Source organism: Nocardia sp. NPDC059180 (assembly GCF_042754945.1).
Taxonomy (GTDB): Bacteria; Actinomycetota; Actinomycetes; order Mycobacteriales; family Mycobacteriaceae; genus Nocardia.
The window spans coordinates 149611-264953 of sequence record NZ_JBHZBU010000006.1; the positions used below are offsets into that span (position 1 = coordinate 149611).

A 115343-nucleotide genomic window follows, 5' to 3' on the forward strand; every position below is an offset into this window, starting at 1 on the left:
ATGCCCGTGCCGCCGATCCCGGCGATGAGCACATTCTGCGTGCCTTCCGGTGTACCGAGACCCGGTTCGGCCACCACCGGCGGGACGGCACTGGTGCGAGCCTTCTTACTGCCCCGGTCCGCCTTCTTCTGCGGGGTGAGTTCGACGGTCACGAACGACGGGCAGTCGCCGTCCAGACAGCTGTAATCGGTATTGCACGAGGTCTGATCGATGCGAGTCTTGCGCCCGAACTCGGTCTCGACCGGCTGCACCGACAGACAGTTGGACTTGGTGCCGCAATCGCCGCAGCCCTCGCACACCGCCTCGTTGATCACCACCCGGGTGTTGCGCACCGGCAGCGCGCCGCGTTTGCGCTGCCTGCGTGCGTCGGCCGCGCAATGCTGGTCATAGATCAGTACCGTGACGCCCTTGGTCTCGCGCAACAGCTTCTGCGCCTCGTCGAGCCGATCGCGATGCCACAGCATAGTGCCCTTGGCCAGGGCCTTCTTGTTGTGCCGCTTCGGCTCGTCGGCGCAGATGATGATCTGCTGCACGCCCTCGACGGTGAGCTTGTGGGTCAGTTGCGCGACGGTGAGGATGCCCTCGACATCCTGGGCGCCGGTCATCGCGACGACCTCGTTGTAGAGCAGCTTGTAGGTGATGTTCACCCCCGCCGCGACGCACGCCTGCACCGCCAGCTGCCCGGAGTGGAAGAAGGTGCCGTCGCCGATGTTCTGGAACAGATGCGGCACATCGGTGAACGGTGCCTGGCCGATCCACTGGCTGCCCTCACCGCCCATCTGGGTCAGTCCGGTGACCGCGCTGTCGCTGCGGCCGGACATGGTGACCAGGGTGTGGCAGCCGATACCGCCACCGCCGATCGATCCCTCGGGCAGCGCGGTGGAGCGGTTGTGCGGGCATCCGCTACAGAAGTACGGCGTCCGCTCGGCCGAGAGCACCTCCAGCGGCAGCGGCGGCGGTGCCGCCCGTTTCAGCTCGACCCGTTCGCGCAGCACCCGGCGCAGTGGCCCGAGCAGCCGGCCCGCGGTCAGTTCGCCGTCGACCGGCATGAGCCGCCCGCCGCGCTCGTCCTGCTTGCCGAGGATGCGCGGGGCATCGGCGGTGCCGTAGAGGATCTCGCGGATCTGCGTTTCGATGAAGGCGGTCTTGTCCTCCACCACGATCAGCTGGTCGAGACCGCGGGCGAACTTCGTGACCGTCGACGGGCCGACGGGATAGGGCATACCGATCCGCAGCAGCCGGATCCCCGCGCGGTGCATGGTGGCCTCGTCGACACCGAGATCGAGCAGGGCCTGACGGACCGCGTCGAAAGTGGTGCCGGTGGCCGCGATCCCGACCGTGGCGTCGGCGGGGTCTACCTCGATCACGTCGAGGTCGTTGGCGGCGCCGTACGCGCGGACCATGTCCCAGCGCGGTCCGTACAGGTCCGCCTCGGCGAGGACGCTGTCGGTCGGTGCCGCCATCGGCCGCTGCCGGTAGACGAAAGGCTTTCCTTCCCACTGCACGTCGGGGACGATGAGCGGGCGGTCGGCGACCGAGGCATCAACGGTCCAGGCGCCGTCGGCGACATCGGCCACGATCTTCATCGCGACCACACAACCCGAGGCCCGCGACAGCGCCACACCCTGCATGCCCATGGTGATGATCTCTTCGGCGTTGCGCGGGAAGAGCACCGGAACGCCCATCGCGGCCAAGGAGCGCTCGCTCACCGCGGGCACTGTCGAGGATTTCGAGGCCGGGTCGTCACCGACCAGCAGCAGCACGCCGCCGCGCGGGTTGACGCCGTACATGTTGGCGTGCCGGATGGCGTCGGTCGCGCGGTCCACGCCGGGGCCTTTGCCGTACCAGACGCCGACGACGCCGTCATGGGTCGCGCGGCCTGCGGGCAGATCGGCCTGGCTACCCCAGACGGAGGTGGCGGCGAGTTCTTCGTTGAGGCCGGGCACGAAGGTGATGTCGTGTTCGGTGAGCACGTCCGGCATGCCGAACAGCATCTTGTCCACCCCGCCCAGCGGGCTGCCCTGATAGCCGGAGACGAATGTCGCGACGCGACGGCCCGCCCGAATATCGCGCACGTGCTGTTCGACCAGCAGCCGCGCGATGGCCTGCACGCCGGTGAGCAGGACCGGGCCCGCTCCGGAGCGGTAGCGGTCGGCGAGGTCGTACGGCGCGGTCGGCTCGGCCTGCGGCAGGCAGGTCGGACAGGCAACGGTCGTCATGGACACCTCACCACACTTTCCACAACCCAGATTGTGAGCTGCAAACGAAGGGACTTGCGTTCGGTGCAGCGAAATGTGCCGTGGAAGGGTGATCTGTGTCAACAGTCGTGCGAAAGGTTGATCAATCTGATCAAAAGTGATCTGGAGCACTCCAGCGAGTGCGTCAGATTGCTTAGGCAGGTAGAGACCTGGGTCACATCAGGGGGTCGGCGGGATCTTCGTCAGATGCTCGACGATCGGCAGGCAGCGGTATTCGATGGGCGTGGCCAGCGCGAGCATCGTCTCGGTGTGTTTGACGCCGGGGATGGCGTGTACCCGCTGGATGATCTCGAGCAGGTCCTGCTGTGTTTGTGCGGCGATGCGCACGAGTAGGTCGGCGCGTCCGGTGGTGGCGTGGACCTCGAGGACGTGTGGGAAGGTGCGCAGCGCTTCGACGATGGCGTCCATTTTGTTCTGGTCGAGTTCGATGCCGAGAAACGCGTGGACGGCGTATCCGATGGCTTGCAGGTCGACGTCGGGCGGGTATCCGCGCACGGCGCCGGAGCTTTCGAGCCGCTTCATCCTGGCTTGGACGGTGTTGCGTGCGATGCCGAGGCGCTGGGCGAGTTCGAGTATCGGCGCGCGCGGGTCGGCGGCCAGCTCGGCGAGCAGCGCGGAGTCGAGTGCGTCGATCTTGAGGGCCATGCCGCATTCTCGCATGGTGGGGTCGGGGTGTTCGGGCCGAAAATCGATCCGGGCGGGCAGGGAATCCGCGCGATCCCGGCCGAGAAAAAGGTCAGGCCCGGGAGAATTCTCCCGGGCCTGACCTTCTTTTTGGGTGAGTGACGGGACTCGAACCCGCGACAGCCAGGATCACAACCTGGTGCTCTACCAACTGAACTACACTCACCATCGCCGGTGTGACACCGGCGCGGTCGATAGTAGCGCGTCAACCCCTCTCGGAGCTAATCGGTTACCGGCGCGTCGCTGACCTGGGGCTTTTCTGCCTCACCGGACAGCTCGGCCGCGATGGTGGCGATCTCCGCGGTGGAGGGGCCCGGTGCGGTCACGAACGCGGTGCGCCGGTAGTACTCCAGCTCGCGGATGGATTCCTTGATATCGGCCAGCGCGCGATGGGTCAGGCCCTTCTCCGGCTGGCCGAAGTAGATCCGCGGGTACCAGCGCCGGCACAGCTCCTTGATCGAGCTGACGTCGATCATCCGGTAGTGCAGGTGGCTGTCGAGCGCGGGCATATCTCGGGCGATGAATCCGCGGTCGGTGGCGATCGAATTGCCCGCCAGCGGCACCGTGCCCGGGGTGGGCGCGAACTGACGGATGTAGTCGAGCACCTGCTGCTCGGCCTCTTCCATGGTGACCGTGGAGCGGCGCACCTCGTCGGTGAGACCCGAGCGGGCGTGCATGTCGGCGACCACGGGCGGCATTGCGGCGAGGGCCTCGTCATCGGCATGGATGACGATGTCGACGCCGTCACCCAGAATGTTGAGGTCGCTGTCGGTCACGAGTGCGGCCACCTCGATCAGCTTGTCGCTGTCGAGGCGAAGCCCGGTCATCTCGCAATCCATCCACACCACTAATTTGTCGGACACTCGCAATACATTAGTCAGCGCGGAACCGGGCGTGTCCGATTACCTCACTTGGCCTGTCCGCGCCGGATCCGGCGATACGCTGTTCGCCAGGTGCATCGGCGCGAGAGGTTCGGCGTTCGCCCGCATCGATGTGCCGATCGGTAGTCCGGTTAGGCGTTCGATGCTGCGGGAAAGCCGCATGCGAAGTACCCGCCCATTCGGAGCTCGGTGGAGTCGTGCGCTGCCGCGCCGTCCGGGTGGCGGGTGTTCCGCTCGACACAGGAGGACCTGCGATGACCACCCCACAGGAGAAGGCCGCGGCCGCTCGCAAGGCAGCAGAGGAAGCCGCGCGGATTGCCGCCGAGGCGACAGCGGCGGCGGAGGCCGCGGAAGCCGAAGCGGCGGCGGAGTCGGGCGGTGTTGCGACCGACTCGGGCGCGACGGCCGTATCCGGTGCTTCGGCAGCTGAGTCCGGTGGCGCGGCAGCCGGAGATGGCGGCTCGTCGGTCGCGCAGGAGATCGCATCCGGATACTCGGTCGAAGGCGCGGCGTTGGAGTTGGGCACCGTGATCGTCGATGGCACAGTCGATTCCACTGCGCGAGTGCGGATTCCTTTGCGCATGATGAACCGGCACGGCCTGGTCGCCGGCGCCACCGGTACCGGAAAGACCAAGACCTTGCAGGGCATCGCCGAACAGCTCTCGCGCGCGGGCGTTCCGGTGGTCATGGCCGATGTGAAGGGTGATCTGTCGGGGCTGTCGCAGCCGGGGGAGCAGAGCGAGAAGCTGGCCCAGCGCGCTGTGGAGACCGGCGCCGACGACTGGGCGCCCGCCGGATTCCCGACCGAGTTCGTTTCGCTCGGGACCGAGGGGATCGGCGTGCCGATCCGCGCGACCATCACCTCGTTCGGCCCGATCCTGCTCAGCAAGGTACTCGGGCTCAACGAAACCCAGGAATCCACGCTCGGGCTGATCTTCCATTGGGCCGACAAGCAGGGTCTCGGTCTGCTCGACCTGAAAGATCTGCGCGCGGTGATCCAGCATCTCACCAGCCCGGAGGGCAAGGCCGATCTGCAAGGCATCGGTGGTGTTTCCTCGGCGACGGCCGGGGTGATCCTGCGTGCGCTCGTGAATCTGGAAGCCGACGGCGGCGACACCTTCTTCGGTGAACCCGAACTCGATCCGGCCGATCTGCTGCGCACCGAAGGTGACCGGGGCGTGATCACCCTGTTCGAACTCGGCGCGCAGGCGGCGCGGCCCGCGATGTTCTCCACCTTCCTGATGTGGGTGCTCGCCGATCTGTTCCAGACCCTGCCCGAAGTCGGTGATGTGGACAAACCCGCGCTGGTGTTCATCTTCGACGAGGCGCATCTGCTGTTCGCCGACGCGTCGAAGGCTTTCCTGGACCAGGTGGAACAGACCGTGAAACTGATCCGGTCCAAGGGTGTCGGTGTGTTCTTCTGCACCCAGTTGCCCACCGATATCCCGAATCCGGTGCTGTCCCAGCTGGGTGCGCGCGTGCAGCACGCGCTGCGCGCATTCACCCCCGACGATCAGAAGGCGCTGTCGAAAACGGTGCGCACCTACCCGAAGAGCGATGCCTACGACCTCGAAAAGGCGCTCACCTCACTCGGCACCGGCGAGGCGATCGTGACCGTGCTGTCCGAGCGCGGCTCACCGACGCCGGTGGCGTGGACGAAGATTCAGCCGCCGCGCTCGCTCATGGACACCATCGGCGCCGACGCCATCAAGTCGCGCGCGCTGGCCAGTGCCCTGCACGGCAAGTATGGGCAGACGGTGGACCGAGAATCGGCCTACGAGATGCTCGCGGCGAATGTCGCGGCGGCCGAACCGGAGGTCGAGCCGGAACCCGCTCCAGGGCGCTCGCCCAGCGCGGACGACGATTCGGCCGCGGAACGCATCATGAAGAACCCGGCGGTGAAGAGCTTCCTGCGCTCCGCGGCCACCGTCGCCGGGCGTGAGATCACCCGCACCCTCTTCGGCACCCGCAAACGCCGCTGAGCGGAGGTCTGTTCACCGCGCGGTGCGGGCGATCAGGCGTTCGCTATGCGCCGGTATCGCGGGCCATGAGATCAGCGATGGTTTCGCGGCGGACCAGTTCGCGAACCCGGCCGTCGCGCACGGCGACGATCGGCGGACGGCCGACGCTGTTGTACGAGGAGGCGAGGCTGTGGTGATAGGCGCCGGTGCACGGAACGGCCAGTACTTCGCCCGGGCGCAGATCGGCCGGGAGCCGGATGTCGGTGGCGAGGATATCGCCTGCCTCGCAGTACCGGCCCGCGACTGTTGCTGTCATCTGTGGCCCGCGCGGATGCCTGCCCGCCACCACCACCTCGTATCCCGCGCCGTAGAGCGCGACTCGGGGGTTGTCGTTCATTCCTCCGTCGACGGTGACGAAGGTGCGGCCGCCGTCGATATGTTTGATCGATAGCACCCGGTACAGCGTCACCCCGGCGCGCGCCACGATCGCGCGGCCGGGTTCCAAGGCGATGGCCGGGCGTGGGAAGCGATGCCGGGCGCAGGCCGAGTCGAGGGCGTCGTCGATGATGTCGGCCAGCTCGGCCAGGTTCATTTCCGCATCGCCGCCGCGGTAGGCGACCGCATGCCCGCCGCCGAGGTCGAGTTCGGTGAGGATGTGGTCGTATTCGTGGCGGATCCAGGCCATTTCGCCGATCAGCCGCCGGACGGCCTCCCCGTAGTAGTCCGGGTTGTAGATCTGCGACCCCAGGTGACAGTGCAGGCCGACCAGGTTCAGATTCGGCTGCGCCATGATGCGCTGCACCGCTTCGGCGGCCATCGCGCTACCGAGTGGGAAACCGAACTTCTGATCAACCACGCCGGTGCGCACCGCGGGGTGCCCGTGCACATCGATCCCGGGCGACAGGCGCAGCAGCACACGTTGTGGGCGGGTGGCAAGCGCCGAGAGCAGGGTGATCTCGGTGAGGGAGTCCACCACGATCCGGCCGACGCCGGCGTCGACGGCGGTGGTGAGTTCGTCACCGGATTTCCCGTTGCCGTGCAGCACGATCCGCTGCGGATCGACCCCGGCGGCGAGTGCGATGGCCAGCTCACCGCCCGAGCAAACGTCCACCGACATGCCCTCCTCGCGCACCCACTGCGCAACAGCCCGGATCATCAGCGCCTTACCGGCATAGATGATCTCCGCCTCCGGGAAGTGCTTGTGATAGGCGCGGCAGCGGTCCCTGACCTCGCGTTCGTCGAGCACGTAGGTGGCGGTGCCGAACTGATCGGCGATATCGGCCAGTGCCACTCCACCGACGGTGATCCGCCCGTAGTCGTCGTAATGCGTGTCCTGCGGCCACACCGCCGAATCCAGTCGCGGTCGCACCACCGTCCGCAACGACGGAAGAATATCGAGCAACGTCACAAGCTTCTCCTGAGACGCCCCCGCTTTCTCGGTATGCGGGGCCACCTCCAGGACTACGCCGCGCCAAGGAACGCGGGCAGCGCGCTGACGAGTCCTTGACACCCCGGCCGTCGATCCTGACCAGCTGTTGACGAGCTCGAGTGATTGCGAGCAGATTGCCGGTGCGGGAGACTCGGGGCCGGACATCGATTCGGCTCAGGTTCGGCTGGGAGGACAGGTGTGACGATGTATCGGACGCTCACGCTCGCCGCGGTCGTCGTGCTCTCGGTCATGAGCTGCAGCGATGAGGAAAGCACCCGGGCAGCCGAACCTGCGCCACCGTCGCCGGTGATTCCCGCCCCACCGCCCGAATTCTGGTCGGCACCCGCCGACACCGCGCCGCAGCACGCAACCGTTGCGCAAGCGACCCGCCAGATCGATGTGTGCTCGCTGATCCCGCGCGACACCCTCGATGACCTCGGCGAGGTTCGGAACGTGACAGTCGGTCTCGACTCGTGCCGAGCGACCCTCGGCAGCGAGGCACCGGGTGAAGGCAGCGTCTTCACTTGGCATGCAACCCTGCTCCCCGAACTGACCCCCGGCCGCGGTATCAGCAAACAGGTCGGTGATGTGAGCGTGCGGCTGGTCCCCGACCGCGACGACGGCCCGCCGCGCTCCTGCGGCGCCACCGCCCGCTTCCTGTCGGGCGCCGCCTTCTACCTGGGCCTGACGACGCCGGGGCAGGATCCGTGCGCCGTCGCCGACGGGTTGCTGCCCGGGATGATCGACCGGTGGCGGCAGTCGCCGCCGCAGGGAACCTCGCCCGATACGGTGCCCACGGTGCTGCTCGGCGCCGACCCGTGCGCGGTCCGTTCGAAACTGGCAGGCACCGCGGACACTGATCAACGCAGACTCACCCAATGCCTGTTTCGGTACCGCGACGACACCGTCACCGTCAGCTATGAGTACCGCGTCCCCGCCCACGTGGCGGCCAACAGCACCCAGGAGCAGATCGGCGACCGCACCGTGCATCGGTGGGCTTCGCTCTACGACAGCAGCATCCCGATCTTGACCGCAGTCGTCGGCCCCGAACTACCGCCCGACACAACGATATTCGGCGCCCGCGTCCCGATCGTCGAAGTCTCGGCAGCAACCTACGACGTCGCCCGAGACGTCATGACCCAGGTCCTGACCCTCTTCCCGCGGTAGCGGGTTCGACGAGGGGGACATGAGACCGGGCCTTGCGGCGTGTCGCCAGTCTCATGGCCCCCTCGTGCTCGCATCGGCCTGGGGGTGCGGGGGGAGGGTTTGGGTGTGGGTCAGCTGCCGAGTTTTTTGTAGAACGCTCCGGCGACCGGGGCCGTGACCGCGCGCGGGCCGTACTGGCCGGCGACGCTCATGCCCTTCGAAATCAACCCTGGGACGATGCGCATTTTGTTGCGGGCGAGGGCATCGATGGAGGATTTGGCGGTGGATTCGGAGGAGACCCACATGAAGTCGGGGACCATGCGGTCGACGATCGACGCCTCCGAGGGGTCCGGAGCCTCGGTGCGGACCGGGCCCGGCGCCAGGAGGGTGACGTTGACGCCGGTGCCTTTGAGCTCACCGCGCAGCGATTCGGAGAAGGTGTTGGCGAAGGCCTTGCTCGCGGCATAGGTGGCGTTGTTCGGGATCGGCATATTGCCCGCCGCCGAGCCGCTGATCAGGATGCCGCCCGCGCCGCGCTCGATCATGCCGGGCAGGACCGCAAGGGACAGGTCGTGCACGGCGACGGCGTTGAGCTCGAGCTGGTCGCGCTCATAGGCGGGGTCGAGGTCGGCGACCGCGCCGAATGTCGCGATGCCCGCGTTATTGCACAGGATGGCGATATTGCGCGCCGACAACTCCTCCACCAGCGGCGCCCGCTGTTCCCGGTCGGCGAGGTCGACCGCGCGCACCTCGGCGGTGATGCCGTGGGCCAGCGTCAGGCGCTGTGCCAACTCCTCGAGGATGTCCCCGCGCCGGGCGACCAGGATCAGCGAATATCCGCGCATGGCCAGTTCGGCGGCCAGCGCGGTTCCGATCCCGGACGACGCTCCGGTGACGACGGCACGATTGTCGGCGGTGGGGGCAGGCAAGCTCACGCCATGAGCGTAAGCGACACCGGTCCGCCACGTGTCGCTGGCCGACCTGCTCAGCTCACAGCCGAGCGGCCAGGCGGGTGCCCTGATTGATCGCGCGCTTGGCGTCGAGTTCGGCCGCGAGTTCGGCGCCACCGATGAGGTGCAGGTTCATCCCGGCCGCGCGCAAGTCGTCTTCCAGGTCGCGTACCGATTCCTGACCGGCGCAGATGACGACGTTGTCCACCGGGATCAGCTGCGGACGCTCGCGTTTGTCCCCGAAGCTGATGTGCAGCCCGTTGTCGTCGATGCGTTCGTAGTTGACGCCACCGATCTGCTCGACTCCCTTGGCTTTCAGCGCGGCCCGATGCACCCAGCCCGAGGTCTTGCCGAGGCTCGTGCCGAACGTGCCGGACTTGCGTTGCAGCAGCACCACATCGCGGGCGGCGGGGGAGGGGACCGGCGTGGCGAGTTGGCCGCGGACCTGTTCATCGGCCGAATCGACGCCCCACTCCTGCTTCCACTCGTCCAGCTTCAGCGTGGGATGGCCCTCGACGGTGAGGAATTCGCTGACGTCGTAACCGATGCCGCCCGCGCCGATCACCGCGACGCGCTTGCCGACCGGTTTCTCCTCGCGCACCAGCTCGGCGTAGGTCAGCACCATGGGGTGGTCGATGCCGGGGATGTTCGGAATGCGCGGGCGCACACCGGTGGCCAGCACAACCTCGTCGTAGCGGCCCTCGATCAGGTCGGCCGCGGTGGCGCGCCTACCGAGATGAACGGTGACGCCGGTGATTTCGAGCTTGCGCGTGAAGTACCGGATGGACTCGTCGAACTCTTCCTTGCCTGGAATACGCCGCGCGATATCGAACTGGCCGCCGATCTTGGTGTCGGCTTCGAACAGATCGACGCGGTGACCGCGTTCGGCGAGATTCACCGCCGCGGACAGTCCGGCGGGCCCCGCGCCGACCACTGCGACGCGCTTGGCGCGGCGGGTGGGCAGGAGCTTCAGCTCGGTTTCGTGTCCGGCACGCGGGTTGAGCAGGCAGGAGACGGTCTTGCGCTGGAAAGCGTGATCGAGGCAGGCCTGATTGCAGGCGATGCACGTATTGATCTCGTCGACCCGGTTCTGCGCGGCCTTGTTGACCCAGTCCGGGTCCGACAGGAACGGTCGCGCCAGCGAAACCAACTGAGCGTCACCGCGGGTAAGGATCTCCTCCGCGATCTCGGGCATATTGATCCGGTTCGAAGCGCACACGGGGATATTCACCTGCGAAGTGATCTTCGCGGTGAATTCGACGAAGGCCCCGCGCGGCACCGAGGTGACGATCGTCGGCACCCGAGCCTCGTGCCAGCCGATATCGGTATTGAGGATGCTGGCGCCCGCGGCTTCGAGTTCCTGGGCCAGCGCGACGATCTCGTCGAAGGTCTGGCCCTTCTCCACCAGCTCGGCCATCGACAGCCGGAACACGATGATGAAGTCCGGCCCTACGGCGGCGCGGGTGCGGCGCACGATCTCGACGGCGAGCCTGCGCCGGTTCTGCGCCGATCCACCCCACTTGTCGGTGCGCTTGTTGGTGCGTGGCGCGAGGAACTGGTTGATGAAATAGCCTTCACCGCCCATGATCTCGACGCCGTCGTAGCCGGCGAACTTGGCCAGCCCGGCGCAACGCGCGTAATCATCGATGGTCTGCTCGACGCCCTTGGCCGAGAGCTTGCGCGGCCGGAACGGATTGATCGGCGCCTTGATCGAGGATGCCGACACACTGCCGGGCATGTACGAATACCGGCCCGCGTGCAGGATCTGCAACGCGATCTTGCCGCCTTCGGCGTGCACCGCACGGGTGATGGCCCGATGCCGGTAGGCCTCGGTCTTATTGGTGAGCTTGGCGCCGAACGGCAGCAGCCAACCGGTCCGGTTGGGGGCGTAGCCGCCGGTGATGATGAGCCCGACGCCGCCGCGCGCGCGTTCGGCGAAGTAGGCGGCGAGACGGTTGGTGTCCCAGGCCCGATCCTCCAGGCCGGTGTGCATCGACCCCATGATCACGCGATTGCGCAGCGTGGTGTGGCCGAGGTCGAGGGGCTCGAACAGATGGGGGTAGCTGGTCGATCTCACGATCGGGCTCGCTTTCTGACGTCAGTCCGCGCCCGGGGCTGGCGGGTGCGGTGGCGGGGTTTTCGGTCGTAAGGCCTCCAGGACCTCGTCGCACCATTCGGCGGACCCGATCTCCCTGCGGATTCCCGCGCGGAGCACCAGGTACTGGTGCAGCCCGGTGCCGGTGAGCTGATCCGGCGCCGGGAAGTCTCGTTTCTCGATGAGCCGGTACAGCTCGAGCTGCCGGCGGTGTTCGTCGCGACGCCGCGCGACCTCGGTGAGCAGCGCATTCAGGTTGCCGTAGGCAGCGGCGCGCACCTTGACGAAGAATTCGTTGCGCTCGCGTTCGGGTTCGGTGGGCTCGCCGATCCAGCGCGCCAGTTCCGCGCGTCCGGCCTCGCTCACCGAATAAACCTTCTTGTCCGGCCTGCCCTCCTGGGCGACCGATTCGCTGTGCAGCCAGCCGGATTCCTCCATGCGGCGCAACACCCGATAGATCTGCTGATGGGTGGCGCTCCAGAAGTAGCCGATCGACTTGTCGAACCGCGCGGCCAGTTCGTATCCGGATCCGGCGCGTTCGGTCAGCGAGACCAGCAGGGCATGCTCGAGAGCCATACCATTCAGAGTATTCGATACTGTAAGTACTATGCAACTGGGTGCATATAGCTCTCGGTCCCAGATTGCTGCCTGCTGGCAGGCGGCGACGGGCCGCGCCGTGGTGGGCACACGACGCGGCGGTTACGGTGCGTCGGGCCGAGTCACCAGGGTATGACCGATGGCGGTCGGTACAGCGGAATCCTGTTCGGCAAGGCGCGGACCGATGACCGGCTGCGGGCCGCACTCTCGATTAGGGTGCGCGTATGAGCGAGGTCGACGCGCGCGGTGAGGCCGGTACCGGGCGCGGGCAGGTGGTGGCGTGGGGCCTGTGGGATTGGGGCTCGGCCGCATTCAACGCGGTCATCTTGACCTTCGTATTCTCGGTGTATCTGACCGACAGCGTCGGCGACGATCTGCCCGGCGGTATCTCGGCGAGCGCGTGGTTGGGCTGGGCACTCGGCATCGCCGGGCTCGTTGTCGCCCTGACCGCGCCGGTCAGTGGGCAGCGCTTCGATGCCACCGCCAATCGCAAACGCTCGCTCGGTGTGCTGACCGCGTTGACCGTGGTCGCGATGGTCGCGATGTTCTTCGTCCACGACGACTATCACGATCTGTGGCTCGGTCTGGTCCTGCTCGGCTTCGGTTCGGCCTGCTTCGAACTGGCCAATGTGCCCTACAACGCCATGCTGCGTCAGGTCTCGACCCCGGCCACCGTCGGCCGAGTGTCCGGATTCGGCTGGGCGATGGGCTATTTCGGCGGAATCTTCCTGCTGCTCATCTGCTATCTCGGCTTCATCGCCGGCGACGGCGACCAGCGCGGGCTGTTCGGCATCCCCACCGACGACGGTCTCAATATCCGGCTGGTGGCTGTGCTGGCCGCGGTGTGGTTCGCCGCGTTCGCGCTGCCGGTGCTGTTCGCGGTGCCCGAGGTGGTGCGCACCGGCGCCGATCCGGGCGCGGCGTCCGGGGGGCTGCTCGGCTCCTATCGGGTGCTGTGGCGGGACCTGCGCGAACTGTGGGTCGAGGATCGGCGCACGGTCGGGTTCCTACTGGCCAGCGCGATATTCCGAGATGGCCTCGCGGGGGTGTTCACCTTCGGCGCGGTATTGGCGGTCGGGGTGTACGGCTTCGCCGATGACGATGTGCTGCTGTTCGGTATCGCCGCCAATGTGGTCGCGGCGCTCGGCGCGATCATCGCGGGCCGGTTCGACGATCGGGTCGGCCCGAAGCGGGTGATCGTGGTGTCGCTGGTGGCGATGTTGATCTGCGGGAGCGCGCTGCTCGCGGTCTCCGGTCCGCTCATGTTCTGGATATTCGGCCTGCTGCTGACGGTATTCGTCGGCCCTGCGCAGGCCTCGGCCCGCTCGTACCTGGCTCGGCTCGCACCCCCGGGTCGTGAAGGCCAGCTGTTCGGCCTCTACACCACTACCGGCCGGGCGGTCTCGTTCCTTGCCCCGCTGCTGTTCGGCTTCTTCGCGTGGGCGTTCGCGACCGACCGGGCGGGCATCGTCGGGCTGCTGGTAGTGCTGGCCCTCGGCTTGGCCGCTTTGCTCGCGGTCCCACCGCCGGATGCGGTGCACAACTCGGCTCGGCCTGTTGATGCCAAGGAGTGACGGTCGAGCGGTGCGTTCGCACGCGGACATGACGCGGGCGCCGATCGCCCGGCGGTCCACGCATGATCGACGGGGTGAAGACGCCAATCGGTCACCGTCCCCGCACGTGATCGGGGCCTACGGCTTCCAGGCGCCCATGCCCAGCGCGATGAGCCGGACCTGATACACCGTGCGGTCGACCGTCGGCTGCTGGTCGCGTGGTGCGGCGGCGACGTAGTCGGCGATGCCGTCGGCGACAGTGGAGACGATCAGATCCGCGGCCAGCTCCAGATCCTCGGGTGACCAGGAATCCAGCGCGCTGATGCGCGAGAAGTCGACCACCAGTTCGCGCACGATCAGCTGCATTTCCAGGGCGATCGCCTGCCGCAGCGCGGCCGAACCGCCGCGTCGCTCCCGAGTAAGGAAGCCGAACAGTTCCCGCTTGTCGCCCACCTGATCGAAGACGAAACGCACGGTCTCCGACAGATGTGCGTCCGGCCGGCGACGCAGTTGCCGCAGGGCAAGGCGCAGCGCCTTGACACCTTCATCGACCAGGGTGGCGCCCAGATCTTCCAGCGAGGCGAAATGCCGGTAGAAGGCTGTCGGCACGATGCCTGCCGAGCGGGCGATCTCGCGCAGGCTGAGCGCGGCGAAACCGCGTTCGGCGGCGAGGGTGAGGGTCCCGTCCAGCAGCGCCCGCCGCGTGCGCTCTTTGCGCTCGACTCGGGTTTCCGCCTGCTCGCTCATCACGGTGAGCATACATCCGTTCACCATGCGCTTATTCCGTAGATGTAGTTCGCGTCACATGAGCTCCTGGTTGACATCCATCCCCGGTCATCGGTCACACTGTTGAGTGTACAGACGTACACTGAAATTTGTCTCGGTCTCGTCCCGCCGAGTGTGACCAACGACAGGCACGGAGAAACCCCATGGTGGATCTCGTCAATCTGGTGCAGACCCTGACCACACCGCATCCGCTCGATCGCTATCTGGAGCTGGTGCGCCCGATGCTCACCGCTCGGGAGCTGCGCGCGGAGATCGTGCGGGTGGACCGGTCGGTGCCGGGGACGGTGTCGCTGTCGCTGCGGCCGACGCGGCAGTGGTCCGGTTTCCGGGCCGGCCAGTTCGTGCAGATCGGCGTCGTCATCGACGGCGTGCGCCACACCCGCTGCTATTCACCGGTGAATTCGCAGCACGAGCGGCACCGTCGCATCGACCTGACCATTCGGGTGCATCCGGAAGGCCTGGTGTCGCGGTACCTGCACCGAACGGCCGAACCGGGCCTCGTCGTCGATCTCGTGCCTGCGTCGGGCGTCTTCCATCTGCCCGACGCGCGCCCGGACCGCGTGCTGCTGATCAGCGGCGGCAGCGGCATCACGCCCGTGCTGTCGATGTTGCGCACCCTCACCGAAGAGGGGCATACCGGCCCGGTGGTGTTCCTGCACTACGCACGCACACCGGAATACGTTCCGCACCGCGTCGAACTCGCCGCCATCGCCGCCGCCCATCCCAACGTCACACTGGAGATGCGGTACCCGGAGCTGGACGGCAGCACCTTCGATTACGACGAACTCGAACGGATCGCGCCGTGGTTCGCCGACGCGCACACCTACCTGTGCGGGCCCGCTCCGCTGATGAATTCGGTGCGTACAGTCTTCGACGCCGAGCAGCTCGGTGATCGCCTGCACACCGAGGAGTTCACGCTGTCGGTGGCGCCGGTCGACGCCGCCGACGTCCACGGCACGGTGAGCTTCTCCGCCAGCGGCGTCAGTGCCGACAACACCGGAGACAGCCTGCTCGAGCAGGCCGAGGCTGCCGGGCTGAACCCGGAATTCGGCTGCCGGATGGGTATCTGCTTCTCCTGCACCGCCGTCCGGCGTACCGGCTGCACCCGCAACCTGCGTACCGGCGAGACCGACGCCGATCCCGATCAGCCCATCCAACTCTGTGTCAGCGCCGCCGTCGGCGACGTCGACATCGACATCTGACAACTGAAGGGGAGAACCGATGACCATTCTGACCGAAACGAAGGACGGCCCACTCGTCCTCACGCCGGACCAGGTCGAGGAGATCGGCCGTGCGCTCGACGAGCTGCGCGACCGCATCGTCGCCGACCTCGGTGAGCGCGACCGCGAATACATCTACTCGATCATCAAGGCGCAGCGCGGTTTCGAGATCGCCGGTCGCGGACTGATGTACCTGGGCTTCCTGCCTCCGTTCTGGCTGGCCGGCGTGGCCGCGCTCGGTGTGTCCAAGATTCTGGACAATATGGAGATCGGCCACAATGTCATGCACGGCCAGTACGACTGGATGCGTGAGCAGGGCCTCAATTCCCGTGTGTTCGAGTGGGATAACGTCTGCCCGGGGGACCAGTGGAAGCATTCGCACAACTACATGCACCACACCTACACCAATATCCACGGCCGCGACCGCGATATCGGGTACGGCATCCTGCGCATCGACGAGGGCCAGAAGTGGAATCCGTACTACCTGGGCAACCCGGTGTACGCGTTCCTGCTGATGGTGTTCTTCGAATGGGGCGTGATGCTGCACGACCTGGAGGCCGACAACATCATCCAGGGCAAGCGCAAGTGGTCCGACCTCAAGCCGCTGATCAAGGGCCAGCTGCGTAAGTCCGGGCGTCAGGTGCTCAAGGATTACATCGTGTTCCCTGCGCTGACCGGGCCGCTGTTCGTCAGCACGCTGGCGGGCAATGTCGCGGCGAACCTGGTCCGCAACGTGTGGGCGTACTCGATCATCTTCTGTGGGCACTTCCCCTCGGGCGTACAGACGTTCACCGAGGAGGAGACCGAGTTCGAGACCCGCGGCGAGTGGTACGTCCGCCAGATGCTCGGCTCGGCCAACATCGACGGCGGCAAGCTGTTCCATATCATGTCGGGCAACCTGTCGCATCAGATCGAGCACCATCTGTTCCCGGACCTGCCCGCCAACCGTTACCCGGAGATGGCTCCCGAGGTCGAAGAACTCTGCAAGAAATATGGTCTTCCGTACAACACCGGTCCGTTCAGCAAGCAGATCGGTTCGGTGTGGGCGAAGATCTTCCAACTGGCTCTGCCGCCGCGTCTGCTCGAATCCCGTTTCGCCGCCCTGCTGCCCGCTGCCCTGCGGAAGAAGCCGGCCCCCGGTGTTATCGTGATGCGACAGCGGAAGGCTACCGAAGTGGGCGTGTAAATGATCGGGAAATTCGAAGCCAACAAAGATCTGATCCAAGAATTGACGTCTTCCGGTGCCAAGCATGTCGGCAATATCGCCACCATCATCACCGGCACCGTTGCCGACGTGACCCGGGAGATCGGTGAGTGGATCACCGACGCGATCGAAATGAACGAAGCGGCGGCCGCGGCCAAGCGTGACGCCGCCGACGCGGTCGAGGTACCCGCCGACGATCCGGAGTTCGACGCCGAGCCCCGGCTCACCGGCCTCGACGACGATCCGCGTTTCGGCGCCGATGTCACCCCGGCGAGCTACGTCGAGGCCGAGGTCGTCGATCCGGAGACCGACCGCCCGCGCTAGCCGCGGGAATCAACCACCATCGCGGCGAACCCCGCGGATGGATGCGCCGGGCCGAGGGGCTCCGACTGGGACGGATACCCCCTCGGCACCGGCGCGATCCGGTTTCCGGGCCGAATGCGGAAATGACGTCTACTGCCACCGTTCGAAACTGCCGGCGCACCGTCGGCAACTGCCCGCGCGTAGTGCCTGCGCACCGGCAATCAATGGGCTAGCCTCGGAGTTTGTGCCCGCCTACGTGTCCTCGCCCGAGTTGACATTCGGCTTCATGTTCGCGCTGGAAGACCCCGAGCGAATCGCCGAGGTCATCCGCGACCTCATGCTCCGCCAGGACGTGTCGGTGTTCCGGCTTGCCCGGCTGTCCGACGACGCGGGCCCGCCGCAGCGCTACGTCGTGAATTGGTCGTCGATTCCGCAGATCACCATCACCACCAGCGCGCCCGAACCCGATGTGCTGCGCGAAGGCCGCATCATGCTCGTCAACGCGTTTCTCGGCGAGGACGGCGACATCAGCCTGTACTCCGCGCACGGAGAAGCGCCCCACTGACAACCGATTTCCGGGCGCGAAAGGCCTGAGGGACCGAATCCGTTCACCCGGCGAACGAATTGTCGGCGTGTCGGTACCGCATCGTTGCCGACGCCTAACGCGTTGTGGGACACAATCACCAGACACGGCCACAAATGCCGCCCTGCTCCCCGAGCATTGGTAAGGAGTGTCGACCATGCAACCCGGCAATCCCGAGAATACCGGCGTCCCCGCGACATCCGGCTATCCCGTCCACGTCCGCGGCGATCTCGACCCCGCGCTGTCGCGGTGGATGTGGCTGGTGAAGTGGATTCTCGCCATTCCGCATTACATCGTGTTGTTCTTCTTGCACATCGCGTACGCGGTCGTCACGATCATCGCTTTCTTCGCGATTCTGTTCACCGGCCGGTATCCGCGCGGTCTGTTCGATTTCAATGTCGGCGTGATGCGCTGGTCGTGGCGGGTCACGTTCTATGCGTGGGGTGTGCTCGGGACCGACAAATACCCGCCGTTCTCGCTCGATTCGAGGCCGGATTACCCGGCCGACGTGGTGGTCGACTACCCCGAACGCCTGCATCGCGGCCTGGTGCTGGTGAAGTGGTGGTTGCTGGCGATCCCGCACTATCTGCTGGTCGGGGCCATGGTGAGCGGTACATGGGCCGCGACGGGCTGGGATGATGAATGGCACGGCGCGTACGCGCCACCCCTGCTCGGCCTGCTGGTATTGATCGCGGTCATCGCCCTGCTGTTCACCGCGCGCTACCCCGGTGGCCTGTACGACTTCGTCCTCGGGATCAATCGGTGGGCGTTGCGTGTACAGGCGTACTCCTCGCTCATGCGTGACGAGTACCCGCCCTTCCGGTTGGATCAGGGTGCCCGCGAGGGCGGTATGCCGGACGGGCCCACTGCGATGAAGTAGGCACTCACCGCGGATGTGGGTGGTGGGCGTCGATGACCGGCGCCCGCCACCCACTGGTCTGTCAGCCCACCGGAACCGGCGCGTCCAACCGGCCGGCGCGGGTGAGCAGCGCAAGACCGCCCGCCGAGATCGCCCCGATCGCGATCAGCCCCGCCCAGGCCAGGGAACTGAGACCGGCCGCACGCGCGGCGTCCAGGATGGTGCCGGTGCCCAAGTTGCCGAGCAGAATGCCGATGCCGACGATGGTGTTGTACAGCCCGTAATGGGTGGCCACCAGCCGATCGCCACACAGAGCGACCACGGTATCCATCTCGAACGGAAACACCGCCGCCGCGCCGACACCGAGCACCGCCGCCGTCAGCAGCATGACCCCGATCGCGACCGGTGTGCCGAGCGCGGTGCCCGGTACCAGCAGCAACGGCACGAACGCGGCGGCAAGGATAACCATGCCGAGGACCAGACTCTGCGGCCGTCCCCAGCGCGCGGCGAACCAGCGGGTGATCCGCAGCTGGCCTGCGATGGCGATGACCCCGGACACTACGAATACCGCCGTCATCAGGGTGGTCGCGGCCTCGGCGCCCACTACTCGGCTCGCCTGCATCGGCAAGGCCAGATACACCTGGAACGAGAGGACATAACAGCCGATCATCGCCGCGGCGAACAGCAGGAACGGGCGATTTGCGACGACCACCCGCCAATCGTCTAGTACCGAAGCTGATTTCTTTTCCGCCTCGTGCTGCGGCAGGGCGCGCAACTGGGCGATGGTCAACAGGGCGAACACCACGGCCGACCCAGCGGCGGTGGCACGGAAGTCGAACGCCATCAACGCCAGCCCGACAACCGGGCCGAACAGGATGCCGGCCTGATAGAAGATATTGAACATCGCGAAGGCTTCGACCCGGCGATCGGCGGAATCCACCGCGAGATAGGCGCGCACCGCCGGATTGAACAGCGCACCGGCGAAACCGGTGGCGGCCGAGGCGATCAGCAGTGCCGGTAGTGAATCCGCGAAAGCCAGCAGAGTGAAACCGCCCGTGCGCAACAAACATCCGGCAACGATCAGCGGCTTGTAGCCGAGCCGATCGGCCAGGGTGCCACCGACCAGGAACATGCCCTGCTGGCTGAAGTTGCGGATGCCGAGCACCAGGCCGATAGCCCATGCGGCCAGCCCCAACGGTCCCGCCATATAGCCGGCCAGATAGGGCATCAGCATGAAAAAGCCGATGTTGATGGCGAACTGATTGATCATCAGCATCCGGCTCGGCCTGCTGAAGCTGCGATAGGTCGCGAAGAACTCGGTCACCGGGTGATCTCCTGAGCGGTCGAGGCATGGTCGCTACGCCGGTCGATGCCGTCTGCCGTCGGTCGGTGCGAGGTGGTCGATTGTGCGGTCGGCTCGGTGCGGCGCCGACCTCGCGGATCGAGCACGGTGGTGCAGCGGGTCCAGCTGGTGACCACGGCGTCACCTGGATGCGTGATCGTCGCGGGTTCGTCCGGCACCGGAGCGTCGAGCAGGCCGTGCGTGCGGCAGTAGTCGTCGTTATAGACGGTGTCGAAATACCGCAGCGGTCCGTCCGGGAACACAGCCGCGATCCGGGCGTCCGGCTCGCTGGTGCGCGCCAGCCATCCGGCGACCAACGCCACCGCGCCGACACTCCATCCGCCGCTGGCATGGTGGGTCGCCGTCAGTGCCCGGCACGCCCACACGGCCTCTGACGGTGCGACCCAATGGATTTCGTCGAACGCCGGATAGTCGACATTATCGGGATGGATGCTGGACCCGAGCCCGCGCATCAGTCGCGGTCCGGCAGGCTGGCCGAAGATCGTGGACGCCACCGTATCGACGCCGACGAGCTTCAGGTGCGGGAAATACCGGCGCAGCACCCGCGCGACGCCGGCCGAATGGCCGCCGGTACCCACCGAGCACACCAGAACGTCGACTCGGCCCAGCTGTGCCACCAGTTCCAACGCCAGCGACTCGTAGGCCTCACGGTTGTCGGGATTGCGGTACTGATCAGGGCACCAGGCCCGTGGATCTTCGGCAAGCAGCTCGGCAACACGATCGCGGCGGGCCTGCTGCCAGCCGCCCACGGGATGTGGCTGTTCCACCATCTCTACTCGGGCGCCGTAGGCGGCGAGCATATGGCGCATGAGCGGTTCCAGTCCGGGATCGGTGACGAGGGTGACCGGGTGGCCGTGCACCATCCCGGCCAGCGCGAGCCCGAGTCCCAGAGTGCCGCTGGTGGATTCGATGATCGGATCGCCTGGTGCGAGTTCGCCACGTGCGGTGGCGCGCTCGACCATGTGCAGGGCGGTGCGGTCCTTCATGCCGCCGGGATTGGCGCCCTCGAGTTTGGCCCAGAACCCGCGACCGGAGGGCGCCAGTGGTTCGGTCACCCACAGGACGGGCGTATTGCCGACCATGGTCGCGGGGCGGGGGCAGCGGTTGGCGGTCGTCAGTAGCGCTGCCGGGCTGACGAGGGTGTCAGCCGCGTGCCGGTGCGGGTCGATCCCGGGCCGAGTCGTGGCCGAGGCATACGCAGACGTGGCAGTGGGCAGGGCAGCACTGTGCAGTGCAGAAGACATGGTGAACAGTCGATTCTGTGCGGTCGCTGATCGCAGCGAGGAGGTGTGAGTGCGAAATGCACGAACACCGGCCGGCCCGGCAGCATCGGCCTGACGCTCGCCGATCAGTTCCTGGCGATACAGAATCGAATGAGTAGCTCACGGCCGCTGGGGGCCTGCGGACCCGTGGACGGCGGGGCCCGCACCCCATGCGCGAGCATCGCCGTGAGCGAGAGCGCGAAGATCAGCAGCGCGGCGAGGACCAGCAGATCGAACAAGCTGACACCGCTGCGTGGCAGCGTCGCGAGGACCGCCTCGGCGGGGAGATGTCGATCCGGCTCACCGGCATGCGGATGCGGAATCGCCAGCGCCCGCACCGCCTCGGGGCTCGCGATGCCCGGGTCGGTGGATTCGATATGCGGATGCATGACCGCCGAGGCGTGCGCGGGAAACACGTGGCATTCCGGCAGCGACATCGCGATCGACCACACCGCGAACAGGAACGCGACAACGACCCGGATACCCGGGGTACGTATCGCGCCGATGGTCACGTCTGCCGATAGTACAACCCTCCCGGTGGTGGGACGGTCGGCTCGCTATCGGCGGCTGGACCCGGAGCGGCTGCCCGACCCCGAGCGTCCCGAACCCGTTCCCGAGCGGCTGCCGCTACCGGAACCGCCGCTGGAGGTGTGCTTCGGCGCGGGCGTGTTGCGCGGGTGCGAGGAACCACCCGAACCAGGCTTCGGCACAGGCGCGATCGTCGGTGTTTGCCTCGGCGCGGTCGCGGCGCCTGGCACCACTCGTTTCGTGGTGGTCGAACCCGCAGGCCGATCGGCGCAGGCGAGGCCGTCATTCTTGCCATCGAGCTGATCGAGCTGTGCGGTGTAGCCGGAATCGCCGCGGCGCAGCGGCGCCTTTCCGGCGTCCCACACCTGGGAGCAGTTCTGGAACGGTTGCGCGCTGGTGGTGGCCGCCCCGTGTGACGAACTCGACGAGCGGCGCTTCTTACCCGAGCCGCAACCGCTCATCGACAGCACCAGAACGGCGGCGAGTAATGTGCCGAGTATCACCAGCACCGGCCGAGATTTGACCATGATCGGTTCCCCCCAAAGGCTTTCGGATCAGATGAACGTCAGCCAGTATCGACGAGCGCCCGAACTTGCGCAACGAATAGGCCGCCAGTTCGTCGCGAGCGGTATGTATTCCGACTGTCATTCCGATCAGCAGCGCGACCATCATCGCTGCGAGTGCTATCGCCGTCATCGGTTCACCTTCGTGTGCGGACCGGCCACCAGGCGATGTGCGGCACAGATCGGCCTGCGCAGGGGTGGTGAGCCGCTCGCCGGAGTGGGTTGCACGCCGGCAGTCGTGTGTCGCGCGAGTGCGCTGGGTTGTCACTCGTTCAATCCGCACCGAGACTTTCGGTGTTACGGCGACACGCGAGTGCGATGAGCGGGGAATATCACCTCAGCGAGTGGACTGGTAGATCCGGCGGACGATGTCCTCGATCTCGGGTTCCTCGATGGACAGATCACGCACCTCGGCGCGTTCGGATACCGCGGCGAGTAGGTAGGCGGCGGTGGTGGTCTCGGCGTCGAAGGCCAGCCGCTGACGCAGGCCGCCGCCCTCGCTGGAGACCAAGGTCGCGCCAGGCAGATCGGTCATATCCGGTGCCGGCTCGGCGAGATCCACCACCAGGACGCGCCGCGCCCCGACCGTCGTGCCGAGCCCGGCCAGCGAACCGTCGTAGACCAGGTTGCCGTGGTCGACGACGAGCACGCGCTCGCAGAGTCGCTCGATATCGCCCATATCGTGGGTGGTCAGCAGCAAGGTGGTGCCGCGCTGGGTGCGCTCGTCGCGCAGGAATTCGCGAAGGCGCTGTTTGGACAGCACATCGAGCCCGATGGTCGGCTCGTCCAGGATGACGAGGTCGGGGGAGTGCAGCAGCGCCGCCGCGACCTCGGCGCGCATGCGCTGGCCCAGCGAGAGTTGCCGCACCGGGGTATCGAGGGTGTCGCCCATCTCCAACTGCTCGATCAGCTCATGGGTGCGCTTGCGGGCGATCTCCGGATCGAGCCGGTGGATCGCGGACAGGATCGAAAACGATTCGCGCAGCGGCAGATCCCACCACAGCTGGGATCGTTGACCGAACACCACGCCGATTCGGCTCGCGAGTTGCCTGCGCTGACGCACCGGCTCGAGTCCGCAGGTGCGCACGGTGCCCGAAGTCGGCACCAGGATGCCGGTCAGCATCTTGATGGTGGTGGATTTGCCCGCACCGTTGGCGCCGATGTAGCCGACCGCGGACCCTCGCTCGACCCGGAAGGTCAGCCGGTCGACGGCGGTGAGTACCTCGCGGCGCCTGCGCCAGTGGTTGCCGTCCTTGCGGCGCAGTACGAATTGCCGGGTCAGATCCTCGATCTCGATGATCGGATCTGCGATCGAATCAGTCATCTAGCCGCCGCCTCCCTGGTAGTGCCTGGTACCGAGCCGCCACATGCCGAGCGCGATCAGCCACACCCACAGTGCGGCGATCGGCGTCAGCCACGCCAGCCATGCGGGCAGAAATGCCGGACCGGGCAGGCCGAGCACCGCGATCGTCGGCAGATAGGCGGTGAACGCGACCGGGATGGCGAACCCGAACAGCAGCCGCAGCGGCGTCGGGAACACCGACGCGGGCTGGGTCGCGGCGAACATGCCGCCGTAGGTGAAGCTGTTGGTGAGTTCGGATCCGTCGATCAAGTAGAACTGGCAGCCCGCCGCGCAGACGAACAATCCACCGAACAACGCGATCGCGCTGAACAGTGCCATCGTCAGGATGAGGACCGAGCTGGGTGACCAGTCGATGTCATTGCGGAACAGGCCGATGATCAGCACGGCTATGGAGACGATCGCGCGGGCGAAACGGCGCAGCGCGATATCGCCGGTGATCAGTTGCAGCAGCAGCGGCTGGGGCCGCAGGTGATAGGTGTCGAGGGTGCCGAGCCGGATCAGTGTCGGCAGCTGGTCGAGATGACCGAACAGCACCTGGGCCAGCGCGAAACCGGTGTTGCTCAATCCGAACAGCAATAGGGCGGCGTTCAGATCGAGCCCGCCGATCACCCGCCCGCTGCCGAAGATCACCCACACCTCGCCGAATTCGGCCAGTCCCAGCAGGAACGCGCCGAACAGATCGCTGGCGAAGGAGAGCCGGTAGCTGCGCTGTGCGTCGAGCCGGGAGCGTAAGACCGCGCGATACGGGGTGAGCCGGGTGCCCGCCGCGCTCCGCTCAACCACCCTGCACCTCGAGTTTGCGCCGCCCGGCGCGCAGCATTGCCTGGCCGAGTGCGCCGACCACGACCACCCAGAACATCTGAACGCCGACGACCTGTAGCGCGTCCACGCCCAGCACCCGGCCCGACAGCACGTCGACCGGGGCCTGCAGGATCGAGGGGAACGGCGTCGCGTTCGCGATGGTGCGCAGCCAGTCGGGGAACAGGTGGACCGGCACGGCGAGACCGGCCAGGAATACCCCGCAGGTCCGGTGCAGGATTTCGATCCCACGCGTCTCCACGACCCAGAAGCCTGCGGTCGTCACCGCGAACAAACAGAGGAATGACACCGTGACCGCCAGCACCACACTGATCAACCCCAGCAGGTAGGGGCCGGGCGTATCGGGCATCGCCAAGCCGAACGTGAGTGCGCCGACCAGAATGCTCGGCACGCCGCGCGGCAGTAGCGTGCACGCCGCACGGCCCAGATCGGCGGCAAGGTAGCCGAGCTGGACGTCGACGGGGCGCAGGAAGTCGATCGCGATATCTCCGTTGCGGACGCGTTCACGCAATTCCGTATGCGGCCCCATGAATTGGACCGCACCGAGTAAGCCCTGAGATATCCACACGTACGCGCCGATGCTGTCGGCGTCGTAGCCGGCGAAATTGCCCGCAGCCCCCACCGCGGCCACCATCACCGCCGCGCGAACGAACCCGAAGACACAGTTGGTGAACAGCCCAGCGAACATGGCCAGTTTGTACTGCCATTGCCGACGGAAGCCACCCACCGCCAGATACCAGTACACCGCTGACGACCTGCGCAGATCCAGCGCGGCGGTGAGCACAGCCAACCCCTCCCGATGCCGAGGCACAAGGGTATGACTCTACCTGTCGGGTGGGTGCGGTGAAAGTGCTTATTGCCGCGGGGGATCCGCGCGAACGGTCAGTACAGCACGCTGTAGGTCGCCGCCAGGGTGAAGCCGTGTGGACCGGCCGCACAGCTGACCGTGCCCTGATAGCCGACACCACAGGTGGTTCCGCCGAGAGTGATCTTGTGGCCTTCCGACAGGGCCGCCGCTTCGGGGTGGGTGAAGATCGGGTCGCCGGCGTCGACGAAATGCGCGGGCTCGAATTGGCCGGTGCGGATCTGATCGGTGCCCGCGGGTGCGTCTATCGGCACCGCGTCGCAGCCTGCGGGTCCGTTGTTCCAGTAGATGGCGCAGTGGCGTCCGTCGGGCGTGGTGAAGAAGGCGCTTCCCTTCAGTGCCGGGTCGGAGACCAGATAGCGGGTGGCGTCGACCGGTGTGTAGTCGTCTAGGCCGGTGCCCTGAGCGGCGGCGGGGCCCGCGGCGAGCATCCCTGCGGCGAGCGCGATCGTCGGCAAGCCGAGCAGCGCGGTGCGGATATGCGGTATGGAGCTGTGCATGTGGCGTCCTCCCTGGTCCGTCTGTCCAGTGTGTCGTGCTCGCGACCGATGCCGTTAGCCGGGGCGTCCGCGCAGCTCCGCCGACCGGGACTCGACTTCGGCGCGTAAAGCTGTGAGCACCGCGCGAACCGCGTTGCTGCGCAGCGACTCCTCGCGCGCTACCGACCAATAGGAGATCTCCGGGTTGAATTCCTCGCGCAACAGCCGCCGCAGCTCGGGTCGTTCATCGGCGAGGTACACCGGCAAGATGCCGATTCCTGCGCCGGCGACCGTCGCCTCGACGTGGGCGAAAACGCTGGTCGAGCGCAGGCTGGTGGCCGGCTGTGGCAGCAGTTTGGCAGCCAGATCCAATTCGTCGACCTGTAAGGCGGATTCGATGTAGTAGATCAGGCGGTGGTCGGCGAGGTCGGCCAGTGCGGCCGGGCTGCCGTGCCGGGCGAGGTAGCTGTCGCTGGCGTATAGGCCCAGGTAGTAGTCGGTGAGGAAACGTGCGATCGCGCGGTGCACGTCCGGTCGGCCCGCGACGATCTCCAAATCGACGCCCGAGCGGTTCTGCCGTACTCGGCGGGTTGCGCTGATCAGCTCGACCGATAGCCGCGGGTGGCTTTCCTGCAGCCGGGCCAGCGCGGGAACGGCGAAGCGGACCGCGAATCCGTCCGAGGCCGCGATCCGCACCAGGCCGCTCACGCCGTCGCGCTGCACCTGCGCGGGGGTCGCCAATTGCTGCAGTGACCGCTCGATCTCCTCGGCCACCACCAATGCGCCACGGCCCAATTCGGTGAGCTCCCACCCGCCGGACCCGCGCACGAGCACCCGCCCGCCCATCGCTTTCTCCAAGGCGGCGATGCGGCGCGAGGCCGTCGTGGAGTTCACGCCGAGCGCGTCGGCGGCCGCGGAGAATTTACCCAACCGCGCGACGGCGAGCATGACCAGCAGATCATCGGGATTGGGCTGTCCACCGGCCATATGTCGTCGCTCCGCGGTCATCCGACGATCACACCACGAAGGCTGCATATTTGCAGCACATTGCTGCAAAAGTGGGTCGCAAACTGCATTGATCTTTATACGGAGCTTCCCATAGCGTGGCCTGCATCACTACATCTGCCAATCCGACATCAGGATGGAGCTCGACGATGGCAACAATCGCGTGGATCGGCCTCGGCCATATGGGCAACCCCATGACGGCGAATCTGGTCGCCAAGGGACACACCGTCCACGGCTTCGACCTGAATGCCGAGGCGCTCGCCGCGGCGGCTGGAAACGGTGTGAAGCCCTGCGCGTCGGTTGCCGAGGCGGTAAGGGGCGCGGATGCGGTGTTCACGATGCTGCCCAAGGGCGAGAATGTGCGTGCGGTGTATGAGTCGCCGGACGGCGTTCTCGCCCAGGCAGATTCATCCGCACTGCTGGTGGACAGCTCCACCATCGACATCGACACCGCGGCCGCCCTGCACGAGATCGCCCGTGAACGCGGGTTCCGCTTCGTCGACGCACCGGTCTCCGGTGGGATCAGCGGCGCCGCCGCCGCCACGCTGACGTTCATGCTCGGCGGCGAGCCCGACGCCGTCGACGCCGCCGCGGAACTGGTCGAACCGATGAGCCGCAACATCATTCGTACCGGCGGTGCGACCTCGGGTCAGGCCGCCAAGATCTGCAACAACATGATGCTGCTGATCAATCTGGCCGGCTGTGCCGAGGGTGCGGTGCTCGCACAGCGCCTCGGCCTCGACCCGCAGGTGTTCTGGAATGTGGCCTCGGTGTCCTCGGCCGACTCCTGGGCCCTGCGGACCTGGTACCCAGTACCCGGAATCGTCGAAACCTCCGCCGCCAACAACGGTTTCGACCCGACCTTCGCCGCGAGTCTCGCCAACAAGGACATCGGCCTCGCGCTGCGGGCGGGCGAATCCACCGGCACACCGCTGCCGACAGCGAGCATCGTGGCCGGCCAACTCCAGGATCTCGTCGACAACGGTCTCGGCGACCGCGATTGCGCGCTGATCATCAAACACATCGACGACACCATCTCCTGACCCGTCACCGAGCCGAAAGACGCAGACAATGAACCGCATTCCGCACTACATCAACGGCAAACGCATCGACACCGGTGCGCGTACCGGACCGGTCTTCGATCCGGCGACCGGCGCACAGACCGCCGAGGTGGTCTTCGCCTCCGCTCCCGAGGTCGCCGACGCCGTCCAGGTCGCCAAGAACGCGCTGCCGGGATGGCGCGCGACCGGTCTCGTCCGCCGCTCGGATGTTTTCTTCCGGCTCCGTCAACTGATCGCGGAGCGCCGCGAGGAACTGGCTCGCGTCATCTCTGCTGAACACGGCAAGACTGTCGCCGATGCCGTTGGCGAGATCGCCCGCGGTGTGGAGAACGTCGAATTCGTCGCCGGGCTGACCCATCTGCTCAAGGGCGACTACTCCGAGCAGGTCGCGGGTGGTGTCGATGTACATCAGGTGAAGCAGCCCGTCGGCGTCGTCGCCTGCATCACCCCGTTCAACTTCCCGGCGATGGTGCCGCTGTGGATGGTGTCCTCGGCCATCGCCTGCGGTAACACCGTCATCCTCAAGCCGAGCGAGAAGGACCCGTCCGCGGCGGTGTTCATCGCGGAGCTGTTCAGCGAGGCGGGCCTGCCCGATGGCGTGCTCAACGTTGTGCACGGTGACAAAGAGGCCGTCGACGCGCTCACCGACGACGACGATGTCGCCGCAGTGAGTTTCGTCGGTTCCACGCCCATCGCCGAGGCCATCTACCGCCGGGCCTCCGACCACGGCAAGCGAGTGCAGGCCCTCGGCGGGGCCAAGAACCACATGGTGGTCATGCCCGACGCCGACCTCGACGCCGCCGCCGATGCGGCCGTGTCCGCGGCATACGGCTCCGCGGGTGAGCGGTGCATGGCGGTCTCGGTGCTCGTCGCCGTCGGTGAGGTCGCGGATCCACTGATCGGCAAGATCACCGACCGGGTACGCACACTGCGCATCGGGCCCGGCTCGGACCCGGAGTCGGAGATGGGTCCGCTGATCACCAGGGAAGCCAGGGACCGGGTTGCCTCCTACGTGGCGGGCGCGGCCGCGGAGGGCGCGAAGGTCGTGGTCGACGGACGTCAGCAGCTGTTCGATTCCGACGGCTTCTTCATCGGCGTCAGCCTCATCGATGACGTCCGCCCTGGAATGAAGGTCTACGACGACGAGATCTTCGGCCCCGTCCTCGCGGTGGTACGGGTCGGCAGCTACCAGGAGGCCGTCGAGCTGGTCAACAACAACGCCTACGGCAACGGCGTCGCCATCTTCACCCGCGACGGCAAATCCGCCCGCCAGTTCGAATACGACGTAGAAGTCGGCATGGTCGGCGTCAACGTCCCGATCCCGGTGCCGATCGGCGCCTACTCCTTCGGCGGCTGGAAGAAGTCGCTGTTCGGCGACACCCACATCTACGGTCCGGAAGGCATTCACTTCTACACCCGCAGCAAGGTTGTCACCACCCGGTGGCCGGAGCCCTCGGAAAGCCAGATCAACTTGGGGTTCCCGACCAACTCCTGAGCTGACTCAGTGCCGCTGCCCGCCGGAATCCACCGGCGGGCAGCGGTGCTGACAGAGCTCGAATGCGATGATCCAGGATGTTTACTTCGGCCGCGGGTGGATACACCCGGAAGTGACCGACGTACTCGACATACTGTCCGCATAAGCGATGGATGGCGTACAGGGGGCGTTCGGAGAACGCCCCCTGACCGGCGCCCCCGGCAGGAATCGAACCTGCGACCTAGGGATTAGAAGGCCCTTGCTCTATCCAACTGAGCTACGGAGGCAGTGGTTTCCACCATTGCCGACTTCGGCCGTGGTGTCCAGCCAGAAAGTATAGCGACCGTCCAGCTCGGCCGATGGCGAGTGCGCAACGAGATGAGCGTCCCCGGGCGGGGCATGCCGGGTCGGCGCTGCCGACTACCCTCAGTCGTATGTCGTCACCGCAAGGCCAGTCCACCGAAACCGACGCCGAGGTCTCTCGGCCGGGCTCGGCGACAACCTTCGCGGCGCTGACCGTCATGGCCGGTGCGATCACCGCCGTGGTCGCCGCACTGGTGGTCGGACTCTCGGCCGCCGAGGCGCTGACCTTGCTCGGCATCCCCGATCCTGGCCCGCTGACCACCTACGGTATGCCCGCGGTGCGTGCGCTGTCGGATCTGTTCGCCGCGCTCACCGTCGGCTCACTGCTGTTCGCCGCGTTCTTCGTCCCGCCGCAATCTAGTGGGCTGCTCGACGTCGGTGGCTATCGCGCGGTGCGCCGGGCCTCGAATATGGCCCTGGCCTGGGCCTGCTGTGCCGCACTTCTGGTACCGCTGACGGTGTCCGACACCACCGGACGGCCCGTGCGCGAGGTGCTGGCGCCGAAGGAGCTGTGGCGGGCCATCGACCAGGTCGAGCTCGCCGGTGCGTGGCGCACGACAGTGATCTTCGCGTTGATCGTCGCGGTCGGCTGCCGTCTGGCGCTGCGCTGGGGCTGGACGCCGGTGCTGTTCGGTGCCGCGATCGCCACCATGATGCCGCTGGCCTTCACCGGCCATTCGTCCTCCGGCGGCTCGCACGACATCGCCACCAACAGCCTGATCTTGCATCTGGTATCGGCGGCGATCTGGGTGGGTGGGCTGTTCGCGGTGCTGGCGCACGCTTTGCGCGACGGAGCCCACACCGATCTAGCCGCCCGCCGATTCTCCACGGTCGCCACCGTGGCGTTCATCGTCATCGCGGCCAGCGGCGTGATCAATTCCTGGGTGCGAGTCCCGCTGGACGAACTGTTCACCAGTACCTACGGGCGCCTGGTGCTGGCAAAGGCCGCTGCGCTGATCATCCTCGGAGTGTTCGGCTACCTGCAGCGTCGTGCCGCATTGCCGGCGCTGGCCGCCGATCCGAAGAACCGGAACGCACTCATTCGTTTCGCGGCCGTGGAAGTGCTGATCTTCGCGGCGACCTTCGGCCTTGCCGCCGGGCTCGGCCGGACACCGCCACCGCCCCCGCGCAGCGTGCCGACTCCGGTCGAGGTGGAACTCGGCTACGAGCTGGCCGGACCCCCGACCGTGTTCCGGCTGCTGTTCGACTGGCGATTCGATCTGATCTTCGGCACCGTATCGATCGTGCTCGCGGCGCTGTACCTGCTCGGAGTGCGGCGGCTGCGCGCCCGCGGCGACGCATGGCCGATCGGTCGCACCATCGCCTGGCTCTCGGGATGCGTGATCCTGTTGTTCACGACTTCCTCGGGGGTCGGCCGGTACGGGCCCGCGATGTTCAGCGTGCACATGGGCGCGCACATGGCGCTGTCCATGCTGGTGCCGATCTTGCTGGCACTCGGCGGCGCGGTGACCCTCGCCCTGCGCGCTCTCCCGCCCGCCGGCCGCGGCGGTGTTCCGGGGCCGCGCGAATGGATTCTGGCGGCGGTGCACAACCCGGTGTCGCGGGCGCTGACCCAGCCGGTGGTGGCCTCGGTCATCTTCGTCGGTGGGTTCTACGCGCTCTATCTGGGCGGAATCTTCGACACCTTCGTCGACTCGCACGCCGCGCACCTGTTGATGAACCTGCACTTCCTGCTGAGCGGCTACCTGTTCTATTGGGTCGTGATCGGCATCGATCCCAAACCCCGGCAGGTGCAGCCGCTGACCAAGCTGGGCATGGTGTTCGGTTCGCTGCCGTTCCACGCGTTCTTCGGCGTCGCCCTGATGAGCACGACCACCGTTCTCGGCGGCTGGTTCTACCGCAGCCTCGGGCTGGACTGGAACAGCGATCTACTCGGTGACCAGCGCACCGGCGGCAGCCTGGCCTGGGCCAGCGGCGAGGTGCCGCTGGTGGTGGTGATGCTCGCCCTGCTCATCCAGTGGTCGCGCAGCGATCAGCGACTGGCCCAGCGCACCGACCGCGCTGCCGATCGTGATCACGACGCCGAGCTCGCCGCGCACAACGCCATGTTCGCCGAGCTGGCCCAACAAGACCGGGGGGTGCGCAAATGACCGACCAGAAGACCTCCTCACCGCGCCAACGCCCGTTCGCCCGGGTGTACCGCTCCGACGTGCGCGCCGCGCGCAGGCGCCTCGCGGGCCGGATACGCCGCACACCGGTCTTCCACACCACGGTGACGGGTCCGGCAGGCCAGGTTCCGGTCACCCTCAAACTGGAACATCTGCAGCACGGCGGCACCTTCAAGGCGCGCGGCAGCTTCAACGCGCTGCTGGAATCGGGTGCGGACACCGACCACGTCGTTATCGCCTCCGGCGGCAATGCCGGCATCGCGGCCGCCCTCGCCGCGGCGGCGCTCGGCAAGACATGCACGGTCGTCGTCCCCGAATCGGCGCCGCATACGAAGGTCGCGGCCATGTGGTCCTACGGTGCCGAGGTGCTCTGGCACGGCACCACCTACGCCGAGGCGTACGGATTCGCGAGCGAGCTGGCCATCGAACGCAGCGCGCTGCATCTGCATGCTTACGACTTGCCCGCCGTCGTCTCCGGTGCAGGCGTGGTCGGGCTCGAGATCGAAGAACAGGTACGTGGCAGGCCGCCGGTGCTGGTCGCCGTCGGTGGTGGCGGGCTGGTGGCCGGTGTCGCCGCCGCGCTCGGGCGCAGGCAGCAGGTGATCGGGGTCGAGCCGCAGGGGGTCCCGACGCTGCACGCCGCACTCGCCGCCCGGCGCCCGGTCGAGGTCGGGGTGTCCAGCATCGCCGCGGATGCGCTGGGTGCTTCCCGGATCGGCGATATCGCCTTCGACATCGCGCGCCGATACGACGTGGGATCGGTGCTGGTCACCGATGACGCGATCGCCGACGCGCGGGAGTATCTGTGGCGGGAGTTCCGCATGGTGGTCGAGCTGGCCGGTGCCACAGCGCTGGCCGCGGTGCGCAGTGGTGCGTATGTGCCTGCGTCGGGGGAGCGGCCGGTGGTGGTGCTCTGCGGCGCCAATACCGACCTCACCACGTTCTAGGCGCGTCTTCAGTAGGCGGACCCGCGAACTCGGTCCCGGCCCGCGCGGCATATCGCTCAGCGCGCTGGGCTCGGACTGGTGCGGTGGCGTCGCTGTCCCGAGCTGTCGACGTGCGGAATATCAGTTGTCCACAGCCCCGTGAGTTATCCACAGACGTCGATTTCCGACTGTCGGCGGGGCGTGTGCAGGCGCATGCTGGTGAGGTCGCTCGCAGTGGCCACCTCGGCCAGGGATAACGACGGGCCCGGCATATCGGCGGGGACCGCGATGTTCGCGGGCGGCGCGTGCCGGCATTTCGGCCGGCACGTACGGGGAGCCGACGAAGGGGTGGAGAAATGTATGAGGCGATATCGACCGTCGTGGGGACCGTTGTCACCCCACCGGTCATTCGGGAACTGCCCGGCGGTGAGCAGGTCCTGACCTTCCGGATGGCAAGCAACTCCCGCAGGCTCGACCACAGCTCCGGCGAGTGGGTCGACGGCGCGACCCTGTATCTGACCGTCAGCTGCTGGCGCAAGCTGGTCGCGGGCGTGGACGCCTCGATCGGCCGGGGAGATCCGATCATCGCGCACGGCCAGTTGCGGACCAACGAGTACCGCACCCGTGACGGCATCGACCGGCGCGATCTGGAGATGCGCGCGAGCGCCGTCGGCCCCGATCTGTCCAGGTGCACGGCTCAGGTGCACCGCTGGCGCCAGGCCGCGCTCACCGCGGAGGCCGGGATGGGGAATACTGCTGGGCACTCAGGCGCTGAGGGTCGAGAGCACGGGGGCGACGGGCAGCAGATGCACGCGGACATCTCCGCGCAGGCACCGCCCCGCACTCCCGACCACGAACCCGTCGACGCCTGACGCGTCTGCGCGCCGAGCGCAGCCGTTGGCTCTGCTTCGATCCGTCATTCCTCGCACCGATAGGCTTTCCCCATGGCTGAGTTCATTTACCAGATGAAGAAGGTTCGTAAGGCGCACGGCGACAAGGTCGTGCTCGACGATGTCACCTTGAACTTCCTTCCCGGCGCCAAGATCGGTGTCGTCGGGCCGAACGGCGCCGGTAAATCCAGCGTGCTGAAGATCATGGCCGGATTGGATCAGCCGAACAACGGCGACGCATTCCTCGCCCCCGGTGCGACGGTCGGCATCCTGCAACAGGAGCCGCCGCTCAACGAGGAGAAGACGGTGCGCGGCAACGTCGAGGAGGGCCTCGGCGAGGTCAAGGTCAAGCTCGACCGCTTCAACGAGATCGCCGAACTCATGGCCACCGACTACTCCGACGAGCTCATGGAAGAAATGGGCAAGCTGCAGGAGTACCTCGACCACGCCGACGCCTGGGATATCGACTCCCAGCTGGAGCAGGCCATGGACGCGCTGCGCTGCCCGCCGCCGGAGGAGCCGGTCACCAATCTCTCCGGTGGTGAGCGCCGCCGCGTTGCGCTGTGCAAGCTGCTGCTGAGCAAGCCCGACCTGCTGCTGCTGGATGAGCCGACCAACCACCTCGACGCCGAGAGTGTGCTCTGGCTCGAGCAGCACCTGGCCTCCTACCCGGGCGCCGTGCTCGCCGTCACCCACGACAGGTACTTCCTCGACAATGTCGCGGAATGGATCCTCGAACTGGATCGCGGCCGGGCCTACCCGTACGAGGGCAACTACTCCACCTACCTGGAGAAGAAGGCCCAGCGTCTGGAGGTGCAGGGCAAGAAGGACCAGAAGCTGCAGAAGCGCCTCAAGGACGAACTCGCGTGGGTGCGTTCCGGCGCCAAGGCGCGCCAGGCCAAGAACAAGGCGCGTCTGGGCCGCTACGAGGAAATGGCGGCCGAGGCCGAGAAGCACAGGAAGTTGGATTTCGAGGAGATCCAGATTCCGGCCGGCCCGCGCCTTGGCAATGTGGTGGTCGAGGTGGAGCATCTGGACAAGGGCTTCGGCGATCGCCAGCTGATCAAGGATCTGTCGTTCACGTTGCCGCGCAACGGCATTGTCGGCGTCATCGGTCCCAACGGTGTCGGTAAGACCACGCTGTTCAAGACCATCGTCGGGTTGGAGTCGCCGGATAGTGGCGAGGTGAAGGTCGGCGATACGGTCAAGCTGAGCTACGTCGACCAGAACCGCGCGGGCATCGACCCGAAGAAGAACGTCTGGCAGGTCGTCTCCGACGGGCTGGACTTCATCGAGGTCGGCAACCAGGAGATGCCTTCGCGCGCCTACGTCAGCGCGTTCGGTTTCAAGGGCCCGGATCAGCAGAAGCCGGCCGGGGTGCTCTCCGGTGGTGAACGCAACCGGCTCAACCTGGCGCTGACGCTCAAGCAGGGCGGCAACCTGATCCTGCTCGACGAGCCGACCAACGACCTGGACGTCGAGACGCTCGGCTCGCTGGAGAACGCGCTCGAGCAGTTCCCCGGTTGCGCCGTGGTCATCTCCCACGACCGCTGGTTCCTCGACCGCACCTGCACCCACATCCTGGCGTGGGAAGGCGATGCCGACAACGACGCCAAGTGGTTCTGGTTCGAAGGCAACTTCGAAGCGTACGAGGCGAACAAGATCGAGCGGCTCGGTCCCGAGGCCGCCCGGCCGCATCGCGTCACCCACCGGAAGCTGACTCGCGGGTAACCGCAAAGCTATTGCCCACACGCCTCGGGTGCGGGACTAGTGTCGAGACCGGCGTCACTTTGTTGCGGAACCGAATCCGAGGGAGTTGGCGAAAAAATGACGGTCTCGTCCGAATTGTCCAGTGCGGCGTGGGTCGCGGGGTTGCCGCAACCGTTGCGCGGCGACCTCGCCGCCCTGGAAGAGGCATACTTCCGCCACGTCGACGCGGGCGATGTGGACTGCGCGATCACCGGGATCACCCAGATCTTCCGCAGGCATCTGGAGCTGGCGATGACTCGCAGCCCGGGCCGGGCCCTCGTTCGGGTATATCACCCCGACGACGGGTCCGGCCTCGGCGCCGCGGTCCAGGTGGTCACCGACGATATGCCCCTGCTGGTGGAGTCGATCACCTCGTCGCTGAGCCGGATGGGGGTCAGCGTCAGCGAGGTGATCCATCCGATCTTCGAGATCGAGCGCGATGCCGACGGCAGGCTGATCGACGCCAAACCACACGAGGTCGATGCCAACGGCGGCGTGGGGCTACGGGAAAGCTGGATGCATCTGCAATTGCATCCCTCGACAAGTCGTGCGGTACTCGACCGGGTCGAGTCGTCGATGCCGGATGTGGTGGCCGATGTACGGCAGGTCATCGGCGATACGGCCGCCATCCGGACGGCGCAGAGCACGCTGGCCGACGCGCTCGATCGTGCTGCCGCTGCCGCAACAGCGCCCTTCTCCTCCGTCGACCTGATTGATTGCGCGAATCTGTTGCGCTGGTTGGCAAGTGGACACTTCACCGTCCTCGGCTACGCCCGCTACCGCACGGTCTCCGATGCCTCCGAAGTCGTCCCGGATTCCTGCCTCGGGGTGTTGCGCCCCGGGGTCGGCACGGATTTCGACGTCCCCGTGACCAGCGGTGAGCAGCCGCTGCTGATGCTCACCCAGGGCCTCGTTCCGGCCACCGTGCATCGATCGGTGTATCCGTATTTCATCGGTGTCGCCGACCTCGACGGCACCGGCGCGGTGGTCGGCCAGCATCTGTTCATCGGTGTTTTCACCGTCACCGCCGTCCATGAAAACGTGCTCGACATCCCGGTGATCTCGCGCCGGGTGCGGTCGGTGATCGAGGACAGCGGATTCGATCTGGATTCGTTCTCCGGGCAGGGGATGCTCGAGGTCGTCCAGTCGTTCCCGCGCACCGAGCTGTTCTCCTCCGACACCGAAACCCTGCGCCGGACCGCCACCGCGGTGCTGAATGTGAGCCTGCGCAGGCAGGTGCGGTTGTTCATGCGTGCGGACGGTTTCGGCCGGTTCGTCGCGTGCATGGTGTACCTGCCCCGCGACCGCTACACCACCGCGGTGCGCCTGGAAATGCAGGAGATCCTGGTCCGGGAGCTGGGCGGTGTATCCATCGACTATTCGGCTCGGGTGAGCGAAAGCGAGCTCGCCAGTGTGTATTTCACGGTGCGCATGCCCGGAGCCGAGGCAGGTACCCGGGGGCAGATACCGATGGTGGCCGACACCTCCGAGGACAACAGGCTGCGCATCCAGCGGCTGCTCGACGCGGCCAGCCACACCTGGGACGACCACCTCGACGACGCGGTCAGCACCTCGACGGTGCTCGACCCCGGCGTGGTCGACCGCTACACCGAAGCGTTCCCCGAGGGCTACAAGCAGGATTTCGAGCCCGCAAGGGCGCTGGCCGATATCGCGCGGCTGGAGCGGCTGACCGAAGGCGATATCGACCAGTACCTGTACCGCCGGCCCGCCGCGGCGCCGGGATCGTGGCGGTTCAGCCTCTACATCGGCGGCACCGGGGTATCGCTGAGTCAGGTGCTGCCGGTTTTGCAGAGCCTCGGTGTCGAGGTGGTCGACGAACGCCCGTACCAGATCCAGCTCGAAACGGCGACGGGCGAAGCGGCCGCCGAACGCTGGATCTACGACTTCGGTCTGCTGGCCAGGCCCGAGTTGCTGCGCAGTGCGCTGGACGAGGATCTCGACGCCGAACTCCTGGAGTCGGCGGCCCGACCGGATGTGGTCGACGCCAGGGCACGCGGCCTGCGCGCGCGGTTCGTCGAGGCCTTCGCCGCAGTATGGTACGGACGTGCCGAAGCGGATGGGCTGAACGAACTGGTGCTGCGTGCTCGGATGCCGTGGCGCGAGGTGGCCATCCTGCGCACCTACGCGCGCTACCTCCAGCAGGCCGGGTTCCCGTACAGCCAGGCCAATATCGCCCGCGTGCTGCTGAGCTATCCGGATGCGGCGCGACTGTTCGCGGAGTTGTTCGCGGCCAGATTCGATCCCGACGCCTGCTCCGCCGAACGGGCCGCGGAATTGGAGGCAGAGGTTCGCGGCCGGATCGACCAGGTGGTGAGCCTGGACGCGGACCGCATCCTGCGGGCCATCCTCGGCCTGATCGCGGCAACGCTGCGCACGAACTACTACGTCACCGACGCCGACGGTCTCGCGCGTGACTACATCTCGATGAAGGTCGAGCCGCGCGAGATCGCCGAATTGCCCAAGCCGCGGCCGCAATTCGAGATCTTCGTGTATTCACCGCGGGTGGAGGGTGTGCATCTGCGGTTCGGTGCGGTGGCGCGTGGTGGTTTGCGTTGGTCGGATCGGTTGGAGGATTTCCGGACCGAGGTTCTGGGTCTGGTGAAGGCGCAGGCGGTGAAGAATGCGGTGATCGTGCCGGTGGGGGCCAAGGGCGGCTTCGTGGTGAAGCAACCGCCTGCGGCCACGGGTGATCCGGGTGTGGATCGTCAGGCGCTCGGCGCCGAAGGGGTCGCCTGCTACCGGACCTTCATCTCCGGCTTGCTGGATGTCACCGACAATGTCGACCTGGCGACCGGTGCGGTGCTGCCACCGGCGAAAGTCGTGCGGCGCGACGGCGATGACACCTATCTCGTCGTCGCCGCCGACAAGGGCACGGCCAGCTTCTCCGATGTGGCCAATGAGGTGGCCAAGAGCTACGGTTTCTGGCTCGGTGACGCCTTCGCCTCGGGTGGTTCGGCAGGCTACGACCACAAGGCGATGGGCATTACCGCCAAGGGTGCCTGGGAAAGTGTGAAACGGCACTTCCAGGAGATGGGAATCGACACTCAGGCCAAGGATTTCACGGTCGTCGGTATCGGTGACATGAGCGGTGACGTATTCGGCAACGGCATGCTGTTGTCCGAGCACATCCGACTCGTGGCGGCGTTCGACCACCGCCACATTTTCCTCGATCCGACTCCAGATGCGGCCTCCTCGTATGCCGAGCGCAGGCGGATGTTCGACCTGCCGCGCTCGTCGTGGGCCGAATACGACACCTCGAAGATCAGCGAGGGCGGCGGCGTCTGGGATCGCACGGTGAAATCTGTGCCGATCAGTGCGCAGGCGCGCCTGGCGCTCGGGCTGGCCGACGACGTGACCGCATTGTCTCCGCCGGAACTGGTCCGCGCCATCCTGCTCGCCCCGGCGCAATTGCTCTGGAACGGCGGCATCGGCACCTACGTCAAGGCCAGTACCGAATCCAATGCCGACGTCGGTGACAAATCCAACGATCCGGTGCGCGTCAACGGAAACCAGCTGCGAGTCAACGTCGTCGGCGAGGGCGGTAACCTCGGTGCCACCGCGCTCGGTCGCATCGAGTTCTGCCGCAACGGCGGCAAGATGAACACCGATGCCCTCGACAACTCTGCCGGCGTGGACTGCTCCGACCACGAGGTCAATATCAAGGTCCTGCTCGATGGTGTGGTGAGTGGCGGCCTGCTTCCCGAATCAGAACGTAACCCGCTGCTCGCCTCGATGACCGACGAGGTCGCGTACATGGTGTTGCGCGATAACGTCTCCCAGAACTTCCTGATGGGCATCTCGCGGTCGGACGCACCGCGCATGCTGAATGTGCATCGCCGGGTGATCGAAGGTCTGGAGGAGCGTCGCGGTCTGGACCGGGAACTCGAGGCGCTGCCGTCGGATCCGGAGATGAAGCGCAGGCATGAGGAAGGCACCGGGTTGGCCTCGCCGGAGTTGGCCAACCTGATGGCCCATGTGAAGCTGGCGCTCAAGGGTGATCTGCTCGACTCCGACCTGCCGGATATGGCGTACTTCGCCACCCGTCTGCCCGACTACTTTCCGGCGCCGTTGCGCGGGCGCTTCGGCACCGCCATCAAGAAGCACCGGCTGCGCCGGGAAATCCTCACGACCGTGATCGTGAACGAAGTGGTCGACTACGGCGGGATCACCTACGCGCATCGGCTGAACGAGGAGGTCGGCGCCACCGCCAGCGATTCGGTGCGTTCGTTCACCGCCGTCACCGAGATCTTCGGGCTGCACGACATCTGGGCCAGGATCCGCGCCGCCGACACCTCGGTCGCGCTGCGCGACGAACTGGAGCTGGAAACCAAACGCACCCTGGACCGGGCTTCGCGCTGGCTGCTGACCAACCGCCCGCAGCCGATCGCGGTCGGCGCCGAGGTCAACCGGTACAGCCGCGGTGTCCGCGAGCTCGCGCCGAGGGTACCCGGCTGGCTGCGTGGCCACCACGTCGCGACGCTGACCGATCAGAGCGCCGAGCTCATCGCCCGCGGAGCGCCCACCGACCTGTCGACCGAGATCTTCGGGCTGCTGAATCTGTTCCCGCTGCTGGATGTCATCGATATCGCCGATATCACCGACCGCTCCGGCGACGAGGTGGGTGCGCTGTACTACGCGCTCAACGAGCATCTGAAGATCGATTGGCTGCTCGAGGCGGTCAGTCACCTCGAACGCGGTGACCGCTGGCACGCCTTGGCCCGGCTCGCGTTGCGCGACGATATGTACAGCTCGCTGCGTTCGCTCACCCTCGATGTGCTCTCCGGCGGCGACCCGGAAGAGACCGCGGACGAGAAGATTGCATACTGGGAGTCGAAGAATCAGTCCCGGCTCGGGCGTGCCCGAGCCGCGCTGTCGGAGTTGTTCGAGTCCGGAACCCACGATCTGGCCACGCTGTCGGTCGCCGCGAGGCAGGTGCGAAGCATGGTGAGTGGGGCGGGCACCCAGTCGGAGGTATCACGGTGACAAGTGTCGGATCGCTGAACGGAACACCCAAAGCGAAAGACACGGTCGCGTTGCCCAAGCGGTTCCACGCCAAGGTCGACATTCGATGGTCGGATATGGACGCGTTCCAGCACGTCAACCACGCGCGGATGGTGACGCTGCTCGAGGAGGCGCGTATTCCGTGGCTGTTCGAGGACGATCGACCCACGGCTGCCCTGCGGCAGGGCTGTGTGCTGGCCGATCTGCATGTCCGCTACCGCGGCCAGCTCCGGCACGAGGACACCCCGCTCGATATCGCGATGTGGATCGAACAGTTGCGTGCGGTCGACTTCACGGTCGCCTACGAGGTGCGGGCCGCGGGCGCCGCGCCGGATTCGCCGCCCGCGGTGATCGCCTCCACCCAGCTCGCCGCCTTCGATATGGACACCCAGCGGCTGCGCAGGCTGACCTCGGACGAGCGCGACTACCTGTCACAGTGGATGGGTGAGTGATTCGCACACGGTGATCGTCATTCTGTGATGTCCGAACAACGGGTGTTGTACGTCGGCGACCCGGCCGAGCGTGAGAACCTCGCGACCTTCCTCGGCCGGGCCATCCGGTTGGATCCCGCGGTGGTGGTGCGGTTGCGCCGTCGTGGTGAGCGGTTCGTGTCGGCTTGGGTGGCGACGGGATTCGAGACGCTTGCGGCGCGGACGGTGGTCGCCGAGCTCGGCGTCGACGACGTCACCGTCGGCGCCGATGTGGTGCTGACGGGACTCGCCTCCGGCAGCCCGATCGACCTCGGCTATTCGATGGATTCGGCATGGCGTGGCGCGCTGCCGCCGGATTCCGGCTTCACCCATATCGATGATGTGCCGGCCCGGACCTTGGTCGAGCTCGCCGAGCAGGGCGCGGATTTGGCCAAGGAGCACGGTTCCGGGCACGGCCCGCCTGCCTCGCTGCTGGATCAGCCCGTGCTGACCGTCTCCGGTGACTCGATACAGGTGCAGGTGCCGATGCGCGTCGTGTTCGCCCTGACCGCAATGGATTTCATCCCGCACTCGGGGGAGCGGGCGGACTCACGCCGCATCCCGCCCGCCGAGATCGTGCGAGTCCGCGCCAGCAAGACCTGGCTACGCCTGGATGCCCGCTACGGTTCGGTGGCCCGGCGTCTCGGCGGCGGCCTGCCGCTCACCCCGCGCTGAGCGGTCACCTGCACGGTTCGTTCTCGACGCTCGGCGTTCTCAGCTGATGCCGATCGCGCGCAGCAGGGCGGTGGTAGCCGCCGCAGCGAAGATCACCACCAGCAGGGGACAGCGGCGCCAGGCCAGGATGCCGCCGACCAGAACCCCCGCAGGCAAGGCCAAGCCGAATTCGTCGCCGAACGGCAGCGCGGTGGTGGCGACCAGCCCCGCCAGCAGGATGACGGCGCCGATTTCGAGCAGCCGAGCCGCACGCGGCGGAAACCGGACCCGATTGCGCAGTGCCGGTCCCGCCCACCGGAACAGGTAGGTGCCGACCGCCATGGTGAGCATGGCGGGAAGCAGTAGCGGTGAATCAATCACAGCGCTCCCAACGCGAAGATCAACCCGGCCAAGGCGATCAGTACCGGCAGTCCCGCCGGTACGAACGGCGTTGTGAGCACAGCCAATCCGGCACCGGCGCCAGCGGCCCGCAGTGTGGCGCGATCACGCAAGGCAGGCAGTATCAGTGCCAGCAGCACCGCGGGAAAGACCGCGTCCAACCCGAACGCCGAGGTATCGGGCACCACGCTGCCGATGGCGGCTCCGGCCAGCGCGCCCAGCGGCCAGAGGACCGCGATGCCGAGACCGCACAGCCAGTAGGCGGTGCGGCGCCGTTCGAGATCACCGGGTGCCAGGGCGAACGCCACGCTCTCGTCCACCATCAGTTGCACGCCGAGCAGCCGCCGAACTCCGGTGCCGAACACATCCGGCATCGACAGCCCATACGGCAGATGCCTGGCGTTGACCAGCAGACCGGCCGACGCAGCCGCCAGGGGCCCGGCACCCGCGGTGAGAATGCCGAAGAACAGGAATTCGGAACCTCCCGCCAAGACCGTCGACGCCAGCAGCACCGGCATCCACATCGGGAACCCGGAACCGACCACCGCCGCGCCGTAGGAGACCCCGATCATCGCGACGGCCACGCAGGTCGCCGCGATACTGGACAACGTGTCCCGGTCTAGTGTTCGCCATATCGAACGCATGTTGCTTATAGTGAACACATCGGACGGGCTCAGTCAACGCGATAACCGACACGGGTGCGCGACCGCGGCAGCTGGACTGCTGGGTGGGGGCTTCTCGGCATCGCACGGCGGTTCTGTGCGAGCAGCAGCGACAGGGAGCACGTGATGGCAGCAGACGAACCGGCGAGGGCGCCGAAGACGGTGATCGCCGCATCGCTACGCCGGGAACGCGGTCGTGCGGGGCTGTCGCTCACCGAGGTCGCCGCCCGTGCCGGTGTCGCCAAATCGACGCTGTCGCAACTGGAATCGGGTTCGGGGAATCCGAGCCTGGAAACGCTGTGGGCGCTGTGCGTCGCCCTGGACATGCCCTTCTCGCGGCTGCTCGACCCGCCACGGCAGAGCGTGCGGGTGATCCGGGCGGGTGAGGGTCCGGTGGTCGCCGCGGCCGAGTCGGAGTACCGGGCGACCCTGCTCGCCGCAGGCCCGGCCGATGCCCGGCGGGATCTGTACCGGATCACCGCCGAACCGGGCGAGCCGCGCCGATCCGAACCGCATCTGCACGGATCGGTCGAACACATCCTGCTCGGTGCAGGGCGCGCCCGTGCCGGGCTGACCGACGCGCCGGAGGAGTTGGAGCCCGGCGACTACCTCAGCTACCCGGGTGACCTTCCGCATCTGTTCGAGGCGCTGGAACCGGGCACTTGGGCGACGCTGGTTGTCGAGCATCGCTGATGGCGGACACCGAGATTCCATACGCCGCATCGCGGATCTCGGCCCACGATGCGGTCTGGAAACCCTCCTGCAGCCCGTTGCCGTCGACGCATGCCTCTCGGAGCAGGAAGCCGGCCCCGGGCCGAGGGCTCACGCGGCCCCCTCACCCAGGTACTGCAACCACACCGGATCCAGCTCGGTGACGGTCGACAGCAGCCGCCAATGCGGTCCCTTCGGCGACACCAGCGGTGCCCGCAGCGTCCAACCCAGCTCGCTGAGCAGTTTGTCGGCTTTGCGGTGATTGCAGGGTGCGCAGCTTGCCACGCAGTTCTCCCAGCTGTGTTCACCACCGCGACTGCGGGGGACGACGTGATCGATGGTTTCGGCCTTGCCGCCGCAATAGCCGCAGCGGTAGCGGTCGCGCTGCATGAGCGCGGCGCGGGTCATCGGAACCCTGGCTCGGTAGGGGACGCGGACGTAGGTACGCAGGCGGATCACCGACGGGATCGTGAGCGAGGATCCGGCCGAATGCAGGACCGGTCCTTCCGGGTCGTGGTGGACGGTGTCGGCCTTGTCGCAGATGAGCAGCACCACGGCGCGACGCGCGGACAGCGCGGTCAGCGGCTCGTAGGTGGCATTGAGCAGCAGGACGCGGCGTTTGAGCCAGTTATCGGTGGGGAGGGGCAGCAGGGTGGGTGCGGTGTCGGGGCGATGATTGTCGCCGGCGCGGTGCGCGCCCGGATGATGGTCGGTCAACAAGTGCAGCTGAGTAGCCCCCGACCCACGATTGTGGACGTCGGCGGGCTGGAGTTGTCGGTGCGCCCTCGCCTCCTGTGATCGGGCGCCGTGCCGCTGCTTCATGTCGACCCCAATTTCATCATTTCAAGATCATGTGGTATCTCGGCCGAGACTGCCACCAAGTTGACCACGGAATGCGGGCCGGTGCACGGTGATTTAACACAATGTCGGGTTAACTGTGGCTGAAGAGCCATCGGGCCGCGATGTAGGTGAGCAGGCCGGTACGCGGGCACAATGGAGCCCAGCGCATCCAGCGAATCGAGAGGGTCTATGACTTCGGGCGAGCAGACAGCGACGTCGTTCTATCAGGCGGTCGGCGGCGAGGACACCTTCCGCCGGATCATCGCGGCGTTCTACCGCGAGGTGGCCGCAGACGAGGTGCTGCGCCCGATGTATCCGGAAGAGGATCTCGGCCCCGCCGAGCGGCGTCTGCGGATGTTCCTCGAGCAGTATTGGGGCGGGCCGCGCACCTACAGCGACGAGCGCGGGCATCCCCGACTCCGGATGCGGCACATGCCGTTCGAGATCGGCCCGGTCCAGCGCGATGCCTGGTTGCGCTGCATGCGGATCGGGGTGGCCGAGATCGAGCCCGAGGTACTCGACGACGAACACCGCAAAGCCTTGCTCGAGTATCTGGAAATGGCCGCGAACTCGCTGATGAACGCCGCCTGGTGAGGGCGGCGGGGTGAGTGTGGCGGCGCTGAACGGCAGCTCCGGCCCGTGGTGGGAGGCTGCGGTCTTCTACCAGGTGTATCCACGCTCCTTCGCCGACTCCGATGGCGACGGCACCGGCGACCTCGGCGGTGTGCGCGCGAAGCTGGGTTATCTGGAGCGGCTCGGCGTGGACGCGCTGTGGATCTGCCCGGTGATGCGTTCGCCGATGACCGACGGCGGCTACGACGTCGCCGATCCGCGCGATATCGACCCGCTGTTCGGTGGGATGGCCGCGTTCGACGCACTGATCGCGGCGGCGCACGCTCGCGACATCAAGATCACCATGGACCTGGTCCCCAATCACACCAGCGACGCGCATCCATGGTTCCGGGACGCGCTCGCCGCCGGCCCCGGCAGCCCAGAACGGGCGCGCTACCACTTCCACGACGGTCGCGGCCCCGACGGTGCGCTGCCGCCGAACAACTGGCCGAGCATCTTCGGCGGTCCGGCCTGGACCAGGGTCGTCGAGGCCGACGGCCGCCAGGGGCAGTGGTATCTGCACCTGTTCGCGGCCGAGCAGCCCGACCTGAACTGGGACAACCCGGAGATCGTCACCGATTTCGAGCAGACGTTGCGGTTCTGGCTCGATCGCGGCGTCGACGGCTTCCGCATCGATGTCGCACACGGCATGGCAAAACCGGACGGACTGCCCGACATGGCACGGGTCGACACCAGGATGCTCATCCACGACGACACCGACCCGCGCTTCAACAACCCCGGCGTACACGACATCCACCGGCGGATGCGCCAGGTGCTCGACGACTACCCGCACGCGGTGTCGATCGGTGAGGTCTGGGTCGACGACAACATCCGCTTCGGCGAATACGTCCGCCCCGACGAACTGCATCTGGCGTTCAACTTCCGCCTGGCCGAGACCCCGTTCGATGCCGCAGCCGTGCACGAAGCCATCGATAACTCGCTGTGCGCGGTCACCCCGGTCGGCGCGACGCCCACCTGGACGCTGTCCAATCACGACATCGAACGCGAGGTGACCCGCTACGGCGGCGGTGCGCTCGGTATCGCGCGAGCCAGAGCGATGATCCTGGTCGAACTGGCATTGCCGGGCGCGGTGTTCATCTACAACGGGGCCGAGCTGGGCCTGCCGAATGTCGACGACCTGCCCGTTGAGGTCCTTCAGGACCCGGTATGGGAACGCACCGGTCATGCCGAACGCGGCCGCGACGGTTGCCGGGTGCCGATTCCCTGGGACGGCGCGCGGCCCCCGTTCGGGTTCACCACCGCGGCGCAGTCGTGGCTGCCGATCCCGGACGATTGGTCCGAGCTGACGGTCGCCGCCCAGCTCGAACAGCTCGACTCCACCCTCGCCCTGTACCGCAGGGCGATCGAACTGCGACGCAAGCGCCCCGAGTTCACCGGCCCCGGCCTGGACTGGCATCCGGGCCCGCCGGGGTGCCTGGTCTTCGGCCGCCCCGGCGGGCTGATCTGCGTGCTCAACACCTCGGATGTGGCGGTCGCACTGCTGCCGGGGGAGCCGCTGCTCACCAGTGCACCGCTGACCGCAGGCCTGCTCCCGGCCAATGCGGCGGCCTGGTTGGTGTGAGGTCGGGCACCTGTGGACACGCCGTGCCTACCGGCGAAACGGCGCTGGTAGGCGACCGGTAGCGCGTCTACTACACGCCATCGTCTACCTTTGAGTCGTGAGCATTCTCGAGACAGTGCTGATCTTCGTCGGCATCCCGCTGGTGATCTACGGCGTGATCGCCGGATTGTCGTTTCTCGGTAAGCCGCTGCCCGGCGAAAAGCCGGTCCACTACGACCTGAGCAAGAAGTGGACCTCCGAGCCGGTGCTGTGGAGTGCGACCGACGAGGTGACCGTGTACGGGCACCACATTGCTGAATCGCATGGTCACCATGCGGCTATCGAAACCGCGGACGCGGAGCTGATCGGAGGCAGGGCAAGTGGCAGGTTCTAGTTGGCCCGCGGTGGTCGAGTCCGATCTACCGCACGGATATGCCCTGATGACCAGTGGACGCGTGTCCGGCGTGCACGAGGCGGGCGACGTCTTCAAGGAAGCGCCGTTCAACAATGATGAGCGGCTGCTCATGGACAACGTGCTCACCGAGGCCACCCGCGCCACCAAGGTGCGGTTCAACGTCTACATCGGTGACCTCGGCGCGGACCCGTCCGCCGGTGTCGACGCGATCTTCCCGGTGACCCCCGAGGCCACCCGGTCGGTGCTCATCGCCGTCTCGCCTAATGAGCGCGCCGTCGAGGTGCGCTCAGGCAAGGACGTCGCCGACCGCGCCAACGACCGCGTTTGCCAGCTCGGCGTCACCGCCGCATTGAGCTCGATGCGTCAGGGTCAGCTCATCGACGGTCTGGTCTCGGCCGTGCGGGTGATGGCCGCCGCCATCGGCCGCTGAATCGAAGTACCAGCACCCCTCTGTTGCCGGGTGATGCGCGAGGATCGCGCGTCGGCTGCCCGTGCGGCGGAGGGGTGTGGTGTCTGCGCAGCCGCTGTCGGGCCGGAACTTGTCCGCCCAGAGCAGAATTCGCCTGTCCGGCACGGGCGCGGCGGTACGCTCCGGCTATGAGCGAGCATCCGAGGTTGCACTCCATTCCCGGAGGACGCGAGGAGCGCGCCGCCCGGCCGGCAACCCGATCCGACGGCGAACCGCTGTGGCGCGAGGTGCTCGGAACCCGGCTGCGTTCCCTGCGGAAGGAACAGCAGGAAACGCTCGCCGAAACCGCGGGCCGGGCCGGTGTCTCGCCTCAGTACCTGTCTGAGGTCGAGCGCGGACGTAAGGAACCATCCAGCGAGATGATCGCCGCGCTTGCCGGCGCGCTCGGCACATCACTGGGTGAGTTGACCGGCGATGTAGCCGAATCCCTGCGCCGCCGCCCTGCCCTGCGTCCGGCCGAAGGTCACTTCGCCCGCCCGGCGATCGAGTCGGCGGTTCCGAACCCGGCGCCGCAGACGGCCCCGCGAACTCCGCGAATCGTCATGTTGGCCGCCTGATCGCCCGCGACGTGCAGCGGGCGCCTGCCGTGCGGCCCGGAGACCCCGCGGCCGGCGGATCCGCGCACGCCTGACGCCCTCGCTTCCTGCCGAAACTCTCGGCGCCCATCCATTGGAGCTCCGGGCGCTGCCACCGGACTGCCTGTGCACGTCCCTCGTACGTGGAGCGGGCCGGGCACGTCACCCTGCTGAATCTGGCTCACCGTGCGTTGAGCACCTGATCCACGAGACCGTAATCGACGGCAGCCGCCGCGGTGAACACCCGATCACGGTCGGTATCACGCCGCAGCGTCTCGGTGGGCCTGCCGGTGTGGTGGGACAGGATCGACTCGATCGCGGCCCGCATCCGCACCAGCTCGTCGGCCTGCAGAATCAGATCGGGGATCGTGCCCTGACCACGCCCTGCGGGCTGATGCAGCACCACTCGCGCATGCGGCAGCATGGAGCGCCTGCCCGGTGCGCCCGCAGCCAGCAGCACCGCGCCGACGGCGATGGCCTGACCGACACAGGTGGTCACGACCGGCGCCTTGATGAACCGCATGGTGTCGTACACCGCGAGCATTGCGGGCAGGTCGCCGCCCTCGCAGTTGATGTAGAGGTTGATCTCCTGCTCCGGGTTCTCCGACTCGAGATGCAACAGTTGAGCGATGAGCGCGTTGGCGACACCCGCATCGATCGGCGTGCCGAGGTAGACGATCCGTTCGGCCAGCAGATGCGAGTAGACATCCATGATCCGCTCGCCGCCAGGCTGCCGGGCGATGACATTGGGAATGGTGTAGCTGGTCATGAGATTCCGATCTTCTGGCGTTGCGGCACCACCTGGTCGAACGATTCGACGATGTGGTCGATGAAGCCGTATTCCTTGGCCTGCGTGGCGGTGAACCAGCGGTCGTGCAGGGAATCCTCGTAGATCCGCTCATAGGGCTGCCCGGTGTCGGCGGCGATGAGCCCGAGGACCGTTTCCACGGTGTAGCGCAGGTCGTCGGCCTGCACCTCGACCTCCACGGCGCTGCCGCCGATACCCGCCGAACCCTGATGCATCAGGATGCGGGCGTGCGGTAGCGCGAAACGCCGCCCCGGATCGCCTGCCGAGAGCAGGAATTGCCCGGCGCTGCACGCCAACCCGAGGGCGAGCGTGGAGATCTCGCAGGGCACCAGCCGCATCACGTCACGGATGGCGAGCATCGTGGGGACCGAGCCGCCGGGGGAGTGGATCCACAGCGAGATCCCGGCGTCCGGGTCTTCCGCGGCGAGGGTGAGCATCTGGGTCATCAGCAGGGTGCCGTTGTCGTCGTCGAGCCCACCGTCGAGGACGAGGATGCGCCTGCCGAAGAGTTGTTCGCGTGCCCGCCAGCCGAACAGTGGGGCTTTGTCGTCGTGTGCCATGCCTCCACCGTGCCCCGCACCGGTGCGAGAAATCTCGCCACGCTGCCCTGGGCAGATCTGCTCACAGCAGCGAGGCCGGGTAGACGCGAAACAGGCCCGGATCCAGTGGGATCCGGGCCTGTTCCGTCGGTGTATTGCGCGCCTTTACTTCGCGTCGAAGTCGCGGGCGCGCAGCGAACGCTCGATGCCCGCCTTACCCTCGCTCACCAGTCGCGCCAGTGCGGGCGGGCGCTCGTCGGCCAGGAACTCGTCGGCGCTGGCCACGGCGGCCTCGCTGATCTCCCAGGACGGGTAGAGCCCGACCACGACGGTCTGCGCGACCTCGCTGGACCGGCGTTCCCAGACCTCGGGGATCTCGGCGAAGTAGCGCTCCACGAACGAGTTCAGCAGCTCACCCTGGCCTGCGGGCGCGAACCCGTTGACGATGGAGCGCGCGGTGATATTCGGCACCGAATCGTCGCCCATCACCGTCGCCCACGCGTGCTCCTTCACCTCGGCAATCGGCCGGGCCGTAGCCGCCGCTGCCGCCTGCCGTTTACCCGCCGCGGTCTGATCGTTGGCCAGTTCCGCGTCGATGGCCGGAGTGTCCACACCGTCGGCGTCGATCTCACCCGCCGCCGCAAGCGCCGTCACGATCCGCCAGCGCAGGTCGGTGTCGATGACCAGCCCGGCCAGCCCGACCGCAGCCGGGTCGCCGTCGAGCAGCTCGCGCAACACCTCGGTGTGCCATGCCGACAGCTTCGCGCCGGTCAGCGCGTTGACGAAGGCGAGCTGGTGATCCGAGCCGGGCTCGGCCTCGCGGGCCAATTCCAGCAGGCGGTTGGCGAAATCGGACCAGCCGGCCTCGGCGGCCCACGTCGGATCGGCGTAGCTGTTGAGAGTGGTGTTGGCCTGCATGAGCAGCCGCTGCACCACCCCGATCTCGGATTCCGCGCCGACACCACGCTGCACCAGCGCCACGAAATCGCGGGCCCGCAGCTCGGCCTGGCGGGTCATCTCCCAGGCCGCCGACCAGGCCAGCGTGCGCGGCAACGGTTCGGCGATATCGGCGATGCGGTTGATCAGCACATCGAGGGAATCGGCGTCGAGGCGGATCGAGCAGTAGGTCAGGTCGTCATCGTTGACCAGGACGAACTTGCCGCGGGGGACGCCGGCCAACTCGGCGACCTCGGTGCGTTCGGCGGCGTCGAGGTCCAGTTCGACGCGGTGCGTGCGAACCAGCTTGCCGTCGGCGTCATCGTCGTAGACGCCGATCGCGAGCCGGTGTACGCGCTGTTCACCGGCGCCGGGCGCGGCACCCTCCTGCACCACGGTGAAGGCGCTGAACTTACCGTCGGCGTCGACCTCGAACTCCGGGCGCATGATGTTCAAACCGGTGGTCTTGAGCCACTGCGCGCCCCAGGTCGACAGGTCGCGACCCGACGACTTCTCCAGCGCTGCCAGCAGATCATCGAAAGTGGCATTGCCGTAGGCATGTTCGGCGAAGTAGGCGCGCAGCCCGGCCAGGAACGGCTCCAGCCCCACATAGGCGACGAGCTGCTTGAGCACGCTGGCGCCCTTGGCGTAGGTGATGCCGTCGAAGTTGACCTCCACCGCGGCCAGATCCGGGATGTCGGCGGCAATGGGGTGGGTGGAGGGCAGCTGATCCTGGCGGTAGGCCCAGGACTTCTCCACATTCGCGAAAGTGGTCCAGGCGCTGGTGTATTCGGTGGCCTCGGCCTGGCACAGCACCGAGGCGAAGGTGGCGAACGATTCGTTGAGCCAGAGATCGTCCCACCACTTCATGGTCACCAGATCGCCGAACCACATATGCGCCATCTCGTGCAGCACGGTCTCGGCGCGGCGCTCGTAGGAGGCGCGGGTGACCTTGGACCGGAAGACGTAGTCCTCCAGGAACGTCACCGCGCCCGCGTTCTCCATAGCGCCCGCATTGAACTCCGGCACAAACAGTTGGTCGTACTTGCCGAACGCGTACGGCACGCCGAAGTTGCTGTGGTAGAAGCCGAAACCCTGCTTGGTCTCGGTGAACAGCCGGTCGGCGTCCATATGTTCGGCCAGCGAGGCGCGGCAGTAGATGCCGAGCGGAATGCTGCCGTGATCGTCGGTGTAGGTGTCGGTCCACTGTGCGTACGGGCCGGCGATGAGCGCGACCAGGTAGGTGCTCATCTTCGGGGTGGTGCGGAACAGGTGGTCGGCCGGGTCGGCGGCGATGATGGCGTCGACCGGGGCGCCGTTGGAGATCACCTTCCAGCCGGTCGGTGCCGTCACGGCGACGGTGAAGGTCGCCTTCAGGTCGGGCTGGTCGAAGCAGGCGAACATGCGCTTGGCGTCGGCGGTTTCGAACTGTGAGTACAGGTACACCGCGTCGTCGGCCGGGTCGACGAACCGGTGCAGGCCTTCACCGGTGTGCGAGTACTCGCAGTCGGCCTCGACCACGAGTTCGTTGGTGGCCGCGAGGTCGGTCAGCGTGATGCCGGCGGACTCGTCGTAGCCGGAGACATCGAGCGCGGTCCCGTTCAGCACCGCCGACCGGACGCCGCGCGCGACGATATCGATGAACGTGGCGGCTCCCGGCGTCGCGGTGAAGCTGACGGTGCTACGGGAGAAGAAGGTCTGCTCGCCCGGGTTGCCCGACCCGTCGGTCAGATCGAGCTCGATACGGTAATTGTCGACCGAGACGGTCGCGGCGCGCTCGATCGCCTGTTCACGGGTGAGGTTCGGTGCGGACATCGGACTCCTTCTGGTCGAAGAACTGAAACGGGCACGGCGTTTCCCACAATGCCACGTCGGTAAGGTTGCCCGCGCGGAAGTAAATTCCGCACCGAGAACCATCGACCGACGATCGGAGCTGCGACGTGAAGCATGTGCACGCCGGGAAGGTGCGCGACCTGTACGAGGACGGCGACACCCTGCTGCTCGTCGCCTCCGATCGGGTGTCGGTCTACGACGTGGTGCTTCCCACTCCGATCCCGGACAAGGGCTCGCTGCTGACCCAGCTGTCGAACTGGTGGTTCCAGTTCTTCGCCGACGTACCCAACCATGTGCTGTCGACCACCGACGTGCCCGCCGAGTTCGGCGCTCGTGCGATCCGGGTGAAACCGCTGCGGATGGTCCAGGTCGAATGCATCGCCCGCGGCTACCTCACCGGGTCGGGGCTGAAGGAGTACCAGCAGAGCGGGACCGTGTCCGGTATTGCGCTGCCGCCCGGACTGCGCGACGGCGACCGGCTGCCCGAGCCGATCTTCACCCCTTCCACCAAGGCCGCCGAGGGCCACGATGAGGCGATCAGCTTCGCCGATGTGGTCGACCAGGAGGGCCGCGAGGTCGCGGAGCGGCTGCGCGAGCTCACCCTCGGCGTCTACTCCCGCGGGGCTGCTCACGCCGCCGAGCGCGGCGTGATCGTGGCCGACACCAAGCTCGAGTTCGGCTGGGACGGTGACACCCTCACCCTCGGTGACGAGGTGCTTACCTCCGATTCGTCGCGGTTCTGGCCTGCCGATGAATGGGAACCGGGCCGTCCGCAGCGCTCCTTCGACAAGCAGTTCGTCCGCGACTGGTCCACCTCGACCGGCTGGGACAAGGAACCGCCCGGCCCGGAGATCCCCGCCGACATCGTCACGGTTACCCGGCAGAAGTACATGGAGGCCTACGAGCTCATCACCGGTCAGAAGTGGTCCGGCTCGGCGGGCTGAGCGCGATCCGGTCGGTCGGCAGCAGGCCAGGACAGCCGGGCGAGGCAGCGGGTCCGAGCGTGTAGCCGCATCGGTTGCCCGACCTACCGCACACCACCCCGGCCGAGTTGCCGTCGAGCGCGGGCGCGCTGCTCTCGGCCGAGACACTCAGCGGTGGCGCAGCCGAGCGGCGCGAATCATCAAATAGTCGCGTTCGGCCCCGTTCGTGGTGCGGCCGGCAGCGGCGGTGTAGTCGGAGATGGCGGCCTCCGCATCGCCGGCCATCTCGTGGAGGTGGCCGCGGACTGCGTCGAGCCTATGGCTGTCTGCGAGCGCATCGGCGACGGTGTCGGTGAGCGTCAGCCCGGCGGCCGGTCCTCGAACCATGGCGGTGGCGATCGCGCGGTTCAACGTCACCATCGGGTTGGGTGCGATGCGCTCCAGCAGCAGATACAGCGACAGGACTCGCCCCCAATCGGTGTCCTCGGTCGACGTCGCCTGTGCGTGCAGTACCGCGATCGCGGCCTGTATCTGATACGAGCCGACGAGCCCGTGATCCAGGGTGGCCGTCGTCATCCGGACACCTTCGGTGATCGCCACGCGGTCCCACCGGCTCCGGTCCTGTTCGGCCAGCGGGATCAGCTCGCCGTGTTGCCCGGTGCGGGCGTCGCGCCGGGCATCGGTCAACAGCATGAGGGCGAGCAGGCCGCCGACCTCGGGATCGTCGGGCATCATCCGATACACCGCGCGCGTCAACCGGATCGCCTCGGCGGACAGGTCCGCGCGCCGCAGCCGGACGCCGGAGACCGCGGTGTGGCCCTCGGTGAAGATCAGATACAGCACATGCAGCACGGCATCGAGGCGTCCGCGCCACTCATCGTCGCCGGGGGGAGCGAACGGCCGATCGAGGCCGGCCAGCCGCTTCTTGGCCCGGGTGATGCGCTGGGCCATGGTCGCCTCCGGCAGCAGGAACGCCCGCGCGATCTCAGCGGTGGTCAGCCCGCCCACTGCGCGCAATGTGAGTGCGATCGCGCTCGCCGGTGGAAGCGCCGGATGGCAGCACAGGAACAACAGCATCAGCGAGTCGTCCTGGTCGGTGATGGCTTCGGTGGGCTCGGCCTCGCGCAGCGCGACGACGGACTCCCGGTTGCGCCGGGCGACCTCGGCGCGCACGGCATCGGCCATCCGCCGCTGCGCGACCTGAATGAGCCAACCGCGCGGATTCTCCGGCCTGCCCTCGGCGGGCCACTGGGTGGCGGCAGCGAGTAGCGCCTCCTGCACAGCGTCCTCGGCGGTGGTGAAATCGCCGAACCTGCGGACCAATACGGCGAGGACTTGCGGCGCGAGCTCGCGCAGCAGGTCCTCGACCTCGCGATCGGCGATGATCACCGGTCGACGTCGGGTGCGCTCATCACCGCACGCACCTCGATGTACTCACCGATCGGTACACCACCCGGTCCGGGAGCGGCCGACGCTTCGGCGGCGATCTCCAGCGCGCGTTCGGGGCTGTCCACATCGACGATCCAGTACCCGGCCAGGAACTCCTTCGTCTCCGGGAACGGCCCGTCGGTGACCACGGGCGCCGTGCGGCCGTCGGAACTCACGATCCGCGCTTCCTCCGGTCCGGCCAGGCCCTGTGCGTCGACCAGCTCACCCGCTGCGGCCAGCTTCCCGCCGAGGGCGCGCTGGAAATCGATATGCGCCTGGATGTCCTCCGGCGCCCACTCGTTCATCGGGGTATCGCAGTTGGCGGTGCGGCCGTAGGTCTTGACCAGCATGTACTTCATATCGGGCTCCCTGTTCTCAGTGCGTTCGGTGACGCTCTCGTGAACAGGTCGGAGCCGGGTCGGCAGTTACGACACAGTTCGGCCGTAGCGGTTGTTGTGTGCGTCACAGTGGTGGTCAGAAGGGGACGGAGGTGTCGGCCAGCCGGTCCGGATCCACCGGTTCCCCCGCGAGAATCAGCTGCTTGATCCGGTCGGTGACATCCCAGACGTTGACATTCATCCCGGCGAGCACCCGGTTCGCGCCGTCGAGCCAGAACGCCACGAACTCGCGGGTGGCCAGGTCACCGCGCACCACGACCCGCTCGTAGGCGCCGGGCGCGACGTAGCCGGTGTACTCCATCCCGAGGTCGTACTGGTCGGTGAAGAAGTACGGCAGCCGGTCGTAGGCCGCGTTCTTGCCGAGCATGCTCGCCGCGGCGACCGCGGGCTGGTTCAGCGCGTTCGCCCAATGCTCCACCCGAATGCGGCGGCCAAGCACCGGATGGTCCTGTTCGGCGATATCGCCCACCGCGACGATGTCGGGATCGCTGGTGGTCAGGCCCGCGTCCACCAGCACGCCGCCGTCGACGGCGAGCCCGGCATCGGCCGCGAGCTCGATATTCGGCCTGGCGCCGACCGCGACCAGAATGGCGTCCGCCTCGATGACGGTGCTGTCGCCGAGCCGCACACCGAGGGCGATCTCGTCGTGGGTGAGGATCTCGGCGACCTGTACGCCGAAGCGCAGGTCCACGCCGTGCGCGCGGTGCAGATCGGCGAAAACGGCACCCATCTCGGGCCCGAGCGCATTGAGCAGGGGCGCGTCGGCCGCCTCGACGATCGTCACCTCCACACCCGCGTCCCGTGCCGCAGCGGCGACCTCGAGCCCGATCCAGCCCGCACCGATGATGGCCAGTCGCTTCGCGCTGCGGAACAACTCGATGAGGGTGTCGGAGTCGTCGATGGTGCGCAGGGTGTACACATTCGGCGCGTCCGCCCCAGGGATGGGCAGTCGGCGCGGGGTGGCGCCGGTGGCCAATGCCAGCTTGTCGTACGGCAGGGTGGAGCCATCGGGCAGCGTCACCGTCTTGGCGGCCGGATCGATCGCGGTGACGGCGGTACCGAGCCTCAGATCCACGTGATGGTCGCGGTACCAGGGCTTGTCCTCGACGGTGAAGTCGTCGAAGGCCTTCTTCCCGGCCAGATGCTCCTTCGACAGCGGCGGTCGCTCGTAGGGCAGATGCTCCTCGTCACAGAGAACGGTGACGGTGCCGTCGAAGTCGTTGTCGCGCAACGCTTGCGCGATCTTGGCGCCGGCGAGACCGCCACCGACGACGACGAAGTGTTGCGCAGAGGTCATAGTGGACTCCTATCGCCAGGCGAATCGAGCTCCTCGAACCTCAGCTTAGGTCGGTGTGCGATGCCGGTTCGCCGAATCCGGGAACGAATCGGGCCGGTCGATGGTTGCTCGGTACGACAGCGGCAGCGCCGCTGCAACGAGTCTGCGATCGAGAGGAATCGACGTGAGCAACACCAGCACCGGAGACACCGAGCAGAAAGACGTCGCCGACTTCTGGTTCGACCCGCTGTGCCCGTGGTGCTGGATCACCTCGCGGTGGATTCTCGAGGTCGAGCAGGTGCGCGATATCGAGGTCCGCTTCCACGTCATGAGCCTGGCCGTGCTGAACGAAGGTCGCGACCTGCCGCCGGAATACCAGGAGCTGATGGCCAGCGGCTGGGGCCCGGTGCGGGTGGCCATCGCCGCGGCGCGCGAGCACGGCGACAAAGTTCTCGCCCCGCTCTACACGGCCATGGGCACCAGGATCCACGACCGCAGGGCCGAATACGAGCGCGACACCACCGCGGAGACTCTGTCCGCCGTCATCGCCGACGCACTGGCCGAGGTCGGCCTGCCCGCCGAACTGGCCGAGGCCGCCACGAGCACCGACTACGACGCGGAGCTGCGCGAAAGCCATCACGCGGGCATGGACAAGGTCGGCAAGGACGTCGGCACCCCGACCATCCACGTCAACGGCGTGGCGTTCTTCGGCCCCGTCCTGTCGCGCATCCCGCGTGGCGAGGACGCGGGCAAGGTCTGGGACGGCGTGGTCGCGCTCGCGTCCTACCCCCACTTCTTCGAGCTGAAGCGGACCCGCACGGAAGACCCGGCCTTCGACTGATCAGGCCACCGGCTTCGGCGGCAGACTCGGGACCTCGCCGTACGGGCCGTACTGGTGCTGACCGGGCGGGGGGAACTGCGCGGGTGGGCTCGGGCGCCAGAACAGGCGCCCGTGCCTGCTGCGATCGCGCAGTGCCCACATCCGCCAGGTCAGCACCGGATGCGAAGACAAGGCGTTGACGATCCAGACGAAGAAGCCCTTCTCCTGCGCCGCCCGGTCGGCCATCTCGTCGAAGCCGACCATGGTGTTCATGTACTTGCCCGCGGCCAGGGTGCCCATGGCTGCGGGTGCACCCACGTGCCGGTTGCAATAGCCGTGGTTGTCGGCGGTGTACTCCTGTGAGCGGATGAGTGAGCTGCCGATGATCGGCAGGAACGGCACCAGGAACATGCCGAGCTGGCGCCAGTACGAGGTATGGCCTGCCGCGATATGCCCGACCTCGTGGCCGATGATGAACGCGAGCGCGTCGGGTTCGCGGGCGGCGCCGCCGATTTCGAACAGGTCGCTGTAGACCACCACGAAGCGGCGGAACCCGTGACCGGAGGCGAAGGCGTTGATCTGGCCGTTGCCGAGCACCACGTACGCGTCGGGAACCTTGGCCATGCCGAATCGCGCCGCAGCCTCCTGCACCAGCCGATACCCCTCGGGGAACTGGCTCGGCGACATCTTCACGCCGTTGACCCGCTGGGTCGCGTAGTTCACGCCACGGCCGAACCAGATCAGAATCGGCGCGAACACCAGCGCCAGAATGTATTCGTTCACATTGCCGAACACCAGCAGCAGCGCGGCGAACATGTAGGCCAGCCCGGTCAACGCCACCACCACGATGAGCAGCGGGATCTCCCACAGGTGCCGTGCGGGCATACCGAACGGGGCCAGCCCGCGCGGCTGACGCGCCGGCGGAATAGCGGGCGGCACCGGCGCCGATCCGTACGCCGGATAGCCGGGGGAGGGGTGGCCCGGATAGGGCATTCCCGGATACGGACCCGACGGATACACCGTGGGCGGAGTGGGTTGCGGTGGCTGCGGCACATCAGTCGACTCCGGCCCGGACGACGAACCCTGCGGCGCGTGCTTGCGCAACCACTCAGGCTGCCCCCCGGACTGATCGGCCTGCGGACGCTCCGGCGGCTGAGGATCGATCGGTTGCATGGTCGCCAACTCTATTCAGTCCGGGCCCGCCGAGCCGGGTCGCCGACGGTGTCGAAGCCCGCTGTGGCCACCGACACACTGAGCGTCGAGACGCCGCGTCGGGCCTTGCACAGGCGGAGCAAGTGGCCTGTGCAAGGCCCCGGCACCACCCTCGATGGAGGCGCCTCGCGCCGCGGATAGGATTTCCCCCATGCGCGTATACCTTGGTGCCGACCATGCCGGTTTCGAACTGAAGAATCACGTCAAGGCCCATCTCGAGCAGGCGGGTCACGAGGTCGTCGACTGTGGCGCTCTCGAATACGACGCGCTCGACGACTACCCCGCCTTCTGCATCGAGGCGGCGCGGCGCACCGTCGCCGATCCGGGCAGCCTCGGGCTGGTTTTCGGTGGCAGCGGCAACGGCGAGCAGATCGCCGCCAACAAGGTTCCCGGCGCGCGCTGTGCACTGGCCTGGAGCGTCGAGACCGCCAAGCTCGCCCGTGAGCACAACAATGCCCAGCTCATCGGCATCGGCGGCCGGATGCACTCCACCGAGGAGGCGCTGGCCATCGTCGACGCGTTCGTCAGCACCCCGTGGTCGGACGAGGCGCGCCACCAGCGTCGCATCGACATCCTCGCCGAGTACGAGAAGACCGGCGTCGCGCCCGCGCTGCCCAGCCAGTAGACGGGCCGTATTCGACAGTGCCGGAGGGTCATACGCTGCACCGCTTGGCGAAGCTGCATCAGCAGCGGCTGGCAGGCGGTGTGGTGCGGGTGTCGAGCCCGCAAGGCAAGTTCGCCGGCGGTGCGGCGCGAGTGGACCGGCAGGTCCTCGTCCGCTCGGAGGCGTGGGGCAAACATCTGTTGCACCACTATGAATCCGGTCTGGCCGTGCACGTGCACCTCGGGTTGTACGGAACCTTCACCGAATCGGCGATCCCGATGGGGGAGCCGGTCGGTCAGGTCCGCATGCGGTTGGCCGGAGCCGGGTTCGGCACCGATCTGCGCGGGCCGACCGCGTGTGAGGTGCTGACCGCGCCCGAGATCGGCGCACTGATCGACCGGCTCGGCCCCGACCCGCTGCGGCGCGGCGCCGATCCGGAGCGGGCGTGGCAGCGGATTCACCGTTCCCGCAGGCCGATCGGATCGCTGCTGATGGATCAGCAGGTCATCGCAGGCGTCGGCAACGTGTACCGCGCCGAGGTCCTCTACCGGCACGGCATCGCGCCGCACCGTCCCGGCACCGCATTGGCCCCCGGCGAATGGGAGGCGCTGTGGGCCGACCTGGTGCAGCTGATGCGGGTCGGAGTGCGCCGCGGCAAGATGCACGTCGTGCGTGCCGAACACGATCACGGCGAACCGTCCTATGCGCCGGATCGCCCGCGCACCTATGTCTATCGCCGTGCGGGCGCACCGTGCCGGACCTGCGGTACGCCGGTTGCTCATTCGGTGCTGGAGGGGCGAAATCTCTTCTGGTGCCCCACATGTCAACCGAGTTGAGCGCCGCGTAGCCTACTCGCGGCGCTCATGGCGGCCCGGCCAATTCGATCCGCGTGTCGCATGATTCGCGGGTGTCGTGTCGGCTCTTCACCCGGCGACGGCCGCCCCGATCTCGGCCTCATCGGTGTCGGCTAGTGCGAATCGGCGCCCGCCCGCGGTCTTCGCCGAGTACATCGCCCGGTCCGCCCGGCGCAGCAGATCCGTGAAATCGCAGGGACTGCCCGGCGGTGAGTACGCGGTTCCGACGCTGGCCGATACCGGCACCGGACCCGCCGACGACCACACCGGATCCCGCAGTGCGGCCACGATGCGATGCGCGAGATCGCCGAGATTATTGCGGGGAGGGTTGGTGGCAAGCACGAACTCGTCGCCGCCATAACGGCAGATGACGGTATCGGGCGGGCAGACCTCACGCAGCCGGCCGGCCAGATCCACCAGCACCTCGTCACCGACGGCATGACCGTAGCCGTCGTTGATCTGCTTGAACCGGTCCAGATCGATCAGCAGCAGCCCGACCCCGCGATTCGGGTCGGCGGCCATCAACCGGACCCGATCCTGCAGCAGCGTGCGGTTGGCCAGATCGGTCAGCGCATCATGGGTGGCCTCATGGCGTAGTCGATGCTGCAGGGCCGCGATCTCCTGCACTCGCACCGATACCGCAGCCGAGATGTGTTGTTCCTGCTGGGCGAGTGCGCGTTCCTGTAGCGCCTGGGCGTAGCTGTCGATAGCCTGGCTGGCCACGAACGGCCACCGGGTCGCGGCGAGCGATCCGGGCGGGCCCGCGCGGAAACCGAGCAGGGTGCGGGTGGCCTGCGCCAGCATGCGAATTCGTTCCAGTGGCGCTTCGGCCAGTCGCGCGCCGAGCATTCGGGCTTCCAGCACGGGAAACGGTTCCGATCCGGCCAGTTCGAGCAAGCGCTCGATGATCTCGATCAGAACAGGTTCCAGCTGTTGTGGGGCCGCCTCGACACCGGACTGGGCGCATACCGTGCGCGCCCATGCCCGTGCGGTCTCGGCGACCGGTGGTCGGTCCTCAGCCGGCATGGTGCTCACCGGACACAGGTGACGACTCCGCGCGGGCTCCCCGTTCCGAGCCCGACACCGGCGTCACCACGGTCGTTCTCACTGCTACGCGGATGGTCCACCTCGTCGGGTGCACGCTCACCGCCCCCTTTCCAGATACCCCCGTCCGGCAAAAAGGATCCTAGCAAGCCGATCGGCCTCGAAAAACGCCGTTCTGCAACGAGTTCTCGGTGCCGAACAGAGGGCGATCGCGTATGTGATCGCTGCGCAGCCGCGAGTGTTACACATCAATTCTGGTTAGCTCGAAGATCGCCGGAGCGCCTGCCGGTTGCCTGCCTCGTACCTGGCGAGGGGCTGATTGGCGTTATCGGACGCGAGTTCGGTACAGTCGCTGATGCACACGACATCGTGGCGATCCCATCGATGTCGTATGCCTGCGGGTGTAGTTCAATGGTAGAACCTCAGCCTTCCAAGCTGATGGTGCGGGTTCGATTCCCGTCACCCGCTCAGAACACAGAATGCTCGCCCCTGGCGAGGCCACGGGGTGTAGCGCAGCTTGGTAGCGCATCCGCTTTGGGAGCGGAGGGTCGCAGGTTCAAATCCTGTCACCCCGACATCGGAGAAGCCCCTGACCCATGCAACGGCCAGGGGCTTTGTGCTGTCGCGGCTAGATGCCGTCGGTCGCCATCGGGGCAGCGGGAAGTTCCGAATGCCGGGCGAAGGCCTGATCGATGAGCTCGGAAGCGGCCCTGGTGGCGATCAGCCGGGCAATGGCCAGATCGGTCTCCAGCTTGGTGCGGTCCTTGGGCGTGCGGGCGGACTGCTCGTAGCTCTGGCCGGCCAGCAGGTAGAACACCTCGGAGGCGTACCGGTCGGCGATACGGTCGCAGTCGGCGCGCAGCCGCTCGACGAATTGGAAGGTCGTGTCCACCGGGAGGCCGGCATCGCTGAGCCTTGTCGCGAGGTCGCAGCAGCGCGGGTTGGTGACCCGGTAGGCGTCGAGCGGGTCGTCACTCGCGGCGAGGGCCTGCTTCACGTAGTCCGGTAGCTCGGGCGGCGCCTCGCGCTCCTGCGGCTCGGCCGCGGGTTGCTGAGTGTCCGACAAGTCGCCGGGCGGCTGATCGGCGACACCGAGCACATCGGCGAGGCCGTCGCCACGATCCCAGGCATCGAGCAGCTCCCGGATGCCGTTGAGCTTCATGCCGCGGCCGAGCAGGCGACTGATCGTCTGCAGCCGATTCAAATGGTCGGACCCGTAGTATCCGATCCGCCCCCGCACGTCGGGTGACGGCAAGAGCCCCCGTTCGTGGTACACGCGCACGCTGCGCACGGTGGTATCGGCTACCCGCGCCAGTTCGTCGATCGTGTACTCCGCCTCTGCTGCCATGCCTACTAGGAAACCACAATCGTCCCCGTAGAAAAACGGTACGTGATGAAATGGGCCGTTACATGTCGGTACGGATCGTAAAGATTTGATCAACGTCCCGTTACTTGGCGGCGGATTCGCTTGCTGTTAGACCAACGGTCGGTTAACGTTCGATAGACCGGTTTTCGAGCCGGTTTCCGGAGACTGTCGAGCAGCTCCGACGAATCCCCCAGCGCGCTCGCGCGACCACGGACACGCGTCGTTATCAGTGTGTCCTCGGCTTCCCGGAGATTGCCATGACAACTGCTCGGACAGATCTGCTCGACCGCGACGATCTCGCGGCCTCGCGGATCGCCACCATTCCTGCCAGGTCCACCGCACGGCCACCGTGCGCGGACACACCGGACAACTGGGATCTGGACGCGGGCACGCCCGACACATGGCGGACCGCGGTCCAGACGTGTACCGGCTGCCCGGTGCTCGCTCAATGCAAGCAGTTGGCGGAAATGCTCATCGCCCGTGGCGATTACCCGCGATCGATGATCTGGGCCGGAACCGCGTACGACGCGTCCGGTCATGTGGTAGACGACTTGGATAAACATCGTGTCGCGGCGCTCGACAACAAGCGTCCGATGCGGATCATCCGTAATGGCCCACGTCCGAGCCGGATCGAACCCGGTGCCGGCGCACCGCGCCGCCACCTCGTGCTAGGCCGTCCACTCCGGCCGACCGGGACGGGTGGGCACTGATCGTCCGGCAGTGGTTGTCATGCCGAACATGATGTAGGAGAACGTAGTTCATGACCTATGTGGCGTTGGAAATCGGCACGTCCAGGTTCGCGGCCACCCGCGTGGACCCGGACGAGGGACTGGTGGAGATCCATGAGATCCCGGTGCCGGATCGGGCCGCATGGGATCGGTGCGCTGAACTACTCGCCGAAGTGGCGGCCGGTGCCGACGTCGTTGGCGTTGGCATCGCCTCCACCGGGCCGATCGATATGGCAGCGGGTGTCGTTGCACCGAGTGATGTTTCGGACTGGCAGTCGGGATTCGGCATCGTCGACGCGGTGGAGGGGCTGTTCCCGGACGCATTGGTCCAGCTCGCTCTCGATGGCGTATGTCTGGGTCTGGCCGAGCGGTTTCTCGGGAGCACCACCGATGTACCCGACGCATTGTCCATCTCGGTCTCGGCGCGGATCATCGGTGCGGTGCAAGTCGGCGGGCTGACGGTAGCCGGCCGGACCGGTAACGGCGGCAATATCGGCCATGTCCTGGTCCCCGGCTTCGACGACATCTGCGACTGTGGCGGCCGGGGTTGTCTGGAAGCTGTCGCGGGCGGGAAGTCGGCCGTGCGCTGGGCGCGCGCGAACGGATGGAACGGTGACGGAGTCGCTGATCTGATCGCGGGCGCCAAGGATGGCCACGAGGTCGCGGTCGCCGCGATCAGTCGAGCTGGAACCGCCCTCGGTCGGGCGATTTCCTCGGTGGCCGCGCTGTTGGACATCGATCTGGTAGTCCTGAGCGGCAACCTTGCCGCGCCCGGCTCAGCGCTGTGGAAACCTATGAATGCGGCTGTTGCCACTCATGCGCGGCTCAGTTTTCTGCCCGGATTGCGTGTGTTGTCATCAGACCTCGGTGACGACGCCATTATTTCCGGTGCCGGCGTGCTCTCCCTGTCCGGTCAGGGCTGACCGCATACCGCAATCCTCCCGTCACGTGACACGGAATTCACAAGGCGTGGTTCACTGTTGACTACGCCGTACCCGGTCGACGATCGGGTATCGCGACGCACACTTCGACCGCCCCGCCTTCCGGGTCCGGCGAAGTGAATCACTCGTTTGGCAACGTTCACGCCCAGTTGTGCGGCACACTGAGTGAACTGACTTGCAAAAGTCATTGAACGGCCCGCTGTATAACGGTACATTGTGCAGTGTGACAACGGTGCCCTCGGGAGTCCATCCGAGGCGCGCGCGTGGTACTTGGCGAGTCGGATGAGGGAAGTAGCGCAGTGATCCCGTGGGTGACGGTCGAAACGTTGGCGCCGGACGTTCAGACGGTGGCATCGGTGGGGGATGAAGCGCGGGGGTTCGCGGGGTGGAGACGCGTTTTGCAGCGCATGCTGGCGAAAACGCCCGCGCTCTATGACAGTTTGTCGACTCGGGGCATCGGTGAGGCGATCGACGCGGCGCAGAAGATGGCCGAAGACGTCGATCTGACGATTCCGACCGCTTCCGGACTACACAGACTGCTGATCAAGCCGGTATTCGGTCCGTCGCGCCAGGTGCATGCCCTGCGTATCTGGCTCGGTCCAGGTTCGGAGCAGGTTCCGGCGGTGCGCCCGGCGGTCGGCGTGGCTTGGGATCTGGACGCGCAGATGATCCTCCAGCCCAATGGCATATCCGGGCTGCCGGGCATGGTCGCCGAAGAATACGTCCCGCGGGTGTCGATCGCCGAGGTGTTCCACCGCTTTACCGGATTCGACCAGCACGCCGAGGTGCTCTCGTTGCTCTACGCGCCGCAAGCTGGTGACAAGCTCCAGTTCGACGCGGCAGTCCGCTGCGACTCCGGCGCCCCGGCGAAACTGCTCATCACCATCCGCGCGCGGATGGACGCGCAGGCGCGTGGTGCATGGTTGCTGATCGAGGACATCACCTCCGATACCACGACAGTCAGCTCACCCACCCTCGAGCATGTGGGGCTGCGCGAAGCGCATCGAAGGGCCGGCACTCATCTGGCGGTCATCCAGATCTCGCACGCCAGCATCGCGCATTGGCTCACTGATCCGGCGCCATGGATCCGATGGGATTATCTGTTCAGGCCGGTCGACGTCTTCCATCCCGATGATCGCGCCCGGTTGCCGCTGGTCGCTGATCGGCTCCTCTCGGGGGACTCGGCCGGGCTGACCGTGCGCACGCTCGACTACGGCGGTGACTACCAATCGACTTCGCTTCTGCTGCATCCCTATCCTGGTACCCGCCACCGCGATCTCGCCATCGGCCAGCTCGTGCGTGCCACCGGCGAGAGGCCGATGCTCGACGATTCCCGGTATGGACTGCCCGTGCATCGCGTGCGGACCCCCATCGGTTACGACCATCAGCTGCGACACTGGCTGGCGGGTCGGCAGAATCACAGTGCCGCGTTCTGACCGCGCTCCCCAGTCCTGGGAATGATGCTGGAGTCGGAATCGGCAATGCTCTCTACCATTTCGAATGTGCGCACACTGGCCGGTAACTCGGTGGATTCCGGCGAAGCATTGCTTCGCCGGATGGCCGCGCGACGCCGCCGTGACAACGCAATGATCGCCGTGCTGGCCGTCTTGGCCGTGCTGGGTGGCGGGCACGCGATCTTCAGCTTTCTCTTCGACAAGCCCGCGCCTGATAACCGTGGGCAGGAGGCGGTCTCGATCGTGGGCCGGGCACAGCTGGCCGGCACCTTCGCGCAAGAGTTCGTGGTGACCTACCTCAGTGCAGGTGACGGTCAGAAGGAACGGCTGGCCGAATTCGTCGGGGACCCTTCGCGCCTGCAACTACCCAAGACCGGGCGTCAAGTGACAGACCCAGCCGTGGTGTTCGTTCGACGCACCGACGTCCAAGGAGGCCTCGACGTCTGGACTGTCACCGTGTCGGTGCGGCTCGGCGGCACCGCGAATGCCGCTGGCGCCAGGCAGTTCTACCGGGTGGCGGTATCGCTGACCGACGGTAAGCTCCGGGCATTGGGGCTACCCGGCGCGGTGACCCCGCCCGGGCGCGGGCTCGATCTGGCCACCACCTACAACACGACCTGCCCGGCCGACGCGCCGGTGCATCCGGTAGCCTCCGGTTTCCTCGCGGCCTATCTGACCGGTTCGGGCGATATCACGCGATACATCGCTCAGGCCTCGGGCATCACGGCGCTGACACCGCCGCCGTTTACGAAAGTGGGCATCGCCTCGGTCACCGCTGACGAGACGAATTGCGGAAAGAGTGGTTCGCAGATTCGGGTACTGGCCTCAGTGACCCCTACTGCCGCGGGTGGAGAGGTGGCCGTGCTGGAGTATCCGCTGACCATGATCAACAATGGCGGCCAATGGCAGGTCCAGACCATGGACCAGGTCCCGGCGCTCGCCCAACCCCTCGCCGTGATCGCCGAAGGTTCCAAGGACCAGGCGGCCGGCCCCACAACGTCAGTGCCGTCGAGCGCGGCAGCCATCCCGCCAGCGACGCACAAGTGATCGGCGAAATGAGTCCATTATGGGTAGCAACCTCACCGGCGTCCTGCTGGTAATCCTGCAATTCGTCCGCGCCGCCGGACTGATCCTGATCGCCATCATCGGCATCGGAACCCTCATCAGCGAGGGCGCGAAATCCAAACTGTCCCCGGCCAAGGTGCTGACCGTGGCCGGCTCGGCGATCCTTGCCGGGGTACTGATCTGGCTGCTGCCGACCTTGATCAACCACGCTCGCTGGGAAGTGAACACGGTGGTCCCGGATTCTCCGGTGGGCGCGTACTGATGGCTCAGGTCATCAAAGTATTCACGCCGATCAAGCGTGTTCCGGTGGTGGTGGGGAAGGCACAGAACGGACAGAAGCTGCCGTTTGGGCCGTACACGTTGCCGCAGGTCGGGGCAGGCGTTGTTGTCATGGTGATTACGGGAACGTTCGCGTTGAGTCTGCCGGTCAACCCGGCGGTCACTTTCCTGGCCGGTACGGCTGTCGCGATCCTGGCAGTGTTCCTGTTCGGGTTGGTGCCCTATACGGGGGTCCGGCTCACCTCGCGGGCGCTGTGGTTCACCCGGTTGGTATTCGTCCGGAAGCCTGTGTCCGCGTCAGGGATGCCGGTGACCGAGGAATCCTCGCGAAACACGGTGTTCGTATCGGAGTCGGTGGTGGTGTTCTTCCCTGATCGCCCGGCGCGCGAGACGCGGCCGCAACCGGCGCTGCCTGCTGGTGGCTGGTTGCGAGAACTGGTCGATGGCAACCGGAAGACTCTCCCGGGTAACGGTTCCGCCGCAGAGGCGATCTGATGGGTCTGGGTTATGACCTACAACCCACCGCCGCGATCCGTGGGAACCTGCAATTCACCACGTTGGGTTTGGTCACTGCGACATACTTCATCAGCCCGCTCGGCTATGGGCTACGAAAGTCCAGCGACAAGTTCGATGTGAAGCTCGCTCATCACGCGCTCATCAACAATTTGCCCGATGGCTCGCTTCTGCTGGGCATCCAGGCGCAGCTGAATACCCGCGACGTGTTGAGCAAGATGGTCGAGGGAGTGGACCTCGACGAATGTGAGGACTACGCGGTCGAATCCGTTGCCGCGTACGAACGGATACGGGCGATCCGCCCGCGGACCCGGATCCATATGCTCTCGATACCCGTGGGCACCGTCGGTACGCCAATGTCGGCGTTGACGCGCATGTGGAGCAGCGGCGCGTCGGTCGATCCGTCCTCGATTTCTCGTGCGGATATGGATTCCTACGACTCCACGGCAGCCGACATCCTGTCGCGTATCGGCGATGATTTCGATCCGGTGCCGGTCCCGGGCGCGCTGTTCCAGTGGCTATGGGAGCACTACCTCGCCCGGGGGGCATTGAGCGAGCCGGTCGCACCCACCAGGATCGGCGCACTGGAGGATGCGACCGCAGCAGTGTTCCGCTCTGCCGCACTCGACGAGGGCGCCCAGGCCGACAGCGGTCGTCGGGTACGGCCTTCGTTCAGCCCGGTGATCAAGGTCGTTCAACCAGATGAAGCCGCCTGGCCCTCCTACCAAACAATCCTCACCCCGCTCTCGTTCCCGTACGGCGGTATGTCGTTTCCTGGTGGTAGTGAGTTCCTCAACCTCCTCGAGGGACTCGACGACGTCACGGTGGACTGGGGAATCCGGGTATCGACCAGGCCCGCAGACCAGGTGCTCAAGAGCAATGAGCTGAATCTGCGCCGATTGGGCGAGCAGATGGATCAGCGGGACCAGGAAGTTTCGTTCGCGCAGAACACACTGATGGCGAAGGCTCAGCTGCTCAGTGAGTACAACAATCACTTCGAGGTGAACGGCGGCGAATCGGAGGTTTCGTTCACCACGGTCATCGCGGTCGGAAGCGGTTCGCGCGATACGACGCTCAACGCCGTCAATCTGATCAAACGCCGCTATAAGCGGTTCCAGGTAGATCTGACCGCCCCGGTGGGCGCACAGGTCGACCTGTGGTCGATGATGATCCCCGGCAGTCCGGCGCGACGCGCCTACGACGATTTCGCGCATATCGTCCCCTCGGATATGTGGGCGGGTTTCGTGCCGTTCACCACCAATCAGATCGGCGATGACAGCGGTCCGGTGATCGGTGTCAACCTGCTGTCGGGGAACTTCGAGCCGATTCACTTCGGGATCATGGAAGCGGCGCTGCACGACCTGTCGGCGTCATTCGCGGTCACCGGCGAATTGGGTTCGGGCAAGTCATACTTCCTCAAGCTCATGGCGGTCCTGGTCCATGACATGGGCGGTCAGTTTCTGGCGCTGGATCGCAGTCAGGTGGGGGAGTGGGAGCATTTCGCCTCGACCATCGACGATGCGGTGATCGTCGATCTGACCAATCCGACGGTGTCGCTGGATCCCCTGCGCCTGTTCGATTCGTCAGTGGCGGGAGAGCGGGCGCTGGATTCGATCTTGCCGCTGCTTGATCTCTCGCCGACCAGCGGAGCGGGCGCGGCCGTCAGCAGCCTGCTCACGCCGAAAGGCATTATCGAGCACGGGATCCACAGTCTCCTCGACCTGTTCAAGGTCGCGCGGCGCCTTCGCGACGATCCGGGCATCGGCGATGAGTACGCCGACCTGGCCGCACGGCTGGGCACGATCGTCGATCGTGTGCCCGTCCTTTTCGACCCCGATCTGCCCCCGCTGCGGCTCGACGCCGCGGCGACGGTGGTGCGCAGTCACAAGCTCGCCCTCCCGACCGCCGAGGAACTCACCACACCCCACCTGTACAACCGTCTGCCGCTGACCAAGCGGCTGGGTACCGCACTGTACGAGCTAGTCGGTGTCGCGGCGCGTGAAGCGTTCCTCTCCGACAACGGTCGCTTCGGATTGCTGGTCGGCGACGAAGCCCACCACTTCACGCAGACTCAGGTCGGTGCGGCGGTGACCTCGGACTTCAGCCGCGACGGACGTAAACACCTCGCTGCGATCGGGCTGGCTTCCCATGATCCGGCGACCGACTTCCAAGGTGCGGCACACAACCTCATCCCGAATCGCTTCGTCTTCCGTCAACGCGATGAGACCTTGGCTCGCAACAGCTTGGAGTGGGTCGGCGTCGATCTGGCGGAAACGCCATTCATGCTGCAGGTGTTACGCGAAGAGACGTCACCTCCGGTAGGGCAGGGACGGCAAGTGCCCGAAGAACGGCGCGGTGAGATGTTCATGCGGGACGCGCTGAACCGGATCGGGCGTGGAAAGGTCCTCGGGCCCGCGCGCCCCGACCGGGCGGCCGCCATTACCAGTACCCCGACCGCATCAGGGCCCAAGCAGATGTTCGCACTGGAACGACAGGCCACTCCATGACCGGATGGGACCTCGCGCTCTGTGACACGGACCGCTGGCGTCCCCGTAGCGTCGCCGTGCGCTGCAGGAAGTGGGTAGGTGCCACCAGGCGCAGGCGATGGACGGTGTGGCTGCTCGGTGCGATGGTGGTGCTCTTCGTCTTTCCGGGGTCGGTCGGCGCAATCGCCACGGCAGGAACGGGCAACCTGGCCGCTAGTTCCTCGACCAACACCGCGTTGAGCGCCTTGGATGTCCGAGACTCCTCGGGTGTGCAGCTCGCCGACTACATGTTCGTCATCCACGTCGGAAACAGTCTGTTCAATCCTGCGAAGGCCGCGCTGGCACTGGTGATCGGCTTGATCTTCGCCGGCTGGATCGTCATCGAAGGCGCCGTGTTATGGCTGGTGGGCTGGGTGCTGAGCTTCGTCTGGCTCGATCTGATCGGCAGTGTGATGACCGGAGTCGCGCACAGTTTCACGAGTCAGATCGCGACATCGATCATGCTGGTCACGGCTGTAACGATCGGCGGCGTGATCGTGGCCGTGTTCATAGCCCGCGGACTGCACGCCAAAGCCACCGCGCAGATCGTGACGATGGTCGGGGTCGCGATGATCGGCCCGATTTTCCTGGCGGATCCGCTCGCCGACATCCTTTCCTCACACGGCGTACTTGTGCAGGGCAGGAACCTCGGGCTATCGGTAGCAGCCGGGCTACAGGGCAATACCGCGATCAATCCAGACCAGCTTGTTGCGACCATGCAAGCGGACATGGTCGATAACTTCGCCCGGAAACCATTGCAGGTGTGGAATTTCGGCCACGTTGTCGATATGTATCCAGGCTGCAAAGAAGCATGGTCGGCGGGTATACAATCGGGCAGCGGCGATACCGTGCGCGACAATCTCCAGAACTGCGGCGACGGCGCCGCCTATGCGATGTCGTCAGAGCCGACTGTCGGCCAAGTCGGCGCGGGGCTGCTCATCCTGCTGTCGGCACTGATCATGATGTACTTTGCGGCGAACATGGCCGTCCGGATCATCTGGGCTGGGCTCGACGCCATCTACCACGGCTTCATGATGATTTTCGGGCTGGCCGCAGGTGGGTTCATTTACGGTCCGACACAAACCTTCATGGCGCGCAATGCCGCCGATGGTGTGATCGCCGGTGCTCGGATGGCAATCAACACTGTCTTCCTCAGCGTGTACCTGTTGATTCTCGGAAAGATCTTCGAGCAGGCCGGGGGCCAGGTAATCACGGTCCTGGTAACCGGCGCCGTCATTCAGATCGTCGGTGTCGTTCAGTTGCGCCGGTTGAACGACAGCCTGACCCGGGGCAACGAGTGGATCGCTGATCGCTTCTCGGGCGTGATGCAGGGCGGACAGAGTGGCTCCGGTGGGGGCGGCGGCTCCGGCGGTTCGGGAATGGGGCTGGCAGGGGTCACCAACTCCATGGGTACTGGTGCCGCGGTCCTCGCCGGAATGGGCGCATTGTCAACTCTCAACAACTCGCCGGCGACAGCGTGGCTCATGGGAGCGGTCAACCCACTGAACCCTGCCTCACGCAGGGCGGAACGAATGCGAAGGACCCAGATCGCAGGCTGGACTCACCCGCACATGGCGGAATCGTATCCTGCCAGCTTCCTCAATCGGGTTCAGTTCGCTGACGCGGCGACCGAGGGTCTTGCGCGGCATGAAGCAGACCGTAGCCGCGGTTGGAACACCACGGCGAATACTCGAACACCGGACCACATCCACATTCCGAGTGGGATCGACACAGCGCGTGGCGCCGCGCTCGCGGTTTCATGGGCATCGGGCGCAGGTGCTGCCGGGGAGGGAGATCTGCTTGCGGCGCTCACCATGTCCGGGTTCACCGATGCGCGGATAATGGACGACGCGATCCGCACCCATGTGTACGCAGAGAGGCACACGGCGGATGAACCAGCCAAAGCGAAGCCGATGGCGCGAGTGTTGGCCTTGTCCCGCGCCTTTGAGAGCAATCCGACCGAACACAATCTGTACGCACTGGAAATGGCAGCTGTGCAGCTTCGTACCGAGCGAAGCGGTGGTGTTGCCCTGACGGATGCTCAACGGGACCGTGCACGTGACTATATGGACAACCCTACGCTGCACGGTGTCCAGCGTCTGCAGCGACAGGCCGACGGGCTGAATCCCGTCGACGGAACGGTCAATCTCGCCAGCACTCGGGGCGACCAAGTCAGCGCGGAGCGAACGCTGTCTTGGATCGAAAATGGTTATGCGATGAATATTCTCAATGCGGTCGATCGAATCAACGAAGCTTCGCTCGACGATATTCAAGCCGGCCAAAACATTCGTGCGACACATCCCAGTGTCCGCGAGCTCCGCCGACAGGTAACCGACGCTCGACGCCTCGAGCGCCAGACGCATGGTGACGGAGCTACCGGTGCGGATATGGCACCGCCGCGCCCCATTCCCTGACCGAGGATTGTCGATATGTTCTTCGAGCCTGCGGGACACCCGAATCGAGCGATGCCATGACAAAAGCACTCGGGGCGGCGGCCGCTGTCGTGGCCGTAATTGTGGGGTCGCTGTTCGTCGTGGTCGCGGCGTTCACGGGAGTCAGTACGTCATCGGGCGAGCAGTTCTTCAACTGCCAATGCGACAGTGCGATTGGTCCCGACCCGTCGGTCACCACCACATCGACTCCCGGGTCCACCCCGTGCGACTCCGAAGGGGAATGGGACCCTTCCGGAGTACCGACGACGAATCCGTACGCGAAACTGACGATTGCGCCCGAAGATACCGAGATCTCCGACTATCGCCGCGAATGCCTCGCGGCGATGACGGGGACTGCGTCGCCTCCTCTGCAAACACCGGCCGCGCGGAAAAGCAATGCGGGTTTCGCTGTCGAGTGCGCTCGTGAGCTGGCCGTCGCACGGGTCGGCCAGCCGTCGGGCGGCTCGAACTCGGCTCAGGCGGAGATGACTCGCGAGGTCGTCTACGAGGCGTCGGTGGCTTTGTCGACCGGCCGCTGCGTCCTTCCTGCCGGAGGTGACGTGTCCGGCGGGGACGGTGTGGTGGCCCCGACAGTGCAGTCCGGATACACGCTGCCGACGGGCTCCTGCGCCCAAACCACCGACCAGACGGTTGTCGACCTGCCCAATACCATCGCCGGACAGGGGCTGTGCGGCCAGCGAGTTCGTCTTGACGCGGTATCGCCGGGTGACCTGATCTTCTGGGACTACACCGATCACGCGCCGACTCGGGTCGGTATCGCGGTGGACTGGACGTGCGCGACCGTCGACCCGGACACCGGAAAGTGCACCGCGGTGCGCCCGCCGCGCGTTGTCGCTGCCGACCCGGCCACCGGTCAATTCGCGGTGCTGGAGCTTCCGTCCGACGGAGATGCCAGGGCAAAACGTGTTCTTGCGGGTGTAGAGAACTGACAGGCGGGTTCTGGGCTCAGTAGCCCATGTACGCCCCGCCCTCGCGCATGCTCGCGATCCCCGGCACATTGCTGACCGACCCGTACCGGTCGATGGAGTAGCGCACACCGGCGATGATGTTATCGACGGGGTTCCAGATATCTTTGTGGCCCGGTAGCGAATACGCGTTGAAGGTCGGGTCGATGGTCTGCATCAGCCCTTTCGACGGTATCCCGGCGGCGGCATTGCTGTCCCACAGGTTGATGGCATTCGGGTTGCCGCTGGATTCGTGCTGGATGATCGCCGCGATGGCAGACCGGTCGATCTGGCTGGTGTCGTAGCCTTCCGCGGCGAGCACCCGCATGGCCTCGTCGATCCACTGGCTCTGTTGGCCGGGGGGCAGCGCGCGGGGCGGGCCCGCCCCTGCACCGCCGCGCCTGGGCCGCGTTCGGCGTCGGCGCCGGGGGGCGGGCGGCTGTGGTCGCGACTCGTGTAGGTATCGGCCCGCGAGAGCGGCTACTCGATCGGCGGAGATGGCGGCGCTGGTCTGGCCCTGGCCGAGAATGCTGCCGGCTCGTTGCAGCGCGGAGCCGAGTGTGGCGATCACCAATTGCTGTCCCTGGGGAGTATCGGCCACTGGACCGAGCGCAGTGAGAGCCGTGTTGACCTCGGCGATGATGGTGCCGATCGCCGCGCGGCCGTGTGCCGTCGAGCCGGCAGCGTCGCTCAGGATCCGTTCGAGCTCTACATTCACACTGCCGAGTGCTTCGGCCCGGCGGGACGTATTGCCTTGGTTGAGACCATATTGCGCGCCCATATCACCGCCCATATGCAAAGGGCCGGTGGGCGCGCCGGTGCTGACGATCGGTGGTGCATACGCTTGGCCGGTGTCGGCGAACGGGGCGCCATCACCGTAGCGACCGGAGATCGCGGCGAGGGCGGCCATCGCCGGTGCGGCCATACCGGCCAGGCTCGCGGGCAAGCCGGCACCGATATCGGCGCCGCCCATCGGTGTGAAGGCGCCAGGCCGGGGATCACCTACCGGGGGGGCGAAACCCGGTGCGGAAGTAGGTGATGTCGGGGTAGACGTGCCGCCGGACGGTGCTCCGGTTTTGACGGCGGCCGCACCGGTGCCCGGCGGCGCGGACCCAGAGGCGACGGTGGGGACCCGTGGAGGCGCCGCCCCCTTGTTGCCGGAGCGGGGGCGCTTTTCTCTCCGTCCCGGTGTCGGCTCGGCGGGGCCGGTATCGACGGTGGGCACTGCCACGGTCAGTAACCTACGTACCCTGTGTTGGGATTGCCGTCGCGTACTGCCTTGACACCGGGAACATTGTCCAGCGAACCATAGCGGGAGATCGCATAGCGTGCCGCGGCGATGATGTTGTGGACGGGATTCCAGATGTCATCGTAGCCGGGCAGCTTGTGCTGCTGGAACGTCGGGTCGATGGTCTGCATCAACCCCTTCGACGGAGTTCCCTTCCTGGCATTGCTATCCCAGCCGTTGAACGCCCTTGGATTGTTGGTCGACTCGTGTCTCGCGATGATCGCGAGTGCGTCGGCGTTGCTTGCACCCGACAGGCCGAGAATCCCCATGGCTTCCTGGATCCACTGCCCGACGGAACCACCCTGGCCGACGCCGGAGGGGTTGTATCCGGTCGCCCCAGATCCTGAGCTGTAGCCATTGGACGGCGGCTGCTGTCCGTTGATATTCCAAAGGTATTGGCTGGTGAGCCGCTGGACATGGGCCGCCATGTCTTTCGTCGCGGACTGGCTGGTGGAGACTATCGTGTGAGCCTTCTGTAAAGCGGCAGTGAGGATCTGGTGCACTTTCGCCTGGCCCTCCCGGGTGTACGCGTGCGGCCCCAGCTCCGCGAGCGCGACATTGACCTCGCGAATGAGCTGCGTGAGCTTCTTCCGGTCGACCTTGTTCTTTCCCGCCAGGCCCGACACATACTGGGCGAGCTGATTGTCGAGGCTGTTGAACGCGGTCGCCGCGGTGCGCTGGAACAGCTGTTGCGCGCGGCTGCCGGTGACCGCGCCGCCGCTACCGGGAGTGAGGCCGAGCATCTTTCGCAGCTCGATGATCTCTGGATCGGTCGGATTGCCGTCGCCGTATGCGGCGGCGAGCATTCTCAGAGCTTTGACCGCGCGTTGTGCCGCAGGCGACAGTCCGGCGCTGACGTCGTCGGCGGCCGCATCAGCCGCACTCTCAGCTGTGCGAGCAGCGTCGGAACCGCCTGGCGTCGCGCGGGAACCCGCCGAACTCCCATCTGCCCGGGGCGTTGTGCCCTGAGTCGGCGCCGTCGTGGCCGACTCAGGCGCGGTATTGCTGTTGGCGCCGCCCAGGCCCGATAGTGCCGATGCGAGCAGCGGCAGCATATTCGTGCCCGCGGACTGGGCTGTCTCCGCCAGTTTCGCGATGGCGTCCGGATCCACCGCCGACGCGGGTTCGGAATGCGCGGCTGTCGTTCCCGGCGGGCCAGGTCTTGACGCCTGCTGGGCATCGACGGTCGGGGAGCCTGTCGTCGCAGGCCTCGCGACAGCCGCCGCAACGGCCGGGGCACTCGTTCCAGTGGGCGTAGAAGCAAGCGACGATGAACTGTCCCGTGGTGCGGAGATTGCCGCAGTACGGCTGGACATTGCCGCATCGGCGGGCCCAGAATTGGTCGGAGTCCCGCTCGGTCCGGTCGATGCCGGTTGGGCCGCGGCGCCCGACCGCATTCGGCGCGATTGGGGAGACCATGGGCTGGGTGATTCGCTGCCGTCGGGTGTCTGTTCGTCGTCCGCGGTCAGCGCCTCTGTGGATGGCCAGACCTCCGCGCTTGTCACGATTCACCGCCTGTGGGAATTCGATCGGGTCGAAACAAATCCCGATGGTGGGGCAATGATGTCGAAGGGGGACGGAGGTCCATCCGGCAGTCCTCCCAGGTCCGTCGGCCGCGCGGCAACCCCGACCAGCGGTCATCGCGCGCGCGTCGGTTGTGTGCTCTCCACACCATCCTCACCCGTCCACTCCCGGCCGGGGTTCCCAGGATTGGGGATCTTTGACAATGGGTGAGTCGGAAGGGTGTCTGTCACATGGTCGGTCGCCGGAGTGCTGGCTCTGGACGGGTGGTCGAAGCCGCCGTCCAGCCGGGTCGCTGCCCGTCGACGGTGCGTGTTGCGTTGACAGAACAGATGTCGACCAGGGCGGAAGGGTTCTGATGGGCTGGAGATCATGGGTTGCCGGGGCGGTCACTATCGCCGCGCCAATCGTCGGCAACGTGATGTTGCCGGGTGTCGGCGGATTTCTCGGCGCCGCCGTAGGTGGTATGGCTGCGGACTATATCGAGCGCGACGGATTCAGTGCCCAGGGGATGCTCATGGGCGGGTTGAATGGGCTCGCCGGTGGCTCCACGGGCAAGGGTATTTCCATGATCGGGAAATGGGCGACGAAGCGAGCCGACGCTGGGATCAAGGCAGCGAACGCCGCCAACAAAGCGGCCCGATCCGGGGCGCCCGCCGCAGGTCGACGGGCATATCAAGCCGAGTACAACAAACAAATTCGGGCGGGGACGAACACCGTCGACGCCGAACGGCGGGCCCGAGCGGCCGGGGCGGCTGCAAAGCGCGACCACCTGAAAAACAACACCGTCAAGGTGCCGGATGCGACAGGGAAATGGCCTCGCCTGTTTCACAACGGATCGAGGGGCAAGGTCGGCGCGAATGGAAAGCGGGGAAAGCCTCAGAGAACAGGGGCTGCGTCCAATGCTCTCCAAGGCGGCGGCTCGTTGGCTTACTGGCTCGGAAACAAACCGGGCTCAGGGGGCGGCGGCGGCAGCGGCGGCAATACTGGCGGTAACGGCGCTTCCGGTACTGGTGGTACCGGGGAGTGGGTCGGTGCCCATGTTCAGTCGGCCGGAAAGTCGGGCACCCCATTCGTTCGGCACGAGAACACTGGTACGGGAATTGTGGACAAACCGGCAGAAACGTGGGGCGTCCTGTGGCAGCCTGCCAAGTTGTCCAGTGGGATGAAGGACCTATGGGGTGGAAAGACGGCCGCGGCCTGAAGGCCATCGGGTAGTTAGGGCATTGATGTAGTGACGCAACCTTCGTTTGTGGAATACCTCGATATCACATATCGCCTGTTCGGCGAGGGCGAGCCGACCGACATGGAGCTGCCGAAGCTGCCGAAACTGGACGGCGCGGTCAGTGGCGAGTCGAGGATGAACGGGTACATAGACGCGGCGAAAGCGCTTCGGACCGCCGCGTCCGCATACGAGGACGTCCAAGACAAGGTTGCCGAAAAAGTCGCCAAGACAAAGGAAATGTCGAAGACCGGCCGGGAGAACATCGGTACGTTACTCGACGAGATCAATACCTATGCTAATTCGGACTTCAACGACATGTCCTTTCTCAGTGTCGTCGAGTCCGCGTTCATGGCGGTCGACGGTGTCCGGGAGATCGCAACCAAGGAGGCCGGTGGAATCGGCAATGATCTGCGGACGGATGTCAGGAACGACATCAAGCGGTACAACGACGAAGCAGAAAAGGCCAGAAAAGCTCAAGAGCAGCGGATCAACGACGCGTTGGCGGGGATCAAATCTCCGGTAACCCCCGGCCCAGGTCCCCAGAGCCCAGGTCCCCAGAGCCCAGGTCCCCAGAGCCCGGGGACTCAGAACCCCCCGCCCTGGCTCAACGACAAAGGCCCGAAGCAGCCGGGCACCACGCCCGACCCCACGCGTCCGGGCACGATCAACCCGCCGGGAACTATCACTCCACCGACCACGAAACCCCCTACGTCCGGGGTGAAGCCGCCGGTGTCCGATATCAAGCCGCCGACCACGACTCCGCCGATCAGCACGCCGCCGCGGGTGAATTCGCCGATCTCGTCGCCGGGCCTTGGCGGTATGCCGGGCATGGGTATGGGTGGGATGCCGGGTATGGGTATGGGTATGCCAGGGATGGGAATGCCGGGTATGGGCATGCCGGGGATGTACAACGACCAGATGGCTCGGCGCAACGAGTTGGATCGGGATCTGGCGCGGCGACGCGACGAAATGGACTCCAACCGAGACAAACCGCGCGATGTCGTGCCGCCACGGTCGGCCGTGCAGCAGGCGGCCGCGCAGCCGAATGGGGCGAACCCAGTCGCGAATGCGCAACACGTGAACGCGAATCCGAATGTGACCGCGGCGCCAGGCGCGGGTACGCCGCCGCCGGGCGGACAGGTGCCGGGACCGGTGCCGAACGCGGACGGAAAGGTGCCTTTCGATTTCCCCGGTCGCCCCACGCTGATGGTGTCGCAGGCGGCGCATGCCGGAATGACTGCGGCGGTCGCCAACAAGAAGGGCACCGACGCCAAGGCCGCCTACGCGCAGACAGCGGCGAAGTGGAACGACGACAAGAAGATCGGTCTGCGCACCGATCCGAGTACGTTGGTCGCAGGCGATGTCATCAGTTGGAAGGACACCACCGCCATCGTCGTCGTCTGGCCCAAGGGCGAGGTCGGTGCGGATGCCGCTCCTGTGTCCACTGGTGATGCCGCCGCAGGTGCTCCAGAAGGACCCCTGGAAATTATCGCCAACGGCGAACTTCTGCAGGTGACCGGCGACATGATGAAGGAAGAAGGCCCATACGGCGCGTTCAACGGCTTCTTCCATCCGAACGGGATCGACGCGGTGCCGCCCGCCGATGCCGGTGCCGCCGGCGGGGCGCCGATGACCGCCGACCAGCAGCCGACCGTGGTGGCGTAGTGGGTGAGAGGAGATATCGATGGCTTTGAATGTCGATCTCGGCGCGCTCGTGGCCGCCGCCTCCGCGCTGTCGACGGCTGCGGGTGAGACCGCTCGCGCACTGCCCCCCGGCTGGGTGACTCCCGCGGGGGCAGACCCCATTTCCGCTGGGGTGGTTCCGCGGCTCAACACGCAGGCCGCAACCCTGGTGAACGGGACGATCGATGTGCTCAATGCGGTGGCGCGTGAGGCGCACAAGATCGGCAAGTCTGCCGCGAACTACAGCCTCGCCGATGACGAAGGCGCGCGTGCCATCAATGGGTCGGGTGCTGATCTCGTCGCCGATCCAGTGGGGGAGCCGCAAGTACTGCCGCACCGGGTGCCACCGCTTCTCACCGCACCGCCATCGGGTGCGGTCGACTCCTTGACCTTCGCGAAGCAGCTACGCGCGGGTCCAGGGCCTGGTCCTGCGAATGAATTCGCCAATTCCTTAAGAGATTTCACCCGCGATGTGTTCCCCATCGCGAACCAGGTGGTGACGGACGCGTCGTCGGCGATGAGTCAGTGGACGCCTGTCGGGTCGAAAGCGGCCAAGAATCTCACCCGGTACCAGGGCTGGCTGGATCATCTCGCGACCGGTATGCGGGCGCTCGCCGATTCTGTCGACTCCTACAGCGAGGCGTTCCGTATCGCGAAGTCGACCCACCCCTCGCCCGAGGAGATCACTGCCGCCCGCAAGGAGTTGCTCGCGGCGATGCGCTCGAAGAACGAGGCAAGGGCCGCGCTGGCGCTGGCGAAATTCGAAGAGCAGAACATCCGGTCGGCCGAAACGATCGGGGGCTATACGGCCGCAACGAACTCCGAGGTGCCCGGCGAGGCGGCAGGTGGTGAAGCCGCGCAAGGCCAGGGTGGCCAACAGGGTGGGCAAGGTTCGGGTGGCGAGGGCTCCGGCGGTGAGATGGATCCCAGCATGATGGCGAACATGATGTCCGCGCTGACGAATGCGATGTCCTCCATGGGCGGGCTGCCCCTGGACCAGTCGTCGCAGGAATATCTCGACGACTATGCCCTCGGTGACGAGTTGTACGACGACTACTCCGGATTCGGTTCACCGGGCGGCTTCGGGGGCGTCGGGGGAGGTGGTGGCGGGTTCGGAGGCGCGGCAGGCGGTGGCTACGCCGATTCGTCGATGGTCGCGCCGCCGATGCCGCTGTCTGCCGCGGCGGCGCCGATGGGTTCAGCGCAGTCGCTGCCGCGCGCGCCGGTGATCGAAGCGGTGCCGGCGTCGTCGTCATCATCGGGCACCGCCACCGGCCGCGGCGCCGGAATGCCGATGATGCCGATGATGCCGATGGCGCCAGGTGCGGGCGGGGCCGGAGGTGCCGGAGGCGATGACCGTAACCGCGTCGTCGCCTGGCATCCCGACCGCCTGATGTATGTCGACGACACCCCGCACACCGAGATGGTGATCGGCGAGCGGCCGACGGTCGCGCCGAGCGTCACACCGCCGACACCGAATTCAGGTGCGGGTAATCAGCATTCGTCCCAGTCCGGAGGTTCCGCATGAGCGAGCGAAGAGAGCGAACATTCACTACAGCTGAGCGATCGCTCGTGATGCTGCCGATCGCCGACGAGGTGGCCTCATGAGTGATATCCACCCCGATGTGCAGGCCGCCCTGGATATGGCACGTGACCTGCGCCATCGCATTGCCGATATGCGGGAGAAGATCGATTCGATCCGGGCGCGGCGGCCGTCGCCGAGCGGCGCGGTCATTCCCGAAGTCGACGCGATGGGGCGGTTGACCGGGCTCTACCTGGCGCCAGGGACAGTCGACCGGTTCGACAGTGCCGAGCTCGTGCACGAGATCATGTCTGCCATCGGCGACAGCACCGCCGATGCCGGCCGGCAATACCGTCTGGTCATGGACGGCCCGCTGGAATCCGACGAAGAAGAAGCGGTGGCCGCCGTGCCAGGGTCGGCGTCGTGACACAAACCGATGCGGTCAGCGCGGGCGAAGCGGTGCGCTGGCTGCACGAGGAAGGCCTCAGCCGGCTGGCAGGCACCGCCGGGCACGCCGCGGGGCCCTTCGGGGCGTTCACCGTCGAGGTGTCCACCGGAACCGTCAACGCGCATCCGGTCGCGAGCACCGGCTCGGGCTCGCAGGTGTTGACCATGTCCGCCGACGAGCTGCCTGCGCCGTCCCAGCCTGCGCACCGGCTGGTGGTTGTCGGGATCACCACGTCCGAAGCCATTCTCGTTGTCGATCTGTCGGCTTACCTGGCAGTCGCGATCAGCGCCGACAACCCGATCGGTGCCGCCCGTTCCTGGGTGATGCAGTTGCTGCTCGATCCGGAGATCACGGTGACCACCAATAGTGCGGATGTCGCCATCGGTGACAGTCCGCGGTGCCGACGTGGGTTCTTCCCCGGCGGCGGCGCGCCGATCATCCATATCGATGACAAGCGTCCGCCCGTCACCACCGTCACTCTCGATGCCGCCGACGAGTCCGCGGACAGGCTCGAGGTGGCTCTCGACGGCACCGGTGAGATGTATCTCGGCGCCCGGTTCTGGTCGCTGAGCCTGGTCATGACGATCGACGAGACCACCTGGTCGGCCCTGACCGCCAGTTTGGAGGCGGAAGCCGCCGCCGCGTCCGACCCGAGTCCCGCACCGCACTCCTCGGTGGTGGCCGCCGGCACCGCCGAACGACCCCCGGAGATCAGCCGATGAGCCACCCGAATCCCACTGAGCTACACGAGGTCGACGACTTCGACGCGGATGACTTCGGTCACGACGAGGTCGCGGCCGCCCCTGACTGGCAGAACATGGTCTACGAAGTGGTCAATCTCGATCACAGCGTCGGGGTCGCCTGCAATCGCGACGGCGAGATCGTCGGACTGCACCTCACCGACGAGGCTCGTGAGAACGGGGATGCTTGGTTGGCTGCGGAAGTGCTGCGGGTTGCGCGCTTGGCGCACCTCAAGTCCCGCGTCGGCCTGCGCGCTGAAATGGAATACAACGGTGCAAGCCCCTACACGGTCGACGCGTTCGATCTGCCCACCGAGGCCTCTTATCGCGCCACGGAAAGCACCGAACTGGGCCGTGCGGTGTAGTTGCCCACCAACCCGAGGACAGGAATCGAGATGCTGGACAGGGACGACACACCCGAAGTCATCAGCCCCGCAGGCGAATACGTTCGCGCCATCGCCACAAGTGCTGGACAGGTAGACGTGGCTGTCCGGGATCTGGCTCTGCCGTGCAAGCCGACGTCGTCGCTGGACTACGCACTCGTCGGCGAACTCGACTGGATCACCAAGACATTCGGCAACGCTGTCAAGACGTGCCTGGCCCGCGCCGACGTGGCGTTCCAGGAGACGCTGGAAGGTGTCAACGCCCAGGATGTCGCCGACATTTTGGGCGCCGCCGAAATACGCAAGCACCAGGCGAGCTGAGCGTCGCGGCCGAATACGGACCGGTGAGGGTGCCCGGCACGACCCGGAGAGTGGAGCGGAATGGAGCCGGAGCGCTCGAGCCCGTACTGGGACGCGATCGTCGGCGACGACTGGCCGGAGATCTCCCCGGCGGCTTGGCACGCTCTGGAAACCGGTGCGCGTACGGCGGCCGCCGCGCTGAACACCGGTGACGCCGCGCGGGCACGCCTCGCCTTCGATCGGGCGGTGCGCTCCAGTGTGCGATTACAGCGGGTCAAGGACGAGATGCTGGCTCAGCAGGGCACACCGCAGGCGTTCGCCGACGCGCTGATCGCGGCGGCAGGGTTCTTCCGTGACTCCGGGGCGCTGGTCTACCGCACGCGCAACCGGATCCTCGACATCGTCGACGACGCCACGAAACGGATCGCGGCGGTGCACCGGCGCGCTGAAGAAGCCTCCACCACAGAGGAATCAGCGCCCGAGGACACCGCGCAAACGGTCGCGAACGTGCTCGGTGAGGCACGTGAGGATGTCCGCGATGTGGTCGCGGCAGCGCTCGCTTCCATCAGCCCGACCGGACTGCCGACGCTGGCGGTGATCTCGCAGGTGCTCGGGCAACCAGGGCCATGGGAGCCGGGTAGGTCCCGTTCGCGGCCCGAACCGCCGGCGCATCGGCCCGCGCAGCAACCGCCGGAGGCCGGGGACCGCCGAGGGCCCGATGGCTCACAACCACGTGGTCCAGACGGCCGGCCCGGCCCGGATGCCCCTGCGCCGCGACCTGCGCCGATATCGCCGGACGATCGGTTCGAACCGATCGTACTGCCGGAGGAGATGGTGGATCCGACCGCGCCACCACCCGACGCGCAGGCGCCGACCGACCTCATCGGTGGACCGGCGGACCCCGATCAGAGTGTGCCGGGCGACCACGAGCCGACGGCGCCGCAACCTGGAGCGGTCCCGCCGCAGACCCGCGACACCGGACCACTCGCCCCCGACGCGGGCGCTGGTGCCGTGCCGCCCACGCGCGGCGGTGCCGGTTCCCTACCGACACCGTGGGGGAGCGCCTCACCCGATACCGCCAGGGGCGCAGCCGATGCCGGCTCGGGTGGTGGCGACGGCCCAGCCCACGTAAGCGGCGCCGATCCGGATCGTATGGCGGGTGCGGGACCGTACCGCGGGTCAGGTTCAGAAGCGCAGCGAGCGGACGATGCTGAATCCGAGCGCCCGAACGTCGACGATTCCGGGCCGGCGCAGCCCGAGCCGGGAACCGCGGACACAGCGATGGATGCCGCTGTGCGTACAGCCGCCTCGAAAGACGCGGTAAGCGAGGAGAACTCGGGTCCGAGTTCGGGCGCGCAAGCAGATGCGACGGCGGGGATGCCTCCGCCGATGATGCCGATGGGAGCAGCACCACCGGTAGCGGCCAACGCTCCAGGATCGCCGCCACCGGCGGTGCCGACGAAGTCGAGCGGGCCGAGTATCGGCCCCGCGGCCCCGGCATCACCGACGGCGGCTCCACCCGCACCGCCGGTAGCGCCGGCGAAGGCACCTGTGGTGGGTGCGCAACCACCGGCGGGGACGCCGACGCCGGGAAGTGCCGCGACCACACCGGCGGCAGGCGCATCCCAGCCCACGAACCGGACGAGCACACAGCCGGAGTCCGTTCCCGGCGATCCGGCGCAGCCCGAGGACATCGTCCGCCACAGCGTCGGTGCGGCGATGGCCGCCGCGGCGGGACCGGCGTTCGTCCTCGGTGAGAAGGTCGACGGAGACCTTGTGCTCGCCCGAACCCTGCTGGCCGGTGTCCTCGCGGCCGCGCCCCACGTGACCGGACCCGAATCGGCCGTGGCCGTCATGCGACACCCAGGAGGAGTCAGCGCCTTCCTGACCTCGAACGAAGGCCGGGGATGGCTGCCCGCCGGAGTGTTCGTGCCGCGAGAACTCTCGACGCCGTGGGTGTGGTCGGTGTCGGAAGGCGCCGGGTGGGAGGGCATCTCCGATCCGGCCCGCGTACTCGCGGAGTTCGCACTTGCCTGGGGCCGGAAATCAGGAGCGCGGTTGACCGCTCTCGCTTCATCGTTGGCGGTCGACGCGATGCTCGGTGCGCAGTTGGGCGAGGTAGCAACTGTCGGCTCGGTAGAGGCCTCGGCCGCGATGAACCTGAGCTCGCCGGGCCCTCGGTTGATGGATCGACTGGAGCTGGCCGGTTCGCCCAGGATGCTGGCAAGGGTGGCAGAGACGCCGGACGACGAAATCCATGCCCGCTGTGTCGATCTCGCGATCGATGCGCATCAGCGCCTCGCGCGGGCCGGCTCGAGCAGCAGTGACTCACTTGGTGTAGCCGCCCTGCGCGAGCGGATCCTGCCCGCGATCCGCCAGGGCGCTGACATACCCGAGCAATCCTGGGATGAGCTGCGCGATCTGGACGATCTGCTATCGGTATCGATGGTGTCGCGCCGCTTCGACGCGACACGGGTCGCACTAGGGGAGTTGCGCTCCGATCAACCAGGTGCGGAGGCTTCGGCATTGCGGGCCATGGTGTTCGAGCGGCGGTGCGATGAGTTGGTGCTGCTGCTCAACGGCGAGCCGACGCGGCAACGTCTTCGTGACGCGATGTACGCCCACGCCCAGATCGCGGGCCATCCGGCGCTCGCCGAACCTGCCGCGGGCAGCGTTCGGCCCATTCGGCGCCCCAGCGTCACCGCGCCGCGCATCTCCTGAGCGGCTCATCCGGTTCCCAATGCCGGGAAGCCCGGACAATGAAACGGTCGGTGGTGTGGAAGGAGTGATCGAGCGTGCCGGAAAAGCTGGATCTCGATCCCGCGGTGTTGCGCCAACTCGCGGCCCAGCACGAGCAGGTAGCCCGGGATACTCGGAAATGGGCCGAGCAGCCCACAGAGTGGCTCGCTGATTTCCCCCGCACGTACGGGTCCATCGCCGACCCGGTCTACACAGCCCTGCGCGACTACTACCAGGCCAGGCAAGACGCGGGCAACGCTCTCGCCGACGACCACGACAAGACCGCGCGTAATCTGCGCACGTCGGCGGACAACTACGAACTCGCCGATCAAGACGGCGCCGCCTCGATACGCCAACGTGGCAACGAGACCGAGAATCCGACCGGTGGTGCCACCCCACCCGCGCAGTCGCCGCCTCCCTCCGCGGGTGGCACGGCGCCCGACGTGCCTTCCGGTGGTCAACAGCCCGACGGTCCGAGGCCGGAGGATGTGCGGCCCGACCCGGTGGACACGGGCAGCACTCCACCGCCGGATCAGTCGCTTCCGGGTGGAACAGCCCCCGACCAGCCGACCGCCGACGACGCGGCGCCGACACCCGGTGTACCGGGTATGCCTGGTGCTGGAGCACCGGATGGGGCGAACACCGGCGCGCAGACGCCGGCCACCGGTACCGCACCGCACATTCCGGCCGCGGCATCGACCGACTCCTCGGCAAGCTCCTCGACAACGCCGTCGACCGCCCCCGCCGGTGCGTCGACCGGCTCGCCCGGAGGCGCGGTCCCGCCCGTCACCGCGATGCCGGGCGCCGGCGTCGGTCCCATGGCAGGCCCGATGGACGACCGCACCGCGGCCGCTCCGCCGGCACAGGCCGGCGGCCGCTCCGACGCTTCGCCGATGGCGATGCCCATGCCGACACCGTTCGCCGCCGCGGTCGCCGCCAACAAGGACAAGGCGGCCGAACCGGCCCATGTGGTCGGCGATCAGGTCGACGAGGATCTGGTGATCGCGCGGACGCTGCTGCAAGCGGTTCTCGCGGCCGTGGACTCCTCGGTGATCGGTCTGTCGTGGGCGGTCTCGGTCATGCGCGGTCCGGCCGGCGCCGGAGTGTTCATCACCACCAACGAAGGCCGCGGCTGGATGCCGGCCGGACTGTTCCTGCCGCGTGAGGTGTCCTCGCCGTGGATCTGGGACGAGTTGCTCGGCACCGACGAAGCCGCCGGATCTCCCTGGGAAGGTGTCACCGACCCCGCTCGGGTCCTGGTCGAATTCGGAATGGCCTGGGGCCAGAAAGCCAACGCGAAACTGTCCGCGCTGGTCTCCTCCGGGCCGATCGATCCGAGCCTGCGCGCCCAGCTCGGCGATGTGTCGACCCAAGGCCTCGTCGGCCCGTCCGCTGAACTGGACCTGCGCGACTTCACCCCCGACACCGCTGACCGTCTCGGCCTGTTCGGGTCCCTCAGCGCCCTCGAACACGTTGCCGCGGTGCAGGACAACCAGGTACCCGGCCGCTGCGTCGAACTGGCCGTCGATGCGCATCTGAAGCTGGGCAGGTCCGGGCCGCCTCCGGTCGAAGCAATGGAAGTACGCAGCGTCCGTGAGCGGATCCTGGCTGTTGTGCAAGCCGGGCAGCAGGTTCCCGCCCCGTGGTGGGACGATCTGCGCGATGCCGACGACCTACTGGCGGCCTCCATGCTGTCGCGTCGCGTCGACCCCGGGCGAGTCGGACTCGGCGACCTCCGGGTCGACGACGCGGATTCGTCCCTGCGGGACATGGTGTTCGAGCGCCGGTGCAACGAGCTGGTCATGCTCCTCGAGGGTGAGCCGACCCGCCAGGGGCTGCGCGACGCTGTGTACGCGCACGAACAGATCGTCGAGCATCCGTTGTTCGTGGAGGCTCCGTCCACTGTGTCGGCGGTGTCCACTGCCGATACCGGACGTACGGCCCGGCCGGCCACCGCGCCCGGAACTGTATCGGCACCTGGCGTGTCCGCCGCGCCACCCTCCGGTGTCTCCGGGCCACCGCCCGGGGCTACGGCCGGTCCGCCCCCTGTTGCGCCGCCCGTTCCGAGGAGTCACCAGGATGGAGCTTGAGTTCACCTCCAACGCCGGGTTGCATCGAGATGACGGGCGTGACATCGGCTTGGATGAGCGAGGAAGACCAGTGGCGCGGTCGATGGTCAGGCGCCATTTCGGCGCCGCGGCGCAAGTCCGGGTGCCCTGATGTCGATTGAAGACGAGGCCCGCGCAAAGGGTTCCGATTCTCCGAATACGGTGACCACGACAGGGCCCACCCCCAAACCCCCCGAACCCTCGCCCTCCGCGCAAGCCCCGCCGAGCCCGAAGTCCGATGCAGGAGACAAAAAGGAAAAGCCGCTCGACGGCACGGCGCCTATCAAGGGGGCGGCGCCGCTAGCGGTCGACGGGCCTTCCGACGTAACAGTCGATAAACAAAGCGATGGGCGTTTCAAGAACACCATCGAGGTTGGCAAGACCCTCGGAACCAACGACGAACTGGTCTCTGCAAACGGCCAGTACTCGATGCGGTTCGTGAATGGCAACCTGGAGTTTTACAAATGGGGCGAGAAGGTAGCCCAATCGGGTACCAGTAATGAATATCAGAACATTACAGGTGCTCGGTTCGACAGAGATTCGATCGATGTTCTCGGCACTCGGGATACGATGGCCAAGGATGCGGACGGAAAGGCGCATAAATACGCGGCATGGTCGGGGTCCTTCGAGAATATATCGAAGGAAGACCAAAAGAATATTGTCGGGTATCGGATCAATAATGATGGCACCGTCACTGCTGTTGACAAGGACGGTAAGTCGCTCGGCGTCATCCAGTACCTCGGCGGGAATCATTTCATCCCCGTAAACTTTCCGGAACCTGCCGGCGGGAGTGATGGATTCATTCTCGCTGTCAGGGCGCTGCGGAGCGCGATGCAAACGGAGGTCGACCTGCTGGGTTCAGGGAGGCCCTCCACGGCTCCCGATCCGGCCGCAGCGTTGAAGAATGCGCAACTACCGACCGGAAAATTCACCTCGGAGATGGTGAATGATTACAAGTACAATCACGGTGCGTTGCGGAAGTTCAGAAATGATATGGATAAGAAGCTCGAGGATGTAAAGCAATACACAAAGAAACTCTCGGACAAAGTCGAGGCGGCCAAGAAATCTATCACGGGAGAGATAGACGACCTCACGAAGGTCATCCAGGCATCCACGCTCGGAAGCGTGCGCCCGACCGGAGAGCTCGACACTGAAAAGAAGTATGTCCAGCGGAGTTTCGACAAAGATAATAACGTCACGGAATTCAAGTTGGGTCGCGATCTGGAAATGCGACTCCTGGATGCAATTCGACAGACCTATCTGGACATCAGTAAAAAGGTTGACGGGGTGAAAGACTTCGCCAATAGTCCACCTCCGGGCGGCAAAACTGAGCCGAAGGGTCCCGCTAAGCCGAAGGACGACGGGTCGAAGAAGCCTCAGGGGCCGACAGCGACTGGTCCGACCCCGACGGGTCCAGGGCCGACAGCAACCGGCCCGACCCCGACAGGTCCGGGGGCAAACCAGGACTGGAGCAATACCTACAAGGACCTGCCTCTCGGATCCAAAACCCCTGGCGATACGACCGGCCCCGGTACCACTGATCCGAAGCTGGCCAAGTTCTTCGAGGATCTCGCCAACGATGTGCAGAAGATCGGGTCCGGTGGTGGGGCAGATGGCGGCGGCACGGGCGACGGGTCCAGTGGCGGTGGTGGGACGGGCTCGCCGGGTGGAGTATCACCAGGTGGGCAGCAGACCCCCGGCGGCGAGCAGAAGCCCGGATCCCAGCCGGGCGGCGCCGGCCAGCAGCAGCAACAACCCGGCCAGCAGCAGGGCGGCGGGGGCGGGATGAATCTCGGCCTGCCGTTGATGATGATGCTTGGCACGTTGCCGCAGGTCATCGGGCAGGCGGCGCAGATGATGATGGCGCAGAAGGCCGAAGCCCAGCAGCAGGAGCGGTACGAGGAGGAGCGCAGGCGCGAGGAGGAGGACCGCAAGGCCGAGAGGGAGGACCGCAAGGCCGAGAGGGAGGACCGCAAGGCCGAGCAGGGTGGATCGACCGCGCAGGCATCTGCTCAATCCCCGGCCGGCGACGCCGCTCCGGGCGTCGCGACCGCATCCTACGGGCCGGGTGCTCCACCGCCGGTCGTCATGCCCGGCGGTATGACCGACGCCCAGCTGCCGGACGGGTCGTCCCAGAAGGTCTCGTCGGTCGTCGCCCAGGCTTTGAACAAGGAGACCTATAACGACAACGGCAGCGACGCGCGTGCGGCGTATGCCGGGACTACCGGACAGCAGACCCCGAGCAGTCCGTGGGTCGCGGTCGATCCGAACAGCACCGACCCGAACAACCGACTGCGCACCGGTGACGTGATTCAGTGGGAGAACCGAACCGCGCTGGTCGTGATGAACGATGCCGGCCTGAACGTCTTGCTCAACGGGCAACTCGTGCAGTTGGATCCACACAACCCGCCAGATGATGGGCACGGCCCGTTCGGCAAGTTCCAGGGCTTCTTCCATCCCAGCGGAATCGACAAGGCCGATGGCAATCTGACGGCGTCGGGTCCGCCCACGGTAGACGCCACCCCGGGAACCGGGGCGCCGGCGGCACCGAAACCGATTCGACCACAGGTCTATACCTGAGTTGAGCCTCGGCGAACAACGCCCGACGGGCAGTCAGGTAAGTACCTGTAGCCGAAATGCGGTTCGTTGATCTGACGGCCACCTCGGTTATGGGTTGTCATCGCCCATCGAGTCGCCCTCGCTCGGCCTCGATGGGAAACGCCAACGAGAAGGGCGACTCGGACCGCGGCGACCTCGCCGCTACGGTTTGGTGTCGGGAATTCGGCGCTGAGGCGAGCAATCCTGATCAGGCCAATGGCGTGTCACCGCTGCCTCAGCGGTGACACACGGTGTCGAACTCAGGCAGTGCCCGCAGCAGCGTCCTTCGGTTCGGCCGGCTTCTGCTCCTGCGGCTTGGCCGGGTCGCCAGTGGGTTTGTTCGGGTCGTTGGCTGTCGCGCCCTCGGCAGGCTTGTTCGGATCACCGGGTGCGGCGGCCTGACCCTCGGGCGGTTTCGATTCACCCGGTGGCGGTGGTGGCGGCCCCCCACCTTCGGCTTTCTTGTCCTCGGCTTGCTTATCGCCCTCGCCGTTGAACAGCTCCGTGAGCATCGGCAGCATGGGTATCAGCGAGATGGGGAGCATGCCGAGCATCGGCAACATCGACAGCAGCCCACCGAGACCGCCATCGCCGCCGCCACCGGCTTGTCCGCCGCCGCCCTGCTGACCACCACCGCCGGCCCCGGGGATGCCGCCTCCGCTGCCACCGCTGTTGCCGCCACCGTGCGCGATGTCCCGGTTATGGTCTGCCGCCTCGACGATCCGCTCGCAGATTTTCCGCAAGGCGTCCCCGACGATGCGCATGAGGGCATAATCTTGAGCGGCCGTGAGCTTTCCGGTGAACGGCGCCATGCGCTCTTTGAGTTTTGCGACGATCGTCTTGATCGCGGCCATATTCTTCGACTTGTCATCGGCCATGATCTGCGAGGTCTGCTTGACCTTGTCGTCCATGGCGAGCAGCGAGTCTTTTGTCTGCTGAGATTTCCCGAGTGCCTTGGCGTACACCTCGGTCAGTTGGCCTGTCCCTACGCCTTCGGCCTTGACGCTCTTCAGCAGGGTCGCAACCTCGGGTGGTGGTGCCACAGTGTGTTCGCGTCCCATGAGGTCGACGGCGAACCGGATGGCCTTCTCGGTCGCGGCGATGAGGTCTTTCGTCAGCGGTGAGGCACCCGGTGGCGGAACGAGCTTCATCCAGTCGCCCTTGCCGCCATCGGTCGGGCGAGAGCCGGGGTTCTTGGCCGAAATCGGCACGACCGCAGCGGGATCTTTCGCATCGCCTGCGCCGGCGGCGGGCTTGTCATCTGCGGGTTTCGCCGGTTGAGTGACCTGGCCCTTCGCTCCATCGTTGCTGATGGCTCCGGCCTCGGCTTGCGAGGCTTGTGGACGCGCGACGACGGTGCCGACCGAGGGTTCGGCTTGCGCTTGCGCGGCGTCCTGAGCGGGTGCGGCGACCACGGCTGCCGTCACGGGACTTGCAGTCGTTGCATCCTGCGATTGTTCGACTCCGGTGTCCGCCAAAACTGTCGCCATCCTATCGACACCGCCTCCCTCTATTCGCCAACCATTGTCTTGTCTTCCCGATGTTGGGAAGGTTGTCAATGGCGGCCGCGTCCCAGAGCTGGGAAGATCTGGTGCGGGGCGGCCGGAACAATGACGGGTGGATCGGAGAGGCGGTCGATGATGCGCGAGAGTGGATCGGTCGGATGGCGCCAGGACTGACAACCGACGTCGACGGCGTGCTCAAGTCCATGATGGGACTGTATGGCGAAGGTCAGCCTGCGAAGGGTGCGGCGGCGGCCGCGGCGCAGGCTGTCGCCGCGGACAACACCGGGCGGGGCGGCCAGATGATGGCGCGGCTCGCGGAGGCGAGCGGCAGGCATACTGCCGCCGTCGACGCGCAAAAGGGCAAAGACGGATTCGTCGACAAGGCCACGACCGCGACCGGCGACGGAACGGTAGCCGGGCGTAAGTCCATCGACACCCAGATCGCCGAATTCCAGGCGCGTGCGCGGGCTCTCGCCTCGATCGCTGACGCGCGCTTCGCCGGACCGGCGCTGCTCGACTCCGCGAACACCGCTATCTCCAACGCCACCAAGCAGGTCAACAACGATCTCGACTCGGCACGACGGCAGGCATCGCAGATCGTGCCACCACAGGTGCCACAGCGGCGCGAGCGGCGGATGGTCCGCAGGCGTGGGCGCACCGGGGGTCGGTCGCGACGGGCTGGGCGCGGCGGGGGCCGGTCGCAACGAGCCGGGCGCAGCGGCCTTCGCCCTATCGGCAAAGCCGTACCGTCGGATGGCACGCTGGGCGGGCGGGCGGTGAGTGCGGCCAGCAACTGGTTGGGCGCACCCTACGTCTGGGGAGGCGGAGGTTCGGCCGGTCCGACGGGCGGCGGCTTCGACTGCTCCGGATTGACGCAGTACGCGGTGGCGCAAGCTACCAACGGTGAGGTCGAATTGCCGCGAACCACCTACGACCAGATCAACAGCGGCGTTCGCGTGCATCCCTCCGAGGTGCGACCCGGCGACCTGATATTCCCGATGTCCTCGTTCAGTGGCAGAGGGCCGGAACATGTTCAGCTCGCGGCTGGTCACGGCATGGTGATCGAGGCGCCAACGTTCGGGCAGACGGTCACGTTCTCGCAGATGGACAGCGATGTGGTGGTAGTGCGAGTGATGTGATCGATCCGTCAGTATTCCCAAATTTGGGGATCATTATGGGCTGGGCCGAGATCGGCGATCGCTAACCTGCATGGAAGGCGATATCGGCGGAAGGAAGTCTGAGTGTCAGCGGCCGAGGACGCGTTCTACACGGGCGTACAGAGTTTGGGACTGGTCGCCGGGGGGGTGCGCAACGAACAACATGCGGCCGCCGCGTTCGCCACGGCGACCGACTTGGATCCGGACATGTGCGATGCCTGGCTCGGCCGGGCGATGGCCGGCGAGGTTACTTCCGAGGTGATCTACGGGGCCTATCGCTCCGTGCACAATCTTTATCGGGATCAGCAACGAGCCGGTCTGGCCGATCGAGCGCTGTGGTGTCAAGTCGAGGTCGGCATGTACGGGCTGCGGGTGGCGATGGCCGACCGCGGCCAGATCGCCATCGCCCAGGCGTGTTTCTACGCCGACGGCGGCGAGTGGCGTGAGGCAGCCGCGATTCTCGACGAGGCCCCCGGCGACGAAGTGGCCGGTTTCGTCCGCATGTCGCTGTTCTACCGAACCGAACGCTGGGACGAGGTGGTCGCCGCGCGTAACGCGCAGCCCGCACTCGAGGACGGATTGCTCGATATCGCGGCCGAGTTGATGACTGCGAAGGCGCTCGCACACCTCGGTCGCTTGGGTGAGGCCATGCCGCGCGCTCAGCGGATCGTCGAGGACAGCTCGGGCGGCAATCTTTCCTATCTCTGGGCGGACGCACATTTCCTGCTCGGTATGCTCATGCGCCACAACGGTGACGCCGAGGCCGCGGACAAGGTGCTCGGCGGCTTGCAGGGCTCGGGCCTGTGGTCCGAGCGGGAGGAGTGGCAGCGCGCGGTCCGGGACAAGTCCTACCGCCTCGCCGCCACCACGCCCGCGTTGATCGCCTCGCGCACCGACGTGTGGGATCCGCGCTCCGGTGACGATCCGGTCGCGGTCGCCGCGACCGCGGCCAAGGCCGAGCGGGAAACCCTGCTGACCGAAGCTTCCGACCTGCTCGACGCGCAGATCGGTATGGATTCGGTCAAGGAGCAGGTGGATCGGCTCAAATCCGGTGTGCTGATGGACCAGGTGCGGGCCAAGCGCGGTCTGGCGGTCGAATCCAAGTCTCAGCATCTGATCTTCTCCGGGCCTCCCGGCACCGGCAAGACCACCATCGCCCGCGTGATCGCCAAGATTTTCGCCGGGCTGGGTGTTGTGCAGAACGCTGAGGTGATCGAGGTGTCGCGCAACGACATGGTCGGTACGCACCTCGGGCATACCGCGCCGAAGACCAACGCGCTGATCGATTCGGCGCTTGGCGGAGTGCTGTTCATCGACGAGGCCTACACCCTGATCCAGGAAGGGCTTTCCGGCGGCGACGCTTTCGGTAAGGAAGCGGTCGATACCTTGCTGGCGCGCATGGAGAACGACCGGGACAAGCTGGTCGTGGTCATCGCCGGGTACGAGGAAGAGATCGACCGGTTCCTCGCCTCCAACGACGGTCTGGCCTCCCGCTTCACCAAGCGCATCCGCTTCGCCAGCTATGGTCCCGACGAGCTGATCCAGATCGCCGAGCACATCGCGAAAAAGAAGGACTCGATCCTGTCCGAGGAGGCCATGGGGGTGCTGCGGGATCGGTGTGAACAGCTGTCGACCCAGAGCCGCAACGGCAGGAGTCTGATCGACCTCGCCGGCAACGGCCGATTCATCCGCAATGTGGTGGAAGCAGCCGAGGCCGAACGCGATTACCGCTTCACCAGAGACAACATGGACGTGCTGACGATGACCGACGAGGAGTTGATGACCGTCGACGCGTTCGACATCACCGCCGCACTGGCGGGGTTGGCGCCGACCAGGTGATCTGATGGCACGCTTCCGGGTGGTGACCAAACACCAGATTTCGGGCTGGCGTTTTCTGCTGCACCGGATCGAGCATGCCCTGGTCCGCCGGGACGCCTCGATGATCGATGACCCGCAACGCGGGCGCTCGACGGCGCTGACCATCGGCGTTGCACTGGCCTGTATCGGTGTGGTGGGTGCCGCGGTGATGGCGTTCTTCAAGCCGGCCAAAGACGTGGGGGATTCGAAGATCGTCGCGGACAAGGACACCGGGGCGCTGTACGTCCGCATCGGCGAACGCCTGCATCCCGCGTTGAATCTGACCTCGGCGCGGTTGGTTATCGGTGCGGCGGAAACGCCGGTGCGGGTATCCGGTGGCGAGTTGTCGAAGTACGCACGGGGGCCGTGGGTCGGAATTCCGGGTGCCCCTGGCAATATCGTCGACTCGAACGAGAAGGATTCGTCCTGGACGGTGTGCGACAGCACACGCACTGGTGCTGCGTCGCCGGTCAACCCGAAGACCGGGCTGCCCACCGTCACGTTGTCCGCGCCGCGGACCACCGCGATCGGTGGTCCGCTCCAGATCGACGGGCAGGCGACTCGTGCGCTGGCCGGGGCCGAAGCGCGGTTGCTGCGTGATGAGAACACCACCTGGTTGATCTACGCCGACTCCGAGCAGGGCTATGTGCGCGCGGCCATCGACCTTGCCGACTCGGCTGTGGTGCTCGCACTCGGCATCGATCCGACCGCGACGGTGGTCGCCGCGTCCAAGGGGCTCATCGACGCTATTCCCGAGGTTCCGCCGATTCGGGTGCCGCAGATCCCCGGTGCCGGAGACATGGCCACCTTGTCCAGTGGACTCACGGTTGCGGTGGGTTCGGTGCTGACCGCCTCGGCCGCGGAGGGGGAGGGCGAGAGCTATGTGGTGTCGCAGTCCGGTGTCGTGCGGGTGAGCGAGGTCTTGGCCGCGATGATCCGCAATGCCGACTCGCAGGGCGCCATCTCGCGCCGGACCGTTGGCCCCGACGTGATCGCGGCCAATCTGCGTCCGGGTGCGTGGCCGGGGACGGCGACGTATCCGGCGAGCGAGGTGCGGATCGTGGAGCCGGAGCGGTTCGGCGTCACCTGCTATCACTGGTCGCGCGCTGATGGCGACGCGGCCGCGGTGACCGAGCTGCTGGCCGGGGATCGGCTTCCGTTGCCCGCCGAGGAAATCGGCCGCACCGTATCTTTGGTAACGGCGCAGTCGTCGCAGGGCAGCACCGCGGATGCGGCCTACCTTCCTCGCACCACCGGCCATTTCGTCCAGATCACCGGATCCGATCCGGTCTCACCGCTGCGTGAGTCACTGTTCTGGATCTCCGACAGCGGTGTGCGCTATGGCATCGATGTCGGAGAGGCAGGCAGCACCGACGCGCGGCAGGTTCTGACCGCGCTGGGGTTGCGCAAGCCCGTACCAGCCCCATGGAGCATAGTGTCGCTGTTCGCAGTCGGACCGACCCTGTCGCAGGCCGACGCCCGCATCGTGCATGACGGAATCCCGGCCGATAAGACCGGCGTCGGGTTCGGCGAGCCGTCGTGACCACCACCCGCCGATACGTCCGGCCGGCCCGGATGGTGCGGGGCCCCAAGGCTCCCGCGGTGACCGAACTCCGGTTGCAGCCGCCGACCGAACTGCCCAAACCGGTACCGCCGTCCAAGTTCAAGATGATCTTGCCCGTCATCATGGTGGCAGCCATGATCGGCATGATGGCGCTGATGTTCAGCAGCGGTCGGACTATGTCACCGATGATGCTGTTCTTCCCGATGATGATGATGGTGTCGATGTTCGGCATGATCGGCGGGCAGATGGGCGGCGGGGGAGGCACCTCGGCGGCGAGCCTCAACGAGGAACGTAAGGACTACCTGCGCAGCATCACCGACAACCGCAAAACCGTGCACGACGCCGAGCGTGATCTGCACACCTATCTGCGCTACACACATCCCGGCCCCGCTGAGATCGCCCGGCTGGTCGGCGGTAAACGGATGTGGGAGGTGCAGGTCGCCAGCCCCCAATTCCTGCGCGTGCGGATCGGGCGTGGCCGCATCGCAAACCAGGTCAGGGTGATCGTGCCGGAGGCGGCACCCACCTCGGATCTGGATCCGGTCGGTGTGGTGGAGCTGACCCGGTTCGCGAAGGCGTACTCGACCGTCGGCGGGATGCCGGTGGCGATCAATATGCTGTCCGCGCCGCAGATCGGCTTCGATGGCGATCCCGCAGCCGTGGCAGGGCTGATTCGCGCGATGGTCGCAGAAGCCGTGGTGTTGCACGGTCCGGATCAGGTCGCGGTCGCCGCGGCCCTGTCCGATCCCGATGCACCGGAGTGGGCGTGGCTGAAGTGGTTGCCGCATACACAACATCCCAGTGATACCGACGCGATCGGCGCCACGCGCATGGTGTACCGCAGTGTCGGCGAATTGCGAGCCAAGGTGCTGGCTGGGCTCAATCGTGGACCGTTCTCGGCCAACAGCGAGCCTGCCCTCGACCGCAAGCATCATCTGCTGATCGTCGATGTCGTCGGTCAGGCCAACGAGCGCGATATCTCCGGTATCGATGGGTGCACGTGGCTGCGAATGGGCCCGTCGGAGCATTCGCTGCCGCGGGCGCTGAAATTCGTTGTCGACGAAGATCGTTCGATCAGCGAGGTGACACCGCGCGGAATCCGGCGGGTCGGCGTCGCGGACACGATGTCGTTGCCCACGATAACCGCGCTGGCTCGTCGGGTGGCGCCCTTCCGGCTGTCCACGGTGGTGGAGGCGGTGGCCGCCGAACAACAAGCAGGTGGCGGCACGTCCTGGGAAGAGATGGTCGGTGTCACCGACCCCGGCGCCATCCGGGTCGACCAGCAGTGGCCCATGCGGCGTGACAGCGACCGGGTACGGCTCAACATTCCGTTCGGCCACGATCCGGCCGGAGCTCTCGTCTACCTCGACATCAAAGAATCGGCCGAAGAGGGCATGGGTCCGCACGGCATGTGCATCGGCGCTACCGGTTCGGGCAAGTCGGAATTCCTGCGCACGCTGGTGCTTTCAGCGGTCGCGACCCACCCACCGGAGACCCTGAACCTGCTGCTGGTCGACTTCAAGGGTGGCGCAACCTTCCTCGGATTCGATCGCCTCTCGCATGTGACAGCCGTCGTCACCAATATGGAAGAAGAGTCCGACCTCGTCACCCGTATGGAGGACGTGATCAACGGCGAAATGGTGCGCCGTCAGCGAATTCTGCGCGACGCTGGCAACTTCGCCAACGTCGCAGACTACGAGCGGACCAGGGAGCAGGGCGCGGATCTGGCGCCATTGCCGACGCTGTTCATCATCCTCGACGAGTTCGCCGAACTGCTCGAGCACTACCCGGACTTCTCGAAACTGTTCGTCGCGATCGGCCGCCTCGGCCGCTCGTTGCGCATCCACCTGCTGTTGTCCTCGCAGAAGGTTCCGGCCAACCGAATGGGTGAGCTCGAGGCGCACCTGTCCTATCGAATCGCATTGCGCACCAACCAGACCAGCGACTCGCGTGACGCCATCGGCACCGCTGACGCCTACCATCTGCCGAAGAAGCCGGGCTCGGGCTATCTGCGGGTCGGCTCTGGCGATCTGCAGCGCTTCCAAGCGTCCTATGTCGGTGATACCTATACTCCGCGGGCCATCGCGTCGAACGCGAGTGTGGGCAGTCGAGCTCGACGGCCGGGCGGTGGCTACCGGCCGCCGCAGCGGTTCACCACCGGGCCGGTGTCCGACGCGCGACCGGCCGTAGTCGAGCAGGTCCCGACTGCGGCTCTGCCGGACCTCGCCGAAGCGGACCAGATCACCGTGATGGAAACGGTGCTGCAGCAACTGGCCGGGCACGGCCTGCCCGCACACCGGATGTGGCTGCCGCCCTTGGATACTCCGCCCACCCTCGACCAACTGGCCGAGGGTGTGGAAACCGGCACGCTGAGAATCCCTCTCGCGTTGATCGACAAGCCGCGCCAGCAGCGCCAGGACGTCTGGACGGCAGACCTGTCCGGCGCCGGCGGCCATATGGCGATCGTCGGTGGCCCGCAGTCCGGTAAGTCGACGGCATTGCAGACCTTCATCCTGGCTGCGGCGCTGACTCATACACCCGAGCAGGCCCAGTTCTATTGCCTGGACTTCTCCGGTGGTGCATTGGCGGCATTGCGCGGTCTGCCGCATGTCGGATCGGTCGCGGGCGCGCGGGACGAGGATCGCATCCGGCGGACAATCGCGTTGATCACGAGCCTGCTCGAGACCCGGCAGAACCTGTTCGCCGAGTTCGGCATCGACTCCACCCGCAAGTTCCGCGCCATGCGCAACGAGTCCGGTGGTCGTCCGCCGTGGGCGGATCGTGATCCGCATGGCGATGTCTTCCTGGTGATCGATGGCTGGGACCTCGGATTCTCCAACAATGGGCCGTATTTCGACGAATATTCCTCGACCATGGAGCAGATCGCGCTGCAGGGGTTGAATTTCGGCATTCACCTGGTCCTCGGCAGCTCACGCTGGATCACGATTCGGCCCTCGATCAAGGACATGATCCAGACCCGCATCGAGATGCGACTCGGCGATCTCACCGACACCACGTTCAACACCCACCGCAATGTCGTGGCCGCTATTCCGGCCGACCGGCCGGGCCGCTGCATTTCCACCGAGGCACTGCACATGTTCACCGCGCTGCCGCGCATCGATGGTGTCCCCGACGCCGACTCGGCCGCCGAGGGGCTGGCCGCGGCGATCGAAGAGGTGACCCGCCGCTATCCCGGGCGCCGTGCGCCGGAGGTCAAACTGTTGCCCGCGCAGCTCGCTTTCGACGCGATTCCGGCCCGGCCTGCTCCGACTACCCTGGCAGAGCGACTGGTGGTTCCGTTCGGTGTGCGCGAATCCGATCTCGGTACCGCAGCCATCGATTTCGGTGTCTCGACCCACTTCATGGTGCTCGGCTCGTCCGGATCGGGTAAGTCGTCGGTGCTGGGGGCGCTGCTGGAATCGATCACCCGGCAGTTCGATTCCTCGCAGGCCCGAATCCTGCTCATCGACTATCGGCGTCGGCATCTCGGTGCAGTGCCCGACGACATGCTGATCGCACATCTGACCAATGAGCGCGATGTCGTCGAGGGGCTTCCACCGCTGATCTCGAAGATGCGGGGCCGCCGCCCACCGGATTCGGTGACCACCCGGCAGCTCGCCGAGCGTTCGTGGTGGTCGGGGCCGGAGGTGTTCGTCGTTGTCGACGACTACCACATGGTGGTGCAGCGCGGTGCGCTCAATCCGCTCGAACCGCTCAAAGAGATCCTCGTCGACGGCCGTGACACCGGCCTGCACGCGATCCTGGCCCGCAACATCGCTCAGGCGGATACGGCCCTGTACGACAACGTCATCGGGCAAGTCAAGAACCTCAACTGCTCCGGCTTGATCATGGACGGCACTCGACAGGACGGCGTGCTCTTGGGTGATGTGCGTCCGACCAAGCAGCCGCCCGGGCGCGGAATCCTGACGGAGCCGATGCTGTCTCGACGCGATCTCGTCCAGTCCGCCTGGATACCTCCACGATTGTGATGTGTGAGACTTCCCACTGCTGGGTATAACTTACCGTTCTACTCAGAACCGGCTGGAGCCGAGTTCAGAACCGGCTCGAACCGAGCCCGGTTCGTGACGCTGATTGGAGTAATGCGATGCCACTCCCTCTTCATGTCTCATCCGAGCATTTGCAGTCGACCAGCGCGGCGTGGTCTGTCGACCAACAAGCCTTCGAGGCCTCGCTTGTGAGCGGGGCGGCGGGGACCGCTCCGATGCCGGCAGCGTGCGATGACGTGAGCAAAACTGCCGCTGCTGCTTTCACCACCTACGCGCAGCATTTTTGCGGCGTCACCGGCGATGGTGCGTTCAAACGTGGTGATGGTGGCGAGGTCTTGAAGCCCGTCGCTGTGAACTACACCGATAACGACATCATCTCGGGTACCACGGTTTCCAGTTACGGGTCACTGTCGACGTTCTGATTCGGAAGGCCACCTGGAAGAGGAGGCTATCGTGCCGTTCTACGGGGCGCTCCCGCCGCTGTTGATGTCGATCAATCTCAATTCCGGACCTGGTCCGCTTCCGATGCTCTACACCGCCAAGTCCTACCTGGCGCTTGCGGAATCCTTGGCGATCGCGGCGGGCAGCTCGGATGCGCACACCGCGGGCTTGGCCGGGAACTGGGGTGGCGATTCCGCACTCAAGGCCCAAGGCGCCTACCGCCGGCACACAGAGTGGCTGCGTCAGCAGTCCGAGTTGGCCGCCTTGGTCGCGGAGCGGTCTTTCCAACAGGCGGCGGCGTATACCCAGGCGCGGGCTACCATGCCTCCGCCGGCTGTTATTGCCGCCAACCGTGTCGCCATGGTGGGGTTGGCCACGACCAATGGAATGGGGCAGAATACTGCCGCCCTCGCGGCCAATGAAGCCGCGTACATGACGATGTGGGCCATCGCCCTCGAAACGATGATGGCCTACGAGGCGGAATCTCTGGCCAACGCGGCGTCCCTCCCGCCTGCGCCGCCGGCTCCGCAGATCACCTCCGCTCCTGGAGTGGGCGGTGGAGGGCCGCTGAATCTGCTTCCGGGCGGTGGCGGTGGCTCGCAGGACGGCTTCGGTGGCGGCCCCGGTGACGGTGGCGGCGGCGGTGGTCGAGGGCCGGACGGTCGAGGGCCGAACCAAGGTCCCGGCGCGGGTGATCCCGGCACCGGGGGTCCTTCCGATCCTGGAAGCGGCGGTTCGACCGACCCGGGTACAGGCGGACCCGGCACCTCGGACACACCGCCGACTACCGGTGGCAATGGGCCGGCGGACAGTCTGCCGGGTGAAGGTCAACTCCCGCCTACCGATTCGATGACCGGACCGGAAACGCTGGGGGATATGCCTTTCAGTGGCCCCGACGGTCTGGTCGATCCTTCGATCGATCCGGCGTTCTTCGGGACTTCGCCGCAATCGAGCACCCTGGACGGTCTAACGGGCGGCGTTGGCAGCACAGTCGCCCTCGGGCTGGCCCGCGGTGGCCTCGGCGGTATGCCGGGCGCGGCAACGGGATTCCGGATGCCGGCGAACTGGGCACTGCGAGCACCCGGCGCTACGTTCGGTGCCCCGGTCACTCCGGCCGGTGCGCCGCCCGCACGCAATATGCCGCCGCGCGGGGCGATTGCACCCAATGCTCGCCGCAGGCGTCGCGACCGCGAAGAGTATCGCAAGCCTGCTGCCGTCTACACCCCAGGTGAACCTCAGGAGGTGCCCGTACTGGAGAAGCCCCCGGCTATCGGTGTCATCGAGTATCACGATGACGACACCACTTCGCAGCACAAAGAAGTCCTCGGCGAACCAGTCCGAGGCTGAGTACAGGCATTCTGGAAGGAATTCAAAATGGCGATCACGTACACCGGCACACCTGAAGAGGTGAAGGCGTTCGGCGGAAAGCTTCAGCTGGAGGTCGACAAGATGGAAGGACACATGGCAGCGCTCGACAGTGTCCGGGACCAATTCCGCGCAGCGGTCAGTGGATCGGAGACCGGTTCTGCGATCCAGAATAGCTTTACAAATGCGGTCAACAAGGGGAAGGCGTTGCAAGATCTTTTGAGGCAGGCATCTGAAACTATGAACCAGTCAGGCGCAAAAATTGATCTTGCCAATATTGATGGCGCTGGCCGGATCGCCAAGGGTGACTACAACTTCTGACCGCTCGGTCGGTCTATAGCTCTGAGGGAGTGATAGCAAATGTCGATGGTGAACAATTACAGCCTCTCCGATCAGATTATCGGTGCCGCTAACGGGCTGCTGAATCAGATGGATATCGATAAGGGTGAGCGTGCCACTCTGGTGAAAGTGATCAATGACGCATTCCAGGGTGAGGGCGGTCAGGCGAATACCAACTTCCAGGCAGAATTCGCTCGGAGGGTAGACGCTTACGATCAGGCCCTCCTGGATTTGAAGAATACGATCAACAGTGAGGTCGGCACCAGTGGTTCGATGCACGTCACCGATATGGGCAACGGCAAAATGTTCGACAGCATCCTCGGTTTCGGCTAACTGAGCGCGCACAACCGTGGTCAACTTTTCGCCGGAGCCGCGTCTCGCCGGGCAAGACGATGACGCCGATCTGAATCCGATCGTCGTCGATCTGAACGTCGACGCGGCGTTGGTGCTGCAATCACTGGTCGGTATCGAGGCATACCCCCCGGTACTGGCCCTGATGCCCAACATCTATGACGAAGATGACCACGCACGTGTCCACGCGGTCGTCCTCGACCAGCTCGCTGAGGCGGGCATCGTCGAGGACGACCGCGTACTGCCCGTGGTAGCGCAGTGGCTGCGTTGCCTGTACCGGCCGGATACCGAACTCAACGTCCGGGTGATCGACACCGATATCGGCGGAGAATCGCAAGCGATGCTCCGAATGTCGCTGGTCCGTCAGGGCAACACCCATGTGCTTGCGGTGCGCAACGACGATCATGTGGTCATCCAGTCGGTCTTCCATCAGGGCGACGGCCTGGAAACCCTTGCCGCCGCAGTGTCGGCGGCCGTCGGTCCCCGGCCCGCGTTGCAGTTCGAGCCGCTGACCGCCACCGACGAACAATTCGGCGAGGTGCCTGCTGATCAGACCGAGCGCCGCCAGGCCCTGCTCGAGCTCGGCGCGCACCGGCACACCGCCGGTGTCCTCAGCCGGGTGCTCGACGAGGTGGTCCGGCGCGCTGAGATAGTGATGTTCGAACACCACGACGGCGCCACGGCGGAGCCGAAAGTGAGTGCCAATGTGCTCGATACTCCGTCGGGGCGGATTATCGTGACGCCTAGCGTCGCGATGGACGGCCGGTTGTGGTCCACCTACCTGCCCGGCGACGACGCCGCGGTCCATGCCGCGGTCGCGGCGTTGGTCGAGTTGTTGCCCGGCCGCAGTTGGTTCGATACTTCCCGCGCCGATTGACCGTCCCGAGTGAGAGTTTCGAGAGGACGTACAGATGAACCGCGCACCGACCACCAACGGTCATTCGGCAGAGCCGGCCCGCGCTCGTGGCGGCTATGACGCCTACTTCTCCCAGCAGCTGGACCGGCCGGTGACTCCGGCTGCCGATTCCGGCGCGGGCAGTAGCTCCGCCGGTTCCGCTGCGCAACCGACTGCTTCGGCACCGCAGGCTTCGGCATCGCAACCCCAAGCTTCGCCACCGCAGGCTTCGGCCCCGCAGCCGACTGCCGGGGAGGCCGGATCGTCGCAGTCAGTGACGACACCCGGACCGACCAGCCCCAGCTCACTGTCGATGGCATCGAGTGACGCACCGCCCCCGAGTTACGCTGTGCCCACTACACCAGGGCCCACGTACTCGGGTCAGATCCCGCCCCAGCCCATGCACCCGCAGCCGGGACCTGTTCCGGCGCAGACCGTCCCGATGGACGGTGCGCCCGGTGATCCGGCCGGCGGCTCGCAGGCGAGGTGGGTGCCCGATCGCATCGATAGCGGCAACGTCGACCAGTCCCGGGTGGAAGTGCTCCCGGTCGCGTTGACCTCGATCGAGCTGCTGTCGAATATCTCGGCCGCCAAACAGGCTCAGCTGCGTTCCAACAGCGGTATGCGCGGCGCCTTGAACAAGGTGGGATTCAATCTCGGGCTCTCGCCCGCCGAACAGCGTACCGAGGATCGGCGCGGGCGAATCCGGCGTCAGCTCAACAACACTTATCAAATCGCGATGATCAGCGTGAAAGGCGGCGTCGGCCGGACGACCACCTCGGCGACCCTCGGGTCGACCTTCGCCTCGCTGCGACCGGACCGGGTCGTCGCCATCGACGCCAACCCTGATTTCGGTGATCTCGCCACCCGCACCGTCCGCCACCCGTACGGTCTGACGCTGCGCGAGCTGGCCCGCGACCCCAATCTGTCGGCCTTCTCGGCGGTGCAGTCCTACACCTCGATCAACTCGTCGAATCTGGCCGTCCTGGCCTCCCCGTGGACGACCGAAGCCAACGAGGCGCTCTCGGGCCACGAGTACGGCACCGGTGTAGAGATCCTGCGGCGCCACTACAACCTGCTGCTCGTCGACTGCGGTACCGGAGTGCTGGATTCGGCAACCAGGGCGGTGCTGCAGACCAGCGACGCCGTCGTCGTGGTCACCCCGGCGACGGTCGGCGGCGTGACCGGAGCTGTCGCCACGCTCAACTGGCTCAGCACGCACGGCCTGGATCGGCTGATCGCCAAATCGATCGTCGCCATCGTGCACCACCAGCCGCTCAAGCCGACGGTGGAGGTCGAGGCCATCGAGAACCTGTTCGCCACCGCGCAGCGGCCCACCTTCACCCTGCCCTACGACGAGCACCTGGCCGAAGGCGGCGAGATCGATCTGAGACTGGTCTCCAGGGAGACCATGCTCGCGTTCGAAGAACTGGCTGCCGCGCTGGCCGATGACTTCCCGACTCATCTCGCCGGGGATCCCGGCCATCACGGAGGGTGGCGATGACCACTGTTGTTGCGCCGCCGTCGAGTTCGGCTCAGCCCAATGCGGCGCAACCGCCCGCTGAGGTCGCGCGGGCCCGGATCGCGGTACTGATCGCCACCTATCAGGTCGATGTGGTGGTCCCGACGAAATTCACCATCGAGACCTTCATCGACGACCTGCTGGTCGTACTCGGCGCGGCCATCGACGACGACACTGTCGACTTCACTCCCGCGACCGGGCAATGGAGTCTGGGGCGGCCCGGTGAACCGGCGATGCCGCGCTGGCGCACCCTGGCCGACCATGACGTCGTCGACGGCACGGTGCTGATGCTGTCGGTCGTCGAATCGGCCGAGGTGTTCACACCGGTCGTCGAGGACATCACCGACGCGCTGGCCTTGATCAACGAGCGCGAGTTCGCCGAGTTCGACGCGCGCGCTGCCGCGGTCGTCGGGCTGGCCATGCTCGGCGCGGGCGCGACGGCGGTCGCGGCGCTGCTGTCGTGGTCGTGGACCCGGACCGGCTCTGTGTGGTGGTGCGCGCTGCCCGCGCTCTTGCTCGGAATGATCTGCTGGGGTGCCGCGGTGCGGTCGCGCGGGAGTGAGGGTGCGGCACGGATCTGTCTCGGCTTCTCCTTGGCCGCGCTGCCCTTACTGTTCGCTGGGGCGGCGATGCTCGTCCCGCCCGCTTACGGGGAGCCGGGGCCGTTTGCCGCCGCCAATGTCGCGGCGGGGGCGGTGGTGGTCGCTGTTGCCGCGGCGACCATGATCCGGCTGACCGGACTCGGAATCGCCACCTTGATGGCGGTGACCGTGCTCGGTATCTCGCTGACCGCCGCCGCGCTGCCGCTGACCTACTCGGATCTGCATATGCGCCAGGTATCCGGTGGTGCGGTGTTCGTCGGCCTGATCCTGCTGACGCTCGCGCCGCGGCTGGCCGTGGTGATCGCGCGGATCCGGCCGCCGGACCTGCCCGACCCCGGTAGGGAGGTCGCACCATCGACCCTGACCGGTATCTTCGACGCCGAGTCCGGCGGTGACGGCGAACAGGACCGAGCCGAGGAATCCGAGCGCGCCGATCAGGCCGACTACGGCATCGAGTCCAGGGCGCGACTGGCGGTGACGAGTCTGCGTGGGCTGATCGCCGCGATCTCGACCGTGCTGGCCGTCGGCGCGGTGGTGACCGCGGCCGTGAGCCCCGGCGGTATCCGCGAAATCATCCTGGCCGGCGCGGTGGCGGTGGTGCTGGCGATGCGGGCGCGCTGGTATCCGGATCTGGTCCAGGCGATCGCGCTGGTGTCGGCCGCGGCGATGACGGTGATCGGCGTCGGATGGGTGCTGGTCGGCGCGTACCAGACCGCGCCGGCCCGGCTGGTGGTCGTCGCGGTGATCGCGGTGATCGCGATAGGCGGATGTGTTGCCGCGCTGCGGTTGCCGGGTAAGCGGCTGTCTCCGCCGACGCGACGCACCATCGACCTCATCGAGTACGCCCACATCCTGGTTGTACCGATCATCGCCTTCTGGATCATGGGTATCTACACCGCTATGCGGGGGATCTGATGGGACTGGGACGCGTCGCAGTGGCGGGGCTGGCCGGGCTCATGCTGGCGATCGCGGCCGGGCCCGCCGCGGCCGTACAGCCGCCTGAGGCGGTGGTCGGGCCGCCGCCACCGGACGACCCGCCCGGCCCGGAGTTCCCCACCAAACAGAACATGGCCTGCCTGGCCACCGGTGTGCTGCCCGACAGCGATCTGTCCCAGGTGCCGCCGCCGGATCTGGCGCTGGACTTGTCAGCCGCGCGTGCGTTGAGCCGCGGCGCCGGAGTGACTGTCGCCGTGGTCGATACCGGGGTGCAACCGAACCCGCGGCTGCCAACGGTGGTCGGTGGTGGTGACTACGTCACCGCGGGGGGCGACGGGCTCTCCGACTGCGACGCGCACGGCACACTCATCGCGGGCATCATCGGCGCGAGTCCCGATCCCGCTGACGCCTTCGTCGGTGTGGCGCCCGAAGCCAGGATCATCTCCATCCGTTACCGTTCGGGTGCCTTCCGCCCCGAGCTCCCGAGTAACTCCGGTCCGAATCAGCAACTCGCGCTCGAGGTCCGCAATATGGCGCGCGCCATCGTGCATGCCGCGAATCTGGGCGCGGGTGTGATCACTGTGTCACTGCCGATCTGCGTGCCAGTCGAGGCAGCCGTCGACCATGCGATGCTCGCCGCGGCCGTCGGATACGCCACCCAGGTCCGTGGCGCCCTGATCGTGGCCGGAGCCGGGAATGCAGGCGGCAACGGCTGCATCCAGAACCCCGGAATGAATCCCGGCAACCCCGGCGACGAACGGAATTGGTCTGGCGTGAAGACCATCTCGACACCTGGCTGGTACAGCCCGACAGTGTTGACCGTCGGCTTCAGCACCGCGACCGGCACACCGATGCCGGATTCCCTGACCGGCCCGTGGGTGTCGGTCTCCGCGCCCGGCACCGGTATCGAGTCCCTTGGTCCCGGCGGAACCGGCCTGATCAACGGCGTCGGCGAACCAGGGAAGCTGGTACCGGTGGCCGGTGCTTCGTTCGCGGCGGCCTATGTCAGCGGCGTCGCGGCCCTGCTGCGTTCACGATTCCCCAACGAGACGCCTGCCGAGATCATCGCGAGGCTGCAAGCCGCCGCTCATGAACCGGCCCGCGGGATCGACAATGCTGTCGGAGCCGGAATGATCGACCCGGTGGCGGCGCTGTCGTACCGCACGCCGCCGGAGCCACCCGCCGGGTTGTTCCAGGCGGGGCCGTTGCGGATGCCCGATCCGCCGCGCGCCGACGACGCGCGTCCAGCGGTGACCGCAACGGTCGTCGTCCTGGTCGCGGTCATACTCGGAGCGGGCGCGACATACGCAGCCAACGCGACCCGGAGGCGGCGTTGAGATTTCCCAGTGTTCGCGTCGGCGGCGCCGAACGCGTTCCGTTCGCTGTGCTCGCGGTAGGTGGCAGCCCCGCCCTCGTGGCGCTCTCGGCGCGCACGCCGTGGTGGGTAGGCGCGAGCGTGGTCACCGTACTGCTGGTGACGGTCACCGTCCGCATCAACGGCCGCACCACCGTGCGGTGGTTGCTGGATTGGGTCGAATACCGGTTCGGCCGCTCGCGGCGCGCGGCGGCGCTCGACACGGTGGCAGAGGTGCTCGATGTGCACACTCCCAGCGGGATCTGCGGCATCCGAACCTCGGACTCCACCCTGATCGCGATGGTCCAGCTCGCACCCGACCTGGACCTGCCGACGGTGATCGCGGACAAGACCATCTACACCGAGGACACCGTCCCGGTCGACGCGTTGATCCCGTTGCTCGACCATTACGGCGTCGCCGTTGATATCGACATCGTCACCACCGGGCAGCGGGTGCGGCCCACCGGCAGCTACAGCATGCTCTACGACCAGCTGATCGGCACGCACGCCGTGGTGGGGGACCGGCTGACCTGGCTGGTGGTCCGGTTGGATCAGCAACGCAATCTCGGCGTTCTCTCGCGGCGCGGACCGTGTGCGGTGGTGGCGCCGAAGGCGCTGGCCGCGGCCGCTCTCCGGATCGCGGGGCGCCTGCGCGAACGGGGCATTCAAGCGCATGCACTGCCTGCGGTGGCCCTGCGTGACGCCACTCGGATGCTGCACGCCGGCGTCGAGCTGCCGGATCTGCGGGAGACATGGAGCAGGCTGGAATCCTCGGCGCCCGGCCGCTGTGTGACCAGCTTCCATATCGACTGGACCAAGCTCGACGGCGCGGGGCTCGACGACTGCTGGTCGTGGAACAGCGGACGGACCACTCTCGTAGTAAGCCTTACCACCGACACCGGCCCACGCGCGCTGGTGCGCTTCATCGGTCCGGCGGTCAGCCCCAAGGACCTTCCGGACTACCTGCGCCTGATCTCGGGCCGCCAGGCGAGCGCACTGCTGGCATCGCTGCCGATCGACCTGTCGGTCGACGCTCTGCCCGCCGACGAAACCGGCAGCGATGTCGCCGACGTCGACCAACTGTGGGACCTGCCCATCGCCATCGGTCCCAGCGGCCAGATTCTTGGTGCGGTCAGCGGGCAGCCGCGGCACACCCTGGCACTGCCACTGTTCGACCCCGCGCGCTACAACCCGCGCAGGCGCTCGATCGATGTGCGCGCGCAGCTGTCGGTGGCCCAGCAGATACTGCTGCGCGCGACCGTGGTCGGTGCGGAGGTGGAGATTCATACGAGCCGGCCGCAGCGGTGGCGCCAGCTCGTCTCGGCGGTCGGTGATTCGTCGACTTTGCGGCTGGCCAACGACGGTCCAGGAGGCGAAAACAGTTCCGGTGCAGCATCTTCGGCGACCATCGCGGTATTCGATCAGGTACCCGCGCACGCCTCGGCCGCACAGACGACCGTCACCATCTCCGACCCCGGCGTGCCGCGCAGACGGGCGGCCGATCTCGCGATCGATCAGGTGAGTGCCACGGCGGTGGATGTCAGTATTCCGATGCGACGGGTGCGGGTCGATCTGATCGAACCACGGGGTGAAACCCGCTACCTCGATGCCGCCGACGCACCGGCCCAGGCCGGACCGCCGCCGGGCTCAGACGTGGCGTTGCTGGCTCCACCAGGTGGTCGTCGTGTCGGTTGATCCGTGGAGACGGTAGGGTCGCAGATCGTGGCAGCGGACTCCCGGTCGGATGTCGAATCCTCCCCTCAGTCGAACGACGCGGACGTACTCACTCCGAGGCAGTCCGCGGCGGCGATATTCTCTAGCAAATTGTCGGAACTGATCGCGGAATCGGTGGTCTCCACCGACGATGGATCCACGCGATCGCTGACGTTGTACTCGCTCGCGCAGCACCTGGAACTGGCCTATCCGGATGTACCGGTATCCCAGTCGGGGCTGTACCGGCTCATCCACGGGCAGGCGATCCCGAGGCTGGACCTGATCATCGCGTTGGCGCGGGTATTCGACGTTCCACCTGAGTATTTCGTGACCGCGGACAAGTAGCCCCGCCGTCGCGCGTTGTTCTCGGTGCCGGGAATAGCGCCGGATCGTCGAGAGCCCGACCCGGATACCATCCGAGCATGCCCGCCGAGGATCCGGGAGATGTCTTCCTTCGAAACCGCGGCGCGGTGCTGGATGCCTTGCTATCCGATCCCGCGCTCGGGTCATCCGGCGGAGGTACGGGCGCGGGTCATCCAGCATCAGCTGCCGCGGCGCCACCTGGCAATACACCCGACCCAGAACTCATGGCGTCGATCGCCGAGTCCGCGGCAGCAGCCACATCGGACGGTGCCGGGTCGCGTCGACGCGGGGGCGACAGCAGCGCGAGTGATCGAATCAATGCGCTGCTGAACGGGCAGTCACCGGATTCCGGTTCGCGCTCTGCGCTGGGGTCGGAGTTCGCGGGTGTGCCCGCGTCACGGCTGCGAGATCCGGCCGTTGACGAGGACTCGTCGCGCACCGAGACTCCCGCTGCGACCGAACGCCCGCCTGGCCGGGCGAGCCGCGCCGGCGGAGCCGATCAGTTCGCCCGCGACCTGGTGACGCAGCTGCGCAAACCCAAGGTGGCGCTCGCTGTGGCCGCTGTGCTGGCGATCTTGCTGGTGTTCATGCTTGTGGTCAGCGGCGGCGGGGAAGAGCCGAGTCAGCCGCAAGTTCTGACCCAGCCTGCCACCACGGCGCCCGAGCCTGCACCGACCGGTCCCGCACCGGGCAGCGTCATCGTGCCGCGTTCGGCGGTGTCGAAGTGCCCGCCGGGCGGAACCGATGCGATGGACGCCTTCTCCGGCGAACCCGGCAAGGCTTGGTCGTGTGCGCGGGCCTATCAGGTCGACGGTCAGATCATCCGGATCGATCTGGGAAAGACCTACGAGATCGAATCGATCGCGATCGTGCCCGGTTGGGACCACGTCGGTACCGACGGTACCGATCAATGGGCGAAATTCCGTACGGTCAGCCGGGTGTCGTACCAGTTCGACGACGAGGACGCCACTGTCTACACCCAGGAAACCCTCGATCAGCGCACTCTGGTGGAGACCAAGATAGATTCACCGATACAGGCCTCGGAGATCGTGCTGACCGTCCTCGAATCCAATGGTGCGACCTCGGTCAACACCACCGCGATCTCCTCCATCGTGATCACCGGGCGGTGAGTGTGCCATCGTGTCAGCGCTGATCTGCCAGTACTGCTCGCACCGCGACACCGGTGGGCACGGCAAATGTATGAACTGCGGCGCCCCGTTGGCCGCGACCGCAACGCCTGTGCAGCCGGAACCCGAAGCGCCGGTGGCGCACGAGGCCACTCCTGCGGCCATGATCGGCACCGCGCTGCGCAAGTTCGGTGAGGTGGTCCGCGACGACGCCGCCGTCGTGCGTAAGGAAGCCGCGGCCATCGACCACGCGGTCCATACACCGCATCCTCGCTGGCAGTGGCAGGCCGTCGCCGCTGTGCTCGCGGTGATGGCCGTGGTCGGCTTTTTCCTCGTCAAGTCGTGCTCGTTCTCGATATCGCCACCTACCGGAGTCCCGCTGGGTTCAGTGACGACGGCGCTGCCGACTCCACTGCGTACCGCGGCGTCTTGTCAGCCGATGGCTGGTTCGGGGGCGGTCGTCGAGCGTTGTGTCATCGGTGCGGACGACCCATTGCTGAGCGGTGCGATTACCGCGAAGCGGGATCTGATCTTCCACGCTCGGTTGGTGCCGCGGACGACGTTGAACGAGACCGTCGGGCAGTGGCGGGCGGCGGGCGCGACGGTGATGTCCGATGGTGCGGTGTTCGCAGCGGTCAGCCCGTCAGCCGCCGTGCAGTACGCGAACCCCAGTACCGGACTGCTGATCGACAGCGGCACCTTCGCCGGTTCGGCGGGTGCGCGGACTTTCCTGTCGCGCTCGGGTCTGCTTCCGTGACCGCGCATTTCGCGAACCACGAGCTTTAAACCACTTATTAATGTACCGTTATTTAACGGGACGTTGAACGACGTATTATTTCTTCTCGGTACCCGACTGGACGATTGCGGAAGGCGCAGGTCAACGGTGACAACCACACAGAACGCGATGGATGCGACACAGTTCAGGGGTGATCCGACCGAGCTGGAACCGGCCTACTTCCGCTGGATCCGGCCCGATTCGACGACCCTGACCATCACCGACCGCGCAAGCCACATCCTGCGCCATCATTTGCAGCTGGCCGCGCACCGCGCGCCGGGCACCGTCTCGACCAGGGTGTACCGCGCCGACGACGAGTGCGGGCTCGGGCTCGCCATCCAGATCGTCAACGACGATATGCCGCTGCTGGTCGAATCGGTCACCTCGGCGCTGCATCGTCTCGGCGCCACCGTCGCCGAGGTCGTGCACCCGGTCTTCGACGTCACCCGTGACGCGGAGGGCGAGCTGCGCGCGATCGCGGCGCGCGACGGTGACGGCGTCCTGCACGACCACGCCGACGCCCACAGCTATCCGGAGTCGTGGATCCACGTGCAGCTCGACCCCGCCGTGACCGGGGAGACGCTGGACCGGATCGAACAGGCGCTGCCGCAGGTGCTCAGTGATCTGCGCTCGGTCACCGACGACACCCCCGCCATGGTCGAGTCGATGACCACGCTGGCCGACCGGCTCGACCGCACCGCGGAATGGGCCGACGACGCCGAGATCTCCGAATGCGCGCGCCTGCTGCGCTGGCTGGCCGACGGCCATTTCACCGTGCTCGGCTACAGCGACTACCGGATGCGCCGGACCAGCCCGACCCCCGACGCCGAATTCGGTATGTGGCCGGTGCCCGGCACCGGGCTGGGTGTGCTGCGCGACGGTTCCGGCGCCGAGATCCCGGTTCCGGTACTCGGCGCGAAACGTCCGGTGCTGAGGCTGGCCAATGGCACGGTGGACTCGTTGATCCCGGGTTCGCGTGATCTGTATTTCATCAGCGTCGCCGAATACGCCACCACCGATCCGGGTGGGGCGGGCGCGTCCGGGGATACGGTCGCGGCGGTCAAGGGCGAGCACGTGTTCGTCGGTACCTTCACCGTGACCGCACTGCACGAAAACATCCTCGACATCCCGGTCATCTCGCGCCGGGTGCATCAGGTCATCGAATGGGCCGGATTCGAACTGAATTCGTTCTCCGGCCAGGGCATGCTCGAGGTGATGCAGACCTTCCCCCGGGTCGAGCTGTTCTCCACCGACGCTCGCAGGCTCTTCGAAACCGTCTCGGCGGTCATGAATCTCGGCCTGCGGCGGCAGATCCGGCTGTTCCTGCGCCAAGACGCGCGCAGCGGCGCGGTCTACTGCCTGGTCTACATGCCGCGTGATCGGTACTCCACCGAGGTCAGGCTGCGAATGCAGGACATCCTGCTCGCGGAGTTCGCCGGCGACCAGATCAGCTACTCGGCCCGGGTCACCGAATCGGAGCTGGCGGTCGTGTACTTCACGGTGCATCGTGGGCCGGGCGCGGCGGCGGATGTGTCCGAGGCCAATCGGGAGCGCGTGCAGGACATTCTGTTCGCGACGACCCGCACCTGGTCGGACCGAGTGGTGGCGGCTGCCGCCGGCGATGCGGGCATCTCCCGGGCGGTCGCGAGCGACTACGCCACTGCCTTCCCCGCGAGCTACCAGCAGGAGTTCGGCGCCGACCGGGCGCTGGCGGATTTGCGCAGGCTGGAGCAGCTCGGCGACGGCGAGATCGACACCACGCTGTACCGGCTCGCCGACGCGCCATCGGGGGAGTGGCGGTTCACCCTCTATGTCGCGGGCGCGGGTGTATCACTGAGCCGGGTACTGCCGGTGCTGCACAGTCTCGGTGTCGAGGTGGTCGACGAGCGCCCGTATCGGATCGCCCGCCAGGACGGCCCGCTGCGCTGGATCTACGACTTCGCCCTGCGTGTGCCCGCCTCGGTGCTGCGCGACTCGCTCGACACCGAGATGGAAGCGGATCTGCTGGGGCCCGGTGGCGAGCAGCCCTCGGGTATCCGGCAGCGTTTCCCGGCGGCGGTCGCGGCCATGTGGTTCGGCGACGCCGAGGTCGACGGCCTCAACGAGCTGGTGCTGCGCGCCGGTGTGCACTGGCGGCAGGTCGCGGTGCTGCGGGCCTACGCGAAATACCTGCAGCAGGCAGGATTTGCCTACACCTTCGGCAATATCACCAGGGTGCTGCTGGCCCATCCGGCGCTGGCGGCGGCATTCATCGAATTGTTCGACGCCTACTTCGATCCGGACGCGACGGGCCCTGAATCCGAGGGCCGGATCTCCGCGATCTCCCAGCGGTTGCGCGAGGAGATCGATGCGGTGGTCAGTTTGGACACCGACCGCATCTTGCGCGCCGTGCTCGAGCTGATCACCGCCACGCTGCGCACCAATTACTTCCGTCGCGACCAGGACGGCAACGCGCCCAGCTATCTGTCGTTCAAGTTCGATCCGCAGGCGATCGCCGAATTGCCGAAGCCTCGGCCGCGTTTCGAGATCTTCGTGTATTCACCGCGGGTGGAGGGTGTGCATCTGCGGTTCGGTGCGGTGGCGCGTGGTGGTTTGCGCTGGTCGGATCGGTTGGAGGATTTCCGGACCGAGGTTCTGGGTCTGGTGAAGGCGCAGGCGGTCAAGAACGCGGTGATCGTGCCGGTGGGGGCCAAGGGCGGCTTCGTGGTGAAGCAACCGCCCGCGGCCACAGGTGATCCCGGCGCCGACCGCCAGGCCATGATGGCCGAGGGTGTCGCGTGCTATCGCACGTTCATCTCCGGGCTGCTCGATGTCACCGACAATGTCGATCACACGAGCGGAGCCGTACTTCCGCCTGCGCGGGTCCGGCGTCGCGACGCGGACGACACCTACCTGGTGGTGGCCGCGGACAAGGGCACCGCGACCTTCTCCGACATCGCCAATGAGGTGGCCAAGAGCTACGGTTTCTGGCTCGGTGACGCGTTCGCCTCGGGTGGTTCGGTCGGTTACGACCACAAGGCGATGGGTATCACCGCCAGGGGTGCCTGGGAGAGTGTGAAGCGGCATTTCCAGGAGATGGGTATCGACACTCAGGCCGAGGATTTCACGGTCGTTGGCGTTGGTGACATGAGTGGTGATGTCTTCGGCAACGGCATGCTGCTCTCGGAACACATTCGTCTGGTCGCGGCGTTCGACCACCGCAATATCTTCTTGGATCCGACTCCGGACGCGGCGACCTCGTACGCCGAGCGCAGGCGGATGTTCGAGTTGCCGCGTTCGTCGTGGGCCGACTACGACACCTCGCTGATCAGCGTCGGCGGTGGCGTCTACGACCGCTCGGCCAAGGCCGTCCCGGTCTCGGCCGAGGTCCGTGCCGCACTCGGCCTCGACCCGGCTGTCACCACCCTGTCCCCGCCGGAAATGATGCGCGCCATCCTGCAGGCGCCGGTCGACCTGCTGTGGAACGGCGGTATCGGCACCTACATCAAGGCGAGTACCGAATCCAACGCCGACGCCGGGGACAAGTCCAACGACGCCGTGCGGGTGAACGCGAACCAGTTGCGGACCAAGGTGATCGGCGAAGGCGGCAATCTCGGCGCGACTGCACTCGGTCGCATCGAGTTCTGCCGCACCGGTGGCCGGATGAACACCGATGCTCTCGACAACTCCGCGGGCGTGGACTGCTCCGATCACGAGGTCAATATCAAGGTGCTGCTCGACGCCGTGGTCTCCGGTGGCGACCTCGACCCGAGTGAACGCAATGAACTGCTGGCGTCGATGACCGATGAAGTCGCCGAACTCGTGCTGCGCGACAATATCTCGCAGAACTTCCGGATGGGCCTGTGCCGCGCCGACGCCGCGGCCCGGTCGGCGGTGCACCGCCGGTTGCTCACCGAGCTCGAAACCCGCCGCGGCGTTGACCGGCAGTTGGAAGCGTTGCCGACCGACGCCGAACTGGCCCGACGGGCGGCCGACGGCACCGGTCTGACCTCACCCGAGCTCGCGAATGTGGTGGCTCATGTGAAGCTTTCGCTGAAGGCCGACCTGCTGGCAGGTGAGCTGCCCGACAGCGCCTCGTTCGCGGCGATGCTGCCCGTCTACTTCCCGACTCCGTTGCGCACGCGCTTCGAGGCAGCCATCCGCAGGCATCCGCTGCGTCGCGAGATCGTGGCCACCATGGTCGTCAACGATCTTGTCGACTACGGCGGCATCACCTACGCGTTCCGCCTGGCCG

Annotated in this window: 95 protein-coding genes and 4 tRNA genes (2 of these 99 only partly in view); 65 read left to right on the plus strand and 34 right to left on the minus strand. The window is 66.6% G+C overall.

Annotated features, from left to right (window positions below; translation table 11 throughout):
- From ACFXNW_RS20010 to orn, 4 genes are all read right to left on the minus strand, one after another.
- Positions 1 to 2219, minus strand: partial view of an indolepyruvate ferredoxin oxidoreductase family protein gene (locus ACFXNW_RS20010; RefSeq protein ID WP_379419220.1) — the 5' portion only. It extends 1267 nt beyond the left edge of the window; 2219 of the gene's 3486 nt are visible here — the first part of the coding sequence; it begins with the start codon at positions 2217 to 2219; its stop codon lies beyond the left edge, outside the window.
- A 198-nt stretch (positions 2220 to 2417) separates the two neighbouring features.
- Positions 2418 to 2903 (minus strand): Lrp/AsnC family transcriptional regulator, encoded by a 486-nt coding sequence (locus tag ACFXNW_RS20015; protein ID WP_379419221.1) that lies wholly within the window; start codon positions 2901 to 2903, stop codon positions 2418 to 2420.
- 132 nt (positions 2904 to 3035) lie between these two features.
- Positions 3036 to 3108, minus strand: a tRNA-His gene (locus ACFXNW_RS20020).
- Positions 3109 to 3163: 55 nt separating this feature from the next.
- On the minus strand, positions 3164 to 3805 hold the full coding sequence (orn, locus tag ACFXNW_RS20025; protein ID WP_379419222.1) for an oligoribonuclease: 642 nt from the start codon (positions 3803 to 3805) through the stop codon (positions 3164 to 3166).
- 272 nt (positions 3806 to 4077) lie between these two features.
- Here orn and ACFXNW_RS20030 point away from each other — a divergent pair, with 272 nt between their 5' ends.
- Positions 4078 to 5805: a helicase HerA-like domain-containing protein gene (locus ACFXNW_RS20030; protein ID WP_379419223.1), complete on the plus strand. Its 1728-nt coding sequence runs from the start codon at positions 4078 to 4080 to the stop codon at positions 5803 to 5805.
- A gap of 43 nt (positions 5806 to 5848) precedes the next feature.
- Here ACFXNW_RS20030 and lysA read toward each other — a convergent pair whose 3' ends face one another.
- Positions 5849 to 7192, minus strand: coding sequence for a diaminopimelate decarboxylase (gene lysA, locus ACFXNW_RS20035; RefSeq protein WP_379419224.1), 1344 nt, complete (start codon positions 7190 to 7192; stop codon positions 5849 to 5851).
- 225 nt (positions 7193 to 7417) lie between these two features.
- Here lysA and ACFXNW_RS20040 point away from each other — a divergent pair, with 225 nt between their 5' ends.
- Positions 7418 to 8380, plus strand: a complete 963-nt coding sequence (locus ACFXNW_RS20040) for a peptidase (protein ID WP_379419459.1) — start codon at positions 7418 to 7420, stop codon at positions 8378 to 8380.
- A gap of 110 nt (positions 8381 to 8490) precedes the next feature.
- Here ACFXNW_RS20040 and cmrA read toward each other — a convergent pair whose 3' ends face one another.
- The 3 genes from cmrA to ACFXNW_RS20055 are packed head-to-tail and all read right to left on the minus strand — an operon-like array spanning position 8491 to position 11980.
- On the minus strand, positions 8491 to 9294 hold the full coding sequence (cmrA, locus tag ACFXNW_RS20045) for a mycolate reductase (RefSeq protein ID WP_379419225.1): 804 nt from the start codon (positions 9292 to 9294) through the stop codon (positions 8491 to 8493).
- A gap of 55 nt (positions 9295 to 9349) precedes the next feature.
- Positions 9350 to 11386, minus strand: a complete 2037-nt coding sequence (locus ACFXNW_RS20050) for an FAD-dependent oxidoreductase (protein WP_379419226.1) — start codon at positions 11384 to 11386, stop codon at positions 9350 to 9352.
- A gap of 21 nt (positions 11387 to 11407) precedes the next feature.
- Positions 11408 to 11980, minus strand: a complete 573-nt coding sequence (locus ACFXNW_RS20055) for a PadR family transcriptional regulator (protein WP_379419227.1) — start codon at positions 11978 to 11980, stop codon at positions 11408 to 11410.
- Positions 11981 to 12225: 245 nt separating this feature from the next.
- Between ACFXNW_RS20055 and ACFXNW_RS20060 the strand changes: the two genes are divergently transcribed.
- Positions 12226 to 13575, plus strand: coding sequence for an MFS transporter (locus tag ACFXNW_RS20060; RefSeq protein ID WP_379419228.1), 1350 nt, complete (start codon positions 12226 to 12228; stop codon positions 13573 to 13575).
- A 117-nt stretch (positions 13576 to 13692) separates the two neighbouring features.
- Here the strand turns inward: ACFXNW_RS20060 and ACFXNW_RS20065 are convergent, their stop codons facing one another.
- Positions 13693 to 14301 (minus strand): TetR family transcriptional regulator, encoded by a 609-nt coding sequence (locus ACFXNW_RS20065; RefSeq protein ID WP_379419229.1) that lies wholly within the window; start codon positions 14299 to 14301, stop codon positions 13693 to 13695.
- A gap of 182 nt (positions 14302 to 14483) precedes the next feature.
- On the opposite strand from ACFXNW_RS20065, the gene ACFXNW_RS20070 reads away from it, so the two are divergent.
- From ACFXNW_RS20070 to ACFXNW_RS20090, 5 genes are all read left to right on the plus strand, one after another.
- Complete coding sequence (locus tag ACFXNW_RS20070; RefSeq protein WP_379419230.1) at positions 14484 to 15542, plus strand: ferredoxin reductase; 1059 nt, start codon at positions 14484 to 14486, stop codon at positions 15540 to 15542.
- A 19-nt stretch (positions 15543 to 15561) separates the two neighbouring features.
- A complete protein-coding gene (locus tag ACFXNW_RS20075) occupies positions 15562 to 16746 on the plus strand; it encodes a fatty acid desaturase family protein (protein ID WP_379419231.1) in 1185 nt (394 codons plus the stop codon).
- Positions 16747 to 17088, plus strand: coding sequence for a hypothetical protein (locus tag ACFXNW_RS20080; RefSeq protein WP_379419232.1), 342 nt, complete (start codon positions 16747 to 16749; stop codon positions 17086 to 17088).
- 223 nt (positions 17089 to 17311) lie between these two features.
- A complete protein-coding gene (locus tag ACFXNW_RS20085; RefSeq protein WP_379419233.1) occupies positions 17312 to 17632 on the plus strand; it encodes a hypothetical protein in 321 nt (106 codons plus the stop codon).
- A gap of 175 nt (positions 17633 to 17807) precedes the next feature.
- On the plus strand, positions 17808 to 18530 hold the full coding sequence (locus ACFXNW_RS20090; RefSeq protein WP_379419234.1) for a DUF4389 domain-containing protein: 723 nt from the start codon (positions 17808 to 17810) through the stop codon (positions 18528 to 18530).
- Positions 18531 to 18591: 61 nt separating this feature from the next.
- On the opposite strand, the gene ACFXNW_RS20095 is transcribed toward ACFXNW_RS20090, so the two are convergent.
- From ACFXNW_RS20095 to ACFXNW_RS20135, 9 genes are all read right to left on the minus strand, one after another.
- Complete coding sequence (locus ACFXNW_RS20095; RefSeq protein WP_379419235.1) at positions 18592 to 19833, minus strand: MFS transporter; 1242 nt, start codon at positions 19831 to 19833, stop codon at positions 18592 to 18594.
- A complete protein-coding gene (locus ACFXNW_RS20100) occupies positions 19830 to 20954 on the minus strand; it encodes a PLP-dependent cysteine synthase family protein (protein WP_379419460.1) in 1125 nt (374 codons plus the stop codon). The genes ACFXNW_RS20095 and ACFXNW_RS20100 overlap by 4 nt, the downstream gene beginning before the upstream one ends.
- Positions 20955 to 21220: 266 nt before the next feature.
- A complete protein-coding gene (locus tag ACFXNW_RS20105) occupies positions 21221 to 21646 on the minus strand; it encodes a hypothetical protein (RefSeq protein ID WP_379419236.1) in 426 nt (141 codons plus the stop codon).
- A gap of 45 nt (positions 21647 to 21691) precedes the next feature.
- Positions 21692 to 22189, minus strand: coding sequence for an excalibur calcium-binding domain-containing protein (locus ACFXNW_RS20110; protein ID WP_379419237.1), 498 nt, complete (start codon positions 22187 to 22189; stop codon positions 21692 to 21694).
- Positions 22190 to 22562: 373 nt separating this feature from the next.
- Positions 22563 to 23549 (minus strand): ATP-binding cassette domain-containing protein, encoded by a 987-nt coding sequence (locus ACFXNW_RS20115; protein ID WP_379419238.1) that lies wholly within the window; start codon positions 23547 to 23549, stop codon positions 22563 to 22565.
- A complete protein-coding gene (locus ACFXNW_RS20120) occupies positions 23550 to 24371 on the minus strand; it encodes an ABC transporter permease (RefSeq protein ID WP_379419239.1) in 822 nt (273 codons plus the stop codon).
- Positions 24364 to 25218, minus strand: coding sequence for an ABC transporter permease (locus ACFXNW_RS20125; protein WP_379419240.1), 855 nt, complete (start codon positions 25216 to 25218; stop codon positions 24364 to 24366). Before ACFXNW_RS20125 ends, ACFXNW_RS20120 begins: the two co-directional genes overlap by 8 nt.
- 71 nt (positions 25219 to 25289) lie before the next feature.
- Positions 25290 to 25772, minus strand: a complete 483-nt coding sequence (locus ACFXNW_RS20130) for a hypothetical protein (protein WP_379419241.1) — start codon at positions 25770 to 25772, stop codon at positions 25290 to 25292.
- Between the two features lie 54 nt (positions 25773 to 25826).
- A complete protein-coding gene (locus ACFXNW_RS20135) occupies positions 25827 to 26759 on the minus strand; it encodes a LysR family transcriptional regulator (protein ID WP_379419242.1) in 933 nt (310 codons plus the stop codon).
- Between the two features lie 146 nt (positions 26760 to 26905).
- Here ACFXNW_RS20135 and mmsB point away from each other — a divergent pair, with 146 nt between their 5' ends.
- Positions 26906 to 27799 (plus strand): 3-hydroxyisobutyrate dehydrogenase, encoded by an 894-nt coding sequence (mmsB, locus tag ACFXNW_RS20140; protein ID WP_379419243.1) that lies wholly within the window; start codon positions 26906 to 26908, stop codon positions 27797 to 27799.
- 28 nt (positions 27800 to 27827) lie between these two features.
- A complete protein-coding gene (locus tag ACFXNW_RS20145) occupies positions 27828 to 29312 on the plus strand; it encodes a CoA-acylating methylmalonate-semialdehyde dehydrogenase (RefSeq protein WP_379419244.1) in 1485 nt (494 codons plus the stop codon).
- A gap of 192 nt (positions 29313 to 29504) precedes the next feature.
- On the opposite strand, the gene ACFXNW_RS20150 is transcribed toward ACFXNW_RS20145, so the two are convergent.
- Positions 29505 to 29578: transfer RNA gene (locus tag ACFXNW_RS20150), tRNA-Arg, on the minus strand.
- Positions 29579 to 29725: 147 nt separating this feature from the next.
- Here ACFXNW_RS20150 and ACFXNW_RS20155 point away from each other — a divergent pair.
- The 7 genes from ACFXNW_RS20155 to ACFXNW_RS20185 all read left to right on the plus strand — a co-directional run bounded on the left by ACFXNW_RS20155 (position 29726) and on the right by ACFXNW_RS20185 (position 41515).
- Positions 29726 to 31765, plus strand: coding sequence for a cytochrome c oxidase assembly protein (locus tag ACFXNW_RS20155; protein WP_379419245.1), 2040 nt, complete (start codon positions 29726 to 29728; stop codon positions 31763 to 31765).
- Positions 31762 to 32730: a serine/threonine dehydratase gene (locus ACFXNW_RS20160; RefSeq protein ID WP_379419246.1), complete on the plus strand. Its 969-nt coding sequence runs from the start codon at positions 31762 to 31764 to the stop codon at positions 32728 to 32730. Before ACFXNW_RS20155 ends, ACFXNW_RS20160 begins: the two co-directional genes overlap by 4 nt.
- 335 nt (positions 32731 to 33065) lie before the next feature.
- Positions 33066 to 33581, plus strand: coding sequence for a single-stranded DNA-binding protein (locus ACFXNW_RS20165; protein WP_379419247.1), 516 nt, complete (start codon positions 33066 to 33068; stop codon positions 33579 to 33581).
- Between the two features lie 72 nt (positions 33582 to 33653).
- Positions 33654 to 35330, plus strand: a complete 1677-nt coding sequence (ettA, locus tag ACFXNW_RS20170) for an energy-dependent translational throttle protein EttA (RefSeq protein ID WP_379419248.1) — start codon at positions 33654 to 33656, stop codon at positions 35328 to 35330.
- 96 nt (positions 35331 to 35426) lie between these two features.
- On the plus strand, positions 35427 to 40352 hold the full coding sequence (locus tag ACFXNW_RS20175) for an NAD-glutamate dehydrogenase (protein WP_379419249.1): 4926 nt from the start codon (positions 35427 to 35429) through the stop codon (positions 40350 to 40352).
- Between the two features lie 14 nt (positions 40353 to 40366).
- Positions 40367 to 40822 (plus strand): acyl-CoA thioesterase, encoded by a 456-nt coding sequence (locus ACFXNW_RS20180; RefSeq protein ID WP_379419461.1) that lies wholly within the window; start codon positions 40367 to 40369, stop codon positions 40820 to 40822.
- A gap of 27 nt (positions 40823 to 40849) precedes the next feature.
- Entirely contained in the window at positions 40850 to 41515 is a 666-nt protein-coding gene (locus tag ACFXNW_RS20185) for a hypothetical protein (protein ID WP_379419462.1), read from the plus strand.
- A 39-nt stretch (positions 41516 to 41554) separates the two neighbouring features.
- On the opposite strand, the gene ACFXNW_RS20190 is transcribed toward ACFXNW_RS20185, so the two are convergent.
- Positions 41555 to 41872 (minus strand): AzlD domain-containing protein, encoded by a 318-nt coding sequence (locus tag ACFXNW_RS20190; RefSeq protein ID WP_379419463.1) that lies wholly within the window; start codon positions 41870 to 41872, stop codon positions 41555 to 41557.
- On the minus strand, positions 41872 to 42537 hold the full coding sequence (locus tag ACFXNW_RS20195) for an AzlC family ABC transporter permease (protein ID WP_379419250.1): 666 nt from the start codon (positions 42535 to 42537) through the stop codon (positions 41872 to 41874). The genes ACFXNW_RS20190 and ACFXNW_RS20195 overlap by 1 nt, the downstream gene beginning before the upstream one ends.
- A 144-nt stretch (positions 42538 to 42681) precedes the next feature.
- Between ACFXNW_RS20195 and ACFXNW_RS20200 the strand changes: the two genes are divergently transcribed.
- Positions 42682 to 43248, plus strand: coding sequence for a helix-turn-helix domain-containing protein (locus ACFXNW_RS20200; protein WP_379419251.1), 567 nt, complete (start codon positions 42682 to 42684; stop codon positions 43246 to 43248).
- 129 nt (positions 43249 to 43377) lie between these two features.
- Here ACFXNW_RS20200 and ACFXNW_RS20205 read toward each other — a convergent pair whose 3' ends face one another.
- A complete protein-coding gene (locus tag ACFXNW_RS20205; protein ID WP_379419252.1) occupies positions 43378 to 44088 on the minus strand; it encodes an HNH endonuclease in 711 nt (236 codons plus the stop codon).
- Between the two features lie 207 nt (positions 44089 to 44295).
- On the opposite strand from ACFXNW_RS20205, the gene ACFXNW_RS20210 reads away from it, so the two are divergent.
- From ACFXNW_RS20210 to ACFXNW_RS20230, 5 genes are all read left to right on the plus strand, one after another.
- Complete coding sequence (locus tag ACFXNW_RS20210) at positions 44296 to 44700, plus strand: globin (RefSeq protein ID WP_379419253.1); 405 nt, start codon at positions 44296 to 44298, stop codon at positions 44698 to 44700.
- A 10-nt stretch (positions 44701 to 44710) separates the two neighbouring features.
- Positions 44711 to 46300 (plus strand): glycoside hydrolase family 13 protein, encoded by a 1590-nt coding sequence (locus tag ACFXNW_RS20215; protein WP_379419254.1) that lies wholly within the window; start codon positions 44711 to 44713, stop codon positions 46298 to 46300.
- A 97-nt stretch (positions 46301 to 46397) separates the two neighbouring features.
- Positions 46398 to 46673, plus strand: coding sequence for a hypothetical protein (locus tag ACFXNW_RS20220; RefSeq protein WP_048833062.1), 276 nt, complete (start codon positions 46398 to 46400; stop codon positions 46671 to 46673).
- Positions 46660 to 47124: a DUF5130 domain-containing protein gene (locus ACFXNW_RS20225; protein WP_379419255.1), complete on the plus strand. Its 465-nt coding sequence runs from the start codon at positions 46660 to 46662 to the stop codon at positions 47122 to 47124. Before ACFXNW_RS20220 ends, ACFXNW_RS20225 begins: the two co-directional genes overlap by 14 nt.
- 167 nt (positions 47125 to 47291) lie before the next feature.
- A complete protein-coding gene (locus ACFXNW_RS20230) occupies positions 47292 to 47720 on the plus strand; it encodes a helix-turn-helix domain-containing protein (protein ID WP_379419256.1) in 429 nt (142 codons plus the stop codon).
- Positions 47721 to 47919: 199 nt separating this feature from the next.
- Here the strand turns inward: ACFXNW_RS20230 and ACFXNW_RS20235 are convergent, their stop codons facing one another.
- The 3 genes from ACFXNW_RS20235 to pepN all read right to left on the minus strand — a co-directional run bounded on the left by ACFXNW_RS20235 (position 47920) and on the right by pepN (position 51836).
- On the minus strand, positions 47920 to 48507 hold the full coding sequence (locus tag ACFXNW_RS20235) for a ClpP family protease (protein ID WP_379419257.1): 588 nt from the start codon (positions 48505 to 48507) through the stop codon (positions 47920 to 47922).
- On the minus strand, positions 48504 to 49106 hold the full coding sequence (locus tag ACFXNW_RS20240) for a ClpP family protease (RefSeq protein ID WP_379419258.1): 603 nt from the start codon (positions 49104 to 49106) through the stop codon (positions 48504 to 48506). Before ACFXNW_RS20240 ends, ACFXNW_RS20235 begins: the two co-directional genes overlap by 4 nt.
- 144 nt (positions 49107 to 49250) lie before the next feature.
- Positions 49251 to 51836 carry an aminopeptidase N gene (gene pepN / locus ACFXNW_RS20245; RefSeq protein ID WP_379419259.1) on the minus strand — a complete coding sequence of 862 codons (2586 nt, stop codon included), beginning with the start codon at positions 51834 to 51836 and terminating at the stop codon, positions 49251 to 49253.
- Between the two features lie 125 nt (positions 51837 to 51961).
- On the opposite strand from pepN, the gene ACFXNW_RS20250 reads away from it, so the two are divergent.
- Positions 51962 to 52798, plus strand: coding sequence for a phosphoribosylaminoimidazolesuccinocarboxamide synthase (locus tag ACFXNW_RS20250; RefSeq protein ID WP_379419260.1), 837 nt, complete (start codon positions 51962 to 51964; stop codon positions 52796 to 52798).
- A 147-nt stretch (positions 52799 to 52945) separates the two neighbouring features.
- Here the strand turns inward: ACFXNW_RS20250 and ACFXNW_RS20255 are convergent, their stop codons facing one another.
- From ACFXNW_RS20255 to ACFXNW_RS20265, 3 genes are all read right to left on the minus strand, one after another.
- Positions 52946 to 54166: an RNA polymerase sigma factor gene (locus ACFXNW_RS20255; protein WP_379419261.1), complete on the minus strand. Its 1221-nt coding sequence runs from the start codon at positions 54164 to 54166 to the stop codon at positions 52946 to 52948.
- Positions 54163 to 54564, minus strand: coding sequence for a YciI family protein (locus ACFXNW_RS20260; protein ID WP_379419262.1), 402 nt, complete (start codon positions 54562 to 54564; stop codon positions 54163 to 54165). The genes ACFXNW_RS20255 and ACFXNW_RS20260 overlap by 4 nt, the downstream gene beginning before the upstream one ends.
- Before the next feature lie 115 nt (positions 54565 to 54679).
- A complete protein-coding gene (locus ACFXNW_RS20265; protein WP_379419263.1) occupies positions 54680 to 55900 on the minus strand; it encodes an NAD(P)/FAD-dependent oxidoreductase in 1221 nt (406 codons plus the stop codon).
- A 163-nt stretch (positions 55901 to 56063) separates the two neighbouring features.
- Here ACFXNW_RS20265 and ACFXNW_RS20270 point away from each other — a divergent pair, with 163 nt between their 5' ends.
- On the plus strand, positions 56064 to 56720 hold the full coding sequence (locus ACFXNW_RS20270; protein ID WP_379419264.1) for a DsbA family protein: 657 nt from the start codon (positions 56064 to 56066) through the stop codon (positions 56718 to 56720).
- On the opposite strand, the gene ACFXNW_RS20275 is transcribed toward ACFXNW_RS20270, so the two are convergent.
- Positions 56721 to 57692, minus strand: coding sequence for a M48 family metallopeptidase (locus ACFXNW_RS20275; protein ID WP_379419464.1), 972 nt, complete (start codon positions 57690 to 57692; stop codon positions 56721 to 56723).
- 370 nt (positions 57693 to 58062) lie between these two features.
- On the opposite strand from ACFXNW_RS20275, the gene ACFXNW_RS20280 reads away from it, so the two are divergent.
- Both ACFXNW_RS20280 and ACFXNW_RS20285 read left to right on the plus strand, forming a co-directional pair.
- The gene (locus ACFXNW_RS20280; RefSeq protein ID WP_379419265.1) at positions 58063 to 58536 is read left to right on the plus strand and encodes a ribose-5-phosphate isomerase; all 474 of its coding nucleotides are present in this window, start codon (positions 58063 to 58065) and stop codon (positions 58534 to 58536) included.
- 17 nt (positions 58537 to 58553) lie between these two features.
- The gene (locus ACFXNW_RS20285) at positions 58554 to 59351 is read left to right on the plus strand and encodes an Fpg/Nei family DNA glycosylase (RefSeq protein ID WP_379419266.1); all 798 of its coding nucleotides are present in this window, start codon (positions 58554 to 58556) and stop codon (positions 59349 to 59351) included.
- A gap of 87 nt (positions 59352 to 59438) precedes the next feature.
- Here the strand turns inward: ACFXNW_RS20285 and ACFXNW_RS20290 are convergent, their stop codons facing one another.
- Positions 59439 to 60395, minus strand: coding sequence for a diguanylate cyclase domain-containing protein (locus ACFXNW_RS20290; RefSeq protein ID WP_379419465.1), 957 nt, complete (start codon positions 60393 to 60395; stop codon positions 59439 to 59441).
- Positions 60396 to 60810: 415 nt separating this feature from the next.
- On the opposite strand from ACFXNW_RS20290, the gene ACFXNW_RS20295 reads away from it, so the two are divergent.
- Positions 60811 to 60881: transfer RNA gene (locus tag ACFXNW_RS20295), tRNA-Gly, on the plus strand.
- A gap of 33 nt (positions 60882 to 60914) precedes the next feature.
- Positions 60915 to 60988: transfer RNA gene (locus tag ACFXNW_RS20300), tRNA-Pro, on the plus strand.
- Positions 60989 to 61041: 53 nt separating this feature from the next.
- Here the strand turns inward: ACFXNW_RS20300 and ACFXNW_RS20305 are convergent.
- Positions 61042 to 61761 carry a MerR family transcriptional regulator gene (locus ACFXNW_RS20305; protein WP_379419267.1) on the minus strand — a complete coding sequence of 240 codons (720 nt, stop codon included), beginning with the start codon at positions 61759 to 61761 and terminating at the stop codon, positions 61042 to 61044.
- 275 nt (positions 61762 to 62036) lie between these two features.
- Here ACFXNW_RS20305 and ACFXNW_RS20310 point away from each other — a divergent pair, with 275 nt between their 5' ends.
- The 9 genes from ACFXNW_RS20310 to ACFXNW_RS20350 all read left to right on the plus strand — a co-directional run bounded on the left by ACFXNW_RS20310 (position 62037) and on the right by ACFXNW_RS20350 (position 72666).
- Positions 62037 to 62489 (plus strand): hypothetical protein, encoded by a 453-nt coding sequence (locus tag ACFXNW_RS20310; protein WP_379419268.1) that lies wholly within the window; start codon positions 62037 to 62039, stop codon positions 62487 to 62489.
- A gap of 50 nt (positions 62490 to 62539) precedes the next feature.
- A complete protein-coding gene (locus ACFXNW_RS20315) occupies positions 62540 to 63430 on the plus strand; it encodes an ROK family protein (RefSeq protein ID WP_379419269.1) in 891 nt (296 codons plus the stop codon).
- 329 nt (positions 63431 to 63759) lie between these two features.
- Positions 63760 to 64884 carry a GAF domain-containing protein gene (locus ACFXNW_RS20320; protein WP_379419270.1) on the plus strand — a complete coding sequence of 375 codons (1125 nt, stop codon included), beginning with the start codon at positions 63760 to 63762 and terminating at the stop codon, positions 64882 to 64884.
- Between the two features lie 66 nt (positions 64885 to 64950).
- Positions 64951 to 65949, plus strand: a complete 999-nt coding sequence (locus tag ACFXNW_RS20325; RefSeq protein ID WP_379419271.1) for a conjugal transfer protein — start codon at positions 64951 to 64953, stop codon at positions 65947 to 65949.
- Between the two features lie 19 nt (positions 65950 to 65968).
- Positions 65969 to 66229 carry a hypothetical protein gene (locus tag ACFXNW_RS20330; RefSeq protein ID WP_014349609.1) on the plus strand — a complete coding sequence of 87 codons (261 nt, stop codon included), beginning with the start codon at positions 65969 to 65971 and terminating at the stop codon, positions 66227 to 66229.
- Complete coding sequence (locus ACFXNW_RS20335; RefSeq protein WP_379419272.1) at positions 66229 to 66741, plus strand: hypothetical protein; 513 nt, start codon at positions 66229 to 66231, stop codon at positions 66739 to 66741. The genes ACFXNW_RS20330 and ACFXNW_RS20335 overlap by 1 nt, the downstream gene beginning before the upstream one ends.
- On the plus strand, positions 66741 to 69266 hold the full coding sequence (locus tag ACFXNW_RS20340; RefSeq protein ID WP_379419273.1) for an ATP-binding protein: 2526 nt from the start codon (positions 66741 to 66743) through the stop codon (positions 69264 to 69266). Before ACFXNW_RS20335 ends, ACFXNW_RS20340 begins: the two co-directional genes overlap by 1 nt.
- A 104-nt stretch (positions 69267 to 69370) precedes the next feature.
- Positions 69371 to 71698: a hypothetical protein gene (locus ACFXNW_RS20345; protein ID WP_379419274.1), complete on the plus strand. Its 2328-nt coding sequence runs from the start codon at positions 69371 to 69373 to the stop codon at positions 71696 to 71698.
- Positions 71699 to 71754: 56 nt separating this feature from the next.
- The gene (locus tag ACFXNW_RS20350; protein ID WP_379419275.1) at positions 71755 to 72666 is read left to right on the plus strand and encodes a hypothetical protein; all 912 of its coding nucleotides are present in this window, start codon (positions 71755 to 71757) and stop codon (positions 72664 to 72666) included.
- A 16-nt stretch (positions 72667 to 72682) separates the two neighbouring features.
- Here ACFXNW_RS20350 and ACFXNW_RS20355 read toward each other — a convergent pair whose 3' ends face one another.
- Both ACFXNW_RS20355 and ACFXNW_RS20360 read right to left on the minus strand, forming a co-directional pair.
- Entirely contained in the window at positions 72683 to 73912 is a 1230-nt protein-coding gene (locus ACFXNW_RS20355) for a transglycosylase SLT domain-containing protein (protein ID WP_379419276.1), read from the minus strand.
- Between the two features lie 2 nt (positions 73913 to 73914).
- Positions 73915 to 75081: a DUF4226 domain-containing protein gene (locus tag ACFXNW_RS20360; protein ID WP_379419277.1), complete on the minus strand. Its 1167-nt coding sequence runs from the start codon at positions 75079 to 75081 to the stop codon at positions 73915 to 73917.
- 767 nt (positions 75082 to 75848) lie between these two features.
- Here ACFXNW_RS20360 and ACFXNW_RS20365 point away from each other — a divergent pair.
- From ACFXNW_RS20365 to ACFXNW_RS20410, 10 genes are all read left to right on the plus strand, one after another.
- Positions 75849 to 76694 carry a hypothetical protein gene (locus tag ACFXNW_RS20365; RefSeq protein WP_379419278.1) on the plus strand — a complete coding sequence of 282 codons (846 nt, stop codon included), beginning with the start codon at positions 75849 to 75851 and terminating at the stop codon, positions 76692 to 76694.
- A gap of 48 nt (positions 76695 to 76742) precedes the next feature.
- Entirely contained in the window at positions 76743 to 78380 is a 1638-nt protein-coding gene (locus ACFXNW_RS20370; protein WP_379419279.1) for a hypothetical protein, read from the plus strand.
- Between the two features lie 19 nt (positions 78381 to 78399).
- Complete coding sequence (locus ACFXNW_RS20375; RefSeq protein WP_379419280.1) at positions 78400 to 79926, plus strand: PPE domain-containing protein; 1527 nt, start codon at positions 78400 to 78402, stop codon at positions 79924 to 79926.
- Between the two features lie 76 nt (positions 79927 to 80002).
- Complete coding sequence (locus tag ACFXNW_RS20380; protein WP_379419281.1) at positions 80003 to 80347, plus strand: hypothetical protein; 345 nt, start codon at positions 80003 to 80005, stop codon at positions 80345 to 80347.
- A complete protein-coding gene (locus ACFXNW_RS20385) occupies positions 80344 to 81090 on the plus strand; it encodes a hypothetical protein (RefSeq protein ID WP_379419282.1) in 747 nt (248 codons plus the stop codon). Before ACFXNW_RS20380 ends, ACFXNW_RS20385 begins: the two co-directional genes overlap by 4 nt.
- Positions 81087 to 81473 (plus strand): hypothetical protein, encoded by a 387-nt coding sequence (locus ACFXNW_RS20390; RefSeq protein ID WP_379419283.1) that lies wholly within the window; start codon positions 81087 to 81089, stop codon positions 81471 to 81473. The genes ACFXNW_RS20385 and ACFXNW_RS20390 overlap by 4 nt, the downstream gene beginning before the upstream one ends.
- Before the next feature lie 30 nt (positions 81474 to 81503).
- Positions 81504 to 81812 (plus strand): hypothetical protein, encoded by a 309-nt coding sequence (locus ACFXNW_RS20395; protein WP_379419284.1) that lies wholly within the window; start codon positions 81504 to 81506, stop codon positions 81810 to 81812.
- 60 nt (positions 81813 to 81872) lie between these two features.
- Positions 81873 to 84512: a hypothetical protein gene (locus ACFXNW_RS20400; protein WP_379419285.1), complete on the plus strand. Its 2640-nt coding sequence runs from the start codon at positions 81873 to 81875 to the stop codon at positions 84510 to 84512.
- 74 nt (positions 84513 to 84586) lie between these two features.
- Positions 84587 to 86620 carry a type VII secretion target gene (locus ACFXNW_RS20405; RefSeq protein WP_379419286.1) on the plus strand — a complete coding sequence of 678 codons (2034 nt, stop codon included), beginning with the start codon at positions 84587 to 84589 and terminating at the stop codon, positions 86618 to 86620.
- 129 nt (positions 86621 to 86749) lie between these two features.
- Positions 86750 to 89218 (plus strand): hypothetical protein, encoded by a 2469-nt coding sequence (locus ACFXNW_RS20410; protein ID WP_379419287.1) that lies wholly within the window; start codon positions 86750 to 86752, stop codon positions 89216 to 89218.
- 278 nt (positions 89219 to 89496) lie between these two features.
- On the opposite strand, the gene ACFXNW_RS20415 is transcribed toward ACFXNW_RS20410, so the two are convergent.
- Positions 89497 to 90663: a hypothetical protein gene (locus tag ACFXNW_RS20415; RefSeq protein WP_379419288.1), complete on the minus strand. Its 1167-nt coding sequence runs from the start codon at positions 90661 to 90663 to the stop codon at positions 89497 to 89499.
- A gap of 131 nt (positions 90664 to 90794) precedes the next feature.
- Between ACFXNW_RS20415 and ACFXNW_RS20420 the strand changes: the two genes are divergently transcribed.
- The 17 genes from ACFXNW_RS20420 to ACFXNW_RS20500 all read left to right on the plus strand — a co-directional run.
- Positions 90795 to 91880: a C40 family peptidase gene (locus tag ACFXNW_RS20420; RefSeq protein WP_379419289.1), complete on the plus strand. Its 1086-nt coding sequence runs from the start codon at positions 90795 to 90797 to the stop codon at positions 91878 to 91880.
- Positions 91881 to 91982: 102 nt separating this feature from the next.
- The gene (gene eccA / locus ACFXNW_RS20425; RefSeq protein WP_379419290.1) at positions 91983 to 93737 is read left to right on the plus strand and encodes a type VII secretion AAA-ATPase EccA; all 1755 of its coding nucleotides are present in this window, start codon (positions 91983 to 91985) and stop codon (positions 93735 to 93737) included.
- A gap of 4 nt (positions 93738 to 93741) precedes the next feature.
- Positions 93742 to 95298, plus strand: a complete 1557-nt coding sequence (gene eccB, locus ACFXNW_RS20430; RefSeq protein WP_379419291.1) for a type VII secretion protein EccB — start codon at positions 93742 to 93744, stop codon at positions 95296 to 95298.
- Entirely contained in the window at positions 95295 to 99308 is a 4014-nt protein-coding gene (gene eccCa / locus ACFXNW_RS20435) for a type VII secretion protein EccCa (protein ID WP_379419292.1), read from the plus strand. The genes eccB and eccCa overlap by 4 nt, the downstream gene beginning before the upstream one ends.
- A gap of 116 nt (positions 99309 to 99424) precedes the next feature.
- Positions 99425 to 99748 (plus strand): PE domain-containing protein, encoded by a 324-nt coding sequence (locus ACFXNW_RS20440; RefSeq protein ID WP_379419293.1) that lies wholly within the window; start codon positions 99425 to 99427, stop codon positions 99746 to 99748.
- A 31-nt stretch (positions 99749 to 99779) separates the two neighbouring features.
- Complete coding sequence (locus ACFXNW_RS20445; protein ID WP_379419294.1) at positions 99780 to 101114, plus strand: PPE family protein; 1335 nt, start codon at positions 99780 to 99782, stop codon at positions 101112 to 101114.
- A 27-nt stretch (positions 101115 to 101141) separates the two neighbouring features.
- On the plus strand, positions 101142 to 101453 hold the full coding sequence (locus tag ACFXNW_RS20450) for a hypothetical protein (protein ID WP_379419295.1): 312 nt from the start codon (positions 101142 to 101144) through the stop codon (positions 101451 to 101453).
- Positions 101454 to 101492: 39 nt separating this feature from the next.
- Positions 101493 to 101804, plus strand: coding sequence for a hypothetical protein (locus tag ACFXNW_RS20455; RefSeq protein ID WP_379419296.1), 312 nt, complete (start codon positions 101493 to 101495; stop codon positions 101802 to 101804).
- Positions 101805 to 101820: 16 nt separating this feature from the next.
- Positions 101821 to 102699, plus strand: a complete 879-nt coding sequence (locus ACFXNW_RS20460; protein WP_379419297.1) for an ESX secretion-associated protein EspG — start codon at positions 101821 to 101823, stop codon at positions 102697 to 102699.
- Between the two features lie 34 nt (positions 102700 to 102733).
- Positions 102734 to 104221 carry an AAA family ATPase gene (locus ACFXNW_RS20465; protein WP_379419298.1) on the plus strand — a complete coding sequence of 496 codons (1488 nt, stop codon included), beginning with the start codon at positions 102734 to 102736 and terminating at the stop codon, positions 104219 to 104221.
- Positions 104218 to 105756, plus strand: coding sequence for a type VII secretion integral membrane protein EccD (gene eccD / locus ACFXNW_RS20470; RefSeq protein WP_379419299.1), 1539 nt, complete (start codon positions 104218 to 104220; stop codon positions 105754 to 105756). The genes ACFXNW_RS20465 and eccD overlap by 4 nt, the downstream gene beginning before the upstream one ends.
- Positions 105756 to 107114 carry a type VII secretion-associated serine protease mycosin gene (mycP, locus tag ACFXNW_RS20475; RefSeq protein WP_379419300.1) on the plus strand — a complete coding sequence of 453 codons (1359 nt, stop codon included), beginning with the start codon at positions 105756 to 105758 and terminating at the stop codon, positions 107112 to 107114. The genes eccD and mycP overlap by 1 nt, the downstream gene beginning before the upstream one ends.
- Positions 107111 to 108826: a type VII secretion protein EccE gene (gene eccE / locus ACFXNW_RS20480; RefSeq protein WP_379419301.1), complete on the plus strand. Its 1716-nt coding sequence runs from the start codon at positions 107111 to 107113 to the stop codon at positions 108824 to 108826. The genes mycP and eccE overlap by 4 nt, the downstream gene beginning before the upstream one ends.
- A 129-nt stretch (positions 108827 to 108955) precedes the next feature.
- Positions 108956 to 109189, plus strand: a complete 234-nt coding sequence (locus ACFXNW_RS20485; RefSeq protein ID WP_280233666.1) for a helix-turn-helix transcriptional regulator — start codon at positions 108956 to 108958, stop codon at positions 109187 to 109189.
- A 77-nt stretch (positions 109190 to 109266) separates the two neighbouring features.
- Positions 109267 to 110337: a discoidin domain-containing protein gene (locus tag ACFXNW_RS20490; protein WP_379419302.1), complete on the plus strand. Its 1071-nt coding sequence runs from the start codon at positions 109267 to 109269 to the stop codon at positions 110335 to 110337.
- A gap of 10 nt (positions 110338 to 110347) precedes the next feature.
- Positions 110348 to 111091 (plus strand): hypothetical protein, encoded by a 744-nt coding sequence (locus tag ACFXNW_RS20495; RefSeq protein WP_379419303.1) that lies wholly within the window; start codon positions 110348 to 110350, stop codon positions 111089 to 111091.
- 147 nt (positions 111092 to 111238) lie between these two features.
- A protein-coding gene (locus ACFXNW_RS20500; protein ID WP_379419466.1) for an NAD-glutamate dehydrogenase crosses the window boundary here: on the plus strand, positions 111239 to 115343 show its 5' portion. The gene runs 806 nt beyond the window's last position; only the first 4105 of its 4911 coding nucleotides appear in the window; the start codon lies at positions 111239 to 111241; its stop codon lies beyond the right edge, outside the window.

Coding starts and splice junctions, on each gene's coding strand:
- ACFXNW_RS20305 (WP_379419267.1), bottom strand. CDS start 61,761: ATGGCAGCAGAGGCGGAGTACACGATCGACGAACTGGCGCGGGTAGCC.
- ACFXNW_RS20175 (WP_379419249.1), top strand. CDS start 35,427: ATGACGGTCTCGTCCGAATTGTCCAGTGCGGCGTGGGTCGCGGGGTTG.
- ACFXNW_RS20135 (WP_379419242.1), bottom strand. CDS start 26,759: ATGACCGCGGAGCGACGACATATGGCCGGTGGACAGCCCAATCCCGAT.
- ACFXNW_RS20195 (WP_379419250.1), bottom strand. CDS start 42,537: ATGCGTTCGATATGGCGAACACTAGACCGGGACACGTTGTCCAGTATC.
- ACFXNW_RS20330 (WP_014349609.1), top strand. CDS start 65,969: ATGGGTAGCAACCTCACCGGCGTCCTGCTGGTAATCCTGCAATTCGTC.
- mmsB (WP_379419243.1), top strand. CDS start 26,906: ATGGCAACAATCGCGTGGATCGGCCTCGGCCATATGGGCAACCCCATG.
- ACFXNW_RS20080 (WP_379419232.1), top strand. CDS start 16,747: ATGATCGGGAAATTCGAAGCCAACAAAGATCTGATCCAAGAATTGACG.
- mycP (WP_379419300.1), top strand. CDS start 105,756: ATGGGACTGGGACGCGTCGCAGTGGCGGGGCTGGCCGGGCTCATGCTG.
- ACFXNW_RS20130 (WP_379419241.1), bottom strand. CDS start 25,772: ATGCACAGCTCCATACCGCATATCCGCACCGCGCTGCTCGGCTTGCCG.
- ACFXNW_RS20455 (WP_379419296.1), top strand. CDS start 101,493: ATGTCGATGGTGAACAATTACAGCCTCTCCGATCAGATTATCGGTGCC.
- ACFXNW_RS20100 (WP_379419460.1), bottom strand. CDS start 20,954: ATGGTCGGCAATACGCCCGTCCTGTGGGTGACCGAACCACTGGCGCCC.
- ACFXNW_RS20040 (WP_379419459.1), top strand. CDS start 7,418: ATGTATCGGACGCTCACGCTCGCCGCGGTCGTCGTGCTCTCGGTCATG.
- ACFXNW_RS20235 (WP_379419257.1), bottom strand. CDS start 48,507: ATGACCAGCTACACCATTCCCAATGTCATCGCCCGGCAGCCTGGCGGC.
- ACFXNW_RS20185 (WP_379419462.1), top strand. CDS start 40,850: ATGTCCGAACAACGGGTGTTGTACGTCGGCGACCCGGCCGAGCGTGAG.
- ACFXNW_RS20110 (WP_379419237.1), bottom strand. CDS start 22,189: ATGGTCAAATCTCGGCCGGTGCTGGTGATACTCGGCACATTACTCGCC.
- ACFXNW_RS20400 (WP_379419285.1), top strand. CDS start 81,873: ATGGAGCCGGAGCGCTCGAGCCCGTACTGGGACGCGATCGTCGGCGAC.
- eccB (WP_379419291.1), top strand. CDS start 93,742: ATGGCACGCTTCCGGGTGGTGACCAAACACCAGATTTCGGGCTGGCGT.
- ACFXNW_RS20315 (WP_379419269.1), top strand. CDS start 62,540: ATGACCTATGTGGCGTTGGAAATCGGCACGTCCAGGTTCGCGGCCACC.
- ACFXNW_RS20340 (WP_379419273.1), top strand. CDS start 66,741: ATGGGTCTGGGTTATGACCTACAACCCACCGCCGCGATCCGTGGGAAC.
- ACFXNW_RS20210 (WP_379419253.1), top strand. CDS start 44,296: ATGACTTCGGGCGAGCAGACAGCGACGTCGTTCTATCAGGCGGTCGGC.
- ACFXNW_RS20075 (WP_379419231.1), top strand. CDS start 15,562: ATGACCATTCTGACCGAAACGAAGGACGGCCCACTCGTCCTCACGCCG.
- ACFXNW_RS20070 (WP_379419230.1), top strand. CDS start 14,484: ATGGTGGATCTCGTCAATCTGGTGCAGACCCTGACCACACCGCATCCG.
- ACFXNW_RS20280 (WP_379419265.1), top strand. CDS start 58,063: ATGCGCGTATACCTTGGTGCCGACCATGCCGGTTTCGAACTGAAGAAT.
- ACFXNW_RS20160 (WP_379419246.1), top strand. CDS start 31,762: ATGACCGACCAGAAGACCTCCTCACCGCGCCAACGCCCGTTCGCCCGG.
- ACFXNW_RS20265 (WP_379419263.1), bottom strand. CDS start 55,900: ATGACCTCTGCGCAACACTTCGTCGTCGTCGGTGGCGGTCTCGCCGGC.
- pepN (WP_379419259.1), bottom strand. CDS start 51,836: ATGTCCGCACCGAACCTCACCCGTGAACAGGCGATCGAGCGCGCCGCG.
- ACFXNW_RS20310 (WP_379419268.1), top strand. CDS start 62,037: ATGACAACTGCTCGGACAGATCTGCTCGACCGCGACGATCTCGCGGCC.
- ACFXNW_RS20200 (WP_379419251.1), top strand. CDS start 42,682: ATGGCAGCAGACGAACCGGCGAGGGCGCCGAAGACGGTGATCGCCGCA.
- ACFXNW_RS20030 (WP_379419223.1), top strand. CDS start 4,078: ATGACCACCCCACAGGAGAAGGCCGCGGCCGCTCGCAAGGCAGCAGAG.
- ACFXNW_RS20230 (WP_379419256.1), top strand. CDS start 47,292: ATGAGCGAGCATCCGAGGTTGCACTCCATTCCCGGAGGACGCGAGGAG.
- ACFXNW_RS20490 (WP_379419302.1), top strand. CDS start 109,267: ATGCCCGCCGAGGATCCGGGAGATGTCTTCCTTCGAAACCGCGGCGCG.
- ACFXNW_RS20145 (WP_379419244.1), top strand. CDS start 27,828: ATGAACCGCATTCCGCACTACATCAACGGCAAACGCATCGACACCGGT.
- ACFXNW_RS20380 (WP_379419281.1), top strand. CDS start 80,003: ATGAGTGATATCCACCCCGATGTGCAGGCCGCCCTGGATATGGCACGT.
- ACFXNW_RS20205 (WP_379419252.1), bottom strand. CDS start 44,088: ATGAAGCAGCGGCACGGCGCCCGATCACAGGAGGCGAGGGCGCACCGA.
- ACFXNW_RS20395 (WP_379419284.1), top strand. CDS start 81,504: ATGCTGGACAGGGACGACACACCCGAAGTCATCAGCCCCGCAGGCGAA.
- ACFXNW_RS20260 (WP_379419262.1), bottom strand. CDS start 54,564: ATGAAGTACATGCTGGTCAAGACCTACGGCCGCACCGCCAACTGCGAT.
- ACFXNW_RS20065 (WP_379419229.1), bottom strand. CDS start 14,301: ATGAGCGAGCAGGCGGAAACCCGAGTCGAGCGCAAAGAGCGCACGCGG.
- ACFXNW_RS20440 (WP_379419293.1), top strand. CDS start 99,425: ATGCCACTCCCTCTTCATGTCTCATCCGAGCATTTGCAGTCGACCAGC.
- ACFXNW_RS20390 (WP_379419283.1), top strand. CDS start 81,087: ATGAGCCACCCGAATCCCACTGAGCTACACGAGGTCGACGACTTCGAC.
- ACFXNW_RS20275 (WP_379419464.1), bottom strand. CDS start 57,692: ATGCCCTATCCGGGCCACCCCTCCCCCGGCTATCCGGCGTACGGATCG.
- ACFXNW_RS20350 (WP_379419275.1), top strand. CDS start 71,755: ATGACAAAAGCACTCGGGGCGGCGGCCGCTGTCGTGGCCGTAATTGTG.
- ACFXNW_RS20375 (WP_379419280.1), top strand. CDS start 78,400: ATGGCTTTGAATGTCGATCTCGGCGCGCTCGTGGCCGCCGCCTCCGCG.
- ACFXNW_RS20155 (WP_379419245.1), top strand. CDS start 29,726: ATGTCGTCACCGCAAGGCCAGTCCACCGAAACCGACGCCGAGGTCTCT.
- ACFXNW_RS20115 (WP_379419238.1), bottom strand. CDS start 23,549: ATGACTGATTCGATCGCAGATCCGATCATCGAGATCGAGGATCTGACC.
- ACFXNW_RS20240 (WP_379419258.1), bottom strand. CDS start 49,106: ATGGCACACGACGACAAAGCCCCACTGTTCGGCTGGCGGGCACGCGAA.
- ACFXNW_RS20420 (WP_379419289.1), top strand. CDS start 90,795: ATGGCGGCCGCGTCCCAGAGCTGGGAAGATCTGGTGCGGGGCGGCCGG.
- ACFXNW_RS20165 (WP_379419247.1), top strand. CDS start 33,066: ATGTATGAGGCGATATCGACCGTCGTGGGGACCGTTGTCACCCCACCG.
- ACFXNW_RS20055 (WP_379419227.1), bottom strand. CDS start 11,980: ATGGCTCTCGAGCATGCCCTGCTGGTCTCGCTGACCGAACGCGCCGGA.
- ACFXNW_RS20060 (WP_379419228.1), top strand. CDS start 12,226: ATGAGCGAGGTCGACGCGCGCGGTGAGGCCGGTACCGGGCGCGGGCAG.
- eccD (WP_379419299.1), top strand. CDS start 104,218: ATGACCACTGTTGTTGCGCCGCCGTCGAGTTCGGCTCAGCCCAATGCG.
- ACFXNW_RS20290 (WP_379419465.1), bottom strand. CDS start 60,395: ATGCCGGCTGAGGACCGACCACCGGTCGCCGAGACCGCACGGGCATGG.
- ACFXNW_RS20410 (WP_379419287.1), top strand. CDS start 86,750: ATGTCGATTGAAGACGAGGCCCGCGCAAAGGGTTCCGATTCTCCGAAT.
- ACFXNW_RS20465 (WP_379419298.1), top strand. CDS start 102,734: ATGAACCGCGCACCGACCACCAACGGTCATTCGGCAGAGCCGGCCCGC.
- ettA (WP_379419248.1), top strand. CDS start 33,654: ATGGCTGAGTTCATTTACCAGATGAAGAAGGTTCGTAAGGCGCACGGC.
- ACFXNW_RS20015 (WP_379419221.1), bottom strand. CDS start 2,903: ATGGCCCTCAAGATCGACGCACTCGACTCCGCGCTGCTCGCCGAGCTG.
- ACFXNW_RS20335 (WP_379419272.1), top strand. CDS start 66,229: ATGGCTCAGGTCATCAAAGTATTCACGCCGATCAAGCGTGTTCCGGTG.
- ACFXNW_RS20365 (WP_379419278.1), top strand. CDS start 75,849: ATGGGCTGGAGATCATGGGTTGCCGGGGCGGTCACTATCGCCGCGCCA.
- ACFXNW_RS20090 (WP_379419234.1), top strand. CDS start 17,808: ATGCAACCCGGCAATCCCGAGAATACCGGCGTCCCCGCGACATCCGGC.
- ACFXNW_RS20450 (WP_379419295.1), top strand. CDS start 101,142: ATGGCGATCACGTACACCGGCACACCTGAAGAGGTGAAGGCGTTCGGC.